Genomic DNA, 114,153 nt, shown 5'->3' on the forward strand with positions numbered 1-114,153 from the left:
GCCGACCGTGGTGGGTGTGCCCCTCGTCTGCTGCGTTCTCGTCGCCGCCGTGGTGCTCCTCGACGCCGCCCGGTACGTGGCCGTGCCGGTCGTCTTCGCGGTGAGCGGCGGCTTCGAGTGGGCCTGGGACCGGTACGCGAACAGGCGATCCGCCCAGCCGAACGGAACGGACGGCCCTGGGGGCCACTGATCCGGGGCATCTCAGATGCCTCGACGAGTGCCCCTTCTCTCCCTGCGGCAGGATGCCCCACCATGCGCGGCACAGTGGGGCATCCTGCTGCTCGGTTCCTCAGACGGTGTCGAACGTCCCGCCCCGCACGCCCGCGACGAACGCCGCGAAGGCGGTGGCGGGGACGGCGACCACGGGGCCGTCGACGGCCTTGGAGTCACGGACCGGGACGATGCCGTGCGTGGCGGCGAGGTTCGCGGCGACCTCGATGCAGTCGCCGCCGTTCGAGCTGTACGAGGACTTGAACCAACGAGGGGATTCGGTCGTCACGGGGTGCCCTTTCGCAACTGGCTGATCTTGGCCACAGACGCCGCCTTCGACAGCGCCTCGCCCTGGAGTTGATGGTAGGTCGTGAGCATGGGCACCACGAACGAGGTTTCGCGCTCGACATGTCCCAACGCCTGAGACTCGGCATACGCGACGATGGATCGGTCCGCAAGGGTGAGCAGGTTGACCGGGAGATTGAACGCCCTCCTCGCCCCCAGGCTGAACGGCGCCACCTGGATGATCCAGTTGGGCAACGCGGCCATCTCTTCCAGCCTTCGCAACTGAGCGTTCATGATCTCCGGCCCCCCGACAGCTTGGTACAGGCAGCTCTCGTCCATGACGACAAAGACCATGGGCGGCCGTGGCCGCACCAAGGCCGCCTGCCTCTCGGCCAGGAATGAGACGCGTTCGTCGGCCTGCTCCGGGGAGATGGAACCGCGCTGGACGTCCCCATAGGCAACAGCCCGCGCGTACTCAGGGGTCTGCAACAGCCCAGGAACGAGGCCGACCTGGAACAGCCTGATCTCCACCGCCCGGCCCTCGTACCCCACGTACTCCGGGAAGCCCTCCAGCAGGTTCCCGTGCTTCATCTCCTGCCACTGGCGCTCGAACGACTCGCTCGAACCGATGAGATCAAATAACCGGTCCGCTTTCCTCGCGAAAGGCAGAGTCGCCGGTTTGCGGCCAGTTTCGATCGCCGAGATGTGCCTGCCCGAGCAGCCGACCATGTCAGCCACCTGATCCTGGATCCAGCCACGTTCCTCGCGCATGCTGCGCAGACGCGCACCGAAGGCCGCCTGCGGGCCCGCTTCCGGATTCAGTTCCTTGATGTTGGCCAACGTGCCCTCCCAGATCCCCACGTTGAAGACGTCACGACCCTAGGTCACGCTGAATCGCCCCGGTAGCCAAACGGCTACGGAGAGGAGCGATCGATGTACGGCGAGAACTTACGCCCGAATAACCAGGAACCCCCCGACCTCCCCGCCCCCGGAACCCTCATGGTCGACACCAGCCGCGCCGACCGCGTGGGCGAATTCCGAGGGGTCGCCGGCCCCTACTGGTCGCTGAGGCCCGTCGGCGGCGGGGCGGAGTGGGAGGCCGAGCCCCGCCACGTACGCCCCGCCCTCCTCATAGAGCAGCTCCGCGCCCGTACCGCTCGCCTCAACGCCCGCAGCCGGGGTGAGGTCCTGTGAATCCGCAGCCGTATCCGCATCCGCACCCCCTCGCCGAACTCGTCCGCATCGAGTCCGACCCGGCCTACCGAGCGCTCTTCTGCGCCGAGTTGGACGCAGCCATCCAGGACCGCTTCGCGAACCGCGCCGCCGTGGTCGCCGAGGTCCAGGCGGCGGCCGACCGGCTGCGGGCGCTGATCCTGCACGCCGAACCCGGGCCGTCCACATGACGCGGCGCGTCACCGGGTACGCCGCCGAGGTCACCGTCTCCGACGGGCAGCGGTTCGCCACCCTCGGCGGGGTCGTCGTACGGAACCGGCGGCTCGTCCTCCTCTGGCTCCGGCGGCAGGCGCTCCGGCTGGCCAACGGTCACGGGCTGCCCCTCGCGGCCGAGGCCGTACGGCTGTCGACCGGCGACGACGTACGGCCGGTCTACTTCCACGGCTCGGACGCGCCCGAAGAGTTGCGCCGCTGGGCCACCCACAGCGCTCACCAGGACCACGCGATACAGACCCTGGAGGCGGGGTTTCCCGCGCTGTTCACCGTTCTCGATCCCGCCGTCGGGCTGAGCCTGACGCTCGCCGGGTGGCGCGGCCGCCCCGGCGACCGGTAGTCCCCCGCCACGAAACGGAGTTGGATGTCGTGCTCCAGTGCACCGCCGTCACGTTACTTCCGCCCGACGCCGTGCTGCTGCTCACCGCGCCCGGGACGGACAGCCCCGAAGACCCCGAGCCGTACGTCCTGTGCGAACTCGGCGAGCACGACAGCACCCCCACCGGCCCGCACACCGAACACGCCGCCTACCTCCGGCCCGGCCGAACGCCCGACTCACCGGCGCTCTGGTTCTTCTGGACCGGTAGCGGCCCCGAACGCACCCACCGGGCCGAGCCCGCCCCCTGGTGCCCCGCCGTCCTGCGTCGGCTCGACTCCGGCCTCGTACGGCGGTGCGCGCTCTTCGACCACCACCCCGCGTCCCACTCCTGGGACGTGACCGATCCGCTCGGCGACCTGATCGCGGAGCGGCTCGTCTCCGGCGACTCCCCCGAAGGGTGACCCCGTAACCGTGAACCAGTGCACCGCCGTCGCGCTACTGCCGCCCCCGGAGCACGTACTCGCCCTGTCGGCCCCCGGCCCACCGCCCGGGGGCCGGACACGTCCTCTGCGAACTCGGCGAGGGGTGTTCCATCAGGCCGCGTACCGCATCGCGGCACCGACTCGGCCGCCCCCGAAAACCCTTTGGCGGCCCCCGACCCTCCGTCATCCTGTGGACGCCCGCCACCCTGCCCCCCGATTCCGCACCGGCGCCGCTGATCCTGATCGGCCACCCCCCGCTGGAGCTCGGCCGGATGTATCCCCGGCTGGCGCGGCGGGCGCGGCATTACGTGGCGGAGTACGGATTCGCCGCCGCCACCATCGAGCTCCCCGGCTGCGGTGTACGGCCCCGGTGGGCCGCCGCCGAGCAGGCCCGCGCCGATCTGCGCCGGGCGATGGCTGTGGAGAGCGGTGGGGTGGTCGGCGGCGAGATCGTCGACGCCCTCATCCTTCCGCTGGTCGACCGGGCGGTGCCGGAATGGCAGGCCGTCCTGGACGAACTGCTGGCGCTGCCCGGGATCGGCGGGCCGGTCGGGTACGAAGGGGGCGTCATCTCCATCGGCGTCCGCCTCGCGGTCGTCGAGCCGCGCATCGTGGCCGCAGGTCTCTTCGCCGGAAGCCTCGTGCCCGCCGCCGTGTTCGAGGAGGCCGCCGGGTCACGATTCCCCTGCACGTCCTGCTGCAGTGGGACGACGAGGGCAACGACCGGCAGGCGGCCCTGGACCTGTTCGACGCCTTCGGGTCCCGGGAGAAGACCCTGCACGCCAACCTCGGCGGGCACACCGGCGTACCGCAGTTCGAACTCGACACGGGGCCCGGTTCTTCGCCCGGCACTTGACGGGCGAGCCCCGCTGACCGGTGCGGGTGACGCGCTCCGCCACCTGGGTCAGCACAGCGACTGTGTCCCTATGACCGACAGCAGCCGCAGCCGCTCGTAGCTCTCGCTGCCCGGCGCGGCCGTGTACACGAGCAGGCTGTGCGACTGGTCCGGGTCCAGCAGCCGCTGGCAGTTCAGCTCCAGGACGCCGACCTCGGGGTGGATGAAGCGCTTCACCTCGTTCGGGCGGATGCCGATCTCGTACTCGTCCCAGAGCCTCCGGAACTCCTCGCTCCCCTCGCGCAGCAGCTCGGCGCAGTACGCGGCCCGGGAGCCGGTCCCCCGCAGGGTGGCCAGCTCCCGCAGGCCGGAGGCGAACATCCGGGAGAGGAAGGCGTGGTCCTCGGCCACGTACTGCGCCCGGGTGTCGGGGTCGGTGAACCACCGGTAGCCGATGCTGCGCGCGAGGCCGGTGTACCGGGTCGTGTCGCCGGTGAGGGCGACGCCGAGCGGGGTCTGCCGCAGCGTCTCACCCAGTTCGGTGACGATCTCGGCGGGGGTGTCGTCCAGCCGGTCCAGGATGCGGAGGAGGCCGGGGCTGATGTGTTCGCCGGTGGTGCCCCGGACGGGTGGCGTGTGGCCCGAGAGGCGGAAGAGGTGGTCGCGCTCGTCCAGGGAGAGGTGGAGGCCCTGCGCTATCGAGGCGATCATCTGCTCGGAGGGCTGCGGGCCGCGTTCCCGTTCCAGCCGGGCGTAGTAGTCGGTCGACATGTGGCACAGCACGGCGACCTCCTCGCGGCGCAGCCCACTGGTCCTGCGGCGCTGCCCGCGCGGGAGGCCGACGTCCTCCGGTTGCAGCTGCTCCCGGCGGCGCCGCAGGAACGCGGCGAGGCCGGGGCGGTCGATCTCCATGTCTCCTCCGCCTCCTCTCGCGGCACCGGTCGGTTCCTGAGCCGCTCGGGCCCCCTCGGCGTCCGGTGGCCCCTGCTCTCTTTGTAGCGCCCGGAGCCGCCCGCAGCCACGGACCGTCGATCCCCCCATACGGCCCCGCCGGCTCCCGCCCCGGTCTCCCGTACGGCGGCGCTCGTCCGGCCGCGCGCCGTGCCGGGCCCTAGCCTCGCCTCGCGGATCGGTGGACCGGGAGGCCCTGGATAGGCCGGGGCGCCAGGGTCACCGTGGAGAGAGCCCCACCTCACAGGCCCAACGTCACAGGCCCGACCGCGGAGGCCCTACCGCACCGGCCCCGCCGGTCACAGGCCCGACCCCGGGGCCCGACCTCACAGGAGTGATTCTCATGGCCCGCCAGCCCATCGACCTCCCCGTCCCCGACCTCGCGGGCAAGCGCGCCGTCGTCACCGGAGGGAGCGACGGCATCGGCCTCGGGATCGCGGCCCGGCTCGCCGCCTCCGGAGCCGAGGTCGTGCTGCCGGTACGCAACCCGCGCAAGGGAGAGGCCGCCGTCGCCGACATCCGGCGGCAGGCACCCGGCGCGCAGGTGTCGCTGCGCACGCTCGACCTGTCCTCGCTCGACTCCGTCGCCGCACTCGGCGACTCCCTCGTCGACGAGGGCCGGCCGATCCATCTGCTGGTCAACAACGCGGGCGTCATGACCCCGCCCGACCGGCAGACGACCGCCGACGGCTTCGAGCTGCAGTTCGGCACCAACCACCTCGGGCACGTCGCCCTGGTCCTCCGGCTGCTGCCCCTCCTGCGGGCCGGGCAGGCCCGGGTGACCTCGCAGATCAGCGTCGCCGCCAACCGCAACTCCATCAACTGGGACGACCTCAACTGGGAACGGTCCTACAACGGCATGCACGCCTACAGCCAGTCGAAGATCGCCTTCGGGCTCTTCGGGCTGGAGCTCGACCGGCGCAGCAAGGCCGAGGGCTGGGGCATCACGAGCAACCTCTCCCACCCGGGCGTCGCCCCGACGAGCCTGCTCGCCGCCCGCCCCGAAGTCGGCCGCGCCAAGGACACGTTGGGCGTCCGCCTGATCCGTCTGCTGTCCGCCCGGGGCATCCTGGTCGGCACCGTGGAGAGCGCGAAGTTCCCCGCGCTGTACGCGGCGACCTCGCCGGAGGCCCGGGGCGGTGCCCTCTACGGGCCGGGCGGGCCCGGCAACTTGGGCGGCCCGCCCGCCGAGCAGAAGCTCTGCAGCCGGCTGACCGACCCCGAGGAGGCCCGGCGGGTGTGGCGGGTCTCGGAGGAGCTGGCCGGGGTCGCAAGTCAGCAGCCCGGTAGGTGAGTTGCCCGTGCCGAGGAGCGGTTGTTAGCGTCACGCCCGCGCAAGAGACGCGTGCTCGGTCGGACAGGGAGGTTGATGAATATGGCTGCCGTCGGCTGCCTTCGTCATGCCCTTGTCCGGCCCGCGCGCTGACGACAGCGCGGCCCGGGTCGTTTCCCACGACCAGGAGAACACGTGTCTTCCTCTTCTACACCCGCCCCCACCGATTCACCCGCCCCCGCCGACCTCACGACCGAGCGCCTCGTCCTGCGTTCCTGGACCTCGCAAGAGGCCGCCGCGGTCCTTGAGGGCAGCAGGTCCACGCGCTGGGCGGACGACTTTCCCGCCGAGGGCGACCGCGTGATCGCGGGCCTCTTCGGAGAGCGTCCCGCCTGGTTCGACGCCTACGGCCACCGCCTGGTGGTCGAGCGCGGGAGCGGCCTGGTGGTGGGCTCGATCGGCCTGTTCTGGCCGCCCGGCGAGGGCGTCGTCGGCATCGGGTACGGCATCGTGGCCTCCCGTCGCGGACGGGGTTACGCCACCGAGGCCACCCGGGCGCTCGCAGAGTTCGCCCTCACCGCGGTCGAGGTCCACACCGTGTCCGCCGATGTGGAAGGGGCCAACCCGGCCTCGGTCCGCGTACTGGAAAAGGCGGGCTTCCAGCGGTGGGCCGGCCCGGAGAGCGCGGACCAGCCGGCCCGGTTCAGGCTCACGGGTCAGGACTGCGTGCGGCGGTGAACGCCAGGGCCCTGGAGGCATTGCCTCCAGGGCCCGTTCGGTGGTGTCGCGGCGTCAGCTCTGCGCGGGCGACGCGTTCTCGTCGGCGCTCGGCTCCGCGGTGGTGGACGTCTGGGCCTCGGCGCGCTCGCGCATCTTGCGGACCAGCTCCTGCTTCTTGTCCTCGGCGACCTTGCGGTCGGCGACGCGCGCGGAGCCCGCGCCCTGCTGGTCGGCGCGGGACAGCTTCTTGCGCTGTCCGCCCACGCCGAGGAGGTTGTTGCGGCTCTTGGCCATGGTGTTCTCCCCTACGGAAGGTGAAGTGAGTCAGGTGACGGTGATCGGGGCCGGTCGCGCCGGTCCCGGGCTGCGGCGGGGTGTGTGCACCCGCCGCGCTCTCACTCGTAGATCTGGAAGAACGAAGACATGCGGAAACCGTACCCCGCTCCCCGCGAGCACCGCACCAGGTTTTCCGGCCGTCGAGGGTCTCAGGCCGCCGGGGAGGAGTCAGGCCGCCGGGTCGACCGTCGCCTGGTGGGCCTCCGCCAGGTGCTCCTCGGCCTTGAGCCAGGGCAGGAACTGCGCCGAGCGCCGCCAGGCGCAGGTGGTGCAGGTCAACTGGCGCGTCACGCCCGACTTCCGTACCTGCACGACGTGTTCACGGCCGTGCTGGTCCCATCTGCTGACCTTGCTGGTGGTGATCGACGGCATGGCGTACCTCCCGGAACAGCGGCGGGGGCTCCGGTGGACCGTACGACGAAGCCCCCGGTTCCGTACCCGGAACCGGGGGCCTCACGCACAGATGCGGGTGTCAGCAGCCGAGCAGACGCGCGCCCAGGTACGCCTGGATCTGGTCCAGCGAGACACGCTCCTGCTTCATCGTGTCGCGCTCCCGGACGGTCACCGCGTTGTCGTCGAGCGTGTCGAAGTCGACGGTGACGCAGAACGGGGTGCCGATCTCGTCCTGACGGCGGTAGCGGCGGCCGATGGCGCCGGCGTCGTCGAACTCGATGTTCCAGTTCTTGCGCAGGTCGGCCGCCAGGCCCTTGGCCTTCGGCGAGAGCTGCGCGTTGCGGGACAGCGGCAGGACCGCGACCTTGACCGGGGCCAGGCGGGGGTCGAGGCGCATCACGGTGCGCTTCTCCATGACGCCCTTGGCGTTGGGGGCCTCGTCCTCGACGTAGGCGTCGAGCAGGAACGCCAGCATCGCGCGGCCGACACCGGCCGCGGGCTCGATGACGTACGGCGTCCAGCGCTCCTGGGCCTCCTGGTCGTGGTAGCGCAGGTCGGTGCCGGAGGCCTCGGAGTGCGCCTTGAGGTCGTAGTCGGTGCGGTTGGCCACGCCCTCCAGCTCGCCCCACTCGCTGCCGCCGAAGCGGAAGCGGTACTCGATGTCCGCGGTGCGCTTGGAGTAGTGGGAGAGCTTCTCCTTCGGGTGCTCGAACCAGCGCATGTTCTCCTCGCGCATGCCGAGGTCCGTGTACCAGTTCCAGCGCTGGTCCATCCAGTACTGCTGCCACTCCTCGTCCTCGCCCGGCTTGACGAAGAACTCCATCTCCATCTGCTCGAACTCACGGGTCCGGAAGATGAAGTTGCCCGGAGTGATCTCGTTCCGGAAGGACTTGCCCATCTGCGCGATGCCGAACGGCGGCTTCTTGCGCGAGGTCTGGAGCACCTGGCCGAAGTTGGTGAAGATGCCCTGGGCGGTCTCGGGACGCAGGTAGGCGACCGAGCCGGAGTCCTGGGTCGGGCCGAGGTGGGTGGAGAGCAGGCCCGAGAACTGCTTGGGCTCGGTGAAGGTGCCCTTGTTGCCGCAGTTGGGGCAGTTGAGGTCGGCGAGGCCGTTGACCGGCGGCTTGCCGTGCTTCTCCTCGTACGCCTCCTCCAGGTGGTCGGCGCGGTAGCGCTTGTGACAGGAGGTGCACTCGGTCAGCGGGTCCGAGAAGGTGGCGACGTGACCGGAGGCGACCCAGACCTCGGGGGCCAGGATGACCGACGAGTCGATACCGACCACGTCCTCGCGCGCGGTGACCATGTAGCGCCACCACTGACGCTTCAGGTTCTCCTTCATCTCGACGCCCAGCGGCCCGTAGTCCCAGGCGGCCTTCTGGCCACCGTAGATCTCACTGCAGGGGTAGACGAAGCCACGGCGCTTGCTCAGGCTGACGATGGTGTCGATCTTGTCGGCGGCCACGGTGCTCTCTTCATACGACGATGACGAACGGCGAATGACTCAGGTTACCGGCGTGCGCACCCCCCGGATCAAATCGGTAGGGGCTCAAAAGAAGCCCCGTGCCGTCGGCTCGTGATCTTCCGGGCATCTCATCAGCCTTGTTGACAATCGTTTCCACTTTTGTTGAAAATGACTGTCATGAACGTACGTCGCCTCATACCCACCACCGCCGTCGCCGGAGCAGTCGTCCTCGGTCTGACCGCTCTCTCGGCCTGCTCCACCTCCGACGCGGCGGACGGGGGCAACGGCGACAAGCTCAAGGTGACCGCGTCGTTCTACCCGATGCAGTTCCTGGCCGAGAGGATCGGCGGCGAGCACGTCGCCGTCACCAGCCTCACCAAGCCGGGCGTCGAGCCGCACGACCTGGAGCTCACCCCGCGCCAGATCGGCTCCATCAGCGAGTCCGACTACGTGCTGTACCTCAAGGGCATCCAGCCCGCCGTGGACGACGCGATCAAGCAGTCCGGTGTGCAGAACACCGTCGACGCCGCGACCCTCACCACGCTGGAGAACCACGGCTCCGAGGTCAGCGGCCACGACCACGGCCACGAAGGCGAGGAGCACGCGGACGAGCACGGGCACGAGGGCGAGGAAGCCCACGAGGAGCACTCCGAGGGCGACGGCCACAACCACGGCGAGGAGGGCGGCGCCGACCCGCACATCTGGCTGGACCCGGTGAAGTACGCCGAAGTCGCCAAGGGTGTCGGCAAGTCGCTGGAGAAAGCCGACCCCGACCACGCCGCCGACTACCAGAAGAACACCGACGCCCTCGTCGCCGAGCTGGGCGAGCTGAACACGGCGTACGAGACCGGGCTGAAGAACCCGGCCACCAAGACCTTCATCACCACCCACTCCGCCTTCGGCTACCTCGCCGAGCGCTACGGGCTCACCCAGCAGGGCATCGCGGGCATCGACCCCGAGGCCGAGCCGAGCCCCGCGCGGATCCAGGAGATCCACACCATCGCGGAGAAGGAGAAGGCCACCACGGTCTTCTTCGAGACGCTCGCCAGCGACAGGACGGCGAAGACCCTCGCGAAGGACACCGGGCTGAAGACCGGCGTCCTGGACCCGCTGGAGGGAATTACGGACAAGTCCCAGGGCGCTGACTACATCGAGGTCATGGAGTCCAACCTCGCCGCGCTGCAGAAAGCCCTCGGCGCGAAGTGACCCGCACCACCCGCATCACCTGTGACGTTCGGATCGGAGGCGCTCATGCCGGAGCGTGAGAGCACCCCCCGCGAGGCCGTGATCAGCCTGCGCTGCGCCACGGCCACCCTCGGCGCGCGCCCCGTGCTGCGCGGGGTCGACCTGACCGTGCACCGCGGCGAGGTCGTCGCCCTGCTCGGCGCCAACGGTTCCGGCAAGTCCACCGCCGTGCGGTCGGTCATCGGGCAGGTCCCGCTGACCGGCGGCAGCGTCGAGCTGTTCGGCACCGAGCTGCGCCGCTTCCGCCGGTGGGGCCGGATCGGGTACGTCCCGCAGCGCACCACGGCCGCAGGCGGCGTGCCCGCCACGATCCGCGAGGTCGTCGCCTCCGGCCGGCTGTCCCGTACGGGGCTGCGGTGGCCCGGGAAGGCGGACCGGGCTGCCGTGGACCGTGCCATCGAGCTGGTGGGCCTGGCCGACCGTGCGAAGGACTCCGTGAGCGCCCTGTCGGGCGGCCAGCACCAGCGCGTGCTGATCGCCCGCGCCCTGGCCTCCGAGCCGGAGCTGCTGATCATGGACGAGCCGATGGCGGGGGTGGACCTGGCCAGCCAGGAGATCCTGGCCTCGACCCTGCGCGAGCAGGTGGCGCTCGGCACCTCCGTGCTGCTGGTGCTGCACGAGCTGGGCCCGCTGGAGCCCCTGATCGACCGGGCCGTCGTCCTGCGCGACGGCTGCGTGACGCACGACGGGCCGCCGCCCGAGGCACTCGGCCAGCACGCCCTGCCCGGCCACGACCACGTACACCCCCACGCGGCCGCCGAGCCCGTCCGGACGGGACTGCTGACCTGATGCTCTTCGAATTCCTCAACCCTCCGTTCATGCAGCGGGCGCTCATCGCGGCCGTGCTGGTCGGGATCACCGCGCCCGCCATCGGGATCTACCTGGTGCAGCGGCGCCAGGCCCTGATGGGCGACGGCATCGGGCACATCGCGATGACCGGCGTCGGCCTCGGCTTCCTGCTCTCCACCAGCCCCGTGTGGATGGCCACCGCCGTCGCGGTGGCCGGCGCCGTCGTGATGGAGCTGATCCGCTGGTACGGACACACGCGCGGCGACCTCGCCCTCGCGATGCTGTTCTACGGGGGCATGGCGGGCGGCGTCATGCTGATCAACCTGTCCGACACCGGCTCCAACGCCAATCTGACCTCGTACCTCTTCGGCTCGCTCGCCACCGTCTCCGAGTCGGACGTCGTCGCGATCTGCGTCCTGGCGGCCTTCGTCGTGCTGGTCACGGTGGGGCTGCGGCGGCAGCTGTTCGCGGTCAGCCAGGACGAGGAGTTCGCCCGGGTCTCCGGGCTGCCCGTCCGGGTGCTGAACCTGCTGGTCGCGGTCACCGCCGCGGTCACCGTGACCGTCGCGATGCGGGTCGTCGGGCTGCTGCTGGTCAGCGCGCTGATGGTGGTGCCGGTGGCGGCCGCCCAGCAGATCACCAAGTCCTTCAAGGTCACGTTCGTCCTGTCCGTGGTGATCGGCACCGCCGTCACCCTCACCGGCACCGTGACCTCGTACTACCAGGACGTTCCGCCCGGCGCGACGATCGTGCTGCTGGCCATCGCGGTGTTCGTCGCGCTGACCGCGCTCGCCGCTCCGCTCGCGCGACGGCGCGCCCGGGCGAGCGAGGCGAAGGGTGCCGAGTGCACCCTGGAAGTACCACCCGCCCGGCGGGGCGCGGACGACGTGCGCGTTTGAGTACGGCGCCCGGTCGGGCTGGCACAATGGCCCGACACATGTACGGGCGACACGAGGAGGCACCTGTGGCCACGGCGCCGATCAGTGGCACGAACGCAGCGCCGGTACGCGGCCGGTCCACCCGGCAGCGGGCGGCGGTGGCGGCGGCGCTCGACGAGGTCGACGAGTTCCGCAGCGCCCAGGAGCTGCACGACGTCCTCAAACACCGCGGCGACTCCGTGGGCCTCACAACGGTCTACCGGACCCTGCAGTCCCTCGCCGACGCCGGTGAGGTCGACGTCCTGCGTACCACCGAGGGCGAGGCCGTCTACCGGCGGTGCTCGACCGGCGACCATCACCACCACCTGGTCTGCCGGCTCTGCGGCAAGGCCGTGGAGGTCGAGGGCCCGGCCGTCGAGCAGTGGGCCGAGATGATCGCCGCCCAGCACGGCTATGTGAACGTCGCGCACACCGTCGAGATCTTCGGCACCTGCGCGGAGTGCGCCGAGAAGAAGGCGTAACGGACGTACGACGAAAGGGGCGGGCCCGGTGCACCACGCACCGGGCCCGCCCCTTTCTCGGCTCACTTGGCGGCTTCCGCCTCCTGCGCCCCGCCGAAGCGGCGGTCGCGCTGGGCGTACTCCAGACAGGCCCGCCACAGGTCCCGGCGGTCGAAATCCGGCCAGAGAACGTCCTGGAAGACCATCTCGGCGTAGGCGCTCTGCCAGATCAGGTAGTTCGAGGTGCGCTGCTCGCCGCTGGGCCGCACGAAGAGGTCCACGTCCGGCATGTCCGGGTAGTACGTGTACTTCGCGAAGGTCTTCTCGTTGACCTTGGACGGGTCCAGCTTCCCGGCCGCCACGTCCTGGGCGATGCGCTGCGCGGCGTCCGCGATCTCGGCGCGGCCGCCGTAGTTGACGCAGAAGTACAGCGTCATCTTGTCGTTGTCCTTCGTCTGCTCCTGGGCGACCTGGAGCTCCTGGACGACGGACTTCCACAGCTTGGGCATGCGGCCCACCCAGCGGATGCGGATGCCGAGTTCGTCCATCTCGTCGCGGCGGCGGCGGATCACGTCGCGGTTGAAGTTCATCAGGAACTTCACCTCGTCCGGCGAGCGCTTCCAGTTCTCCGTGGAGAAGGCGTAGAGCGAGAGGTTCTTCACGCCCATCTCGATACAGCCCTTGAGGACGTCCATGACGACGCCCTCACCGACCTTGTGGCCCTCGGTGCGGGGCAGGCCCCGCTCCTTCGCCCAGCGGCCGTTGCCGTCCATCACGACGGCGACGTGCTGGGGCACCAGCTCGCCGGGGATCTTCGGCGGCACCGCGCCCGAGGGGTGCGGCTCGGGGGTCTTGTACGTGCGCCGGTTACGGCCGCCGAGGATCCCGCGTACTGCCATGTGCTTCTCAGTCTCCCTGTGTCACTTCTCCACGCACCGCGTCGTCTGCCCGACGCACCGCGTCACTTCTCGACGCACCGCGTCACTTCTCGACGCACCGCGTCACTTCTCGACGTACCGCAGCGAGCGCAGGCCGCGCTCCAGATGCCAGTGCAGATAGGCGGACACCAGCCCGCTCCCCTCCCTGACATGACGCGCCTCGCACGCGTCCGCCGTCGCCCAGTCGCCGCTGAGCAGCGCGCTCAGCAGTTCGAGTGCCTGTGCCGAGGGTACGACGCTGCCGGGCACCCGGCAGTCACCGCATATGACGCCCCCCGCCGCGACGGAGAAGAACCGGTTCGGACCGGGCATTCCACACTTGGCGCAGTCCTCGAAGCTGGGCGCGTAGCCGTTGACGGCGAGCGAGCGCAGCAGGAACGCGTCCAGGATCAGATGAGGGGCGTGCTCGCCCCGGGCGAGGGTGCGCAGGCCGCCGACGAGCAGCAGATACTGCTGGACGGCCGGTTCGCCCTCGTGGTCGGTGAACCGCTCGGCGGTCTCCAGCATCGCGGTGCCCGCGGTATAGCGGGCGTAGTCGGCGACGATCCCGCCGCCGTACGGGGCGATCGTCTCGCTCTGGGTGCAGAGCGGCAGCCCGCGGCCGACCAGCTCGCTGCCGCGCGCGAAGAACTGCACGTCGACGTGGGAGAAGGGCTCCAGGCGGGCGCCGAACTTGGACTTGGTGCGGCGCACCCCGCGGGCGACGGCGCGGACCCGGCCGTGGCCGCGGGTCAGGATCGTGATGATCCGGTCGGCCTCGCCCAGTTTCTGCGTACGCAGCACGATGCCGTCGTCCCGGAACAAGCTCATGGGCCCATTGTCGCCCACCGGGGGCGGCCTGCGGGAGCGTCTACCCGCGGTAGCTGCCGGGGGTCCGGCCCATGACGCGGGTGAACGTGTCGATGAAGGCGCTGGGGGTGGCCCAGCCACACCTGTGTGCCGCCTGTGTCACGGTGGCTCCCTCGCTCAGTTCGATCATCACCTGGAAGATCCGGGCGTTGGTGCGCCACTGGGGATAGGTTCCGCCGAACTCCGCGCGGAAGAGCCGTCCCAGCTGCCGCTCACCCACGCCGACGCGTCCGGCCAGCCAGGGGAGGGTCCGCGGCTGGGACAGATCCTGCAGTACGAGGCGGCATGCGGCGGCCAGGCGGGGGTCGCGGGCCGTGGGGAGCTGCAGGGCGGTGATGTCGGCACGCAGCAGCCGGTCGTTGATCACACCGAGCAGCCGGCGGCGCTCGGCAGGTGCGAGGCCGGGCTCGGTGCAGGCGATCAGCAGTTCGCGCAGGAGTGGGCCCACGGCGATGACCGTCGGCGTCGTGTAGGGGAGCGTCGTCCGGCCGGTGGGAAACATCAGGGCCGGCTGATTAAGGCTGTCGAACGAAGCCGAGTCCCTGCGAACGCTGAACGAAGTCGAGTTCCCGCGAACGCCTACGCGTTCCGGCGAACGCCTACGACGGCGTACGGGCCGCCTCGGCCAGCACCCGGGCGGTCTCCTCGGCGGGGATGCCGAGGGCGCTGCCGACCGTCGTCAGGACCTGGCGCTCGGCGGCGCAGTAGGGCCCGTCGGCCAGGGCGATCCGGGCGCCCTGGAGGAGGACGGACGCGCGGCCGGCGGTGGCCAGGTGCGGGGCGAGCGGGGCCAGCACCTCGTGCAGCTCGATGGCGAGGGTGGGGCCGCAGGCCTCGGCGGCCGGGTCGGTGCCGGAGCCGCGGCCGGTGTCGGCGGCCAGCACCTCGACGACCGTGAACAGCTGCTCCTGGGTGCAGTCGTCGAGCCCGGCGTCGCGCACGGTGGCGACGGCGGCCTCCAGGACCGTGCGGGAGGTGGTGCCCCCGGCGGCGAGGACGGCCAGGGTGACGGTGTGGACGGCCTCGCGGAGCATCGTGGAGAACCGGGTCGTGGTGGGGTGCTCCAGCGCCTCGGGGGCGTGGTGGGCCAGGCAGGCGGCGCACTCGACGACGGGCTCGGCCTCGCCCCGGCCGACCAGCGGGACTCCGAGGACGGTGAGACGGCGGCGGCCGGTGAGCCGGCGGTAGTTGCGGTCTCCCCCGCAGCACGGGCAGAAGAAGACGCCGTCGCCGACGGCGTCCCAGACCGTGCGAACGCCGCAGAGGACCGGCCTCAGAGCGCGTTGTCCTTTGGCTGACCGCACGTCGCACACCTCCGTAACGCTCCGGCAACACTGCCGTGTGTTGGACGTGATGTTAGCCACATTCGCGAGGGGGCGTCAGCCTCTTGGACGTCACAACTCCCGGATATGGCCGAACCCCGACCTCCCGGAGCGGGCGGTCGGGGTCCGGAACGAGCCGTTCGGCGTCAGCGGGCCGCGCGGTTGACGGCGGAGACGACCGCCTTCAGCGAGGCGCGGGTGGTGTTGGCGTCGATGCCGATGCCCCACAGGACCTTGCCGTCGATCGCGCACTCGATGTACGAGGCGGCCTGGGCGCTGGCTCCCTCGCTCATCGTGTGCTCGGTGTAGTCCAGCAGCCGGGCGTCGATGCCGATGGCCTGCAGCGCTTCGAAGAACGCCGAGATCGGGCCGTTGCCGGAACCGGTCAGGACGGTGTCGACGCCGTCCACGACGGCCTCGACGGTCAGGGTGTCCGTCCCGTCGGTGTCGGAGGTGGTCTGGCCGGAGCGCAGCTGGATACGCCCCCAACGCGCCCCCGCGTTCTCCGCGTTGGGCAGGTACTCGTCCTGGAAGGTGGACCAGATCTGGGTCGGGGTGACCTCGCCGCCCTCGGCGTCGGTCTTGGCCTGAATGATCCGGGAGAACTCGATCTGCATCCGGCGCGGCAGGTCCAGCTTGTGGTCGTTCTTCAGGACGTACGCGATACCGCCCTTGCCGGACTGCGAGTTGACCCGGATGACGGCCTCGTAGGAGCGGCCGACGTCCTTCGGGTCGATCGGCAGGTACGGCACGGCCCACTCGATGTCGTCGACCGTCTTGCCCTGGGCCGCCGCGTCCTTCTCCATCGCGTCGAAGCCCTTCTTGATGGCGTCCTGGTGGGAGCCGGAGAAGGCGGTGTAGACCAGATCGCCCGCGTAGGGGTGGCGCGGGTGGATCTCCATCTGGTTGCAGTACTCGCTGGTGCGGCGGATCTCGTCGATCTGCGAGAAGTCGATCTGGGGGTCGACGCCCTGGGAGAACAGGTTCATGCCCAGGGTGACCAGGTCGACGTTGCCGGTGCGCTCGCCCTGGCCGAACAGGCAGCCCTCGATCCGGTCGGCGCCGGCCATGATGGCCAGCTCGGCGGCGGCGACGGCGGTGCCCCGGTCGTTGTGCGGGTGGACCGACAGGCAGACGTGCTCGCGGCGGGTCAGGTTGCGGGACATCCACTCGAAGCGGTCCGCGTGGGTGGAGGGCGTGGAACGCTCCACGGTGGCGGGCAGGTTGAGGATGATCTCGCGGCCCTCCTCCGGCTGCCACACGTCGCAGACGGCCTCGCAGACCTCCAGGGCGAAGTCCAGCTCGGTGTCGGTGAAGATCTCCGGGCTGTACTGGTAGCCGAAGATCGTCTCGGGGCCCAGGATCTTCTCGGCGTACTCCATGACCAGCCGGGTGCCGTCCACCGCGATCTGCTTGACCTCTTCGCGCGAACCGCGGAAGACGACGCGGCGGAAGGTCGGGGCGGTGGCGTTGTACAGGTGGACGGTGGCCCGGTGGGCACCGGCCAGGGACTCCACGGTGCGCTCGATCAGCTCCTCGCGGGCCTGCGTCAGGACGGAGATCGTCACGTCCTCGGGGATCGCGCCCTCTTCGATGATGGAGCGTACGAAAGCGAAGTCGGTCTCGCCGGAGGACGGGAAGCCGACCTCGATCTCCTTGTAGCCCATCTTCACCAGCAGGTCGAACATCTCGCGCTTGCGGGCCGGGGACATCGGGTCGATCAGGGCCTGGTTGCCGTCGCGCAGGTCGGTGGACAGCCAGCGGGGCGCCGCGGTGATGCGGTTGTCGGGCCAGGAGCGGTCGGGGATGTCGACGGCCTCGTAGCGGCCGTACTTGTGGACCGGCATCCCGGAGGGCTTCTGCAGCTGCGTCGCGTTGGTGATCGGGGTGGGGCGGCCGACAGAATTACCGGCGGGATTCACGGTGGTCATGGCGTAGGGCTCCTCGGTCCAGCGGGGATCGGCCGACTGTGTCGCTGCAGCACCAGACTCCGCGGGGAGGGGGTCGGCCTACGACTACAGGCCCTCGCCGCGGCAGCTAAGAAGAAGCAGCCCGAAACGCATGATGCGACGAGCGTAACCGAGTGTGGCCCGTGGTGTCGGTCCGTATCAGTATGCGGGACCGGGCATCGATGACGGGTAAACAGTGACTCATCACTCCATTTCGTCAATCATGGTCGCAACCAGTGACAGCGTAGTGACGGAGTGCCACAGTCGTAGGTATGCACCTTCGAACCGACGGCGAGCTCAACCCCGTCTTCTGCACCATCGTTCCGCCCCACGTCCTCGACCACCTCTCCCGGTCCGCCGACGCCCGGCTCGCGGACCCGGCCCGCCGCACCCTGGCGGCCGACGCCCTGCGCCGTGACCGCCGCCGGATCACCGCGCTGGCCGCGACCCCGACCCGGCACACCGCCGGAGCGGTGCCCAGCAAGCCGCAGCGCATCCTGTACGACTGCGAGACGGGCACGACCCTGCCCGGCGTCAAGGTCCGCGAGGAGGGCGACAAGCCCACGTCCGACGCCAGCGTCAACCGCGCGTACGCCGGGCTCGGCGCCACCTTCGAGCTGCTCCTCTCGGCGTACGGGCGCAGCTCGATCGACGGCAAGGGCCTCCCGCTGATCGGCTCCGTGCACTACGGCCAGGAGTACAACAACGCGTTCTTCGACGGCGAGCAGATGGTCTTCGGGGACGGCGACGGCGAGATCTTCCTCGACTTCACCGTGGCGGTCGACGTGATCGCCCACGAACTGGCCCACGGCCTCACCCAGTACACCGCCAACCTGCGCTACGAGGGCCAGTCGGGCGCGCTCAACGAGTCCGTGTCCGACGTGATCGGCTCCCTGGTCAAGCAGTACTCGCTGGGCCAGAGCGCCGAGCAGGCCGACTGGCTGATCGGCGCCGGGCTGCTCGCGCCCCGGGTCAGCGGGGACGCGCTGCGCTCGATGAAGGCCCCGGGCACGGCGTACGACGACGACGTCCTCGGCAAGGACCCGCAGCCGGGCTCCATGGACGACTACATCGAGACGGAGGAGGACAACGGCGGCGTCCACCTCAACTCCGGCATCCCCAACCGCGCGTTCTACCTCCTGGCCACCGCGCTGGGCGGGAATTCCTGGGAGCGCGCCGGGCAGATCTGGTTCGACGTGCTGACCGGCGGCGAGCTGACGGCCACCGCGGACTTCGCGGAGTTCGCCCGGCTGACGGTCGCGGCGGCGGGCGCCCGCTTCGGCGAGGCGGACGAGCGGGAGGCGGTCCTCAAGGCCTGGTCGGAGGTGGGCGTTCCCACCCGGGCGTGACCCGGACCCGAGTGCCACGCCCGGGCGTGACCCGGCCTCCCAGCGCCCCACCCGGGCGTGACCCGGACCACCGAGCGCCGCGCCGACGGGCGGGGTTGAGTGTCCGTCCGGCCCCCGATAGACAGGACCCCATGCGCATTCAGGTCAGCCGGACCGGCGGCTTCGCCGGCATCGCCCGCCGCCATGAGGTCGACACGGAGGGCCGGGCGGACGCCGCGGAGTGGCGGTCCCTCGCCGACGAGGCGCTCGGCGCGGCGCGGGACACCCCGTCGGCCGGGGTGCCGGACGGCTTCCGGTACGCGATCACGGTCGACGGCCGCACCGTGTACTGCGCTGACCCCGATCTGACCGGGGCGCAGCGCACGCTGATCTCACGCGTCCTGAAAGAGGGCGCGTGAGATCAGCACCTAGGTCCTGTCGTCAAACTGCCGTCGCGCGGCAGGCGGCAGTTTGACGACAGGACCTGGGCACGGGAGGGATCAGAACCCCAGCTTCCGCAGCTGCTTCGGGTCGCGCTGCCAGTCCTTGGCGACCTTCACATGCAGGTCCAGGAAGACCGGTGTGCCGAGCAGCGCCTCGATGTGCTTGCGGGACTTGGTGCCGACGTCCTTCAGCCGCTTGCCCTTCGGGCCGATGATGATGCCCTTCTGGCTGGGCCGCTCGATGTAGACGTTGGCGTGGATGTCCAGCAGCGGCTTGTCCGCCGGGCGGTCCTCGCGGGGAAGCATCTCCTCGACGACGACCGCGATGGAGTGCGGCAGTTCGTCGCGTACGCCTTCCAGCGCGGCCTCGCGGATCAGCTCCGCGACCATGACCATCTCCGGCTCGTCGGTGAGGTCGCCCTCCGGGTAGAGCGGCGGGCTCTCGGGGAGCAGCGGGGCGATGAGGTCGGCCAGCAGGTCGACCTGCTTGTCCCCGACGGCGGAGACCGGCACGATCTCGGCCCACTCGAAGCCCAGCTCCTCCGCGAGCGCGGAGACGGCGAGGAGCTGTTCGGCCAGCGCCTTGGACTCGACCAGGTCGGTCTTGGTGATGATGGCGATCTTGGGGGTCTTCCTGATCCCCGCGAGCTCCTTGACGATGTACTTGTCGCCGGGGCCGAGCTTCTGGTCGGCGGGCAGGCAGAAGCCGATGACGTCGACCTCGGCCCAGGTGGTCCGCACGACGTCGTTGAGCCGCTCGCCCAGCAGCGTGCGCGGCTTGTGGAGGCCGGGGGTGTCGACCAGGATCAGCTGCGCGTCGTCCCGGTGCACGATGCCGCGCACGGTGTGCCGGGTGGTCTGCGGGCGGTTGGAGGTGATCGCCACCTTCTGACCGACGAGAGCGTTCGTGAGGGTGGACTTGCCCGCGTTGGGGCGGCCCACGAAGCAGGCGAAGCCGGCCCGGTGGGGGGAGGTGGTCTCCGCTTGCGGGGCAGCGGATTCTTGGTTCGGTCGAGCGCTCATGGCGACCATTCTCCCCGATCCCGGCGGCGCTCTCGTACAGCGGTACGCCGGGACGCGCCGGAGCCGCCGGGCGCGGCGGCCGCCGGAGCGCTCGCTCAGCCCGCCGTGACGCGTACGCGCAGGGTGCCGTCCGGGCCCGCGAGCAGCACCGGGGTGTCCGGTCCGCCCAGGTCCCGCACCGCGGCCCGGTCGTCGTCGGAGGGGGTCTCGGCGGCGGAGACGACGGCCGCCGCCTCCAGCGAGGTGGCGCCGCTGGCCACGGCCATGGCGACGGCGGTCTGCAGCGCGCTGAGCTTCAGCGACTCCAGCGCCACCGTGCCCGCGACATACGTACGTCCCGTCTCGTCGCGTACGGCCGCGCCCTCGGGCACCCCGTTGCGGGCGCGGGCGCTGCGCGCCAGGGTGACGATCTTGCGGTCCTCGGCGTCGAGGTCGGTGGTGTCGGTCATGGCACGAGCATACGAAGCGGGCGGCGGGCCCGCGCAGGTCACCCCGGCACGGGGCGGGGCACTCACCCCGGCACCGGATACATCGAGCCGCGCCGGCCCTCGGGCGAGGCGAGCCACTGGAGCCGGGCCTCGCAGCCGGTGTCGGGCAGCGGGGTGTGCAGCACGATCACCAGGTCCGGCCGGGCGGGCACCCGCAGCTGGGTGGCCTCCAGGCAGAGCCGGCCGACGAGCGGGTGCGGCGGCGGGTGGCGTTCGGCAACCTGGGCGGTCTGGTGACCTTCTCGGTGATGAGCACGGTCGTCTTCGTCCTGACCCTGTACCTCCAGGAGGTCCTGCACCTCTCGCCGTTCGCCACCGGGCTGGTCTTCGGGGTCCAGGGGCTGCTGTCGGTGGTGGCGGGGATGTTCGCGGCGAGGGTGATCGGCCGGGTCGGCGCCCGCCGGACGCTGGCCCTGTCCCTCATCGGCCAGGGGCTGTTCATCGGCGTGCTGCTGGGCCTGGGCGCGGATTCGGGGGTGTGGCTGGCGACAGTGGCGGTGTCGCTGGCGAGCATGTTCCATCTGGGCGCGATCATCGCGTACGGGCTGACCGTGACGTCGGGCGTCCCGAACGACGAGCAGGGCCTGGCGACCGGCCTGGTCACCACGACCCAGCAGGTGGGTCTGACGGTCGGTATCCCGCTGCTGGGAGTGCTGGCGACCACGCAGGACTCGCTGTTCGACGGCGTACGGACGGTGGTGGCGGGTCGCCGCGGCGATCCTGCTGGCGGCGGGCGCGGTGGTGGCGGCCGGGATGCGCCGGAGCTGACCTCCCTGGCGGTACGAGAACGGGCCCGCTCCCCACGGGGGAGGAGCGGGCCCGTCCTCGTCCTGTTCAGGGCCTGTCCAGGCGGAGCCTCTCCGCTTTCGGGAGTCCGGCGACCACCAGGTCGTAGGAGTCCTCGATCATCTCGCGCAGCAGCCGGTCGGGGACGCCGGAGACGGTGACGGTGTTCCAGTGCCGCTTGCTCATGTGCCAGCCGGGCACGATCGCGGTGTGCGTCTCGCGCAGCCGGATCGCCTCGTCGGGGTCGCACTTGAGGTTGACGGTGAGCGGGCGGGCGTCCAGGGCGGTGAGGGCGAACATCTTGCCGAGCACCTTGAAGACCGAGGTCTCCGGGCCGAACGGGAACTCCTCCATGCTCGCGTTGAACTCCAGGCAGAAGGCCCGCAGCCGCTCCGGCGTCATTCCGCTTCCTTCTCCTCGGGTTCCTGGGGCTCGGGCTCCACGAGCACCGTGACGATCTTGTTCCGGCGGCCCGCCGGGGACTCCGCGGTGAGCCGGAGCCGGCGCTGGTCCGGCAGCTCGACGACGGCGGAGGCACCGGCGATCGGGACCCGGCCGAGCGCCTTGGCGAGCAGGCCGCCGACGGTCTCCACGTCCTCGTCGTCGTACTCGTCGAGCCCGAAGAGGTCGCCGAGGTCCCCGATGTCGAGGCGGGCGGTGACCCGGTAGGAGCCGTTCTCCAGCTCCTGGACGGGCGGCAGCTCCCGGTCGTACTCGTCGGTGATCTCGCCGACGATCTCCTCCAGGATGTCCTCGATGGTGACGATGCCCGCGGTGCCGCCGTACTCGTCGATGACGACCGCGACATGGCTGCGGTCCTGCTGCATCTCGCGCAGCAGGTCCCCGGCGTTCTTGGTGTCGGGGACGAAGGCGGCGGGGCGCATCGCGGTGGAGACGGGGTCGGCCTCGGACTCGCGGTTGATGTGCGTCTTGCGGACGAGGTCCTTCAGATAGACGATCCCGACGACGTCGTCCTCGTTCTCGCCGGTGACCGGTATCCGGGAGAAGCCGGAGCGCAGGGCGAGGGTGAGGGCCTGGCGGATCGTCTTGTAGCGCTCGATGGCGACGAGGTCGGTGCGCGGCACCATGACCTCGCGGACCAGGGTGTCGCCCAGCTCGAAGACCGAGTGCACCATGCGGCGCTCGTCGTCCTCGATCAGCGACTCCGCCTCGGCGAGGTCGACCATCGCGCGCAGCTCGGCCTCGCTGGCGAACGGGCCCTTGCGGAACCCCTTGCCCGGGGTCAGGGCGTTGCCGACGAGGATCAGCAGCTGCGGGATCGGGCCCATGATCCTGGCCAGCGGCAGCAGGACGTACGCCGAGGCCGTGGCCGTGTTCAGCGGGTGCTGGCGGCCGATCGTGCGCGGGGAGACGCCGATGGCGACGTAGGAGACGAGGACCATCACGCCCATGGCGACGGCCAGCGCCTCCCAGGTCTCGGGGAACTCCTGGAGGCAGACGTAGGTGACGAGGACCCCGGCCGACATCTCGCAGGCGACCCGCACCAGCAGGGCGACGTTGAGATAGCGGGTCGGGTCGGCCGCGATCTGCGCGAGCTTCGCGCTGCCGCGCCGGCCGGACCGGACCGCCTCGTCCGCCCGGAAGCTGGAGGTGCGGGCGATACCGGCCTCGGCACAGGCGGCCAGCCAGCCGACCATGACCAGCAGGACGGCGCCGACGATCAACGGGGCGCTCACGAGACGGTGGGGGCGGGGGACGCGCCGGTGAGCCCGTGCTCGCCGCGCCAGCCGTCCACGATGGCGGCCTGGAGACCGAACATCTCGGCCTTCTCGTCCGGCTCCTCGTGGTCGTACCCCAGCAGGTGCAGCACCCCGTGGACGGTCAGGAGCTGGAGCTCCTCGTCCATGGAGTGCTGCGTCGGGGCCTCTTCGCCCTGCTTCTTCGCGACCTCCGGGCAGAGCACGATGTCACCGAGGAGCCCCTGCGGGGGCTCCTCGTCGTCCTTGGCCGGCGGACGCAGCTCGTCCATCGGGAAGGACATGACATCGGTCGGACCGGGGAGGTCCATCCACTGGATGTGCAGCTGCTCCATGGCGTCGGTGTCCACCACGATCACCGAGAGCTCGGACAGCGGGTGGATCCGCATCCGGGCCAGTGCGTAGCGGGCGATGTCGAGGATCGCCTGCTCGTCGACCTCGGTTCCGGACTCGTTGTTGACGTCGATCGACATGGTGCGCTGCGGCTACTTCCCTTTTCGGCGGTCGCTTCGGCCGTCCTGGCGGCCTTCCGCCCGACCGTCCTGCTGACCGTTTCGGCTGTCGTACTTCTCGTACGCGTCGACGATACGGCCGACGAGCTTGTGCCGGACGACATCCTGGGAGGTGAGGCGGGAGAAGTGCACGTCCTCCACACCCTCCAGGATCTCCTGGACCTGCCGCAGCCCGCTCTTGGTGCCGCTCGGCAGGTCGACCTGGGTGATGTCACCGGTGATGACGATCTTGGAGTCGAAGCCGAGGCGGGTGAGGAACATCTTCATCTGCTCGGCGCTGGTGTTCTGCGCCTCGTCGAGAATGATGAAGGCGTCATTCAAGGTCCTGCCGCGCATGTACGCCAGGGGCGCGACCTCGATCGTGCCCGCCGCCATCAGCCGCGGGATCGAGTCGGGGTCGAGCATGTCGTGCAGCGCGTCGTAGAGCGGGCGCAGATACGGGTCGATCTTGTCGAACAGGGTGCCCGGCAGGAAGCCGAGCCGCTCCCCCGCCTCGACCGCGGGCCGGGTCAGGATGATCCGGCTGACCTGCTTGGACTGCAGGGCCTGGACCGCCTTGGCCATGGCCAGGTAGGTCTTGCCCGTACCGGCGGGACCGATGCCGAACACGATCGTGTGCTCGTCGATCGCGTCCACGTACCGCTTCTGGTTGAGCGTCTTGGGGCGGATGGTGCGGCCGCGGTTGGAGAGGATGTTCTGCGTGAGCACCTCGGCAGGCGTCTCGCCCTGGGGGTCTCCCTGTCCGTTGCCGGCCGCCCTGAGCATGGCGATCGACCGTTCCACTGCGTCCTCCGTCATCGGCGCTCCGGTGCGGAGCACGAGCATCATCTCGTCGAACAGGCGTTGGATGAGAGCGACGTCCGCGACCTCGCCCGTGGCACTGATCTCGTTGCCCCGGACATGGATGTCGGCCGCCGGGAAAGCCTCTTCGATCACGCGCAACAGCGAGTCGCCCGATCCGAGGAGCATCACCATGGGATGTGCGGCCGGGATCCTGATCTGGGCACGCGCCTGCGGCTGTGTGGGTGACTGAGTCATGGGCCGGCCCTATGGCCTGCGCATACCTCCCGTTGCAGGGTTCTCGCTGCTCGACAACCTCTGGATTACCAAGCCTACGACCTGGCAGTGACAACACCGAGGGGTTTTACCGTCCGTGTGTACGACGCGGCCCGGCGCCCGCGTGTGCGACCGGCCGCCGCCCGCTCACTGGCGGAAGCCGATCGTGGGCACGGCGCGCCGCAGCGGCCAGGCTCGGGCCGTGGCCGGCAGCAGGTCGTCCAGGAAGGCGTAGCGCTCCAGGGCGGCCGGGTCCTGGCGGTCGCAGGTGCGGATCAGCTGCCACCAGGCGGCGATCTCGGCCCAGCCGGGGGCGGAGAGCGAGCCGCCGAACTCCTGGACCGAGAGCGCGGCGGTGAGCCCGGCGAAGGCGAGCCGGTCGGCGAGCGGCCAGTCGGCGAGGGTGCCGGTCACGAAACCGGCGACGAAGACGTCCCCCGCCCCGGTCGGGTCGAGCGCCTCCACCTCGATGGCGGGCACCGCCGCGGCGGTGCCGGTGCGGCCGTCGACGGCGTACGCACCCTCCGCGCCGAGGGTGACCACGGCGAGCGGGACGCGTTCGGCGAGCGCGTGCGCGGCGGCGCGGGGGCAGTCGGTACGGGTGTAGCGCATCGCCTCCTCCGCGTTGGGCAGGAACGCCTCGCAGTGCGCCAGGTCGGGCAGGGCGTCCAGGTCCCAGCGGCCGGTCTCGTCCCACCCGACGTCGCCGAAGACCAGCGCACCGTCCCGGGCGGCGGTGGCCACCCAGGGCTCGCTCCGGCCCGGGGCGAGCGAGGCGATGGCGGCGCGGGCGCGCGGCGGGCACTGCGGGAAGACCGGGGCGGCGGCTGCGGTGGAGGTTCCGGTCCCGGTGGCCCCTGCCCTTCCGGTCCCGGTGGCCCCTGCCCGGCTTCCGGTTCCGGTGGCCCCTGCCCGGCTTCCGGTCCCGGCGTCGGGAGCCGGGGCGGGGGCCTCGTGGCCGTGCGAGACCATCGTGCGCTCGCCTTCGTACGCCATGGAGACGGTGACCGGGGAGTGCCAGCCGGGGACGGTGTGCGACATCGACAGGTCGATGCCCTCGCCCTGTTCCAGGGCGTCCCAGCAGTACTCGCCGTAGTGGTCGTCCCCGAAGGCGGCGGCGAGGGAGGTGTGCAGCCCGAGGCGGGCGAGGGCGGTGGCCATGTTGGCGACGCCGCCGGGGCTGGAGCCCATCCCCCGGGCCCAGGACTCGGTGCCGCGCACGGGGGCGCTGTCGAGGCCCGTGAAGATGATGTCGAGGAAGACCGGGCCCGTCAGGAAGACGTCGCAGGCGGGGTCGCGCGGGGCGCGCAGCGCCTCCAGCGGGTCGATGCCCGGAGTGTCTGTGCTCACCGTGCGCTCCCGGGGTCGTGCGGCGGATCGCGGCGGGATCCGGACCGTGTGAGGTGCGGTCAGTCTGCCCGATCCGCGGAGGGGAACGCAGTGTCCGCGCCCATGTGTTCGCAGCACGCCTGACCTGCATAAACATGCGCTAATACCCGGTGTTCGACTGCATAAACGCATAAGTGACTCAGATCACATCAGGGCGGCTTTCGGGGAGCCGGAAGCGCTTGATACAAATTGCCCCGCGAGCACCTTCGGGGACGTTGTCCGACGAGAGCCGCAATCCCCTGGCACAGCGCCATACCTCCCGCAGCACCCCCATGCCTTCCCGCAGTACCCCTTGCCTTGCCTCCCCCTGCCTTCGCGCAGGACCCCGCCCTACCTCCCGCTGCCTTCCCGCAGCGCCCCGTCCTACCTCCCCTTGCCCTCCCGCAGTACCGCGCCCTACCTCCCCCTTGCCTTTTCGCCGTACCCCCCTCCCCTCCCCCCCGCCTGCTCAGGCATGTCTTCAGGAACGCCCATGTCCTCGCGCCCTGGTGCCGCGTGGCCCCTGGTGGCCGTGTTCACCGCCGGTTACCTCGCCTCCTATCTCCTCCCCACCGTCGTCGGCCGGCTCAGCGCCCATCTCGGGCTGAGTCCCGCCCAGGCCGGTCTGGTCGGCAGCGCCCTGCTCCTCAGCTCGGCCGGCGCCGGCTTCGCCCTGGCGGGCCGGGTCGAGCGGTTCGGGGCCCGCACCCCCGCCCGCGCCGGACTGATACTTGCCGCCGTCGGCTACGGCTGTGCCGCGCTCGCCGGATCCGTACCGCTGGTGGTGTTCGGTGTGATGGTCGGCGGCTTCGGCTCGGGCACGGCGACGGCGGTCGCGGCATCCGGGATCGCCGCCCGGCGCGACCCGCACCGGACCTCCTCGCTCGGACTGCTCACCGTCTCCGCCACGGCGGGTGTCCTCTACCTGACGATCCCTCATCTCGGCGGCGGCCACCGGCTTCCCTTCGCCGCGATCGCCCTGGTCGCCCTGCTCGTCTGGCCCGCGACCGCCCGGCTCGACGGTGCGCGGACGGCGGAGGAGACCAGCTCGCCGATCACCGGCCGGCTGCCGCACCGCCGCTCCGGGCTCGTCCTGGCGGGCGGCATGCTCGTCTGGTCCATGGCCCAGAACGCGCTGTGGGGCGTGAGCAGCCGCATCGGCCTCGACCAGGCGGGGCTGTCCGAGGTCACCGTCGGCGCGGTGTTCGCCGCCGCGCTCGGTGCGGGGCTGCTCGGGGTGACCGGTGCCGGGCTGCTCGGCGCACGGCTCGGCCGGGCGGTGCCGATCGGGCTCGGGACCGTGGTCATCGCCGCGAGCATCGTGCTCAGCTCGTCGGCCCGGGACCTCGGCTCGTTCGCGACCGGCGAGATCATGTGGAACACCGTCTACCCGGTGGTCCTCTCCTACCTGATCGGTCTCGCCGCCTCCCTCGACATACGCGGCCGCTGGGCGGTGCTGGCGGGCTCGGCCTCTTCGATAGGGGTGGCCTGCGGCCCGCTGCTGGGGAGCGTGCTCTCCGAGGAGGCCGGCTATCCGGCGATGGGGCTGATCCTCGGGGCGGCCACCCTGCTGGTCGCCGCCCCGGTGACCGCCGTGGCGCTGCACACCGGCGGCCGTCCGCTGGTGCCCGGTTCGGTACGCCGTCGCGGTGGCGCCCCGGCCGCGCTGCTCGCCGCCACCACCGGCGGCCTGTCCGGCGCGGTGCCGAAGCTCGGCTCGCCGGAGCAGGCCGTCACGGAACTGCGCGTACGGCGCAGGCGGCTGGTGCGCAGCGCGATCCGGACGGCCGGTCCGGACGGCGGTTCCGGTCAGTCGAACGCGTACGCCTCGACCTCGGCCAGGTAGCGCGCCCGGCGCTCCTCGTCGTGGTCGAGGAAGGCCGCCTCGAAGGAGTTGCGGGCCAGGGTGCGCAGCTGCTCCGGGTCCAGGGCGAGCGCGTCGCGGACGGCGTCGAAGTTGTCTCCGGCGTACCCGCCGAAGTAGGCGGGGTCGTCGGAGTTGACGGTGCAGTGCAGTCCGGCGGCCAGCATCGCGGGCAGCGGGTGGTCGGTCAGCGTGTCGACCGTCCGCAGCCGTACGTTGGAGAGCGGGCAGAGCGTGAGCGGCACCCGGTCGGCGACCAGCCGTGCCACCAGTTCCGGGTCCTCCATGCAGCGCAGCCCGTGGTCGACGCGCTCGACGCCGAGGATGTCGAGGGCCTCCCGGATGTACTCCGGCGGGCCCTCCTCCCCCGCGTGGGCCACCTTGCGCAGGCCGAGCGCGGTGGCCGCCTCGTACACCTCGCGGAACTTGGCGGGCGGGTGGCCGACCTCGGCGGAGTCCAGGCCGATGGCGCTGATCCGGTGGAGATAGGGCTTGGCCGCGTCGAGGGTGCCGAGGGCCGATTCGGCGGACAGGTCGCGCAGGAAGCACAGGATGAGCTGGGTGGAGACGCCGTGGGTCTCCTCGCTGCGCTCCAGCGCGCGGCCGAGCCCTTCGATGACCGTGCCGATGGGGACGCCCCGGGCTGTGTGGGCCTGCGGGTCGAAGAAGATCTCGGCGTGCCGGACGCCCTGGGCGGCGGCCCGGGCGAGGTAGGCGTCGGCGAGTTCGGCGAAGTCGTCCTCGGTGCGCAGGACGGCCATCAGCGCGTAGTAGAGGTCCAGGAAGGACTGGAGGTCGTCGAACTGGTAGGCGGCGCGCAGTTCTTCGGTGGTGGCGTAGGGCAGGGTCACCCCGTTGCGTTCCGCGAGGGCGAAGGCCAGCTCGGGTTCGAGGGTGCCTTCGATGTGGAGGTGGAGTTCGGCCTTGGGGAGGTGCACGGTGTCTCGCAAACGGTGGTGCTGGTGGGGTCAGTGGTGCCGGGTGGGGACCGGGACGCGGATGAGGTCCTGGGCGACGGTGAGTTCGCCGTCGAACCCGGCGGCGCGGGCCTGGGTCTCGAAGAGCTCCGGGTCGCTGTAGCGCTGGGAGAAGTGGGTCAGCACGAGGTGACGGACGCCGGCCTCCTTCGCGACCCGGGCGGCCTGTCCGGCGGTCAGGTGGCCGTGGTCGACGGCGAGTTTCTCGTCCTCGTCGAGGAAGGTCGACTCGATGACGAGCATGTCGCAGCCCTCGGCGAGCGCGTACACCCCGTCGCAGAGCCGGGTGTCCATGACGAACGCGAACCGCTGCCCGCGCCGGTGCTCGGAGACCTGCTCCAGGGTGACGCCGCCGAAGGAGCCCTCGCGCTGGAGGCGGCCCACGTCCGGTCCTGCGATGCCGTGCTCCGTGAGCAGGGCGGGCAGCATACGGCGGGTGTCGGGCTCGGTGAGGCGGTAGCCGTACGACTCGACGGGGTGCGAGAGCCGATGGCTGTCCAGGGTGTACGCGGGGGTGGTGGCGAGGATTCCGCCGTCCCCGGCGACCGGCTCCTGGGCAAGCGCGACGGTCTCGCGGTAGGCGGTGGCGTACCGCAGCCGGTCGAAGAAGTGCTGCCCGCTCGCCGGGTAGTGGGCGGTGACCGGGTGCGGCACCTGGTCCAGGTTGATCCGCTGGATCACCCCGGCGAGCCCGAGGGAGTGGTCGCCGTGGAAGTGGGTGACGCAGATCCGGTGGATGTCGTGCGCGGCGACCCCGGCCCTCAGCATCTGGCGCTGGGTGCCCTCACCGGGGTCGAAGAGGATGCCCTCGCCGTCCCAGCGCAGCAGATAGCCGTTGTGGTTGCGGTGCCGGGTGGGGACCTGGCTGGCGGTGCCGAGCACCACCAGCTCGCGTACGGACATGGGGAAACGCTCCTGCGCTGCTGCTGTACGGGAAGGGTTATCCGGGGGGCCACTGGAGGCCGCGGCCGCCCAGGACGTGGGCATGCGCGTGGAAGACGGTCTGGCCGGCTCCGGACCCGGTGTTGAAGATGACCCGGTAGCCGGTGGAGTCGATCTTCTCGTCGGCGGCGACCGCTCCGGCCTCGGTCAGCACGTCGGCGGCGATCTTCGGCTCGGCGGCGGCGAGGGAGGCGGCGTCCGGGTAGTGGACCTTGGGGATGACCAGGACGTGGGTCGGGGCCTGCGGGTTGATGTCGCGGAAGGCGACGGTGGTCTCGCTCTCGCGGACGATGGTCGCCGGGATGTCCCCCGAGACGATCTTGCAGAACAGGCAGTCGGACTGCGGCTCTCCCGCCATGGCGCCGGGCCTCCTCATTCGCTGATGATCAGTACGGCTCATGCTAGAGCCTCTTGCCGGGCCGCCGGGCACGGTTCATGCCTGCGGCACGGTGCGTCCCGGCAGCGGTTCATCCCCAGCGGCCGGTGCGTCCCAGCAGCAGCGCGGTCGCCGCCGTCCCCGCCGTGACGTACGCAGCACGCTGCGGCCGAGCCGGTAGGGCGCCCGCCTCGGCGAAGGCGGCGAGCTCCTGCGGGGAGACGCCTCCCTCGGGGCCGACGACGAGCACGATCGTGCCCTCGGCCGGGAGTTCGGCGGTGGCGAGCGGAGTGCTGTCGTGGTCGCGGTCCTCGTGGAGGACCCCGGCGAAGTCGGCTCCGGCGAGCAGGGCCGCGACCTGCTTGGTCGTCATGGCCTCGGCCACCTCGGGGAAGCGCACCCGGCGGGACTGCTTGCCCGCCTCGCGTGCCGTGCTGCGCCACTTCGTCAGGGCCTTCGCGCCCCGGTCGCCCTTCCACTGGGTGATGCAGCGGGCCGCCTGCCAGGGCACGATCGCGTCGACGCCGGTCTCGGTCATCGTCTCGACGGCCAGCTCGCCCCGGTCCCCCTTGGGGAGCGCCTGGACGACGGTGATCCGGGGCGTGGGCTCCGGCTCCTCCTGGACGCCCGCGGGGAGCGTGACGGTGAGGCGGTCCTTGCCCTCGGCGGAGCGGACCTCGCCCTCCGCCCAGTGGCCGAGTCCGTCGGTCAGGACGACGTCCTCGCCCGGCTGGAGCCGCTTGACGGAGACGGCGTGCCGCCCCTCGGGCCCTTCCAGGACGAACTCCGTTCCGGTGGGCATCCGTTCGACGACGAAGACCGGTGCGGTCACCGGGGGCTCCTCATGCTCAGGGCCGCCCGGGCGGCCTCCAGTTCGGCGGCGAGCAGTTCGATGAGCTCGCCCGCGGGCAGTTCGCGGGCCATCCGGTGGCCCTGTCCGGCCCACAGGGCCATGCCCTGGGCGTCCCCGGCCTTGGCGGCGGCCTGGCGCAGTCCGCTGGTGACGTAGTGGACCTGGGGGTAGGCGGCGGGGGCGTACGGGCCGTGTTCGCGGACGAAGCGGTTGACCAGGCCGCGGGCGGGCCGCCCGGAGAAGGCGCGGGTCAGCTCGGTGCGGACGAACAGGGGGTTGGTCAGGGCCTGCTTGTGCAGCAGGTGCGCGCCGGACTCGGGGCAGACCAGGAAGGCGGTGCCGAGCTGGGCGGCGTCCGCGCCCGCCGCGAGGACTGCGGCGATCTGGGAGCCGCGCATCAGGCCGCCGGTGGCGACGATCGGGATCTGCACGGTCTCGCGGACCTGGGTGACGAGGGAGAGCAGCCCGGTGCCGGTCTGGTCGACCTGCGGGTCGTCGCGGTGGGTGGACTGGTGGCCGCCCGCCTCGACGCCCTGGACGCAGACGGTGTCGGCGCCCGCCCACTGGGCGCTCTGGGCCTCCTCGGCGGAGGTGACCGTGACGATGGTGTGCGTCCCCGCGCGGGCGAAGGCGTCCAGGGTGTCGCGGGTGGGGCAGCCGAAGGTGAAGGAGACGACCGGGACCGGGTCGTCCAGCAGGATCGCGACCTTCGCCTCGTAGCCGTCGTCGCCGCTGCTGTCCGGGTCGCCGAGCGGGGTCTCGTACCAGGCGGCCTCGCCGGCGAGCTGGTGGCGGTAGACCTCGACGGCGCTGGGGTCGGCGAGTGCGGGCTGCGGCATGAAGAGGTTCACGCCGAACGGGCCGGAGGTGAGCCGGCGGAGCTGTTTGATCTCGTTGTACATCCCGTCCGCCGTCTTGTACCCGGCGGCCAGGAATCCGAGCCCGCCGGCTTCGGCGACGGCGGCGGCGAGCTGGGGACCGGACGCGCCGCCCGCCATGGGGGCCTGCACGATCGGATACCGGCAGAGATCGGTCAACTCGGAGGACATGAGCGCATCGTGCCACGTCCCGTGCACGGGGCCGAATCAGCCAGCCGACGGCCTGACCGGTTCTCCCGCCGAACGCCGCACCGCCCGCCGGTGGAGAACCGGCGGGCGGTGCGGTGAAAGGCCAAAAGCGGTTCAGCGGCCGTTGAACGCGTCCTTCAGACGGGAGAAGAGGCCCTGCTGACCTGGCTGGAATTGACCCAGGGGTCGTTCCTCGCCGCGCAGCTTGGCCAGCTCCCGCAGCAGCCGCTCCTGCTCGGGGTCGAGCTTGGACGGGGTGATCACCTCGACGTGCACGATCAGGTCGCCCCGGCCGCCACCGCGCAGATGCGTGATCCCGCGTCCGTGCAGGGGGACGGACTGGCCGGACTGGGTGCCGGGCCGGATGTCGATCTCCTCCAGGCCGTCCAGCGTCTCCAGCGGGCACTTGGTGCCGAGGGCCGCGGCCGTCATGGGGATCGTGACCGTGCAGTGCAGATCGTCGCCGCGCCGCTGGAAGACGGCGTGCGGCAGCTCGTGGATCTCCACGTACAGGTCGCCGGGCGGGCCGCCGCCGGGGCCGACCTCGCCCTCTCCGGCGAGCTGGATACGGGTGCCGTTGTCGACGCCCGCCGGGATCTTGACCGTGAGCGTGCGCCGCGAGCGGATGCGGCCGTCGCCGGCGCACTCCGGACACGGGGTCGGCACGACGGTGCCGAAGCCCTGGCACTGCGGGCAGGGCCGCGAGGTCATGACCTGGCCCAGGAAGGACCGGGTGACCTGCGAGACCTCACCGCGTCCGCGGCACATGTCACAGGTCTGGGCGGAGGTGCCGGGGGCCGCGCCCTCGCCGCTGCAGGTGTTGCAGACGACAGCCGTGTCGACCTGGATGTCCTTGGTGGTGCCGAAGGCCGCCTCGTTGAGGTCGATCTCCAGCCGGATCATGGCGTCCTGGCCGCGCCGGGTCCGCGAACGGGGCCCGCGCTGCGCGGCGTTGCCGAAGAAGGCGTCCATGATGTCGGAGAAGTTGCCGAAGCCGCCGGCTCCGAAACCGCCCGCACCGCCGCCTCCGCCGTTCGCGGAGAGCGGGTCGCCGCCGAGGTCGTAGACCTGCTTCTTCTGCGGGTCCGAGAGCACCTCGTAAGCGGCGTTGATCTCCTTGAACCGCTCCTGGGTCTTCGGGTCCGGGTTGACATCCGGGTGCAGCTCGCGGGCGAGCCGACGGAATGCCTTCTTGATCTCGTCCTGAGATGCGTCGCGGCGCACGCCGAGTACGGCGTAGTAGTCCGTGGCCACTTACGACTCCGCCAGGATCTGTCCGACGTAACGTGCCACTGCGCGTACCGCTCCCATCGTTCCGGGGTAGTCCATGCGGGTCGGTCCGACCACGCCGAGTTTGGCGACTGCCTCGTCGCCCGAACCGTAGCCGACCGCGACGACGGACGTGGAGTTGAGCCCCTCGTGGGCGTTCTCGTGCCCGATCCGTACGGTCATGCCGGAGTCCGTGGCCTCACCGAGCAGCTTCAGCAGGACGACCTGCTCCTCCAGTGCTTCCAGCACCGGCCGGATCATCACCGGGAAGTCGTGTCCGAAGCGGGTGAGGTTGGAGGTGCCGCCGATCATCAGCCGCTCCTCCGTCTCCTCGACGAGTGTTTCGAGGAGGGTGGAGAGAACCGTGGAAACCGTCCCCCGGTCCTCGCTGTCGAAGGATTCCGGCAGCTCCTGCACCAGGCGCGGGACATCCGCGAAGCGTCGTCCGACGACCCGGCTGTTCAGCCGGGCCCGCAGATCCGCCAGCGATGTCTCACCGAACGGCGCAGGGCAGTCGATCATACGCTGTTCGACCCGGCCGGTGTCCGTGATCAGGACCAGCATCAGCCGGGCGGGGGCGAGCGAGAGCAGTTCCACGTGCCGCACCGTCGAGCGGGTCAGCGAGGGGTACTGCACGACGGCGACCTGCCGGGTCAGCTGCGCGAGCAGCCGCACCGTCCGGCCGACCACGTCGTCGAGGTCGACCGCGCCGTCGAGGAAGTTCTGGATGGCCCGGCGCTCGGGCGAGGACAGCGGCTTGACGCCCGCGAGCTTGTCGACGAAGAGGCGGTACCCCTTGTCGGTGGGGATGCGCCCCGCGCTCGTGTGCGGCTGGGCGATGAAGCCCTCGTCCTCCAGCACCGCCATGTCGTTGCGGACGGTGGCCGGGGAGACGCCCAGCCGGTGCCGCTCGGTCAGCGCCTTGGAGCCGACGGGCTCCTCCGTGCCGACGTAGTCCTGGACGATGGCGCGCAGCACTTCGAGTCTGCGTTCGCTGAGCATCGCGCACACCTCCAGCTGTCCGTCTCCGGTCCCCGACTGGCACTCGGTGCGTACGAGTGCCAGCAATCCCGTCGTCAGTGTACGGGGGTGGGGTGGGGCCTGGGCAAGGGCGACCGGCCGCCCCGCCCCGGGACCGCGCTGGTCGTTGCCGATAGCGTCCTGGTATGGACGTCGCTTGGGAAGACTTCGGGTGGGAGCGGTTGGGCAATGGTGTCGGCCGGAGGCGGCTCCCGGGCTGGGACGCCACCGTCGCGCTGGTCGCCGGCGCGGAGGGGGTGCTGCTGTACGACACCGGCTCGACGCTGCGCGAGGGTGTGGAGCTGCGGCGGCAGGCCGAGGCGCTGCTCGGCCGCAGGGTGACGCATATCGCACTGAGCCACCCCCATTTCGATCATGTGCTGGGCACGGCGGCGTTCGCCGGGGTGCGGGTGTACGGCTCGGCGGGGCTCACCGCCCTGCTGCGGGAGGGGGAGCAGGCGCTGTACGGGGACGCCGTGCGGCAGGGCGTCCCGGAGGACGAGGCGGCCCGGTCGGCGGACACGCTGGTGGTCCCGCGCCAGGAGGTGCACGGCGAGCGGACGCTCGATCTGGGCGGCGGCCGCCGGGTACTGCTGGCCGATCTCGGCCCCGCCCACAGCAGCCACGACCTCGCGGTGCTGGTGCCGGGCTCGGACGGCGAGCCTCCGGTGGTGCTCTGCGGCGATCTGGTCGAGGAGTCGGGCGATCCGCAGGCGGGCCCGGACGCGGCGCCCGGACGCTGGCCGGCCGCGCTGGAGAGGCTGCTGGAGCTGGGCGGCGAGAACGCCCTGTACGTACCGGGGCACGGGGCGGTGGTGGACGCGGCGTTCGTCCGGAAGCAACGGGCGGCGCTGGCGGAGCGGTTCGCGACGGCGTGAGCGTCTTCGCGGCGGCGTCGAGGACGTTCCCGGCGGCGTGAGGATCTCCTCTGCGGCGGCGAGGACTTTCGCGGCGGTGTGACCATCTCCTCGGCGGTGTCGAGGATCTTCCCGGCGGCGTGAGGTTCTTCACGGCGGCGGGCCGATTATCGTCGGGCCATGCGCAGCTACCAGCCGGACCTGACCCCGCCGTGGAAGCGGTCCGCCCCCGTGCCCGAGGTGCCCGCCGAACCCGATCTGGTCGTGGAGGAGGTCGCCACCGGCTTCTGCGGGGCGGTGATCCGCTGCGAGAAGACCGCCCAGGGGCCGACGGTGACCCTGGAGGACCGGTTCGGCAAGCACCGGGTGTTCCCGATGGAGCCGCGCGGCTTCCTGCTGGAAGGCAAGGTGGTCACGCTGGTGCGCCCGGGCCCCGGCGGCCCGGTGCGTCCCACGCGTACGGCCTCCGGTTCGGTGGCGGTGCCCGGCGCGCGGGCCCGGGTGGCGCGGGCCGGGCGGATCTATGTGGAGGGCCGGCACGACGCGGAGCTGGTGGAGCGGGTGTGGGGCGACGACCTGCGCATCGAGGGCGTCGTCGTGGAGTACCTGGAGGGCGTCGACGACCTTCCGGTGATCGTCGGGGAGTTCGGGCCGGGGCCGGACGCGCGGCTCGGGGTGCTGGTGGACCATCTGGTGCCCGGCTCCAAGGAGTCCCGGATCGCGGCTCAGGTGACCGGTGACCATGTGCTGGTGGTGGGGCACCCCTACATCGACGTGTGGGAGGCGGTGAAGCCGTCCTCGGTGGGGATCGACGCCTGGCCGGTGGTGCCGAGGGGCCAGGACTGGAAGACGGGTGTGTGCCGGGCGCTGGGGTGGCCGGAGAACACCGGGGCGGCCTGGCAGCACATTCTGTCGAAGGTCCGCAGCTACAAGGACCTGGAACCCCAACTACTGGGCCGGGTAGAGGAATTGATCGACTTCGTCACCCTTCCGGAGTGATGTCCCCGGGCTGATTCCGGTCCGTCCCGGACGATCACGTACCGATCTCTAGGAATGCCTGCGTCCCACACGCACCATCGGTTATTGAGGGTTACCGAGAGTGCGAACGGGCCGGCGGTTCACGGGGGAAGGGCACGGGACGATGGCGCGCGAGGTCTGGCAGGAAAGTGCCGACAACGAGGCGGCTTCGGCCGTCTTCCACCTGATGCAGCAGCTGATCGACCGCTACCGGGTCAACCGCCCGGTGATGCCGCTCGTGGTCGCCCAGGCGGCGGACGCCGGGGCCGGGCCGGAGATCGACGCCCGGGTGGAGGAGCTGGTGCACCAGGTGCACCGGGCCAACGAGTTACGCCGGGTCCCGGTGCGGCTGCTCGACGGCGCCGGGGCGACTCCGTACGAGGCGGCGCTCGACATGGTGCGCACGCTCTCCGAGAAGCCGTGGGAGACCCGGGACAACACCCAGTACAAGAACTTCTCCTTTCCGCGCTCGCGGCTGCTCGGCGCGATCGAGCAGGCCACCGCGACCGTGGTCGAGCAGTCCGGCGGCAACCCCTCCGAGGTCCGTGAGGAAAGGATCCTGGAGCAGCTGAGCCGGTTGCGCTGGCGGTCCGGCCGGCCGCGCGGGGGAACCCGGTGGGAAGCGCTGCGGCAGTCGGTGCGGCCCGAGACGTTCGTCGGGGCGCTCTTCATCGCGCTGCTCAGCGTGCTGCTCGGGGAGATCGACTGGCTGCTGACGGCCCTGGTGGCGGCCCTCGCGCTGATCGGGCTGGCCGTGGTGGGCCTGGCGAGCCGGGCCGCGCCGCCGCTGCTGTGGCTGCGCCGGGCCAGCCGCTGGTTCGCCACCACCTCCTCGCTGGCCGCGTCCAGCACGGGCTATCCGTCGGACGGCTGGTCGTGGTTCTCGCCGAGCGGTTCGTGGCGGGTGATCCGGGCGCGGGCGGCGGCGGTCGCGGAGCGGGTGGCGGACGCGGGGGCGGGTGACGAGCACGCGCGCCAGTTCCATCTGGAGCTGCGGGTGCAGGCGCTGCTGGAGGATTTGCGGCACAGCTACCGCCCGCACTCCCTGGACTGGCGGCGCAGCAAGCGCACGGTCCCGCCGGTGGTGTTCCTGCCCCGGGCCACGCAGGACAACGGCGGCATCCTGCTGATCAACGCGATCAACAACGTACGGTCGCGGCGCAGTGAGGTCGATCCGCTGCTGCTGCTCGCCTCGCTGCCGGCCTCCGAGATCATGCGGCACACCCCGCCGCTGCCCCCGGAGCGGCCGGGTCCGGGTGCGCCGACCGGTTCGTCCGGGGCCCGGGCCCGCTACGAGCGCTGGGTCGACGATCTGAGCCTGGGCCAGTCGCCGGTGGCCGCGGCGACCCTGGCGTGGGTGCTGCTGCTGCCGCTGTCCACCGAGAAGCTGACCCATGAGCACGCGCACGCCCAGCTCGTCACCCACCGGGTGCGGCGGACCTGGGCGTGGTGGGTGATGTCGCGGGCGACGATCGCCGTGGCCGTCGTGGGCTCGCTGCTGGGGGCGTTCCTGTGGGCCGGGCACTGGCGCGACACGTACTGCCACGGGCCGCTGACCGACCGGAACACGGACGCGATATGGCAGGGGCCGGATGGCGACCGGGAGTGCGTGGGTGTGGCGACCGCGCCCGAGGTGCTCTTCGCGGAGGGCAACGACCTGGAGCTGAACGGGGCGGGCAAGGGCATCACGTTCGAGCGGATCGAGCAGGCGATCCGCGAGGAGAACGACGACATCGAGGCGGGCGACGCGTATGTGACGGTCGTGTACGCCGGTCCGCTCACCGCCACGGGCAAGGACCGGGAGGCGACCCGCAAGGGGCTGGAGGAGCTGACGGGGGTCTATCTCCAGCAGCGGGCGGTGAACAAGACCGTGCGCCGGTCGGTGAAGTTGCGGGTGCTGACCGCCAACGGCGGCGAGGACATGCTGCGGCAGCTCACCGCGGTGAAGAAGATCATCGACGTGGCCCGGCGGGATCCGACGGTGGTCGGGGTGGTCGGTCTCGGCCGGAACACCCAGGAGAGCGAGAAGGCTACGAAGCTGCTGCGGGAGGCCGGGCTGGCGGTGGTGAACACGACGAACTCCAGCAGCGACCTGCCCCGCGAGTACCCGAACTACTTCGGCCTCGCGGCGACGGACGAGGAACAGACGCATGCGCTGGGTCTGGTGGCCCGGCAGATCGCGAAGGGCCTCGACCGCCCGCACGCGATCGTGCTGTCGCGCGAGGACCGCAACGGGGACCTGGACCGGTACACCGCCGAGCAGCGGGACGCGGGCGCCAAGATGCTTGAGGACGCGGGCTTCGAACCGGGGAAGGCGGTGACGTACGACCTGGCGGGCGGGGCGAGCCTGAACACTCCGCTGACGACCATCTGCCAGGCCGAGCGGGTTCCCGACGCGCTGTACTTCGCGGGGCGGGTCGAGGACGTACCGACGCTGATGCGGGGCCTGTCGGAGACCACGGGGTGCTCGGACCGGCGGATGACGGTGTTCACCGGGGACGATCTGACGAAGGGGACGTTCGACGACTCGACGTCCATCGCGGCCAACGTCACGCTCTACCACTCCTCGCTCGCCCCGCTGGACCGGGGGAAGAACCTCGGCTTCTACGGGGACGCGTACCGCACTCTGCGGCGGCTGCACCCCGAGGGCGAGGTGACCGCGCTGGTCTCGGGGCGTCCGGCGTACGAGGACGACCTGTTCGCCAGCGGGCAGACCGTGATCTCCTACAGCGCCACGGCGGCTCTGTACGACGCGGCGGCGCGCGGCGACAAACGGCGGAGCGCGGCGGAGACCTGGGCGACGCTGCACACGGTGGACCTGAACAACATGCCGACGGGGACGATCTCGTTCAGCCGGGCGCGGTCCTCTGTCTCGGACAATGTGCACGGCCTGAACATCGTCAAGGTGGTCCGGCCGGGGCCGAGCGCGGAACGGGCGCTGGTCTGCGGCAAGCCCGCCGGTGTCGCGCCGCCGCTGACGGCCAAGGACTGCAAGCCGTGAGGCCGTCGTCCCGGGTACTCGGTCGACGCACCGTGAGGCCCTCGTCCCGGGGGCTCAGTCGACCAGGTCGCGGACGACGGCGTCGGCGAGGAGCCGCCCGCGCAGGGTGAGGACCGCGCGGCCCTGGTCGTACGGCTCCGCCTCCAGCAGCCCGTCGGTCAGGGCGCGGCGGGAGGCGGCGAGGCCGTCGGGTTTCAGGAGGTCCAGCGGGCAGCCCTCGCGGAGCCGCAGCTCCAGCAGGATGCGCTCGACCCGGCGGTCCTCCCCGGCGAGGATCTCGCGGCCGGCGCCGGGCGAGCGGCCCTCGGCGAGCGCCTGGGCGTACGCGCCGGGGTGCTTCACGTTCCACCAGCGCACGCCGCCGACGTGGCTGTGGGCGCCGGGGCCCGCGCCCCACCAGTCGGCGCCGCGCCAGTACAGCTCGTTGTGCAGGCAGCGGCCGGCTTCGGTGGTGGCCCAGTTGGAGACCTCGTACCAGTGGAAACCGGCGGCGGCGAAGGCCTCGTCCGCGATGAGATAGCGGTCGGCGTGGGCGTCGTCGTCGGTCATCGGGATCTCCCCGCGCCGGATGCGGCGGGCGAGCTGGGTGCCCTCCTCGACGATCAGGGCGTACGCCGACACATGGTCGGGGCCCGCGCCGATCGCGGCGTCCAGGGTGGCCCGCCAGTCGTCGTCGGACTCGCCGGGGGTGCCGTAGATCAGGTCCAGGTTGACGTGGTCGAAGCCCGCCGCGCGCGCCTCGGCGACGCAGGCCTCGGGGCGGCCGGGGGTGTGGGTGCGGTCGAGGATCTTCAGGACGTGCTGCTTGGCGCTCTGCATCCCGAAGGAGACCCGGTTGAAGCCGCCCTCGCGCAGGGCTTCGAGGTAGGCCGGGTCGACGGACTCGGGGTTGGCCTCGGTGGTGATCTCGGCGTCGTCCGCGAGCCCGAACTCGTCCCGGATCGCCCCCAGCATGCGGACGAGGTCGGCAGCGGGGAGGAGCGTGGGCGTGCCGCCGCCGACGAAGACGGTACGGACCGGACGGGGGTCGTCGCCGAGGACCTTGCGGGCCTGGCGGACCTCCTCGATCAGGTGGACGGCGTAGTTGTCGCGGGAGGCCAGCGCTCCGCCGGAGCCGCGCAGCTCGGTGGCGGTGTAGGTGTTGAAGTCGCAGTAGCCGCAGCGGGTGGCGCAGTACGGAACGTGCAGGTAGAAGCCGAGCGGGCGGCCGGCTGCGCCTTCCAGGGCATGGCGGGGCAGCGCCCCGTCGTCGGGCACGGGCTCACCATCGGGCAGTACGGAGGGCATACCGACCATTGTCGCTCGCCGCCGGAGCTTCCCGGACCGGGCGGGCTCGGGCCTGGCCAGGGCCCGGCTCGGGCCCGGACCGGGCCCGTTCAGTCCGCGTGCAGGACCAGCAGGGCCACGTCGTCGTCCGGGGGCCGCTCGGCGAACTCGTGGACCGCGCGCCGGATCTTCTCGGCGGTGGCCTCGGCGGGCAGCCCGGCGCATCCGGCGAGCACCCGGGCCAGCCCGTCCCCGTCGTCGAACATCAGCGGGCCCGACCGCCGCTCGGTCACCCCGTCGGTGACGCAGAGCAGGGTGTCCCCGGGCGCGAGGTCGAAGACCTGGCTCTCGTACGCCACGTCCTCGACGACCCCGAGCAGCACCTGGGGCTCGGCGGCCGGGCGTACGGAGCCGTCGGGGCGCAGCAGCAGGGGCAGCGGGTGTCCGGCGCTGGCCACCGTGCAGCGGACCCCGCCGTCGGGGAGCGGCACGACCTCCCCGTACAGCAGGGAGAGGAACCGCGACTGGGTGCCGTCGTGGAGCTGCTGGCCCCCGGCGGCGGCGACCATCAGGGCGGCGGCCTCGGCGGCCTCCATGGCGTCGTCGAGGAGCAGCCGGTTCAGCCGGTCAAGGACCTCCCCGACACCGAAGCCCTCCCGGGAGAGCAGCCGGAGCCAGGGGCGGGCGAGGCCGGTGACGACGGCGGCCTCGGGGCCCGAGCCCTGGACGTCGCCGAGGACGAAGCACCAGCGGTCGCCGGGGCACGGGAAGATGTCGTAGAAGTCACCGCCGACCACGCCGTCGTCGCTCGGTTCGTAGACGAGGGAGCTGGTGACGCCGGGGATGTCCGCGACCTTGCTGGGGAGCAGGCCGCGCTGGAGGATCCGGCTGATGGTGGCCTGCCGGGTGTAGGCGCGGGCGGCGCCGACGGCGAGGCCGAGGCGGCGGACGAAGTCCTCGATCAGCGAGGAGACGGCCTCGGGGACCTGGGCGTCGCCCTCCCGTCCGACGAGGACGGTGCCGAGCATCCGGCCCCCGGCGGTGATGCGGAACGCGAGCGCGGCCCCGTCCCGGCCGTCGGGATGCGCCGGTGCGGCGTCCTCGGGCTCCCCGTGCTGATCGGCGGGGTGGCCGGAGTGCGCGGGCCAGGGCACGGGGACGGGGCCGGAGCCCGCCCCGGCGGGAAGGGTGACCGGGGCATGCTCCAGGGCGGTGCGCAGAGGCTCGGCGCCGGTCTCGTCGCTGTGCCACACCCGGGCGAGCCGGGGTTCGGCGGCCGGTCCTCCGCCCTCGGCCTCCAGCCAGATCGCGCACCAGTCGGCGAGCCGGGGCACCAGCAGCTGGCCCGCTATGGCGGCCACCAGGTCCTCGTCGAGCTGCCCGGCGAGGAGGTCGGATGCCTCGGCGAGGAAGGCGGGGGCGCCCCGGCTGTCCCAGACCGCGTCGTCGCGCTCGGTGCGCCGGGCGGCGGGGGCGAGGATCTCGGCGGCGCGCAGGCCGCGCCGCAGGGCCTCCCCGTCGGGCGGGGCGGGCGGGGCGCTCCAGTCATCGACGGGGAGGCGGGCCCAGACGGTCTTGAGGCCGGTGCGGTAGGTGATGCCCCAGGAGTCGGCGAGGGTGGCGACGAGCTGGAGGCCTCGGCCGTACTCGGCAGGGTCCGGCAGCTCCCCGGCGACCGCCCGGCCCGGTTCGGGTGCGGGCGCCGGCTCGTCGCCGCTGACCGGGCGGGCCGGGTGGTGGTCGGTGACCTCCAGGACGAGGGCGGCGGACGGCTCGTCGCCGCCCTCCTCCTCCAGCCTGAGGACCAGGTCGACGGTGGTGCCGGCGTGCACGACGGCGTTGGTGACCAGCTCGTTGGTGACGGTCACGGCGTCGTCGGCCAGCCGGTCGCTGAACCCCACGGCGGCGGGCACCCCGAGCCCGGTCCACTCTGCGAGCGCGGCCCGCACGAACCGCCGGGCGGCGGACGGGGCGAGCGGTATCCCGGGCAGGCTGGTGCGACTGGCCAGGCGCGGGCCGTACACACCCCCGGCACGGATGGTGCCGGGACGCTGCACGGTGTCCCGCTGCAAGGGAATGGGCGCCACGGGGCGGCTCCTACGGATCGGACGACACCGACAGGGTGACAGACCGGCCGCATCCATAAGCACCGAGTTACGGAAGTGAGCAGAAAATCGAGCAGATTCGAACGCGCGGGACGGGTTACGACTTGTCGGAAGCGGCGTCACCGGCGGACGGGACGTCCGCCTCGTCGATCACCACGGCGTCCGGGGTCCCGCTCATCCCCACCGCGCGCCGCCTGCGGTACACCAGCACGCCGCCCACCGCGAGGAGGAGGACGACCACGCCGGCCACTCCGAGGGCCGTCTGCTCGGCGAAGAGCCGCCCCAGCCCCTTGAGGATGCCGAAGCCGGCGGTCGCGTAGATCAGCGCCCAGGCGGCTCCGCCCACGAACAGGGCGGGGAGGTAGCGCGACAGGGGCATGCGCATGCTCCCCGCGAGGAAGTTGGCGGCGGTCTGGAAGCCGACCGTCAGGAAGGAGACGGCCACCACCGGCGCGCCCCACCGCTGGATCGCCCGCTCGGCACGCCGGAACTTCGCCGAGGAGGTCCGCTCGGCGAACCGGCTGCGCCGGGCACCGGCTCCGGCGAGCCACCCGACGGCGAACGTCCCTCCGGCGCGCAGCAGGACGATGACGTACAAGGCTCCGGCCGCGAGCGCGATCTCATCCACGACGCCTCACCCCGGGCGCACGCCGGGCACGGGCCCGGTCACCGTCTCTCACCTGCGCCCCGCCTCTGCCCTGTTCCGTCCGCCGGGTACCACACCAGGCAAGGCCAGCCTAACCGGACGCGCATACGGCGGGTACCGGGCCCCGGACCATCTCCCGAGCGAGGGATTACCTACCACTCGGTCGGAATTCACCGATCCCGAAGAGTGTACGCTCGTACGCTCTGGAGCTAGGGTCATCCGCATGACCGTCGACATCGAGACACGGCCTCTCCCCGCCGCGCGCCACGCGCGGGCCGCCGTAGCCGTCCTGTTCTTCACGAACGGGGCCCTGTTCGCCAACCTGCTGCCGAGGTATCCGCAGATCAAGGAGGATCTGGCGATCGGCAACGGCGCCTACGGTCTCGCGGTCGCCGCGTTCCCGGCGGGGGCCATCACGGCGGGCCTCGCGGCAGGGGTGCTCGTCCGCCGTATGGGCTCGGCGCGGGTCGCGGTCCTCGGAACGCTGCTGACGGGTGCCGGAATCCTGGCCGCCGGTCTGGCCCCGTCGGTCGCCCTGTTCGCGACCGCCCTGTTCCTGGCCGGAGCCATGGACGCGCTCACGGACGTCGCGCAGAACGCGCACGGTCTGCGGGTACAGCGCCTCTACGGGCGGTCCATCCTCAACTCCTTCCACGCGATCTGGTCCATCGGCGCGGTCACCGGTGGGCTGATGGCGGCGGGGGCGATGTCGCTGGGTCTGTCGCTGGGCGTGCACCTGGCGGTCGCGGCCGTCGTCCTCGTAGCCGCCGCCGGGGCCGCCCTGCGCTTCTGCCTCCCCGGACCGGACAGCGAACCGGAGGAAACCGGCCCGGAGCAGCGCGGCGCGGAAGGGGCGCGCGGCACCTCGCGCGTCGGGCTGGTGCTGGCGGCCCTCGTCCTGATCGCCACGGCCGGGACGCTCGTGGAGGACGCGGGGAACTCCTGGGCCGCCCTCTATCTGAGCGACGCCCTGCACGCCTCCGCGGCTCTCGCCGCCTCGGGCTTCATCGCTCTGGTGGGCGCCCAGTTCATCGGGCGCGTCATCGGTGACCGCCTCGTCGACCGCTTCGGCCAGCGTGCCGTGGCCCGGGCCGGCGGGCTGATCACGGCGGTCGGCATGGGTCTCGCCCTGGCGGTGCCGACGCTGCCCGGCACCGTCCTGGGCTTCGCCCTGGCCGGTTTCGGGGTGGCGACCCTGGTGCCCGCCGCGATGCACGAGGCCGACGCGCTGCCCGGGCTCAAACCGGGCTCCGGTCTGACGATCGTCTCCTGGCTCATGCGCCTGGGCTTCCTGCTGTCGCCGCCGGTCGTCGGCCAGGTCGCCGACGCGGCCGGCCTGCGCACCGGCCTGCTGGTGATCCCCGCCGCCGGAGTGCTGGTGGTGCTGCTCGCCGGGGTCCTGCAAGCCCGCCCTCGCCGCGACTGAACCGGCGGGGGCGGCGACACGGCATGCGGCCCCCGCGCAGGGAAACAAACGGGCGGGGAGCCCGGGCCCGTGAGGGTCCGCACTCCCCGCCGTGCCCGTCCGGGGCCGAGCCCCCGGACGGGTTCACGCGCGCAGCCGCTGGGCCTCGCGCGAGCCCGCGTACCTCAGGCCTCTCGCGAGCCCGCGTACATCTCGTCGATGAGCCCCTGGTACTCGCGCTCGACGACCGGCCGCTTCAGCTTGAGGCTGGGGGTCAGCTCGCCGTGCTCGACGTCCAGGTCGCGCGGCAGGAGGCGGAACTTCTTGATGGTCTGCCAGCGCTGCAGGCCCTCGTTGAGGCGCTGGACGTACCCGTCGATCAGCTCGACGGTCTGCGGGGCGGCGACGACCTCCGCGTACGACTTGCCCGCCAGGCCGTTCTCGGCGGCCCAGCCGAGGATGGTGGGCTCGTCGAGGGCGATGAGCGCGGTGCAGAAGTTACGGTCCGCGCCGTGCACCAGGATGTTGGAGACGAACGGGCAGACCGCCTTGAACTGGCCCTCGACCTCCGCCGGGGCGACGTACTTGCCGCCCGACGTCTTGATCAGGTCCTTCTTGCGGTCGGTGATGCGCAGGTAGCCGTCGGCCGACAGCTCGCCGATGTCCCCGGTGTGGAACCAGCCGTCCGACTCCAGGACCTCCTCGGTCTTGTCGGGCAGCTTGTGGTAGCCCTGCATGATGCCGGGGCCGCGCAGCAGGATCTCGCCGTCGTCCGCGATGCGCACCTCGGTGCCGGGGAGCGGCTTGCCGACGGTGCCGGTGCGGTAGGCCTCGCCCGGGTTGACGAAGGAGGCGGCGCTGCTCTCGGTGAGGCCGTAGCCCTCCAGGATGTGCACCCCGGCGCCCGCGAAGAAGTAGCCGATGTCCGGGGCGAGGGCGGCGGAGCCGGAGACACAGGCGCGCAGCCGGCCGCCGAAGGCCTCGCGGATCTTGGAGAAGACGAGCGTGTCGGCGACCTTGTGCTTGGCGCCGAGCGCGAAGGGGACGGAGGCCTTGCCGGTGCGCCGGAAGTTGTCCTGGGAGACCTTGGCGTACTCGCGGCCCACCCCCGCCGCCCACTGGAAGATCTTGTACTTCGCTCCGCCGCCCGCACGGGCCTTGGACGCGACCCCGTTGTAGACCTTCTCGAAGATGCGGGGGACGGCCGCCATGTAGGTCGGCTGGACGACCGGCAGATTCTCGATGATCTTGTCGATGCGGCCGTCGACCGCGGTGACATGGCCGACCTCGATCTGCCCCGAGGTGAGGACCTTGCCGAAGACGTGGGCGAGCGGCAGCCAGAGGTACTGCACGTCGTCGGCGTTGATGAGGCCGGTCGAGACGGTGGCCTTGGCCATGTACGACCAGTTGTCGTGCGGCAGCCGTACACCCTTGGGGCGGCCGGTGGTGCCCGAGGTGTAGATGAGGGTGGCCAGCTGGTCGGCGGTGATGGCCGCGACCCGCTCGGTGACCGCGTCCGGGGTCTTGGCGAGCAGCTCGTTGCCCCGCGCCTCCAGGTCCGCGAGGGTGATGATCCAGCCCTCGGGGTCACCCTCGGCGGGCTCGACGCCGGCCGGGTCGATGACCACGACATGGGCGAGGTCCGGCAGGTCGGCGCGGGTCTCCCGTGCCTTGGCCAGCTGCTCGGCGTCCTCCGCGATGAGGATGCGGCTCTCGGAGTCGGCCAGGATGAACGCGGACTCCTCGGCGTTCGTGGAGGGGTAGATCGTCGTGGTCGCGGCGCCCGCGCACATCACCCCGAGGTCGATGAGGATCCACTCCACCCGGGTGGCCGAGGAGAGAGCGACCCGCTCCTCCGGCTGCACGCCGAGCGCGATCAGCCCGGCGGCGATCGCGTAGACCCGCTCCGAGGCCTGGCCCCAGCTCAGCGACTTCCAGTCGTCGGGACCCTGCCCCGAGGCCGACGGCACCGGATAGCGGTACGCCTCCCCGTCGGGGGTCGCCGCCACGCGGTCGATGAAGAGGGACGCCACGGAGGGCGGCCGGTTATCGATCAAGGTCTGTGTGTCGCTCACGACGTCCTCCGGGCCTGCGGCATTGCTACGACCGGCTTCTTTGATCCTGCGACTACTGCGGCTGTCCTGCTGCGCAACCTGCTTGTTCGGCTTGTTTAACTGGCGAGTAACCAACGATGCGTGATCAGAGTAGAGCGCACGCGCGCGCCACGTAAGAGGCAACGGGCCGCCGCTTTCATAACGAAAGGGCCCTCACGCCGCACGTTACTGCGGCGTGAGGGCCCTTGGTGCCCTTGACGGCCGGGGCCGGGACGGTTGCCGTCGACGGCCGAGGCCGGGACGGTGCACGGAGGAGCGGGCGGGGGCTACTTCTTGCCCTTGCCCTCCCCCGCGGACTCGTCGGTCGACAGGACGGAGATGAAGGCGTCCTGCGGAACCTCCACGTTGCCGACCATCTTCATCCGCTTCTTGCCCTCCTTCTGCTTCTCCAGCAGCTTCCGCTTACGGGAGATGTCACCGCCGTAGCACTTGGCGAGGACGTCCTTGCGGATGGCGCGGACGGTCTCACGGGCGATGACCCGGGCGCCGATGGCCGCCTGGATCGGCACCTCGAAGTTCTGCCGGGGGATGAGCTTCTGCAGCTTGGCGACGAGCCGCACGCCGTACGCGTACGCCTTGTCCTTGTGCGTGACCGCGGAGAACGCGTCCACCTTGTCGCCGTGGAGCAGGATGTCGACCTTGACGAGGTTGGCCGTCTGCTCGCCGGTGGGCTCGTAGTCGAGGGAGGCGTAACCCCGGGTCTTGGACTTCAGCTGGTCGAAGAAGTCGAAGACGATCTCCGCGAGCGGCAGGGTGTAGCGGATCTCGACCCGGTCCTCGGAGAGGTAGTCCATGCCGAGCAGGGTGCCGCGACGGCCCTGGCACAGCTCCATGATCGCGCCGATGAACTCGCTCGGGGCCAGCACCGTGGCGCGCACGACCGGCTCGTGCACCTTGTCGATCTTGCCCTCGGGGAACTCGCTCGGGTTGGTGACGACGTGCTCGGTGCCGTCCTCCATCTCGACGCGGTAGACCACGTTGGGGGCGGTGGCGATCAGGTCGAGCCCGAACTCGCGCTCCAGCCGCTCGCGGACCACGTCCAGGTGGAGCAGGCCGAGGAAGCCGACACGGAAACCGAAGCCGAGCGCGGCGGAGGTCTCCGGCTCGTAGACCAGGGCGGCGTCGTTGAGCTGGAGCTTGTCCAGCGCCTCGCGCAGGTCCGGGTAGTCGGAGCCGTCCAGCGGATACAGCCCCGAGAACACCATGGGCTTGGGGTCCTTGTAACCGCCCAGCGCCTCGGTCGCCCCGTTCTGCAAGGAGGTGATCGTGTCACCGACCTTGGACTGCCGGACGTCCTTCACACCCGTGATGATGTAGCCGACCTCGCCCACGCCGATGCCGTCGGCCGGGGTCATCTCCGGGGAGGACACCCCGATCTCCAGCAGCTCGTGAGTGGCGCCGGTCGACATCATCCGGATGCGCTCGCGCTTGTTGAGCTGGCCGTCGACGACACGGACGTAGGTGACGACGCCGCGGTACGAGTCGTAGACCGAGTCGAAGATCATCGCGCGGGCGGGGGCGTCCGCGACACCGACCGGGGCCGGCACGTCGCGCACGACCCGGTCGAGCAGCGCGTCCACGCCGACGCCGGTCTTGGCGGAGACCTTGAGCACGTCCTCGGGCTGGCAGCCGATGAGGTTGGCCAGCTCCTCGGAGAACTTCTCCGGCTGGGCGGCCGGGAGGTCGATCTTGTTGAGCACCGGGACGATGGTGAGGTCGTTCTCCATCGCGAGGTAGAGGTTGGCCAGCGTCTGGGCCTCGATGCCCTGCGCGGCGTCGACCAGCAGGACCGTGCCCTCACAAGCGGCGAGCGAACGGGAGACCTCGTAGGTGAAGTCCACGTGGCCCGGGGTGTCGATCATGTTGAGGACGTGGGTCAGCCCCTTGTCCTCACCCTCGGTGGGGGCCCAGGGCAGCCGGACCGCCTGGGACTTGATGGTGATGCCGCGCTCGCGCTCGATGTCCATCCGGTCGAGGTACTGAGCACGCATCTGCCGCTGGTCGACCACACCGGTCAGCTGGAGCATCCGGTCGGCAAGGGTCGACTTGCCGTGGTCGATGTGCGCGATGATGCAGAAATTGCGGATCAGCGCCGGGTCGGTACGGCTCGGCTCGGGCACGTTGGAAGGAGTCGCGGGCACGCAGGGTCCTGATTCTTGAGACGCCGAACGCCGTGTCTCGGGTCGATGTCGGGTCGGTCGGATCGTCGGTCGGATCGATACGTAGGCTCCATCGTCCCACGCCTGCGGGGCAGCGACCGGTTTGGGCCGGTCGGAGGGTGACTGCTACCGTGGACAGCTGTGCCTCGTGGCTCTCACGAGCGGCGGGGCTCACCTAGAAGATCCAACGAACCTGAAAAGGCTCTTTCGTGGCGAACATCAAGTCCCAGATCAAGCGGAACAAGACCAACGAGAAGGCGCGCCTGCGCAACAAGGCCGTCAAGTCGTCGCTCAAGACCGCGATCCGCAAGGCCCGCGAGGCCGCCGTTGCCGGTGACGTCGAGAAGGCCACCACGGCCGCCCGCGACGCCTCCCGTCAGCTCGACAAGGCTGTCTCGAAGGGTGTCATCCACAAGAACGCCGCCGCCAACAAGAAGTCGGCGCTGGCGTCCAAGGTTGCCGCCCTGTCGGCCTGAGCTTCTTCCCGAAGCTCACTGATGTGATGCGCCGGGACGGACCAGCGGGCCCTCTCTCCCGCCCCTGACCGGCACCCCGCGCCGCACACCGAACCTGCGTTCGCCACGCGGGTGCGGCGCACCACAGCATGTCCCGGAAGCCCCGGCCTCCGATCTCCCCAGATCGAGCCCCGGGGCTTCCGCGCGTTCGCCTTCAGCCCGCCCAGGGCATCTCCAGCCCACCCGGCGCATTTCCAGCCCGTCCGGCGCTTGAGGACGGAACAGGTAATCACACGCAGGCCCGCACCCGCTGGCGCGACGCGAAGGCAATCCCAGCCCGTCCGGCGCTTGAGGACGGAACCGGTGACGACAGGGCCCCGCACCCCGCGGCGAACCCGGAAGGAACGGCTACCGCCCCGACCTCGCGGCCCGAGCGACCACGACGACGGCCTTCTCCAGGGCGTACTCGGGGTCGTCCCCCCCGCCCTTCACCCCCGCATCCGCCGCGGCCACGGCCCGCAGCGCCACCGCCACCCCGTCCGGCGTCCACCCCCGCATCTGCTGCCGCACCCGGTCGATCTTCCACGGCGGCATCCCCAGCTCCCGGGCAAGGTCGGCCGGCCGCCCGCCCCTCGCGGAGGACAGCTTCCCGATCGCCCGCACCCCCTGCGCCAGCGCACTGGTGATCAGCACGGGCGGAACCCCGGTCGACAACGACCACCGCAGCGCCTCCAGCGCCTCCGCCGCCCGCCCCTCGACCGCCCGGTCGGCGACGGTGAACGACGACGCCTCCGCCCGCCCGGTGTAATAGCGCCCGACGACCGCCTCGTCGATCGTGCCCTCGACGTCCGCGATCAGCTGGGACACCGCACTGGCCAGCTCGCGCAGATCGCTGCCGATGGAGTCGACCAGCGCCTGGCACGCCTCCGGCGTCGCGGACCGCCCGTGGGTCCGGAACTCCGACCGTACGAACGAGAGCCGCTCGGCCGGCTTGGTGGTCTTCGGGCAGGCGACCTCCCGCGCCCCGGACTTGCGCGCCGCGTCCAGCAGCCCCTTGCCCTTGGCGCCGCCCGCGTGCAGCAGGACGAGCGTGATCTCCTCGACCGGCGCACCGAGATACGCCTTGACGTCCTTGACCGAGTCGGCCGAGAGGTCCTGCGCGTTGCGCACGATCACGACCTTGCGCTCGGCGAAGAGCGAAGGGCTGGTGAGCTCGGCCAGCGTGCCCGGCTGCACCTGGTCGGACGTCAGATCACGTACGTCCGTGTCGGCGTCGGCAGCACGCGCGGCCGCCACCACCTGCTGCACCGCACGGTCCAGGAGGAGGTCCTCCTGGCCCACGGCGAGGGTGACGGGAGCGAGCGGATCGTTGGTGGAATTCTTCCTGGTGGCCATCGCGATCCAGCATCCCACGCCCCACTGACAGCCAAGGACGGCCCAGGCGGCCCAGGGCACGGGCCACGGCTGCCGTACCGGAGAATGTCCGGGTGAGCGATGTGAGACATGTACTGGTGCTGCCCGACCGCGACGCCGCCGAGGAGGTGGCCGAAGAGCTGGCGGACCGCTTCGGGGTCGCCGAGGAGCCCCAGCTCGTACGGGACGCGCTGGCCGGCGAGGACGACGCCGAGGACGCCCAGTGGCTGGTCGTCGTGGAGGACGCGACCGGGCGCCTGGACCCGGCCGCGCTCGACGAGTTCGCCGCCGAGTACGAAGGCTGGCTGGAGAAGCCGTAACCGCTCCGGCACGCCCGCCCGCGCCCGGCCGGTTCAGCCCCGGGGCACGATCTGGATGTCCAGGTCGATGCTGATGCTGGGCCCCACCACCGCGATCCCGCGCGCCAGCATCGTCTGCCAGGTGAGGGTGAAGTCCTCACGGTGCAGTTCGGTGGTGGCCCGGCAGGCGGCGCGCGTCTCACCCTCCAGGCCGTTGCCGAGACCGAGGTACCGGGTGTCCAGCGTCACCGTACGGCTGACGCCGTGCAGGGTCAGCGCACCGGTGACACCCCACCGGTTGCCTCCCCGGTGGACGAAGCGCTCGCTGTAGAACTCCAGCGTCGGATAGCGGCCGACGTCGAGGAAGTCGCCGGAGCGCAGGTGGTCGTCGCGCATCTGCACATTGGTGTCGATCGACGCCGCGTCGATGATCACGTGCATGGCGGAGTCCTCCATGCGGTCGGCGATCCGGACCGCCCCGGCGAAGGTGTTGAACCGGCCGTGGATGCGGGCCAGCCCGATGTGCCGGGCGGTGAAGCCGATCTGCGAGTGGTTCGGCTCGATGTCCCAGTCCCCGGGGTCGGGCAGTTGCGGGGGCTGCGCCACCTGGAGCGTCACATCGCCCAGGGTGGCGTGCGCCCCCTCGGCCACCGTCACCGCCCCGTGGAACGGGGTGAACCCCTCGGCCTTGACCGCCAGCCGGTAGTCACCGGCCGGGACCGTGGCGAGAAGACTTCCGAAGGGGTCCGTCTCACCGGCGGTCACCTTACGGCCGACGCTGTCGGTCAGGACGAACTCGGCCTGCTGAACCGGTTCGTTGACCGGGTCCAGCACCCGGCAGCTGAGCACGCCCGCGGTACGCGGTACCTGGACTCCGGCGAGGGCCCCACCGCGCCCACCCGCCCGGCCTCTGTTTCCCAGCCAACGGCCGAACATCTCTTACGTACCCCCAGGGGCGCTTCGCACTTCGGGGCCCTGACAGCTGGACGTCTTCGTCGGATCAGCGGCCCGCCGACGAGCATGCATTCGATCACCAATGCGGCGTTCGAGGCAAACGAAGGGCCTCGGAAGGAGTTGTACGGAGGTGTTACCGAAGGTCCGAATTTGCGAGGTCCCAGGAGTCCTAGGACTCCTGCCCGAGGCCCCTGGCCCGAGGCGCGAGCGGTGGCCGCCCTCTAGCGTGTCGATCATGACCGAGTACGAGCCCCCGCGCAGCCGGGAACAGCGCAAGCAGGACGTCCTCGACCGCCTGCGGCAGGACGAGGACGCATGGGTGGCGACGGCGTCCCCGGACGGCGTTCCCACCCTGGTGCCGCTGTCGTTCCTCTGGGAGGACGAGACCGGCACGCTGGTGATGGCCACCCGGCGGACCAACCCGACGGCCGTCAACGTGACTCCCCACGGGCTGATCCGGGTCACCGTCGGCCACACCCGTGACGTGGTGCTGATCGAGGGCGAGGCGAGGATCGTGGAGGCGGCGGACCTTCCCTCCGCGACGAGGGATGCCTTCGCCGCGAAACTCCGGGGCTGGAGCCCACGCGGCCCCCGCTGGGTGTTCCTCCGCATCACCCCCCTCACCGTGCGCGCCTGGCGCGAGGAGAACGAACTCGCCGACCGCGACCTGATGCACACCGGCACCTGGCTGCCCTGACCCGCGCGCTCCGGCCTCGGCGACGGAACAGGGGGCGGGACAGGTGGGCGGGACGAGCAGGTCCACCACGACGCGGGCGGCGAGCGGGGCGCGGCCTGAGGCGGGCGGCCACGCAGGGCCGGTTCCCGCGGTGTCATGACCGGCCCACCGCCCGCAGTTCCTTCCCCGCTCCCGCCACCGCGATCGGGCCGTCGGTGTCGGTGCGCAGGACCCTGGCCCCCGCCGCCCCGAGAGCGGCCACCGTGCGGGGCGAGGGGTGGCCGTACGGGTTGTCCGCGCCGCAGGAGATGAGCGCCAGCCTCGGCCGTACGCTGTGGAGCAGCCCGGCGTCCTGGAAGGCCGAGCCGTGGTGGGCCACCTTGAGGACGTCCACCGGGCCCGGCGCCTCGCGCCCGCGCAGCAACTCCCGCTGGGCCGGGGGTTCGAGGTCCCCGAGGAGCAGCAGCGTCAGCCCTCCGGCCGCCCGTACGCGCAGGGTGACGCTGGAGTCGTTCGCCTCCCGAACCGCCGCCCCCTCCGCTCCCCCGAGCCCGGGGCGGGGCCAGAGGACCCGCCACTCCACCGGCCCGGACCGGCGGCGCTCACCGGCCACGGCCCGCACCGCCGGGACCCGTGCGGCGGCCGCCGTCCTCCGTACGAACGCCGCCTGCTCGGGCGGCTCTTCGAGGCTCGTCGTCTGGATCGCGCCCACCGCCCGGCCCCGGAGCACTCCCGGCAGCCCGCGCACATGGTCGGCGTGGAAGTGGGTGAGGACCACGAGCGGGACCCGGGTCACCGCCAGGTCGCGCAGGCACCGGTCGACCGCCCCGGGGTCGGGTCCGGCGTCGACGACCACCCCCGTGCCTTCCCCCGCCGCGAGGACCATCGCATCGCCCTGCCCCACGTCGCAGAGGGCGAAGGACCAGCCGGGCGGCGGCCATCCGGTCATGATCCGGGTCAGCGGAACCGGCCGCAGCACCGCCAGCACCAGAAGCAGTCCGGCAGCACCGCAGACCCAGGGGTGACGGGCCAGCCTCGGGGCCAGGAGCACGGCCAGGACCGTGAGTCCGGCCAGCAGCGCGGCCCCGGGCCACCCGCCGGGCCACTGCGCCTCGGCCCCGGGAAGGCCCGCCCCCGTCCGGGCGACCGTGGCGATCCACCCGACCGGCCAGCTCGCGGCCCACGCCAGCAGCTCGGCCGCCGCCGGGGCGACCGGGGCGACGGCGAGAGCCGTGAACCCGAGCACCGTCGCCGGAGCCACCGCGAACTCCGCCAGCAGATTGCACGGAACAGCCACCAGGCTGACCCGCGAGGCCAGGACCACCACCACGGGCGCGCACACGGCCTGCGCGGCCGCCGCCGCGGCCAGAATCTCGGCAAGCCTGCCCGGCACCCGCCGCGCCCGCAGTGCGACGCTCCACCGTGGCGCGAGCGTCAGCAGCGCACCGGTGGCCAGGACGGACAGCAGGAATCCGTAACTCCGGGCGAGCCAGGGGTCGTAGAGCACCAGGAGGACGACTGCGGCCGCCAGGGCTGGGATCAGGGACCTCCGGCGGCCCGTCCCGATCGCGAGGAGGGTGATCAGCCCACAGGCCGCCGCACGGAGCACGCTCGGTTCCGGGCGGCACACGACGATGAACGCGAGGGTCAGCACACCGCCGATCACCGCGGTCCCCCGCAGGGAGAGCCCCAGCAAGGGTGCGAGGCCCCGCCGCTCCGCGCTCGACGCCGATCCCGGCGGCCCGACCAGGAGGAACAGCAGAATCGACAGATTAGCCCCGGAAACGCTCAACAAATGCGCCAGATCGGTCGCTTTGAAGGCGTCTTGGAGTTCGGGCGGGACCCTGGAGGTGTCGCCGACCACCAGCCCCGGCAACAGCGCACGCGCATCCGTGTCCAGACCGTCCGTCGCCTCCCGCAGTCCGGCGCGCAGGTCTCCCGCCGCGCGCTGGATCCCCGTCGGGGGCCCGGTGATCCGGGGCTCCCCCGCATCGTCCACCCGCAGGACCGCGGCGAGGCGTTCGCCGCCGTGGGCGGGAGGCGAGAGCCGGCCGGCGAGCCGGAGCCGCGTGGACGGGAGCAACTGCTGCCAGTCCGCCCGGTGGTCGCCCGCCGCGACCATGAGCAGCACCGGTGTCCGGACCCGTGTGGTGGGCCCGTCCGGCGTCCGCACCTCCATGACCTCCGCGTCGATCAGGAGGAGGGCCGGGGCGCTGTGGTTGCCCCGAACCGCCGGTCGGGTCGCCCGGGGATCCGAGGTCACCCGTACCTCGGCGTCGATCCGCGCATACTCGCGGGCCAGCCCGGGCACGGGCCCGCGCCGCACATCGGCCCCGTGAAGCCCGGCAACGGCCGCCCCCGCCGCCGCGCAGAGCAACACGGCTCCCGCGGCGGCGAGCACCCGGGCCCGCCCGACGGCTCTCCCGGCCCGGGACCCTCCGGCCCGCCTCCCCGCCCGGGAATCTCCGCCGGTGCTCCCGGCCCGCGCCCCTCCGGTCCCCCTCCCCCGCCGAGTGGCACGCGCGGCCGCCGCCAGCAGAACCAGCGCCGGTACCGAACAGGCGACGGCCACGACGATCGCCCACCGCCCCGAAAGGCCCAGCGTCGCCGCCGCTGCCGCCCAGACCGCCAGGGCGGGCGGGACGAGCCGCAGATCCGTGGGTCCCTCCCGCCGTGAACCCTCCCCGGCCGCGCCCGCGCTTCCGGTGCTGTCCCTGTCCAGGTCCAGGTCCTGGTGCTGGTCCTGGTCCTGGGAGTCGTCCTGGCAGTCGAGCCGGGCCTCGCGGCTGCTCATGGCCGTACGAGCGGCTGGAGGTCGGCGAAGCGGCGGTCGCCGATCCCGTTGACCTGCCGGAGTTCGTCGACGGATCGGAATCCGTTGTTCTCCGTGCGGTAGTCGATCATGTGCTGGGCCAGCACGGGCCCGACCCCCGGCAGGGTTTCGAGTTGCTCCGCGGTCGCCGTGTTCAGGCTCAGCGGCACCGAAGGCCCGGCCCCGCCCTGCACACCGGCCGCCCCGGACCCGTTTTCGCCGCCCCCGGTCGCCCCGGTGACCGGCAGGCCCGGCGGAAGGCCCACGGCGACCTGCTCACCGTCCACCAGGACCCGCGCCCGGTTGAGTCCCGTGACGTCCGTGCCGGCGCGCACACCGCCCGCCGCCTCGAGCGCGTCCTCCACCCGTGACCCCGCCGGAAGCCGACGGACGCCCGGCCGGTGCACCTTGCCGCTCACATCGACGACGATCTGCCCGCTCCCGCTCCCGCCGCTCCCGCCCGGCTCCCCGGAAGCCTGGCGGGAAACCGGATCGGGGGCGCCGGACCGTAAGGGATCCGGTGGCAGCGCGGGCGCCGCGGCTTCGTCCGCGACCGGTTCCGGCACACGTACGGCCTCGGGGCGTACGGACCAGAAGTGCACGGTGGCGACGGCCACAGCGGCGAGCAGCACCAGACCGAGCACCACCGGCGTACGCGGCGCCATCCCGCACCTCAGCCGCACCCACATCGGCAACCGCTCCCGGACGGCCGACACGAGACGACGCGCCCTCGACGTATCGACGGGCACCTCCCCCACCGTCTCCGGCGCGGGTGGTTTCGGTGCGGGCGCGGGCGTCTCCGCCGGCTCATGGAGCGCTACGGGCACGGCATCGCCCGCGAGCCCGGAGGCGCCCGCCATCAGCGCATCCGCCCGGCGACGCGCGGCCGCCGACGTGATGGCGGACCGCCCGCGCACGGACCGCCGCCCGCCGTGGCGCGGACCGGGACGGGCCCCGGGGCGTACACCCGCCCGGCCGCTCGGGCGAGTGCCGGAACCGTGTCGCCCCCGCTCGGGCGTGGACGAGGTCGGGGAATCAGAGGAGTCGGACGAGGACGCAGAGGTGAACGGCGCGTCGGGAGCCGACGCCCGAGAAGATCGAAGGGCCATGCCTCACGACGTTAGGCACATCCGCCGAAACCCGCTGGGCGGCGCCGATTCCTGTGGACAGAGCGGCAGTTGTGGAAAACTCGGCCACTCCACGGGGTGAATCTCTCCAGGGGGATCAGCGCAGCCGGATCACCGCGAGGAGATCACCGCGCCGAGCAGCCCCGGCCCCGTGTGCGCTCCGATCACCGCGCCGACCTCACTCACATGAAGATCGACGAGACCGGGGACACGCTCACGCAGCCGCTCCGCCAGGCGATCCGCGCGCTCCTGGGCGGCGAGGTGGTGGACGGCGATGTCCACCGGGGCCGTACCCGCCCGCTCGGCGACGATCTCCTCCAGGCGGGCGATCGCCTTCGATGCCGTCCGCACCTTCTCCAGCATCTCGATCCGGCCCCCGTCGAGCTCCAGGATCGGCTTGACCGCGAGCGCGGATCCCAGCAGGGCCTGGGCCGTGCCGATGCGGCCGCCCCGGCGCAGATAGTCGAGCGTGTCGACATAGAAATACGCCGAGGTGCCCGCCGCCCGCTTCTCCGCCGCCGACACCGCTTCGTCCAGGCCGCCGCCCGCCTCGGCGGCCTCCGCCGCCGCGAGGGCGCAGAACCCCAGGGCCATGGCGACCATGCCGGTGTCCACCACGCGCACCGGAACGGGGGCGTCCTTCGCCGCGAGCTGCGCGGCGTCGTAGGTGCCCGAGAACTCCGACGACAGGTGCAGCGACACCACCGCGTCCGCCCCGCCCTCGGCCGCCGCCCGGTAAGCCGCGGCGAAGACCTCGGGGCTGGGGCGGGACGTGGTCACGGAGTGGCGTTTCTGCAGAGCCAGGGCGAGCGAGCGGGCGGAGATCTCCGTGCCCTCCTCCAGCGCCCGGTCGCCCAGGACGACGGTCAGCGGCACCGCGGTGATGCCGTGCCGTTCCATCGTCGGGCGCGGCAGGTAGGCCGTGGAATCGGTGACGATAGCGACATGGCGGGACATGAGCCGGAGGTTACCTGGCGGGGTGGGAGGGCGGCAGCCCGGCCCCGGCCCTCTGATCATTCCTGGCCGCTTCGGAACGCATCCGTTCGGGCCTGAACCGACCCACGTGCGTCAGTTCGTCGTTTCCGGCCGGGTGGACTTCTGCCAGGGGTAGGTCGTGCGCAGTCGCGGGTCCGGGGCGGTGATCGCCTGCGGGCTCTCCTCGCGGGCCGGTCCGGACCATGCCTCGTCGGCCGTGCTGCTGCCGACCGAAGGGTCTGCCGAGGCGGCCGGCTCCGGCCAGTCCGTCCCCGGGCCCTGACCCGGTGTCGTGGCGGAAGCGCCCGCGCCGGACGTCCGCGACGACGGTTCGTCCGCGGCCCAGTGCCGCAGCGCCCCGGCCTCGATGTCGATCTGCGCGTTCAGCGCGTCCAGGTCGTCGTCGGCGAACTGGCGCGCCCGGTCTCGCGCCGCCCAGCGCAGCGACTCCGCCGAGTGCGTGATCCGCTGCGTGCGCTCCCGCAGCTTGGGCAGCAGGCCCGCGACCGTCGCCCGGTCCGGCTCGCGCTCCAGCCTCTTCAGCTCGTCGTCCAGCTCCAGACCGTGGGCGCTCAGCCGCCGGAAAAGGTCCACCGACTCCGCCAGCGAGGCGTCCTCGGCGACACCGGCGTGCAGGGCGTCCTGCGTGGCCCGCATCGAGGTGCGCAGGGAGAGCCGGAGCTGTGCGAGCTCGCCCGCGACCCCCACCTGTCCGAAACTCTTGGCCCGGAGCGTGGTGTCCTCCACCGTGCGACGGGCCTGCGTGATCGTGCGGTCCACGCCCCGCTTGGCCGCGCCGACGGCCTTCACGGTCGCGTAGACACCCAGCGCGACGAACGCGACCAGGAGCAACGCCAGGATCGTGAGCGCGGCTTCCATGAATGCCCCTCGGTGTCTCGATGCGGCCGCCGGTACCGGCCTGCCCCTTCCACCGTAAACGGAACGGGCAGGCCGAGGGTTCCTTCGGAACCCCCAACCTGCCCGTAGGGGATGGCCCCCACCGCTCACGGGGCCGTCACAGCACCGCCGTCCGTGTCACGCGGGGACGATGTTCACCAGCTTCGGCGCCCGCACGATCACCTTGCGGATGCCCGCCCCGCCCAGCGCGGCGACGACCGCCTCGTCGGCCAGGGCCAGCGCCTCCAGCTCCTCGTCCGTGATGGAGGGCGAGATCTCCAGGCGGGCCCGGACCTTGCCCTTGATCTGGACGACGCAGGTGACGGTCTCGTCGACCACGTACGCCGGGTCGGCCACCGGGAAGTCCTGGTGGACGACCGAGTCGGTGTGGCCCAGCCGGCGCCACAGCTCCTCCGCGATGTGCGGGGCCAGCGGGGCGATCAGCAGGACCAGCCGCTCGGCGACCGAGCGCGACAGCGGGCCGTCGGCCTTCGTCAGGTGGTTGTTCAGCTCGGTGACCTTGGCGATGGCGGTGTTGAACCGCATCCCCGCCATGTCCTGGCCGACCCCGTCGATCGCCTTGTGCAGGGCGCGCAGGGTGTCCTCGCCGGGCTCCGTGTCGACGACGGTGACCTCACCGGTCTCCTCGTCGACGACGTTGCGCCACAGCCGCTGCAGCAGGCGGTACTGGCCGACCACGGCACGCGTGTCCCAGGGGCGCGACACGTCCAGGGGGCCCATCGCCATCTCGTACAGGCGCAGAGTGTCCGCGCCGTACTCCGCGCAGATCTCGTCCGGCGTGACCGCGTTCTTCAGGGACTTGCCCATCTTGCCCAGGACGCGGCTGACCTTCTCGCCCGCGTAGTAGAACGCGCCGTCGCGCTCCTCCACCTCGGCGGCGGGGACGGCGATGCCCCGGCTGTCGCGGTAGACGAAGGCCTGGATCATGCCCTGGTTGTACAGCTTGTGGAACGGCTCGGCGGAGGAGATGTGGCCCAGGTCGTGCAGCACCTTGGACCAGAAACGCGCGTACAGCAGGTGCAGCACGGCGTGCTCGGCCCCGCCGACGTACAGGTCGACGCCGCCGGTGGGCTGCCCCTCGCGCGGGCCCATCCAGTACTGCTCGATGGACGGGTCGACCAGCTGACGGTCGTTGTTCGGGTCCAGGTAGCGCAGCTCGTACCAGCAGGAACCCGCCCAGTTGGGCATGGTGTTGGTCTCGCGGCGGTACGCGCGCGGACCGGAGCCGTCGCCCAGGTCCAGCGTCACGTTGACCCAGTCCGCGTTGCGCGACAGGGGGGTCTCGGGCTGGGCGGACGCGTCCTCAGGGTCGAAGGTGCGCGGGGAGTAGTCCTCGACCTCGGGCAGCTCCAGCGGCAGCATCGACTCGGGCAGGGGGTGGGCGATGCCGTCCTCGTCGTACACGATCGGGAAGGGCTCGCCCCAGTACCGCTGCCGGCTGAACAGCCAGTCGCGCAGCCGGAAGTTGACGGTGCCCTCGCCGACGCCGTGCTCCCGCAGCCACTCGGTGATCTTCGCCTTGGCCTCGACGACGCCCAGGCCGTCCAGCGAGATCTCGTCGTTGGCGGAGTTGACCAGCTTCGCGTCGTACGAGCTGAAGGCGTCGTCCCATGTGGCGGGGTCGGTGCCCCGGTCGTCGGAGGGCTGGACGACACAGCGCATCGGCAGCTCGAAGGCGCGCGCGAAGGCGAAGTCGCGCGCGTCGTGCGCGGGTACGGCCATGATCGCGCCGGTGCCGTAGCCCATCAGGACGTAGTCGGCGATGAAGACGGGGACCTTCTCGCCGCTGACCGGGTTGGTGGCGTACGCACCGGTGAAGACACCGGTCTTGTCCTTGGCCTCGGCCTGCCGCTCGACGTCGGACTTGGCGGCGGCCTGCTTGCGGTACGCGGTGACGGCCTCGGCCGGGCTCGCGTGGCCGCCGGTCCACACCGGGTGGGTGCCCTCGGGCCAAGCGGCCGGAATGATCCGCTCGACCATGTCGTGCTCGGGCGCCAGCACCATGTACGTCGCGCCGAACAGGGTGTCCTGGCGGGTGGTGAAGACGGTGATACCGCCTGCGGTGTCCACCGGGAACTCGACCCGGGCGCCCTCGGAGCGGCCGATCCAGTTGCGCTGCTGCAGCTTGATGGCCTCGGGCCAGTCCAGCCCGTCCAAGTCGTTCAGCAGCCGGTCGGCGTAGGCGGTGATGCGCATGTTCCACTGGCGCAGCTTGGCCTTGAAGACGGGGAAGTTGCCGCGCTCGGAACGGCCGTCGGCGGTGACCTCCTCGTTGGCCAGAACCGTGCCCAGGCCGGGCGACCAGTTCACCGGGGCGTCGGAGGCGTACGCCAGTCGGTACTGGCTCAGCAGGTCGGCGCGCTCGGTGGCGCTCAGCGCGCTCCACTCACGGCCGTCGGGGGTCGCGCGGGTGCCGCTCTCGAACTGCTCGACCAACTCCGCGATCGGACGGGCCTTGTCGGCCTCGGCGTCGTACCAGGAGTTGAAGATCTGCAGGAAGATCCACTGCGTCCACTTGTAGTACTCGGCGTCGATCGTCGCGAAGGAGCGGCGGTTGTCGTGGCCCAGACCCAGCCGGCGCAGCTGGACCTTCATGTTCTTCATGTTGGCCTCGGTGGAGACCCGGGGGTGGGTGCCCGTCTGCACCGCGTACTGCTCGGCGGGCAGTCCGAACGCGTCGAAGCCCAGGGTGTGCAGCACGTTGTGGCCGGTCATCCGCTGGTGGCGGGCGTAGACATCGGTGGCGATGTAGCCCAGCGGGTGTCCGACGTGCAGACCCGCGCCCGAGGGGTACGGGAACATGTCCATGATGAACTTCTTGGGCTTGGCGGCCAGCTCCGGGTCGCCCGCCAGGTCACCGGTGGGGTTCGGCGCCTCGTACGTCCCCTCGGCGTCCCAGAAGTCCTGCCAGCGTGCCTCGATGTCGGCGGCCATCGCCGCCGTGTAGCGGTGCGGCGCGGCCGTCTCGGCAGCGGAATTCGTCTCGCTCATGATCCTCAAAGCTCCATCGATCGTCATCTGCCGGGAAACGAAAAATCCCCTCGCACAGGAGGGGACGCCGCGCTGACTCCGACCAGGCGTTCTCACCGGTCGGGACTCTTCAGCGCGGCTCGCTAAGCAGAAGGCGTACGGCACGCATGGCGTCAGGGTACCGCACGGACCCGGAAGGGAGCGGGGAGTAACCGGAGGGCGGACATCACACGCAGGAGCCCGGGTCCGCACCACCCGCACGCCCTCTCGCGCGCCGCCCACCGCCCTCCGCACGCCACTCTCCGTAGTCGGAACATGGCGTTCCCGTGGCTGCGGCGTGTGCGCCCCGCGCGCTTCGCATGAGGTTTTCGCGGAGCCCTGGGACGACCTCGACGGCAGGGAGAACGCCCGGGAAGCAGGGGTTACTCCGCGTACCGACCTCTATCGGGGCAACCGAGCAAACCTCGTACTGGTTGGTATGGGGCGTCCTAGCATGCGGCAACGGGACCGCTTTGCCGAACTATTCGGAGTCGCCCCCATGAACCCTCATCGCAAGATCCGCGTATCCCCCAGCATGAGCCCCGCAATGAGTCGGCCGGTACAGGGCGGCCTGACGGTCGCCGCGTTGGTCTTCGTCCCTCTGTTCGCCGTCGCAGGGAGCGACGAACTGCGCGCCACCCTCGATTTCACCACCGGCGTCCTGTCGCTGGTGTCGCTCAGCGCCGCCGTCGCCTGGGGCCTGCTGGCCACCGACCGGCTGTTCCTCTCCACCCGTCAGCGCATCGTCTGCCAGGGCATCCACCGGGCCACCGCCATTGCCGCGCTCGGCTTTCTGCTGCTGCACGGAACCGTGAAGGTCGCCCTCGGGCATGTGGCTCTGATCGGTGCCCTCATACCCTTCAGCCTCGGCGTGACCGGCGCGGCGGGGCTGATCGGTTTCGGTTCGCTGGCCGGGCTGCTGATGGTTGTCACGGCCGCGACCGGCGCCCTGCGCAGCGCCTTCGCCCACCCTTCCCCCAAAGCCGCCCGGCTCGGGCAGTCACTGGGGTCGCCCCGGGACACGGGCGGCATCGCGGGCCGGTGGCGCGCCCTGCACGCGCTGGCGTATCCGGCGTGGTGCGCCGCGCTGGTCCACGGCCTGTTCGCGGGGCGTGCGCCTGCCACCTGGGTGGTCGTGATGTACGGGCTCTGCCTCGCCGGAGTCGCCGGGGCGCTGTGTCTGCGGCTGCTGCCGCGCCCGACGAAGCGGCGGGTCGCCGACCGGGTCGCCGAACTGCTGGGCCAGGGGCCCCCGGCCGCCCCCGATCCGGTCCTGCGGGAGTCCTCCTCGTCCGCCGGGGAACCCTGGTCCGATCCGGCCGCCTGGAGCGAGACGGACCGGGACGTACGGGGCACGCCGGTGCGCCCGCGCACGCTCTCGGCGCCGATACCCCCGACCTCGCCCCCTCCGACGGCGATCCCGGGCGCGCTGCACGAAGCGCCGACCGAAACGCTGTACAGCGGCCGGTCACCGCTGTACGAGCCCCCGCCCCGCAGCGCCGACCGCATCGCCTTCGGCCCGCCGGAGGAACTGCCGGACCCGGGGCGGAGGAAGGCGGGGCCGGGGCCTGGACCGGGCATAACGGCCGGGTACCGCGCCGTCTCGCTCGGCGGCGGCATGTCGGGCCCGGCGGCCCCCTCGGAGAGTCGCTGGCCCTCGCCCTCCCCCGCTCTGCCCGGACAGGCGCACCACGGTCCGTCCCCGCAGAACCCGCCTGCGTACACCACGCAGGAGCACGCGTACGCGACCTCCCCGTACGAAACGCCGGGGCACGGCACACCGAGGTACGGATCCACGGAACCCGCCGAACCGAAACACGCCGCTCCGGAATCCCGCACACCAGAAACCGGCACACCCGGGTCCGGCACACCGACCTACGTGACATCGGAGTACGCCGGCGCACCGACCCCGTACGACACCACCACATCCGCTCCCCTCACCTCCCCTTCCCCCGCTCCCTCCCCCTTCGCCCCGCCCCGTGCCGAACCGGGGGCCGGGCCGTTCACCGCGCCCCCGGCCGGCGAACCCTGGCACGCACCCGCAGGAGACCGATAGTGAACGTCCCCCTCCCCGATGTGCCCGAGGTCCGCGTCGTCGGACTGCCGCAACTGACCACCGGCTTCGACCTGGTGGAGCGGCTCGACCTCGCCATGCACCTCAAGGTGCACGGGCCGCTGGAGCCGATGACCGGTGAACGGCTGGCCGAACTGGCCGAAACGATCTCCCTGCGCGGAAGGGGAGGCGCCGGTTTCCCGTTCGGCAAGAAGCTGCGCGCGGTGGCGAAGGCGTCCATCCGGCGCGGAGTGCGGCCGGTCGTGGTGATCAACGGCAGCGAGGGCGAACCGGCCTGCCGCAAGGACACCGTCCTGCTCAACCGCGCCCCGCACCTGATCCTGGACGGTGCGCTGCTGGCCGCGGAGGCGCTCGGCGCGCGCACCCTGGTCGTCGCCGTCACCCGCAACTCCACGGAGATCTCCGTACGGGCGGCCCTCGCCGAACGCGGCCTCTCCGACCGGCGCGGCCAGCAGTTGCGCGCCCGCGTGGTCCGCACCCCGGAACGCATGGTCTCGGGCGAGGCCTCCTCGGTGATCAGGGCGGCGAACGGCGGGCCCGCCCTGCCGCCGGGCCGGCGCGAGCGGGCGGCGGAGACCGGGGTGGGCGGCTCACCGACGCTGCTGTCGAACGCGGAGACCTACGCCCAGCTCGCCGTCGCCGCCCGGATCGGCCCCCGCCGCTACGGGCACACCGGGCTGCCGAACGAACCCGGCACCGTCCTGCTCACCGTCTCGGGCGCCGTGGCGAGGCCCATGGTCGTCGAGGTGCCGACCGGGGTGCCGCTGCGGTACGTCCTGGAGATGGCCGGGGCCCCGCCGCTCCCCCAGGGCGTGCTGACCGGCGGCTACCACGGCAACTGGATCGACGCGGTCTCCTCGCACAACGCCGTGGTCTCCCGCGAGTCCCTGGCCACCGCGGGGGGTGCGCTCGGCGCGGGGGCCATCCTGCCGATCGGCCCGGACACCTGCCCGCTCGGCGAATCCCTCCGGATAGCCAACTGGCTGGCCGCCGAGACCGCCGGACAGTGCGGCCCGTGCAAGCTGGGGCTCCCCGCCGCCGCGGGCGGCCTCTCCGACGTGCTGAACGGCGGCGGGCCCGCCGCCCTGGAGGCCCTGCGCGAGGTCACCCAGGCCGTGAAGGGCCGCGGGGCGTGCAAACACCCGGACGGTTCCGCCCGGTTCCTGCTCTCGACCCTGTCGGCGTTCACGGACGACCTCGCCGCACACGTCCTGGACGGCGGCTGCGGCCGCGAGACGGTCGGGGTGCTGCCGCTGCCCGCACCGGGCTACCAGGATCTGGAGGAGTCGATTCCGAGCGGCGAGAAGCTCGCGGTCGACTGGACGCTCTGCCAGGGCCACGGCCTGTGCGCGGACCTCGTCCCCGAGCTCATCCGGCTGGGAGCGGACGGCTATCCGGCACTGGCGGACGCCGCCGTTCCGGTGCACCTGCGCGGTCGTGCCCAGCGGGCCGTACGGCGCTGCCCAGCCCTGGCGCTCCGTATCGAGCAGCCGCCGGCCGAACAGCGCCCCGCCCTGCCGGCCGCCCATCGGCGCGCACTGGGCAGTGCCCGCGGCTGATCCCGGCACAAAGAAGCGGGCCACCCGATCCGGGTGGCCCGCTTCTTTACTGTCGATCCTGTGGAGCTAAGGAGAATTGAACTCCTGACCTCCTGCATGCCATGCAGGCGCTCTACCAACTGAGCTATAGCCCCTCGCTGCTTGCCGCCCGGTTCCCCTTGGCGACATCGAGAACATTACACGGTCCCCCCGGTGCTTCACCAAATCGTTTCCGGTCCGCACCGATATGCCCGGATCATCCAGGGCGTTCGCCCGCCAGTCGCAGGTCAGACCAGGTCAGGCTGTCGCGAAGGAGTAGAAGCGCTTGAGGGTGCAGTGCTCCTCCAGGAGCCGCCCGTAGATCGGCTCCCCCTCCAGCTCCCGGTAGGTCTCGATGGGGTCGCCTTTTATGATCAGCGCCCGTGCGCATTCCTCGCACCAGTACTGGTACTCCGCGTTGACCGGGTCCATGTCCCTGACGATGGGCGTACCGCTGCCGCACCAGTCGCATTTACGCCTGTGTGCACCCATCAGTCAGCTCCAGCTGTGGCCGCAGGCCGTGCACACGTAGGAGACCCCTCCGTTGTCACCCAGAACCTGGGCCACATGGGACGAACCGCAGGACGGACAGCCGAGACGGGATCGAACGTCGGACGTTACGGGGCCGGGGGGCGAGGCGGCGACAAGGCGCTGGTCGGGGACGTGTTCGCGACTCGCAGGCATCGCGCTCCCTCCCGATCGGTACGTCGCCCCCTCCGGCGTTCCGATTCTGCCATGGCCCCGCAAGAGGGGCAGCCCGCTCGACGCCCTCCGTCCCCTCCATGCAGAAGATCCCGCCCCCTGATGGGGACGGGATCCTGATTGTGGAGCTAAGGAGAATTGAACTCCTGACCTCCTGCATGCCATGCAGGCGCTCTACCAACTGAGCTATAGCCCCGCTGTTCGCTCTGTTTCCCTGCGTTTCCGCGCTGCGAACAAGATGAACTTTAGCCTGCGACCGGCCGGAAAGTGAAATCCGGCCCGGGCCGCCCGAGGGCGGCCCGAGAACGGCCTCCCGACGACCGCTGGACGGCCGCCCGGACGGCCGGTCTAGTCGTCGTCGCCGAGCACCGGCTCCGGGAGTGTGCCGGCGTTGTGCTCCAGCAGACGCCAGCCGCGCGCGCCCTCCCCGAGGACGGACCAGCAGCAGTTGGAAAGACCGCCGAGCCCTTCCCAGTGGTGCGCCTCCAGGCCCAGCAGCCGGCCGATCGTCGTCCTGATCGTGCCGCCGTGGCTGACGACGACGAGCGTGCCGTCATCCGGAAGCTTCTCGGCGTGCTCCAGAACGACCGGAGCCGCCCGGTCGGCGACCTCGGTCTCCAGCTCGCCACCGCCCCGGCGCACGGGCTCACCGCGCTTCCAGGCGGCGTACTGCTCGCCGTAGCGCTCGACGATCTCCTGGTGGGTCAGCCCCTGCCACTCGCCCGCGTACGTCTCACGGAGTGCGGCGTCATGGGCGACGGTCAGGCCGCTGACGGCGGAGAGCTCGGAGGCCGTGGCAGCCGCCCGCCGGAGGTCGGAGGCCACGATGGCGTCCGGCTTCAGCGAGGCGAGCAGCCGGGCGGCGCGGCGGGCCTGCCCGACGCCGGCCTCGGTCAGCTCGATGTCCGTGGAGCCCTGGAAGCGGCGCTCCAGGTTCCATGCCGTCTGGCCGTGCCGCCAGAGGACGATCCTGCGGCCCTTGCCGCTCTTGCTGCCGTTCAGCTCTGGTCACCTTCCGTGCCGCCGTTGAGCTGTGCGTGCTCCTCGGCCTTGCCGCGGGTCTTGATCGCGTCCTCGGGGAGGGCGATCTCCGGGCAGTCCTTCCACAGGCGCTCCAGCGCGTAGAAGACGCGCTCCTCGCTGTGCTGGACGTGGATGACGATGTCGACGTAGTCGAGGAGGATCCAGCGGGCGTCGCGGTCGCCCTCGCGGCGCACCGGCTTGGCGCCGAGCTCCTTCTGGAGCCGCTCCTCGATCTCGTCGACGATCGACTTGACCTGACGGTCGTTGGGGGCCGAGGCCAGCAGGAAGGCGTCGGTGATCGACAGCACATCGCTGACGTCGTAGGCGATGATGTCGTGCGCGAGCCGGTCGGCGGCCGCCTGGGCGGCGGCGTTGATGAGCTCGATGGAGCGGTCCGTGGCGGTCACATGCAGGCTTTCGTCGGCGGTCGGATGCAGTCCCTAGGGTCTCACGGACCGCCGACAGAGCTTTACTGCCTTCACCCGGGGCCACCGGCCGGCGGCCCCGGGCGGGCTACTGGACCTTGTAGTCCTGGCCCAGGACCGCGGACACGTCGGCGTTGGCGGCCGGCTCGCCCTTCTTCACATCGCCTGCGGAGAGACCCAGGGTCTTGGCCACCTCGACGGCCTTCTCCTTGTCCTCGGCGGACCGGTAGAGCACGACGGACGACGCCTCGGCCCCGGCCTTGCCGCTGTCCACGAAGGCGTAACCGCCGTTGACCAGCTGGACCCGGGCGGCCTCGGCGGCCTTCTGGTTTCCGGTGGCGTTGCGGACGGCGACCCGGAGCGGAGCGCCGTCCTCGGGCGCCTTCACCGTGCCGCCGAGGATGTCCTTGACCACGCCGCGGGTGTCCGCCTCGGTGAGCGTGCCGTCCTCCTGGACCGGCAGCAGGGCCGTCTTGTAGTCGCCGACCTTGGCCCGCGAGGCCAGCTTGGCGAGCGAGGCCCCGAGGTCCTTCTCGGGCAGCGACGGGTCGAGCACCTGGAGCAGCGTCTCGATGGTGACGGTGGCGGCCTTGGGGTCCTCGGAGATCTTGCGCAGGGTGGCCCGCATGACCTCGCCGAAGCGGGTCAGCTGCTTGGCCTCGGGCTCGCCCTCCGCACGGTAGGTGGCGTACGCGACGGCCATCGGGCCGCTGAGCGTCTGGGCCTCACCCTTGTTCACCAGGGGCGATTCGCCCTTCTTCGCGGCGGGCACCTCGGTGTCGGTGTCGACCTCGATGTTGCCGACCAGCTCGACGAGGTTCTCCAGGTACGGGGTGTCCAGCCGCCAGGTGCCGGTGATCCGGGTGCCGAGGAGGGTGTCGATCGCCTCCCGGGTGCCGGTCCTGCCGTCGTCCTCGACGGACTTGCCGAGCGTGGTGGTGGCCCCGTCGTCGCCCGCGACGGCGAGGGAGTTGGGCAGCAGGACGGTGGTGCCCTGCTTGGTGGTGGTGTTGTCGACGAGCAGCGCCGTCGAGGTGCCGCCCTTCTTCGTGTCGTGCAGGTGCACCACGATCATGTCGCGCTGCTGGGCCCCGGCGGCGACGGTCTTCTTCTCGTCCGTTCCGGACAGGCCCGGGAGCATGTCGGCGGACCACAGATAGCCGACCCCGCCGACGACGACGAGAACGGCGACGACTATCAGGGCGACCATGCGGTTGCGGCCCTTGCGCCGGGCCTCCTCGCGCCGCTCGCTGCGGCTCTCGGTGAACTTCAGCCAGTCGATGACGTCTTCGGAGTCCTCGTCGGGCTCCTCGATGAACGAGAACTGCTCGGTGCGGTAGTCCGGGGCGGGCTTGCGCTGCCCGGGAAGCGCGGCATCCGCCTCCGGCTCGGCCTCCTGCGGAGAGGGCTGTACGGGGGGCTGCGGCGGTGCCTGTTCCGGCGCGGGGGCGGCGCCCTGCTGCGGGATGCTCCAGTGCTCGCCGGTGTCGACCGCGGCGGGCTGCTGCCCGGTGGCGTAGCCGTAGTCGGTGTAGGAGCCGTAGCCGTACCCCTGGTCGGCGCCCTGTTCCTGCTGCGCCTGGCCCTGCTGGTGGCCCTGCTGACCGGCGGCGTAGGGGTCGTAGCCCGGCTGCTGCTGAGGGTTGCCGTACGCGTCGTAGCCGTAACCGGTGGTGTCCTGGGTCTGGTGGCCCTGGCTCTGCTGGGCTGCGTAGGGGTCGTAACCCTGGCCCTGCTGGTCGTAACCCTGACCCTGCTGCCCCTGCTGCTGGTAGACCGGCTGCCCGTACGCGTCGTAGCCGACGATCTGCGGCTCCTGGTAGTACGGGTCGTACGGGTTCTGTCGGTCGTTCACCGGTGCCCCTCTCCGTGGCTCATTCGCCGCGGTACAGCTGGCGCTTGTCGATGTAGCGGACCACGCCGTCCGGCACCAGGTACCAGACCGGCTCCCCCTGCGCGACCCTCTCACGGCAGTCCGTGGACGAGATCGCCAGCGCGGGCACCTCCACGAGGGAGACACCGCCCTCGGGCAGTCCGTCGTCCGTGAGCACATGACCCGGGCGGGTCACACCGATGAAGTGGGAGAGCGAGAACAGCTCCTCCGCGTCGCGCCAGGTGAGGATCTGGGCGAGCGCGTCGGCGCCGGTGATGAAGAAGAGGTCCGCGTCGCCGTGGACCTCGCGCAGGTCCCGCAGCGTATCGATGGTGTACGTCGGTCCGCCACGGTCGATGTCACTGCGGCTGACGGAGAACTGCGGGTTGGACGCGGTGGCGATGACCGTCATCAGATAACGGTCCTCGGCCGGGGAGACGTTCTTGTGGCTCTTCTGCCACGGCTGCCCGGTCGGCACGAAGACGACCTCGTCCAGATGGAACTGGGCGGCCACTTCACTGGCCGCCACCAGGTGTCCATGGTGGATCGGGTCGAATGTCCCGCCCATCACACCGATACGGCGCTTGCCGGGGCCGGTAGGCACTTCCTGCTCTCCCATGCGTGCAGAGCCTACTGGCACAGCTGTACGCCCCCGGCTCAGCGGTCGCGGTTGAAGCTGATGGTGATGAACAGAAGCAGCATCAGCGCGACAAAGGCCCCGGCGCCGACGAAGTAGGGGTTCAGGCTTTCGTGGTTGCCGCCGCCCTCGCCCCCGGAGGCGAGAGTGACCAGCTGGTGAGTGGTGCTCGTGAGGCTCATCTTCGGCAGGACCTATCGATCGTGAGTCGGAAGGAAGACGTCGGGGCCATCGTATGCGGGACCCTCGGGCACGCTCACGGCGACTCAGTCGTTGTTGTCGTCGTTGCGGTATCCACGCAGCAGGAACCAGGCGAGCAGCACCGCTCCGAGGATCGAGACGAGCAGCACGATCCGGAGGGTGTCACCCGGTCCCTGCTCCTGGGACGCGGCGGCGAGCAGTACGGCGGTGTGCGGCATTTCGGGCGCTCCTCAAAGTTATCCACAGCCCCCCGCACACCGTAGCGCCAGCGCATACGCTGGCTTTTGTCCGGGGGACGAGCAACGTCTCGTACGAACAGGGGGCCATCCATGACCGACAGCAGTCACGAGAACGTGCCGAGCAGGGCGCGCCGGCGATTTCCCGGGATCTCCTCCCGGGCCTACGAGCACCCCGCCGACCGCTCGGCCCTGGTGGCCCTGCGCAAGCTGACCGGGTTCGACACCGTGTTCAAGGCGCTCAGCGGGCTGCTCCCGGAGCGGAGCCTGCGGCTGCTCTTCCTCTCCGATTCCGTCCGGGTGAGCGACGCGCAGTTCGCCCATCTCAACGGCATGCTGCGCGACGCGTGTTACATCCTGGACCTGGAGAAGGTCCCGCCGATGTACGTGAAGCAGGACCCGCAGCCCAACGCCATGTGCATCGGTCTCGACGAGCCGATCATCGTGGTCACCACGGGCCTGGTCGAACTGCTCGACGAGGAGGAGATGCGGGCGGTGGTGGGCCACGAGGTGGGCCACGCCCTCTCCGGTCACTCGGTGTACCGGACGATACTGCTCTTCCTGACCAACCTCGCCGTGAAGGTCGCCTGGATCCCGCTGGGCAATGTGGCGATCATGGCGATCGTGACGGCGCTGCGCGAGTGGTTCCGCAAGTCGGAGCTGTCCGCGGACCGGGCCGGGCTGCTGGTGGGCCAGGACACCCAGGCCTCGATGCGCGGCCTGATGAAGATCGCGGGTGGCAACCACCTCCACGAGATGAATGTGGACGCCTTCCTCGCCCAGGCCGACGAGTACGAGAAGAGCGGCGACCTCCGCGACTCCGTCCTCAAAATCCTCAATGTGCTGCCCCGGACGCACCCGTTCACCGCCGTGCGGGCCGCCGAGCTGAAGAAGTGGTCGGAGACCCGCGAGTTCCAGCGGATTATGGACGGCCACTACCCCCGGCGCGACGAGGACAAGGACACCTCGGTGACCGACTCGTTCCGGGAGTCCGCTTCGCACTACGCGGACACGGTGCGCACCAGCAAGGACCCGCTGATGAAGCTGGTGGGCGACATCGCCGGGGGCGCGGGGGACCTGGGCGGCAAGCTGCGCGACAAGTTCACCGGAGGCGGCTCCGGCGGCTCCGCTACGGGCGGGGAGTCCGGTCGGCCTCAGGACCCGGAGGAGGGGAGCTCGGGGCCGTCGAAGGGCTGACGGCCGCCAGGGTCCCGCACAGGGCCGCCGTGGGCGGGCCCGAGGCGTACGGGTCGGTGGCGGCGGGGCCGCGGGCGTCCGCCTTCTCCCCGGCCAGGAGGGGGCGGAGCATCTCGGTCGCGTCGGCCGAGCAGGACTGCGGCCCGGCCTGGACCTGGGCGGTGCGCACCTCCAGGCGGTGGAGCCGCAGGTCCTCCCGGTCGAAGCGGAAGTGCAGCTCGCGCCGCACGGTGAACAGGGACGCGCCGTCCTTGCGCGGGGGCCCCTCCGCCGGGCGCAGGGCGTAGGTGAAGGTGTGGTCCGAGACGACGCCGAGGACGCCCGCCGCCTCCTCCTCGTAGCGGAGGGTGCCCTGGACCCGGATCTGCGGGTCCGCGAGCTCCACCCGCTCCGGGTCGAAGCGGACCAGCCAGCCGGTGGCGGCGTGGCTCCCGTCGTCCGCCGGGTCGCTCTGGCTCCGTTCGAACTGGGTGCGCTGGTCCGGGTCGATGAGGTGCTCCACGGGCCGGCGTACGGAGCCGGTGAGGACGTCGGGGTTCAGGGACGACTCCACCAGGTAGTCCTTGACGGTGGCGAGCGCGGCGGTGATCTGGCTGTCGGAGAAGTTCTGGGTGCGCTTCACGGCGGGGAAGTTGATGCCCTCCGCGCCCGTGCGGAATCCGGAGACCGGCTCGGCCCGGTACAGCTGCTCGGGTGATCCGCCCGGTACGGCGCCCCGGGGGGCCAGGGGGATGACGGTGGTCCGCAGGGGTTCGGCACGTCGGGGGGCCGGCTGGGGATACGGGCTGCGGAATCCGATGTAGACGGCCACGGCGAAGGCCAGGGCGATGAGGACGACCAGGGCTATGGCGGCCCGGGAGCCGCCTCCGCTGCGCACGGGCGGCTGCTCCTCGGGCACGGTGCGGACGGCGCGGGCGTGGTCGCCCATCCGTTCCTGCGCCGAGTACTCCCGCATCCGGGCAGCCTGGATGAACGATTCGTCGAAGACGAGCGAGCGGTATTCGTCCTCGCCGCCCGCGGGGTTCTCGGGCGGGCCGTCCGGCGGTTCTGAGCGGCCTGTCATGACTTCTCTCCCGATCTCCACACCGGTCGGTTCGGTGCGCAACGGTCTGCTTCGGCCGAGCGGGGCGTGCGGCAGCGAGAAGCCCCCCTGGGAACGAGGGGTCACATCTTCAGGGTAGGTCGATTGCGGTCCGTGTAAACGCGGAGACCGCCGGGAACTGCGGAGGCGACGGGGGTCGCGGTCGGCGAACGGGTGACGGGAGGAGCCGGGGGCCCTCGGGGGCTGCGGCCCGGCGCCCGGCTCAGGGCACCCGGGGCTCGGCGGAGACCACGGGGCGGGAGTAGTCGGCGGAGGCCGACGGGGCGGCGCCGGGCTTGTCCACACCGCTGCTGGCGGGGGGCGGCACCTGGTCCTGGCGGTTGTTCGACGCGCCCCGGTAGACCGCGGTGAAGGCGAGGGAGACCATGCCGACGCCCATCACCACGGCGAGCAGCCAGGCGACCGGCCGGTGCCAGCGGGCGGAGTTGCGGTAGGGGCGCAGGGAGCCGCCGTGGCGGCCGTAGGGCCCTGGGCCGTCGTCGTCCCCGAAGCCGTCGTCCGGGTCGTAGTCGAGGTCCTGGGGGTCGTGGTAGCCCCGGGAGCCGGCGTAGCCGTATTCGTCGTCGTCGGCGCGACGGGTGCGGCGGGCGCGGGCCGCGTCGGCCTCGGCACGGGCCTCGGCGGCGGCGAGGAGGCGCTCCACGGCGGTGGGTTCGTGGACGGGCGCCGACCGGACGAAGTCCTCGTCGAACACCACGGAGGCGAAGTCCTCGTCCGCGCCCCCGCGGTCGTCGTCGGGCTCCCAGCCGTCAGGAAACGGCTTGCCCCCCACGTCGTCCGGCACGGTTTCAGCGTAGCCGGGCCGGGACCTTTTGGGCAGGGACCCCGCAAACTCCCCCGGATCGATGCGGACTCCCCCGGATCGACCGGGAGGGCACACGCGGTCGGCCCCCTCCCGCGTGCAGGAGGGGGCCGACCGGAGAGACCTAGCGGGTGTGGCCGTCGCCCGTGACGATGTACTTCGTCGAGGTGAGCTCGGGCAGGCCCATCGGGCCGCGGGCGTGCAGCTTCTGGGTGGAGATGCCGATCTCGGCGCCGAAGCCGAACTGCCCGCCGTCCGTGAAGCGGGTGGAGGCGTTCACGGCGACCGTCGTGGAATCGACCAACTGGGTGAACCGGCGGGCGGCGGCCTGCGAGGTGGTGACGATCGCCTCGGTGTGGCCGGAGGACCAGAGCCGGATGTGGGCGACCGCCGCGTCCAGGGAGTCGACGACCGCCGCGGCGATGTCGTAGGAGAGGTATTCGGTCTCCCAGTCCTCCGTCGTCGCCGGGACCACGGTGGCCTTCGAGCCCTCGGCGCGGGCGAGGACGTGTTCGTCGCCGTGGACGGTGACCCCGGCCTCGGCCAGCGCGTTCAGGGCGAGCGGCAGGAATTCGTCCGCCACGTCCTGGTGGACGAGCAGGGTCTCGGCCGCGTTGCAGACGCTGGGGCGCTGGGCCTTGGAGTTGATCAGGATGTCGACGGCCATGGCCAGGTCCGTCTGCGCGTCGACGTAGACGTGGCAGTTGCCGGTGCCCGTCTCGATGACGGGGACGGTGGACTCCTCGACGACCGTGCGGATCAGCGAGGCGCCGCCGCGCGGGATGAGGACGTCGACGAGGCCGCGGGCCCGCATCAGTTCCGTCACGGAGTCACGGCTCTCGCCCGGGACGAGCTGTACGGCGTCGGCGGGGAGGCCGGAGCCGCCGACCGCGTCGCGCAGGACGCGGACGAGGGCGGTGTTGGAGGCGTAGGCGGAGGAGGAGCCGCGCAGCAGAACGGCGTTGCCGGACTTCAGGCAGAGGGCGGCGGCGTCGACGGTGACGTTGGGCCGGGCCTCGTAGATGATGCCGACCACGCCGAGGGGGACCCGGACCTGGCGGAGGTCGATGCCGTTGGGGAGGGTCGAGCCGCGCACCACTTCGCCGACCGGGTCGGGGAGGGCCGCGACGTCCCGTACGTCGGCGGCGATGGCGCGGATGCGGTCCGGGGTGAGGGTCAGGCGGTCGATGATGCCTTCGCTCGTCCCGGCCTCGCGGGCGCGCTCGACGTCCTTCGCGTTGGCCTCGACGATCTCGGCGGTCCGCACTTCCAGGGCGTCGGCGATGGCCAGCAGCGCGTCGTCCTTGGCCGCGCGCGGGAGGGGCGCGATGTCGGCGGAGGCGGCGCGGGCCCGGTAGGCGGCCTGCGTGACCGGGGAGAGGTTGTCGTAGGGCGAGAGCGTGGTCATGCCCGCAGAGTAATGCGCGCTCTGCGGGCATCCGTCACGTATCCCGTGATACGAGACGGCCGACCGCGGGCCGGACGCCTCCCCCGGAACCGCCGGCGGGGCCGTCAGTAGGGGTGGACGCCCACGGGGGAGGCGGGCGGCGGCCCGTAGCCCTCGGCGACCCGCAGGTGGTAGGTCTCGCGGTCGATGACTTCGAGGCCGACGATCTCCCAGGGCGGGAGCCGGGCGCTGGAGCGGTGCTCGCCCCACAGCCGCAGCGCGACGGCGGCCGCGTCGTGCAGGTCGCGGGCCTCTTCCCAGTAGCGGATCTCCGCGTGGTCGCCCGCGTAACGGCTGGTCAGCAGGAAGGGGTGGTCGTGCGCGAGCTGTTCCAGGCCGCGTCTGATCTCCGCGAGCGGAGTCTCGGTGCCCGACACGCTGAGGGTGATGTGCCAGAGTCTCGACTGCGGGGACTCCTCCTCCGCCGTCGTGACCGGCTCCCGTTCGGCGGTGTCCGACGGAAGGGGATTCCGGTCGAAATCCACCCCCGCTCCGACACTCGTCAGGGCGCGGTTGGCCGTGCCTCGGGGCGGCGCCCCCGGGCGCGCTCGTCTCACCGGCGGCCTCCTGTGGTGTGTTGCTGTCCGGTCCCCTGTTTCCCCACTACAAAGTGGACCAGTCCACAGCCGGGCGTGGGGTGGTTTTGCTGAAGGTCCCCGCCGAAGAGCCGGACTTTCAGCCGTTTCAGGGGGTGAGGCGCGGCGTGAGAATGACCAGATCGTCCCTGTGTACGATCTCGCGCTCGTAGGCGGGTCCCAGTTCACGGGCCAGGTCCCGGGTGGAGCGGCCGAGCAGCTGGGGGATCTCCTTGGCGTCGAAGTTGACGAGTCCGCGGGCGACCGGGGTGCCGTGCGGATCGCGGAGTTCGACCGGGTCGCCGGCGCTGAACTCGCCCTCGACGCCGGAGATTCCGGCGGGCAGCAGCGAGGTGCGCCGTTCCACCACGGCCCGTACGGCGCCGTCGTCGAGGGTGAGCGCGCCCTGCGGGGTGGAGGCGTGGGCCAGCCACAGGAGCCGGTCGGCGGAGCGGCGGCCGGTGCGGTGGAAGTACGTGCCGGTGTCGCGGCCCGCGAGGGCGTCGGCGGCGCGGCTGGCGGAGGTGAGGACGACGGGGACCCCGGCGGCGGTGGCGATGTTGGCGGCCTCGACCTTGGTGACCATGCCGCCGGTGCCCACGCCCGCCTTCCCGGCGCTGCCGATGGTGACGCCGGCCAGGTCGTCGGGGCCGGCGACCTCGGCGATCCGGGAGGCGCCGGGGGTGCCGGGCGGTCCGTCGTAGAGGCCGTCCACGTCGGAGAGCAGGACGAGGAGGTCGGCGTGGACGAGGTGGGCCACGAGGGCGGCGAGCCGGTCGTTGTCGCCGAAGCGGATCTCGTCGGTGGCGACGGTGTCGTTCTCGTTGACGACGGGGACGGCGCCCATCTCCAGGAGCTTGTCCAGGGTGCTGTAGGCGTTGCGGTAGTGGCCGCGGCGGCTGGTGTCGTCGGCGGTGAGGAGGACCTGTCCCACGCGGACGCCGTAGCGGGCGAAGGAGGCGGTGTAGCGGGCGACGAGGAGTCCCTGGCCGACGCTGGCGGCCGCCTGCTGGCGGGCCAGGTCCTTGGGCCGGCGGACGAGGCCGAGCGGGGCGAGTCCGGCGGCGATGGCTCCGCTGGAGACGAGGACGACCTCGCGTTCGCCGCCGTCCCTGACCTTGGCCAGGACGTCGACGAGGGCGTCGACCCGGTCGGCGTCGAGGCCGCCGGAGGCGGTGGTGAGCGAGGAGGAGCCGACCTTGACGACGACTCTGCGGGCGCCGGTCACCGCCGACTCGCGGTGCGACGGCCTCTGCTCTGCCACGTGCTTCCTCGCTCTGGATCGCCCCGGTGTCCGACGGGAGCGTCGCAGCCGGTCGCCCGGTGCCGCCCCCGGCACGTCACAGTACGCGAGCGGCCGCCTCCGCCGCCTGCCCGTTCCGCTCGGTGGACGTCCGGCGCGGGGCCGGCGTCCGGTGGGCGGGGTGCGGGCGGGTGGCGGGGGCGGCCGGTGGGCTCAGCTCTGCTGCTCGTCCTTGACGGCGAGCATCCGGTCGACGACCCGGGCGGAGGCGCGGCCGTCGGAGGGCTCGCAGAAGTCGACCCGGAACTGGGCGTACTTCTCCTTGTACTCCTCGCTGACCGCGTCGATGTTCCGGATCGCGGAGACCAGGTCCTCGGAGGTCTTGATCAGCGGGCCGGGGGCGCGGGAGGTGAAGTCGAAGTAGAAGCCGCGCAGGGTGTCGCGGTAGTGCTCCAGGTCGTACGTGAAGAAGAGCATCGGACGCCCGGAGTGCGCGAAGTCGAACAGCACCGAGGAGTAGTCCGTGATCATCACGTCGGCGATCAGGTAGAGGTCGGCGATGTCCGGGTAGTACGTGACGTCGTAGACGAAGCCCTGTCCGGCGCCGGGGATGGAGTCGAGGACCTTGTGGTGCTTGCGGTAGAGCAGCACGTGGTCCTCGCCGAGTTCGCGCCGGGCGGCCTCGACGTCGATCTTGTTGTCGAGCTTGAAGCGGCGTCCGCCGTAGCGCTGGTCGTCGCGCCAGGTGGGCGCGTACAGGACGACCTTCTTGCCCGCGGGGATGCCGAGCTTCTCCCGTACGGCCGCGGCGCGCTTGACGCGGTCCGGGGCGTGGAAGACGTCGTTGCGCGGGTAGCCCGCCTCCAGGACCTCGCACTGGAGGCGGAAGGAGTTGGTCATGATCGGGGTGGTGAAGGCGTTCGGTGTGATGAACAGGCTGTACTGGCGCGAGCGCTGCGGGAGGCTCGCGATGTAGGCGAGGTTCGCCTTGGGGGTGCCGAGGAGGTCGGCGCCGATGCGCTTGAGCGGCGTGCCGTGCCAGGTCTGGACGACCACCTGGCCCTCGCGGCGGACGAACCACTCGCGGATGCCGCCGTTGGTGACGACGTACCGGCTGCGGGCCAGTGCCTCGTACCACTCCTCGCTGCCCCACTCGACGCCCCGCACACCGGGCGGCAGCACGACCTGCTGGTCGTGGACCATCGCGATGTGTTCGACCTCGGTGCCGCGGCGCTTGAGCTCCTCGTAGACGGCGCGGGGCGAGTCGGAGAACTGCTTGCCGCCGAAGCTGTTGTAGAGCACGGCTTCGCGCAGCGGCAGCTTGCGCTGCTCGGGGGTGTAGACGTCGCGCATCAGGCGCTGGCGGTAGGCGCCGCGCAGCTCCGGGCCGAGGACCGGGCCGGACTCCACGAAGATCCGGTCGAAGTCGACCCGCTCGACGGTGTACGTGCGGTGCTCACCCCGGTGGGCCAGCGGGAGTGTGCCGATGAGGTCGGGGCGGACGGTGACCGGCAGGTCGCGGGTGTGGTCCCACTCGGTGGTGCGGCGCAGCCGCGGCATCCAGCGGCCGGCGCGCAGCGGGACGGTGCCCTCGTAGGTGGGCATGGTGTCCGGGCGCAGCCGGGCGGTGAAGCGGCCGTCGGCGAACTCGACGGGCAGCGGGCGGTCCTCGTTGCGGCCGGTGTGGCGCAGGACCATCTTCATCTGCTCGGCGGGGCCGGTGTAGACGCCGGTCAGGACCAGTTCGCCGTCGGCGCTCCACTCGACGCCGTCGACGACCGGCTGGACCGTGCGGACCTGCGGGGTGAAGTTGCCCGCGCCGTCGGTGAGGATCGCCAGCTCGCGGCCCTCGGGAAGTGGGTGTACGCCGGTGACGGGGCCGGTGCCGGTGGTGGCGCGGCGGGTGGTGCCGTCGGCGAAGACGATGAGCGTGCGGTACTTGACGGCCTTGCCGGGCCGTACGCCGTCGACGGGCAGATCGGCCAGGGGCAGCCGGGCGGTGTGGCGGAGCCAGCCGTCGGCGCCGGTCTCGCCCTGCTGGAGCGGGAGGTCGGTGGCGAAGCCGCTGGGCTCGTGGTCGATGCGCAGGGCGGTGGGGTACTTGCCCGCGGGGGTGGTGACGCGGGAGCGCAGGGTGACGGCGAGGGTGTCGCCGTCGGCTTCCTGGGCGACGATCTCGGCCGGGACGACGTCGACGGACAGCCTCAGCCGGTTGCGGTCGAAGCCGGCGACGAGGCGGACGCCGTCGTCGAGGGTCCGGGTGAGGCTGTGTCCGGCCGCGCCCGCGTTGTTCTTGGTGATGCTGCCGACCGACATGCCGCCGGGGCGCGGGATGCCGACGCCCAGGCGCCAGGTGCCGGGCTGCCACTGGCCGCGTACCCGGAGGCGGGCCGGGTCGACGGCGATCTCGAAGCCGGACCAGTCGTAGTTGTGCAGGGCGCCCTTGGCCTCGGCGGTGGCGCGGGGCTCGACGACCGTACGCAGCCGCAGCGGAAGGGTGGAGCGGCTGCCCTGGCGGCGGAGCACGGCGACGCGCAGCGAGCGCTTTCCGGTGGCCGAGGGGACGTTGGGGATGTAGGCGTAGCCCTTGATCTGGAGCTTGCCGTCCTCCCAGGCGAGGCCGAGGAGCTTGCCGCGTACGGGGAGTTCGCTGCGGTTGAAGTTGCGCACGGAGGAGGGGAGCGAGGAGCTCTCGACGCCGGGCAGCTCGATACGGGCGCGCCGCAGGCCGCGGACGGAGAAGGCGCCCGGGTTCTCGCGCTCGTAGTGCAGCAGGTCGACGAGTTCGTCGCCGCGCCCGCTGGCCGCCAGGTGCCACTTGACCCGGGCCATCGGGGAGAACTGGCGTACGACCTTCGGGGCGGCACGGGCCAGGAAGTCCTTGGCCTGCCGGTGGAATTCGGGGCGCTCCTCGACCGGAGTCTCCGGGAAGTACTTCATGAGCCGACTGAGCTCGTCGGGGACCGCTTCGAGGGACGCCACGGGGGGAAGGCCTTTCCGGGGGACGTGCAGATCATGAACCCCAGGAAGACGGGGCGTTAATGAGACGTGTTCAACGGTCTCATGGTTGCCCCACAGTATGACGTGACACCCCTCACAGGACGAACTCTCCCCGGGCGGCGCCCAGCACGGGAAGGCTTGTTCGAGGGCTGACCGGAGCTCCGGCGAGGGCTCCCCCGCGAGCCCTCGAACTCCTGGTCAGACGCGGTGTGCTCGGGGGGCGCGCAGGGCGCTGAGCACGGTCCGGCGGGCCTTGCGGACCACACGCCGGGCGAAGGAGGGACGGGCCTTGTGCTGCGGCGCCTCGATCCGCCGTCCGCCGACCCATTCCGTGACGGTCACCTCGTAAGCGCTGTCGGGGAGCACGGAGCTCTCGCCGAAGTGCGGGTAGGCGAGGTGCGGACGGGGCGGGTTTCCCCGGCGGACGATCTCGGGCTCCTTCTTGTCGCGCAGGAAGGCGGCGATGTCCAGGAGCAGGTCGAGCCGGCCCGCGGCGAGGCACATCAGCCGCAGCCGTTCGTTCACCTTGAGGTTGCGGCCGAGTCCCGGCGTCCAGTACGCCTTCATCAGAGGCGCCGCGAGCGCCATCTTCCGCTCGTGGACCTTGGCCTTCTGCTTCACCAGTCCGGGGCCGAACTGCGGCAGCAGGGTGATGACGAAGGGGCGCACCATCAAGGCGTCGCGCCGGGGGCCCGGGGGCACGTACTCGGCGATGAGCCCCATGAGGGCGCGGGCCGAGTCGAAGCGACGCTCGAAGCCGCCCTTCTTGGTCATCTGGTTGCGGTCCTCGCGGCCCACCAGGTAGTAGCAGGTGTAGTCGGCGACGACGGAGATCCCGTTGCCGCGCAGATACGCCTCCATCGTGAACAGGGCGTCCTCGCCCGTCTTGAGCTTCTCGTCGAAGGCCATGCCGAGGCGTACGAGGAGGTCGCGCCGGAACAGCTTCTGCGCGCTCAGGGTGAACTTGATGTTGGAGGAGTACAGGTCGGCGCGCTCGACGGTCTCTTTCCACATCGACTTCGCGGCACCGCGGTTGACGCCGACGATCTTCCCGAGCACCACGTCCGTGCCCGCCCGGTCCCCCATGGCGACCATGCGCTCCAGGGCTTCCTCGCCGAAGTAGTCGTCCGCGTCGAGGAAGAAGACGTACCGGCCGCGGGCGAGGTCGAGGCCCCGGTTGCGCGGGCCGCTGGGTCCGCCGGAATTCGGCTGCCGGACGACTCTCATGGGGATCGCGGTACGGGCGGCGAATTCCTCCAGGCAGGCGCCCGTGCCGTCGGTGGAGCCGTCGTCGATGGCGACGATCTCCATGCGGTCCGCGCCGATGGTCTGCGCCTCGACGGACTCCAGGCACCGGACCAGGTAGGGCATCGCGTCATACGCCCCGATGATCACACTGACATCGGGCTCGTGGTTCTTCCTGGGCATGTCGGCCATGTGCACCTGTCGATTTGATCACGAAAGGAGGCAGATTGCCCGACTATGCACTTTTTATGCATCAACATGCCGAACGACCCGTACATCCCTCCCTTAGGAGAGACGTACGGGTCGCGATCGGGGTTGCCTTGCTTTTCAGCCAGTTCGATCAGGCGTACGGCGTGCGACTGTGCGATTGCACGGCGCTCAGCGCACGGACGAGGCCCCCTCGCTGAGAGCGGCCTTCGCCTCGCCTTCGGCCGCGTCGGCCTCCGGAGCGTCCGGGTCCGCCGTGGCGTCGGCCTCGACGGCCGCCTGCGGATCGCCGGTCCCGACGCCGCTGGTGACGGCCTCCGCGTCCGGCACCGCCACGGCCTGCTCACCGATCCGCTGGGCGACGGCCAGGTTACGGGCCTCGGCCTTGGCCGCCAGCGCCCGTACGGCGGCGTTGAACTGCTCCATGGAGGTCGGCTCGTCCGGCCCCAGGAGGTAGGTCTTCAGCTCGCGGCGGGCATCCGCCAGCGTGTCCGCCGCCGGGTCGGCCACCGCGGCCAGCAGCGCGTCGAGCTCCTCGGCGCCGTTGGACAGGATGACCGCGGCGCGCACCGCGGTGTTCTGCCGCCTGAACTCCTCGGTCCCGAGCGCGGCCGAGTCGGTGACCGCGTACGGCTTGCCGCTCGCGATGAAGTCGGAGACCACACTGGAGATGTCCGAAACCATGGCGTCGGACTCGTTGAAGCAGTCGTACAGCTTGGGCTGTGCGCCGGTCACCGTACGGTGCTCCCACCAGCCGAAGGAGCGCCAGTAGGCGTCGTTCCAATCGGCCCTCAGGCGTACGGTCTCCGCCTCGCGGACCGGGTCGGCGAGCGAGAGCCGCGACTCCTCCGCGTCGTCGCCGGCCGGACGGCCGGTGGCCGCGAGCTGCGCGAGCCGCGCCTCGATCCGGGCGAGCTCGGCCTTGGCGGCGCTCTGCGCGGCGGCGGCCGACGAGGCCTCCTCCGCCCAGCGGGGCTCCGCCGCGCGCTCGGCGGCGGCCTTCTCCAGCATGGCCCGGATCCGGGCGTTGACGGCCTTGGCCTTGGCGCTGCGGATGCCGGTGAACGGGTGCGGCTTGTAGATGATCCGGACCGGGTCGGCGGCGTTCAGCAGCCGGCGCACGATGTTCTCGCCCGCCAGCAGCAGGGAGGTGTTGCCCGGGTTGTCGTCCCAGCCCTCCCAGGTGGGCGCGTACAGCACGGTCGGGATGGGGTTCTTGACCGTGCCCGTCCAGCTCTTGATGGGCTCCAGCTGCGGGCGCCCGACCTCGACGATGTCCTCGTCGCGGATCCCCACATCGGCCAGCGCGTACCGGTCACGGCCGGCCCGGCCCGCCGTCCACACCTCGTCGTACACCTTGGAGTAGGGGTTCACGCTGGCGAGCTTGTCGCTGTCGCCGTGGCCGATGAAGACGTGCTTCATGGTCGGGACGCGCAGGATGTGGATGTTCTTGCCCACGTTCGCGGGGTAGAGGCAGACCCGCACCGTGGAGAGGTCCAGGTTCATCAGGTGGGTCCCCGCCGGGACGCAGATCACCGGGACCGAGGTCTCGGCGAGCTGCGGGACGAGACCGCGCTCCCGCATGACGATCAGCGGGCGGCCCTCGACCCGGCTCATGGTCTCCAGCCACATGTTGCCCTGGTAGGCGGACTCGTTGGAGCCGGAGAAGTAGAGCACCACGGTCGGCTGGTACTCACGCAGCCAGCTGTCGACGGCCTTGAGCACGGCGGGGGCCGGAGGAGCCAGCCGGCCGCGGCGCACGTACGGGACGAGCAGCGCGAGGTAGAGCAGGGCCAGCAGCAGCGTCAGGGCGATGCCCACGTAGCCGATGACGTTCTCACCGGTCCCGGCGGCGATCAGCACGCCCACCACGGCCGGAATGTCGAGGTGCAGCATCTTCTCCGCGGAGCGCCGCATCAGCGCGCCGGGCGGGGCGTCGGGAATGCGGACCGCGTGCAGGTCCACGTTGCGGGTGACGACCGGCATGGTGCGGCGGAGCCGGATCAGGGTCGCCATGGCCCCGTGCGGCGCCTGGAGCCCGTAGAAGACCAGGAAGCAGGCCACCGCCGCGTAGAACAGCGGCGACTCGGCGAGGTCCAGGCGGGCCAGCAGCAGGATGACCATCAGCTGCCGGAGCAGGAAGCGGATCGACAGCCCGGCCCGCACCTTGCCGAGCCGGTTGATCAGATAGCTCCCCCGCTGGTGCAGATACCAGTCCGCGACATAGGTGACAGCTGTGGCCGCCGCGAAGAACCAGACGTTCGGAATGAGCGCGGCGAGCATGACGCAGGGATATCCCAGCCCCATCAACACTGCTGCCGCCAGTTCTGACCTGCTGCCCACACGGGCCAGGCGAATGGCTGTCGAGATCACGAAGAACCTGCTCCAGGGGGTGCCGGTTGATTCACGTATTGGCGGAAATGTGAAGGTGCGGCTTCACGCATTCGGGCCTCTGTCATCGCGGAAAGCGATGAACAGAGGCCCGGAAAAGCACATTTGTCAAGAATTATTACACATCTGCTTGACGGTCCAGCACGGAGGCCAGGGCCTGCTCGAAGCCCGAGGACTCGGCGGCGCCCGCCGTCGGGTCCTGCTGCCGAACGTCGATGACATGGCCGGTCAGCTCGGAGAGCAGGACGTCCAGCGAGGTGCGCGCGACGGCCTCCGAGGAGAGCAGGGAGCCCTCGGGCTCCTGGCCGAACGCCTTGGTCCGCATCGGGGTCGCGGTGCGCTCCGGGTTCACACAGTTGACCCGGATGCCCTCGCCCGCCCACTCGTCGGCGAGCGCCTGGGTGAGGTTGACCATGGCGGCCTTGGTGGAGGAGTAGAGGCTGTACTCGGCACGGCCCCGGGTGTAGCTGCTGGAGGTGTAGAGCAGCAACTGGCCCTGGGTCTCCGCCAGGTACTTGTACGAGGCGCGCGCGATCTGCACGGGGGCCAGGTAGTTGACGTTCAGCGCTTCCTGGATCGTCGTGTTGTCGGTCTCGGCCAGCTTGCCGATCCGCAGCACGCCCGCGGTGTTGATGACGTAGTCGATCCGGCCGGTCTCGCCGTACGCCTTGGAGAGCGCGTCGTCGACGTGCTCCGGGTTCTCCACGTGCGTTCCCGTGGTGGAGCGGCCCAGCGCGTAGACCTTGGCGCCGTAGCTCTCGGCGAGGGCGGCGATGTCGGCGCCGATGCCGTACGAACCGCCGAAGACCACGAGGGTCTTGCCGGTGAGCAGCTCGCGGTAGGCGGCCTCGTCGGCCTGGCGCGGGGCGGCGGTGGAGGCCAGCTGGAAGAGCTTGTCGGTGATGAAGACGTCGACCGGCTGGGTCACCTTCATGTTGTACTCGTCGCCCGCTACCACGTAGATCGGCACGTCGGGGAGGTACTTGAGGACCACCGAACAGTCGTCGGTGGCCTGGAAGTTGGGGTCCCCCGCCGCGACTTCGTACGCCTTGCGGATCGTGGAGAGCTTGAAGGCCTGCGGCGTCTGGCCGCGGCGCAGCCGGGAGCGGTCGGGCACGTCGGTGATGAACTCGCCGTCCTCACCGTGCGTACGCGTCACGATGATCGTGTCCGCGGACGGGATGGCGACGTCGACGGCCTGGTAGCGCTCCAGCGCGTCGACACAGTCCGTGATCACACGCTGTGACAGCAGGGGGCGGACCGCGTCATGGAAGAGGACGTTGCGGTCCTCGCCCTCGGCGAGACCCTCGCCGAGGGCCGCGATGGCGCGCTCGGTGGTCTCGTTGCGGGTGGTGCCGCCCTCGATGATCCGGGTGACCTTGCGCAGTCCGGCCTTCGCGACGATCTTCTCGACGTCGGGGACGAAACCGGGCGCCATCAGCACGATGACGTCGTCGATGCCCTCGGCGTTCTCGAAGATGGTCAGCGTGTGCTCGATGACGGCCTTGCCGGCGATCTTCAGCAGCTGCTTGGGGATCGAGAGGCCGACGCGCTGGCCGGTGCCACCGGCGAGTACGACCGCTGTGGTCCGGGGCTTGGCTTCATGCGGCACAGACACAGACGACCTACCTTGCTATGACGGGGGAACAGTGTGATGGTCGCACTCTCCGTGACCGTCTCGCAAGGTGGACGTCGTCCGTCGCTCGCCCCGCGGAAACCCGCAGTTCACCCTCTGGCCAGGGAGGTTGGGCGCTGCCGAGGTGACACCCGGGGTGACCGACCCCACAGATGTGTTGCTCAATCCGCACATCTGCAGCACGTTCACCCGGCGTGACCGGCGGAAACCGCCTGCGCCCGGCCCCGAGGCTACCGGACGACCCGCCTCCGCAGAGACGGGCCACCGGTCACGGCCCTGGAAGGGATGCGGCTAGAAGGGGTCGAACTCGTCGTATTCCTTCTGCGCGTCGTCGCGTTCGGCCTCGCGATCCCTGCGGCGCTGCGCCGCGGGGCGCGGGGCCTCCATGCGGTGGTCCTCGCCGCGGCGGCCGAGCATCTCCGCACCGGACTGCATGGTCGGCTCCCAGTCGAAGACGACCGCGTTGTCCTCGGGGCCGATCGCGACACCGTCGCCGGCCCGGGCGCCCGCCTTGACAAGTTCGTCCTCGACCCCGAGGCGGTTGAGCCGGTCGGCGAGGTAGCCGACGGCCTCGTCGTTGTTGAAGTCGGTCTGGCGCACCCAGCGCTCGGGCTTCTCGCCGCGCACCCGGTAGAGGTCCTCGCCCTCGGCGGTGACCGTGAAGCCCGCGTCGTCGACGGCCTTCGGGCGGATGACGATGCGGGTCGCCTCCTCCTTGGGCTTGGTGGCACGCGCCTCGGCGATGATCCCGGCGAGCGCGTAGCTCAGCTCGTTGAGCCCCTTGTGGGCGATCGCGGAGACCTCGAAGACACGGTAGCCGCGCGCCTCCAGGTCGGGGCGGATCATGTCGGCGAGGTCCTGGCCGTCGGGGATGTCGACCTTGTTGAGGGCGACGATGCGGGGCCGGTCCTCCAGGCCGCCGTACTGGCGCAGCTCCTCCTCGATGATGTCGAGGTCGGAGACGGGGTCGCGGTCGGACTCCAGGGTGGCGGTGTCCAGGACGTGCACGAGCACCGAGCAGCGCTCGACGTGGCGCAGGAACTCCAGGCCGAGGCCCTTGCCCTGGCTGGCGCCGGGGATGAGGCCCGGGACGTCGGCGATGGTGTAGACGGTCGAACCGGCGGTGACGACGCCGAGGTTCGGTACGAGGGTGGTGAACGGGTAGTCCGCGATCTTCGGCTTGGCCGCGGAGAGCACCGAGATCAGCGAGGACTTGCCCGCGCTCGGGTAGCCGACGAGGGCCACGTCGGCGACGGTCTTGAGCTCCAGGACGATGTCGCGGCTCTCGCCCGGCTCGCCGAGCAGCGCGAAGCCGGGGGCCTTGCGGCGGGCCGAGGCCAGTGCGGCGTTGCCGAGGCCGCCACGGCCGCCCTGACCGGCCACGAAGGTGGTGCCCTGGCCGATGAGGTCGGCGAGGACGTTCCCGGCCTTGTCGAGGACGACGGTGCCGTCGGGGACGGGCAGGACCAGGTCCTGGCCGTCCTTGCCGGAGCGGTTGTCGCCGGCGCCGGGCTGGCCGTTGGTGGCCTTGCGGTGGGGGTGGTGGTGGTAGTCGAGCAGCGTGGTCACGGACTGCTCGACGACGAGGATCACGTCGCCGCCGCGGCCGCCGTTGCCCCCGTCGGGGCCGCCCAGCGGCTTGAACTTCTCACGGTGTACGGAGGCGCAGCCGTGGCCTCCGTTACCCGCGGCGGCATGCAGCTCGACGCGGTCCACGAAGGTGGTCATGGTGGGTGCCTCCAGGTACAGCGGAAAATGCGGAATTGTCTCTGTCGTAACACGCCGAGGGCGGACCCGCTTCCCCGTTCACCGGGAAAGCTGAGATCCGCCCTCGGAAGGTGCTGTGTGTCGTTCTGCGCGCGTCGAGAGGACTCAGACGGCGAGCGGAACGATGTTCACGACCTTGCGGCCGCGGTGCGTGCCGAACTCCACCGCACCGGCGGTCAGCGCGAACAGCGTGTCGTCGCCGCCACGGCCGACGCCCGCGCCGGGGTGGAAGTGGGTGCCGCGCTGGCGGACCAGGATCTCACCGGCGTTGACGGCCTGACCGCCGAAGCGCTTCACGCCGAGCCGCTGAGCATTGGAATCGCGCCCGTTCCGAGTGGACGATGCGCCCTTCTTGTGTGCCATGTGTTCTCAGTCCCTTACTTCGCAGCCGTGGGGATACCGGTGACCTTGATCGCCGTGTACTGCTGGCGGTGACCCTGGCGGCGGCGGTAGCCGGTCTTGTTCTTGTAGCGAAGGATGTCGATCTTCGCGCCCTTGTGGTGGTCCACGATCTCGGCCGTGACCTTGATGCCGTCCAGCACCCACGGGTCGCTGGTGACCGCGTCACCGTCGACAACGAGCAGGGTCGAGAGCTCGACCGTGTCGCCAACCTTGGCAGTGGAAATCTTGTCAACCTCAACGATGTCGCCGACAGCAACCTTGTGCTGGCGACCACCGCTGCGCACGATGGCGTACACGCGGATCTCTCTCTCGCTCGGAACGGAACCCCTGATGCCAGCCGCCCGCACGGGCCGGGGCCCGTGTCGATCCGGAAGGATGAGCGGCCTCTCCTGGCGGACGGCGCGAACACCGACCGTTACCGGGAGGGATGTGCTCAGGGGTAGGCGCGTTAAGGAAACACACCGAGGGTCAAGGTTACGGGGCCGGGGTGTGGGGGTCAAACCGGGTCGAGGGACCGGAGACGGGACCCGCGGGCCGGGGCCGGCGAGCCGCCCGCCTTATGCTTTCCGGGCGCATCAGCTCTCCGAAAGGCATGCCGTGAACTACAGGGTCCAGCCCACCGCCCAGGTCGACGAGACCGCCGAGATCGGGGACGGCTCCAGTGTCTGGGAGCTGGCGCAGATCCGTGAGGGAGCGAAGCTCGGCGAGGGCTGCGTCGTCGGCCGCGGCGCGTACGTCGGCACCGGCGTGCGCATCGGTGACAACGTGAAGCTGCAGAACTACGCCCTCGTGTACGAGCCCGCCGAGCTCGGCGACGGTGTCTTCGTCGGCCCCGCCGTCGTCCTCACGAACGACCACAACCCGCGGTCGGTCGACCCGGACGGCAAGCAGAAGCGCGGCGGCGACTGGGAGGCGGTCGGCGTGAAGGTCGCCGAGGGCGCCTCCCTCGGCGCACGCTCGGTCTGCGTCGCGCCGGTCCGTATCGGCCGGTGGGCGATGGTCGCGGCCGGCGCCGTGGTCACCAAGGACGTGCCGGACTTCGCCCTGGTCGTCGGCGTGCCCGCGCGGCGGATCGGCTGGGTCGGACGGGCCGGAGTACGCCTGACCGAGCGGACGGACGAGCCGGGCGTGTGGGAGTGCCCGCAGAGCGGGACGCTGTACGGCGAGAAGGACGGCGTGCTGTCCGAGCGCTGAGATACGCCTCCGCGACATCACGGAGCACACGGTGAGGGCGGGCGTCCGGTCGGACGCCCGCCCTCACCGTGTCTTCGGACGGCTCAGCCGCCGATGACGACGCGGCGCACGCCCGCCCAGTTGGCCGGGTCCGTCGTGCGGCGGCCGTCGACCAGGACGCGGACGTCCGGGAGGTCGGCGGCGGACAGCTCGCGGTACTCGGCGTGGTCGGCCTGGAGGACCGCGGCGGTGACGGCCTGGCCCTCGTGCGGGACGAGGCCCAGCGCGGTCAGCTCCTCGGAGGTGTACATCGGGTCCGAGACGAACGGCACCGCGCCCCGCGCCTTCAGCGCCTCGACGACGCCGAAGACACCGGAGAACGCGGTCTCCTTGACGCCGCCGCGGTAGGCCGCGCCCAGCACCACGACCCCGACGCCGTCCAGGTCGCCGTAGGCGGCGGCCAGCAGGTCGACGGCGTAGGCGGGCATCGCGGCGTTGGCCTCGCGGGCCGAACGCACGACGGTCGCCTCCGGGTCGTTCCACAGGTACATCCGCGGGTAGATCGGGATGCAGTGGCCGCCCACGGCGATGCCGGGCTGGTGGATGTGGCTGTAGGGCTGGCTGTTGCAGGCCTCGATGACCTTCTTGACGTCGATGTCGTGTCGGTCGGCGAACCGGGCGAACTGGTTGGCCAGACCGATGTTGACGTCGCGGTAGGTGGTCTCGGCGAGCTTCGCCAGCTCGGAGGCCTCCGCCGTACCGAGGTCCCAGACACCGTTCGGGCGGGGCAGGTCCTCGCGCTCGTCGAAGTCGAGGACGGCCTCGTAGAAGGCGACGCCCGCGGCGGAGGACGCCTCGTCGATACCGCCGACGAGCTTGGGGTAGCGGCGCAGGTCGGCGAAGACCCGGCCGGTGAGCACCCGCTCCGGCGAGAAGACCAGGTGGAAGTCCTCGCCGGGGGTCAGGCCCGAGCCCTCGGCCAGCATCGGGGCCCAGCGGGTACGGGTGGTGCCGACCGGGAGCGTGGTCTCGTAGCTGACCAGGGTGCCGGGCTTGAGGCCGGCCGCGATGGCCTTCGTGGCGGCGTCCATCCAGCCGAAGTCCGGGGTGCCCTCGGCGTCCACGAAGAGCGGGACGACGACCACGACGGCGTCGGACGCGGCGACCGCGGCCGTGGTGTTCGTCGTCGCGGAGAGCAGACCCGCGCCGACCGTCTCCTTCAGCTTGACGTCCAGGTCGTGCTCGCCGGGGAACGGCTCGGTGGCCGCGTTGACGAGTTCGACCACCTTCTCGTTGACGTCCGCGCCGATGACCTTGTGGCCCTTGGCGGCGAACTGCACGGCGAGCGGAAGCCCGATCTTGCCGAGCGCGACTACACAGATGTTCATCGGGGTTACTTCCTCTTCGACCTGGACAGCGTTCGGCGCAGCCGCGCGCCCACGCTGGGCTTCGGTTCCCACAGCGGGGCCGTCGTGATCACGAGACGGCCCTTCGTGTTCGGGCTCGCCGCGACACGGTGGGGGTCGGTGCTCCCCCAGCGGCGTGCCAGCGGCATCGGCTGCCCTTGGGTGCGGACCGGGATCTCGTACGTCGAGCCCGCCACGTCCACGTAGAGGCGGACGCCCCTCTTGGACCGGGTGGCCGCCAGCGGGATGCGGGCGGTCAGCAGAGTGCCGCCGTCCTCCGCGGCGTCTGCGGTGAGCGTGCCGACGCGCTGCGGGCGCGGGGCGTCCGCCGGCAGCTTGCGCGCACCGGCCTTGTCGGCACTCTGGGGCATGGCGCCCTGGGCCAGGGCGACGACGGCGGAGGAGGTGTCCCCGGTGATGCCGGCCCGCAGGTTCAGGACGCAGGACAGCTCCGTGCCGTGCTGGTCCCAGTCGGCCGACTCCAGGCGCGTACCGGCGGAGAGGCGGCCCGCCACCGTCTCGCCGAGCACCTCGTAGAAGCGGTCGTCGAGGCCGACGGCCGGGTCCCTGAATCCGGGGTAGGTGGCGAAGGCGCGGCTGCCCTCCAGCAGGAAGGGCGGCGCTCCGTGCTCCGTCTCCTCCGCGATGGCGCGGGTGAGCTCCTCGACGGCGCCGCTGCGGGCGAGGCCGAAGCGCACCCGGCGCTTGACTCCGGTGCCGTCCCGCAGACCATCGGTGAAGTAGGCGTCCACCAGCGCGCCGACGCCCTCGCACACCTGACGCCGGGTGTCGAGGTCGAGTGCCGGGAAGTCCTGCTGGAGCAGCTTGGACAGCTCCCAGTCGAAGTGACGCTTGAGCACGGCGTCGCGCTGCGGACCCGCGGGGATCAGACCGGCCGTGTGCTCGATGATGCGCTCGACGCAGCGGAGCCTGGCCAGGTGGTTCGCCCGGTAGGTGATGTTGCTGGCGTCGCCGCGCTTGACCGCGTAGTAGCAGGTGTAGTCGGAGACGACAGAGATCTTCCGGGCCCGTACGCACGCCTCGATGGTGAACGGCTGGTCGCTGCCGACCGGCATGTCCTCAGGGAAGCGGAGGCTGTGCTTCTCCACCAGTTCGCGGCGGAAGAGCTTGGTGTTGGCCAGGGTGAAGGGCAACGCCGAGTCGTAGAGGCTGACGTCGGGGTGGTTCCCGTCGTACAGCTTCTGGTGGACGTACCGGCCGTTCGTGCCGACCATCTTCCCGACCACCACGTCGGCCTCGTTGGCGTCGGCGGCGTCGACCATCCGCTCCAGGGCCTCTTCGCCGAGGTGGTCGTCCGCGCCTATGAAGTAGACGAAACGGCCGGTGGCCACGTCCAGCGCCCGGTTGCTGGGCGCGGCGGGGCCTCCCGAGTTCGGCTGGTGGAGCACCTTCACCACGTCGGGATGGCGCTCGGCGTACCGGTCGAGCTCGGCACCGCTGCCGTCGGTCGACCCGTCGTCGACGGCCACGACCTCCAGCCGCTCCAGGCCGATGCTCTGCCGGATCAGGGAGTCCAGGCACTCCGTGAGGTACGGCATGGTGTTGTAGACGGCGACGACGACGGTGACGTCGGGCTCTCGTCTCATGCCATCACCTGGGAGTCCGGCTGTTGCGCCTTCACCGGCTCGGCGCCGGTGAGACGCGTGTACACGCCGTCCAGGACCTCGGCCTGCGCCTCCCAGGTCCAGTTCTCCAGCAGCCCCTCGCGTGCGTAGGCGGCACGGTACTTCGCGGGGTCGGCGAGCACCGACTTGACCGCCCGTACGTAGTCGGAGATGTCCTCGGCGGTGAACACCTCGCCCTGACCGGTCCGGGCGACCATCTCCCCCATCGTCTTGACGTCGCTCACGACGAACGGCAGACGGGCGTGGGAGTACTCGAAGAACTTGGTGATCAGGGCGATCTCGTGGTTCGGCCAGTGGTGGATCGGGATGACGCCCACGCTGGCCGCGGACAGGAAGGGGACCACCTGGTAGTGCGGCACGTACGGCAGGATGTGCAGCCGGTCCGAGACGCCCAGTTCGGCAGCTCGTTCCTTGAGTTCCTGCATGTAGGCCGAGCTGGGCCGCAGGACGACGAAGGCCACGTGCGTACCGGGGAGCTGGGGCAGCCCCTCGACCATGATGTCGAGACCCCGTTGCGGGGCCGCGGCACCGCTGTAGACCGCCAGCGGGACGTCCGGGCCGATACCGCACAGCTCGCGCAGGTCGGGCACCGGCTCCGCGGCCTGCTCCGGGGAGACCTCGGCGTCCGGGGCGTTCAGCACCACCTCCGGCAGAGCCTTCAGACCGTGGCGCTCGACCAGCATCTCCGCCAGGGTGCCGGAGACCGTGGTGACGGCGTCGGCGTACTTGGCGTACTCCCGCTCGTGTCCGCACTGCGCGATGTGCCAGCGCGGGTGCGGGTTCCACGGCTTGATGCCGGGCAGGAACTCGTGCACGTCCCAGAGGAGCTTGACCTTGCGGCCCTTGGCCTCGGCGCGCAGCTTCGCCCGCGCGGCCACGCCGAGCATGCGGAAGTCGTTGGCGTGGATGACGTCGGGTTCGAGCCGGTCGATGACCTTCCCGTACGCCAGCTCGAAGTCCCACAGGGCCGGGTCGAGGCGCCGCCAGGCCCGGTCGCCCATGGTGCGGACCCAGAAGGCCGTGGTGAAGCGGTCCAGCGGCGAGTCCATGCTCTTGCGGCGCTGGGCGAGCGCCTCCGTGCGGCCGGCCCGGAAGCGGACCCACTTGTTCAGCGTCTTCGCCAGCAGACGCGGGGGCACCAGACGCACGGCGCCGAGCGAGGAACCGTTGCGCCTGGCCTCGACGCTCCGGACGTTCAGCTCGGCGCGCCACGCCTTCATCCGCTGCTTGCGGTACTCCGAGAGCGGACCGGGCGGATACGCGAGAGGCGAACGCAGAACGGCCCTGCGGTACTCGTGACGGCGGCGGTGCATGGGCGTCGGCACATGCAGCAGGCGGACCTGGGCATCGCCGAGCCACCACTTCTGGGACTTCTTGGTGGGCGACTTGCCCAGAAGCACCACGTCCCACCCGGCCTCCGCCGCCGAGCGGGCTTCCTTCTGCACCCGGGAATCGCCGTTGACGCCGTTGTCGACGAGCATGACGATCTTTCCCCGGGAACTGCGCTCCGGCCCTGCGGCCGAGCTGTCAATCGCCATGGCGGGCAGGCTCTCCTGTCTCGAATACGACGGTCCGGCCACGGTTGGCCGAGTCGAGCAGCGATGTCGCCACCTCGACGGTTCGCAGCCCCTGCCGCAGCGTGCAGATGTCGGCGGGCTCGCCCTGCACAGCGTCGCGGAACAGCTCGTGCTCGACAAGCAGCGGCTCGCGCTTGGGGATGGCGTAACGGATCATGTCGCCCTCGGCGACCCCGCGGAACGCGCGCAGCGCCTCCCACTCGGTGGCGACGGCGGCGTTCGAGTGGAACGTGAGGTCGGCGGTGAGGGTGTCGGCGATGAAGCAGCCGCGCTCGCCGGTGACCGAGGTGAATCGTTCCTTGAGCGGGCTCAGCCAGTTGACCAGGTGGTTGACCATCGTGCCGTCGGACAGCTGGCCCACCGCGGAGACCATGTCCTCGTGCGGGCGGCCCGACTTGGAGACGGTGTGCGCCGCGATCGACGCGTACGTCTGGCCGGTGACCCAGCCCGTCAGGTCGATGTCGTGGGTGGCCAGGTCCTTGACCACGCCGACGTCGGCGATCCGGTGCGGGAAGGGGCCCTGGCGGCGGGTGACGACCTGGTAGACGTCGCCCAGCTCGCCGGCCTCCAGGCGGGCGCGGAGCGAGAGCAGGGCGGGGTTGCAGCGTTCGATGTGACCGACCCCGGCGACCAGGCCGCGCGACTCGAAGGCGTCGACGAGGCGGCGGGCGCCCTCGACGGTGTCGGCGAGCGGCTTCTCGATCAGGGCGCCGACACCGGCGTCGGCGAGCTGGAGGCCGACCTCCTCGTGCAGCGCGGTCGGGCAGGCCACGACGGCGTAGTCGATGCCGAGGGCGATGAGCTCCTCGACGGTGGAGAGCACGGGTGCGCCCTGGGCCCAGCCGTTCTTGTCGCCCATCGGGTCGACGACGCCGACCAGTTCGACGCCTTCCAGGCTCGCGAGGACACGGGCGTGGTGGCGGCCCATGGAGCCGAGGCCGACGAGCCCGGCCTTGAGTACGGCGGTCACAGGTTCTCCCCGAGGTCGTTCACGGCGGCGACGATGCGCTCCAGGTCGCCCTGGGTGAGCGAGGGGTGGACGGGCAGCGAGACGACCTCGGCGGCGGCCTTCTCGGTCTCGGGCAGGTCCCAGGTGCGGCCCGCCTTCTGGTCCGGCTCCCAGTAGGGCTTCAGACGGTGGATCGGCGTCGGGTAGTAGACCGCGTTGCCGACGCCCGCCTCGGTGAGCTTCGCCATCGCGGCGTCCCGGTCGCCCCGGATGCGCACGGTGTACTGGTGGTAGATGTGCCGCGCGCCCTCGGCGACCGGCGGCGTGGTGACGGCCGGGGCGGTGATGTGGGCGTCGAGGTAGGCGGCGTTGGCGCGGCGCTGCTCGGTCCAGCCCTCCAGCTTGCCGAGCTGTACGCGGCCGACGGCTGCGGAGACGTCGGTCATCCGCATGTTGGCGCCGACGATCTCGTTGGCGTAGCGCTGCTCCATGCCCTGGTTGCGCAGGAGGCGCAGGGTGCGGGCCAGTTCGGCGTCGGCCGTGGAGACCATGCCGCCTTCGAGGGAGTGCATGTTCTTCGTCGGGTAGAAGCTGAAGGTACCGCCCGCGCCGAACGCGCCGACCGGGGTGCCGTTCAGCGCCGCAGCGTGGGCCTGGCAGGCGTCCTCGACCACGGCGAGCCCGTGCTTCTCGGCGATGGGCATGAGCTTGTCCATCGCGGCGGGGTGGCCGTAGAGGTGCACCGGCATGATCGCGGCGGTGCGCGGCGTGATCGCGGCTTCGACGGCGGCCGGGTCGAGGCCGAAACTGCCGGGCTCGATGTCGGCGAAGACCACGTCGGCGCCGACCAGGCGGACCGCGTTGGCGGAGGCCGCGAAGGAGAAGGACGGGACGATCACCTCGTCACCGGGGCCGATGCCCAGGGCCAGCAGCAGCAGGTGCAGGGCCGAGGTGCCCGAGTTGACGGCGACGCAGTGCCGGTCGTCGACCAGCCGCGAGAAGCCTTCCTCGAAGGCCGCGACCTCCGGGCCCTGCACGACGCGACCGCTGCGCAGTACGCGTACCGCAGCCTCGATCTCGTCTTCCCCGATGACGGGGCGGGCAGCAGGAATCGGCTGCTCGTTGATGCTCGACATGAACGTCCTCCTTGAACACCGCAAGAGCTCGTTACCAGGCAGAGCTCTTGAGGTGCGGGACGCCCTACGAGGTCGCGCGTAACCCCACCGGCGCAATGCCGACGCCCTGCCGAGGATTCCGGCCCGGCCGGAATCACCGCCGGGCCTTGTCACCGCCTGTCAGATTTGAGAAGAAACCTCACAGGCATGGCAACCGTCGTCACATTATCAGGGATTTCTCGGCCCATTTCGGGCTCGTTAACCGACGCTTGCATCAGTTCTGAAACAAAGCAGGTGTCCCGCCCCGATGTGCTCGGAACGGGACACCTGAAGTGAACAACCGGTTACGGACTCGTCAGCTCTCCGACGACTCGCCGTCCGCCGAGGGCGCGTTGACCGTCACGGACGGCGACGACTGCTCGGCGGCGACGGTCTTCTTCGTCGCCTTCTTCGCGGCCGTCTTCGCCGTCGTCTTCTTCGCGGCGGTCTTCTTCGCAGCGGTCTTCTTGGCCGCCGCCTTCTTCGCCGGGGCCTTCTTGGCGGCGGCCTTGCGGGCCGTCTTCTTCGCCGGGGCCGGCTCCGCCGCCTCGGAATCCGCCGTTCCGGCGTCCGTTGCTCCGGACTCCGCGGATTCCTCGGACGCCTTCGTCTCGGGCGCCGACGCGACCACGACGATCTCCGCGTCGTCCGACCCGGTGGGCGAGCCGGCCGGAGCGGTGACCTTACGGGTCACACGGCGGCGGGCACGCGGCGGCGCGGCCACGGGGGCCTCGGCCTCGGGAGCCTGCTCCGCCGGGGCCGGGGTCTCGGCGGCGGGCGCCTCGACGACCGGGTCCTCGACCGCGACCGGGTCCGTGCTCGGCTCGGCCGGCTGCACCGGCTCCGCCGCTTCGGCCTGCTTCGGCGAACCCGCCGGGGCGGTGGCCTTACGGGTGGCCCGACGGCGCGTACGGCCCTGGGGCGCGGCCTCGGCCTGAGCCTCGGGGGCCTGCGCGGCCTCGGGGGTCTCCGCCACCTCCGCGACCGGCGCCTCGGCAACGGGCGCCTCCACGACCGGGGCGGGCGCCTCGGCCTTCGGGGCGCCGGCCGGGGCCGACGCCTTGCGGGAGGCCCGGCGGCGGCCACGGCGCGAGGCGGCCGCCTCGGCCTCGGCGGGGCTGCCGTAGAACTCGTCGTCGTCCCTGACCGCGGGCTCCACGGCCACGGGGGCGGCGACCTCGGCGGCCAGCTCGGCCTCTGTCTCCGTCTCCACGGGCTCGGCGGACGCGTGGTCGTCGGAGCCGTGGTCGTGGGCGTGGTCGTGCTCGTGGTCCTGGCCCGCGCCGCCGCGGCCGCGCTTCTTGGACTTCTTGCCGCCGCCACCGCCGCCGGCGGACGTCGGCTGCTCCATGTGGACAATGACGCCGCGCCCGTTGCAGTGGACGCAGGTCTCGGAGAAGGACTCCAGCAGACCCTGGCCCACCCGCTTGCGGGTCATCTGGACCAGGCCCAGCGAGGTGACCTCGGCGACCTGGTGCTTGGTGCGGTCGCGGCCCAGGCACTCCAGGAGGCGTCGCAGGACGAGGTCCCGGTTGGACTCCAGCACCATGTCGATGAAGTCGACGACGACGATGCCGCCGAGGTCGCGCAGCCGCAGCTGGCGCACGATCTCCTCGGCCGCCTCCAGGTTGTTCCTGGTGACGGTCTCCTCCAGGTTGCCGCCCTGGCCGGTGAACTTGCCGGTGTTGACGTCGACGACGACCATCGCTTCGGTCTTGTCGATCACCAGCGAACCGCCGCTGGGCAGGTAGACCTTGCGGTCCAGCGCCTTCATCAGCTGCTCGTCGATGCGGTACGTCGCGAAGACGTCGACCTCGGAGGTCCAGCGGGAGAGCCGCTCGGTGAGGTCGGGCGCGACGTGCGAGACGTACCCGTGGATGGTCTCCCACGCGTCGTCGCCGCTGACGATGACCTTGGAGAAGTCCTCGTTGAAGATGTCGCGGACGACCCGGACGGTCATGTCCGGCTCGCCGTAGAGCAGCGTCGGCGCGTTGGAGCCGCTGGTGCCCTTCGCCTTCTTCTGGATGTCCTCCCACTGCTGCTGGAGCCGCTCGACGTCACGGCGCAGCTCGTCCTCGCTCGCGCCCTCGGCGGCGGTGCGCACGATGACGCCCGCGTCCTCGGGGACGATCTTCTTGAGGATGGTCTTGAGGCGGGAGCGCTCGGTGTCGGGCAGCTTGCGGCTGATCCCGGTCATCGAGCCCTCGGGCACGTAGACCAGGTAGCGGCCGGGCAGCGAGACCTGGCTGGTGAGACGGGCGCCCTTGTGGCCGATCGGGTCCTTGGTCACCTGGACCAGGACCGACTGGCCGGACTTGAGCGCGGTCTCGATGCGGCGCGGCCCGTGGGCCATGCCGAGCGCCTCGAAGTTGACCTCACCGGCGTACAGGACGGCGTTGCGGCCCTTGCCGATGTCGACGAAGGCGGCCTCCATGGACGGCAGCACGTTCTGGACCTTGCCCAGGTAGACGTTGCCGACGTAGCTGGTGGCCTGCTCCTTGTTGACGTAGTGCTCGACGAGCACGTTGTCCTCGAGGACGCCGATCTGGGTGCGCTCGCCGTTCTGGCGGACGACCATCACGCGCTCGACGGCCTCGCGGCGGGCGAGGAACTCCGCCTCGGTGATGATCGGGACCCGGCGGCGGCCCTGCTCGCGGCCCTCGCGGCGGCGCTGCTTCTTGGCCTCCATCCGGGTCGAGCCCTTGATGGACTGGACCTCGTCGAAGCCGGTGCCCGGCTCGCGCTCCTCCTTCTTGCGCGGCTCGCGGACCTTGACGACCGTACGCTCCGGGTCGTCGGAACCGTTGTCGGTGTCGGCGGCGGCGTCACCGCTGCGGCGACGGCGACGGCGACGACGCCGGGAGCTGCTGCTCGAACCGGAGGCCGAGGAGTCGTCGTCCTCGTCGCTCTCCTCGGCGGCCTCCTGGTCCTGGCCGCGGCCGGTGTCCTGCTCGTCCTCGGAGCGGGGCTCCTCGGCACGGGCGGGCGCGTCCTCGGTGGTCTGCTCGTCGTCCGTGTCGTTGGCCTCGCCACGACGGCGACGACGGCCACCACGACGACGACGGCGCGAGGGGCGGTCGCCGTACTCGTCGGTGTCCTCGCCCTCGTGCTCGTCCGCCTCGGCCTCGGGGGCCTCGTCGGCGCTCTGCTCGGCGGGCGCCCGGTCCTGGGCGGCGGGCTCGGCGGCCTGCTCGGTCGCCTCGGCCTCGCCACGGCGGCGGCGACGGCGGCGCGAACCGCCCTGCGGCGCGGCCTCGGCGGGCGCGGTGCTCTGCTCGGCCTCGGCGGTCTGCTGCTCCTCGGCCTCGTCCACCTCGTCGTGCGCGGAGGTGGAACCGGCCGCAGCGGCGGCGGCCGCCGCGGTCTCGGGGGTCTGGAACATCGGCTCGGCGAAGACCGGGGCCTGGAAGACGGCGACGGCGGGGCGCGTCGCGCGGCGGCCCTTGCGGGTCGGCTCCTCGGTCCTGGCCGTGAACTCGGGGCGGCCGGCGGCGGTGGCGCGGCGCCGCTGGCGTCCGCGCGGGGCGGCCTCCTCGACCTCGTCGGCCTCGGCGGCGAGCTCCTCGGCGACGGCGGCGGGCAGGCTCTCGCCGGTCTCGACGGGCTCCTCGACGCTCTCGGCGGCCTGCGGCGCGCCGGCGGGCGCGGACGCCTTGCGGGACGCGCGGCGGCGGGTGCGCGGGGCAGGCGCCTCCTCCGTGGCCTCGGCCTCGGCGGCGGGGGCGGCGGGCTCGGCGGCGGGCGCGACGGACTGCGGCGCACCGGCCGGGGCGGAGGCACGACGGCGGGTACGGCCACGCGGGGCGGCGGGCTCCGCGGCAGCGGGCTCGGCCACGGGCTCGGCGGCCGGGGCGGGCTCAGCGACAGCGGAAGCGGCGGCGACGGGCTCGACGACCACGGCGGCCTCGGCGGACTGCGGGGCGCCGGCGGGCGATGTGGCCTTGCGGGAGGCGCGACGGCGGCGGGGCGCCGGGGCCTCGTCGGGGATCTCCACGGCGACCTCGGTCTCTTCCTCGGCTGCGGGTTCCGGAGCGGGCTCGGCCGGGCTCTCGGCGACCGGCGCGGGGGCCTCGGCGGCCTGCGGGGCGCCGGCCGGGGACGTCGCCTTGCGGACCGCGCGACGGCGGGTGCGCGGCGCCGGTGCGGCGGGCTCCTCGTCGGCGGGGGGCTGGGCGGGGGTCTCGGCGACCGGAGCGGGCTCGGCGGTCTCCGCCTCCACCGGCGCGGGGGCGGTGACCTTCCGCACGGCGCGGCGGCGCGTACGGGCGGGCGGCGCGGTCTCGGCGGCCGTCTCGCCGGGCGTGTCGTCCGTGGCCGGGGCGGCGGACTCGGCGGCCGGTATGGCCGGCGTGACGTCCTCGGCGGCGCTCACGGGGCCGCCGGGCGGGCCGGCGGGGCGGGAGGCGGCGCGGCGCCTGCGGCGCGGCGGCAGCTTGTCCCCGGGGGTGTTCTCTTCGTTGTTCCCGGTCGTGCCGGGTTCGTTCGGCTGAGGCATGCGGGCGGTTCTCCCGTCGTGCTCCCGGGCGCCGCGTCTGATTCCGGTCCGGCTCGGTCCGCAGTGGTGCGATACCGCCGTCCGGGGCGCGGGCGCCGCACGGGAACTGATGTCTGGCTCGCCGGTTCCGTATGCGGTGTGCGTACGGCCTGGCGAAAGTCTTGTGGGTCAGTGCGCGGCCCGACCCAGGTGGCTCCCGGGTCACAGGGCTGCGCTACAACGACCGCCTTACGCGGATCCTGCACCTTCCGGCGCCGTCGCGACGGCTGCCCCGGCGACCGCGGGATGTGCGGTCGGGGCGGCCTCGCGGTCGGGCGCGAGAGGGTCGGTCACCGTGCCGGACTCCTCGTCGAAGAGCCCCTGCGCCAGCCTGGTCACCGCTGCGGGGACCGGCGGCGCCAGGTCGGCCACAGCTCGGAGACCGGACAGGACGTCGTCGGGTCGCACGGCAGGTGTCACGTGCCGAACAACCAGGCGCAGTATCGCACAGGGCCGCTCGCCCGGCCTATCGGCCGGAGCGTCGACGACCCGCAGGTCGGCGACGGCGGCGCGGGCGTCGAACGTCCGGATGCCGTTCTTGGCCTTGCGCTGGACCTCGACGGTCTCGGCGTCGTTGAACGCGGCCACGGCCGTGCGGACGTCCTCGGGGTCGACGCCGTCCAGACGCATCTCCCAGACGGAGGCGGTGAGCCGTTCGGCCAGGCCCGAGGTGCGGGCCTCGACCGCGTCGACGATGTCGAGGCCGGCCGGCATGGACGCGTCGAGCAGTCCGCGCAGGACCTCGGGGTCCCGCGCTTCGGTGAGGGCGATCTCCAGGAACTCCGCCTCACTGCCCGTGCCGGTGGGTGCGGCATTGGCGTAGGAGACCTTGGGGTGGGGCGTGAAACCCGCCGAATACGCCATCGGCACCTCGGAGCGGCGCAGTGCCCGCTCGAAGGCCCGCTGGAAGTCTCGGTGGCTGGTGAACCGGAGGCGGCCGCGCTTGGTGTAGCGCAGACGGATGCGCTGCACTGCCGGTGCGGGCGGCGGGCCTTCGGGCTGTCGCTTGCCCAGTGGTTCTTCTCCTCGGTGCGGGGCGGGCGCGGTGGCGCGCCGCCCACGAAATACGGGTGGTCCCCGGGGTGCCGCTCCGGCTCACCCCTGTTTGGCGAAGGGATCGCCGCCCAGGGGGGTCTCGGACGCCTGCGCCGCGCTGGGGACAGTCGTTGTACTACCCAGAGTACGCGCAGGGATCCCTCGCGGTTCCCCGGACCGTGCGCCGCCCGGGGCGCCGACGAGGGCCCGCCAGGCGTCGCGACGGGCCTGCCGCACGGTTTCCCGGGCGGTGGCCAGGGCCGCGCGGGCGGCCCGGCCCGCTTCGGCGGCGGCGCGCCGGGCCGGGGCCCAGACGGCGTCGCGCAGGAAGTGGCCGACGGGGGTGCACACCGTGCGGTACGCCCAGGAGAACGGTGCGCCGATCAGGTACCAGGCGATCGTGGCGAGGGCCCGGCCGACGGCCCGGGAGATGTACCCGGCGATCCGCCAGGCGACCTCGAACCCGGCGGCGATCTCCCGGCCGACCGGGGTGAGGATCCGGCGGTACGTCCAGCCGAGGGGCGCGACCAGCAGCGTCATCACCAGCCAGGCGACGGCCAGGCCGAGACCGCGTCCGGTGGCCGCGATCCACCGCCAGAGCTGTGTCAGGACCCAGGCGGTGCCCTGCCAGAGCATGCCCAGGGTCCAGGCGGTGCCCTGCCGGAGCGTGCTCAGGACCCAGGCCGTGCCGCGGCCGATCGGCGTGAGGACGGCTTCGTACAGCCACACCACCGGGACGACCAGGCCGTACCGCACCACCGGGACGGCCACGTACCGCCAGAGGAACCGCAGCGGCAGGATCAGCAGCACGGTGATCAGCCACCCGATGCCGTTGCCGAGGCCGTGCAGCGCGGGGAGGAGCAGGGCGGTGCCGATCCACCGCAGGCCGTGGCCCAGCGGGGTGAGGACGCGGGCGTACAGCCACACCGCCGGCGCGGCGATCCCGTACCGGGCGACGGGGACGATCACGTACCGCCACAGGCCGATCCAGGGCCGGACGAGCAGGGCGACGGCCAGCCAGGCGGCGGCCTTGCCGAGGGGGGTGAGGACCCAGGTGTACAGCCAGGCCAGCGGGGTCAGGACGAGCGTATCGAGCAGCCACAGGAGGGCGCGGCCGAGCGGGCGCAGCAGGACGCGGTCGGCGGCGTGCCAGAGCGCGGTGAGCGCGTCCCAGACCATGCGGGCGGGCAGGACGAGCACCAGGACGACAATCCGGACGGGGATCCTGATCAGGGTGGTCAGGATTCCTTCGCCGGGTTCGTACCCCTGGGGTGTCTGGTGCTTGCCGTAGTCCATGTCGTCGAGGACGCGTCAGGCCCGGTCCGGGGTTGCCGGACCGGGCCTGCGGTGTGTCACCGAGCTGCTACTTGTTGACCACGCTCAGCGGGAGCAGCTTCTTGCCCGTCGGGCCGATCTGGATGTCCAGGTCGAGCTGCGGGCAGACGCCGCAGTCGAAGCAGGGGGTCCAGCGGCAGTCCTCGACCTCGGTCTCGTCGAGGGCGTCCTGCCAGTCCTCCCAGAGCCAGTCCTTGTCCAGGCCGGAGTCGAGGTGGTCCCAGGGCAGGACCTCCTCGTAGGTGCGCTCGCGGGTGGTGTACCAGTCGACGTCGACGCCGAACTCGGGGAGCGTCTTCTCGGCGCAGTTCATCCAGAGGTCGTAGCTGAAGTGCTCGCGCCAGCCGTCGAAGCGGCCGCCGGACTCGTAGACCGCGCGGATGACGGAGCCGACGCGGCGGTCGCCGCGCGAGAGGAGGCCCTCGACGATGCCGGGCTTGCCGTCGTGGTAGCGGAAGCCGATGGAGCGGCCGTACTTCTTGTCGCCCCGGATCTTGTCGCGGAGCTTCTTCAGCCGGGCGTCGGTGTCCTCGGCGCTGAGCTGCGGGGCCCACTGGAAGGGGGTGTGCGGCTTGGGCACGAACCCGCCGATGGAGACGGTGCAGCGGATGTCGTTCTGGCCGGAGACCTCGCGGCCCTTGGCGATGACGTTGACCGCCATGTCGCCGATCTGCAGGACGTCCTCGTCGGTCTCGGTGGGCAGGCCGCACATGAAGTACAGCTTCACCTGACGCCAGCCGTTGCCGTACGCGGTGGCGACCGTGCGGATCAGGTCCTCCTCCGAGACCATCTTGTTGATGACCTTGCGCATGCGCTCGGAGCCGCCCTCGGGGGCGAAGGTGAGGCCGGAGCGACGGCCGTTGCGGGTCAGCTCGTTGGCCAGGTCCACGTTGAACGCGTCGACGCGGGTGGAGGGCAGCGAGAGGCCGACCTTGTCCTCCGTGTAGCGGTCGGCGAGGCCCTTGGCGATGTCACCGATCTCGCTGTGGTCGGCGGAGGAGAGGGAGAGGAGGCCGACCTCCTCGAAGCCGGTCGCCTTGAGCCCCTTGTCGACCATCTCTCCGATGCCGGTGATGCTTCGCTCCCGCACGGGGCGCGTGATCATGCCGGCCTGGCAGAAACGGCAGCCGCGGGTGCAGCCGCGGAAGATCTCCACGGACATCCGCTCGTGCACGGTCTCCGCGAGCGGGACGAGGGGCTGCTTGGGGTAGGGCCACTCGTCGAGGTCCATCACCGTGTGCTTGGAGACCCGCCACGGCACGCCGGAGCGGTTGGGCACGACGCGGCCGATGCGGCCGTCGGGGAGGTACTCGACGTCGTAGAAGCGCGGGACGTAGACGCCGCCGGTCTTCGAGAGCCGGAAGAGCACCTCGTCGCGGCCGCCGGGGCGGCCCTCGGCCTTCCAGGCGCGGATGATCTCCGTGATCTCCAGGACGGCCTGCTCGCCGTCACCGATGACCGCGCAGTCGATGAAGTCCGCGATCGGCTCGGGGTTGAAGGCCGCATGGCCGCCCGCGAGGACGATCGGGTGGTCCACCGTGCGGTCCTTGGACTCCAGCGGGATGCCCGCCAGGTCCAGGGCGGTGAGCATGTTGGTGTAGCCCAGCTCGGTGGAGAAGCTGAGCCCGAAGACGTCGAACGCGCCGACGGGGCGGTGGCTGTCCACGGTGAACTGCGGCACGTCGTGCTCGCGCATCAGCTCTTCGAGGTCGGGCCAGACGCTGTACGTGCGCTCGGCGAGGACGCCCTCGCGCTCGTTCAGTACCTCGTAGAGGATCATGACGCCCTGGTTGGGGAGCCCGACCTCGTAGGCGTCGGGGTACATCAGGGTCCAGCGGACGTCACAGCTGTCCCAGTCCTTGACGGTGGAGTTCAGCTCACCGCCGACGTACTGGATGGGCTTCTGCACATGCGGGAGCAGAGCTTCGAGCTGTGGGAAGACCGATGCGGCAGACATCTCGCGAACCTTCGTGAGCCGGCAGGGGTGACCATCAAGCGTACCCCGCGTCTCAGTGCTTCAGATCCGCCCGCAGAGCGGGGTCCGAGGCGCGGGCCCAGACCTCCGGCAGCTCGCGCTCCCGGGCCTCGGCGGCGGCCTCCTCCTGCCCGTACAGAAGCCCCCAGGTGAACGCGTTCTCCCCCGCCGCGTGCGCCTCGATCGCGAGCACGCGCAGGGCCTCGCGGGCGACGACGCTGTCCTGGTGGTCGCCGAGAACGGTTTGCACGGCCTTCACGCGTTTGGCGAAGCGCCCCGCGGGCCTGCCGAGCGCGGGGCGGGCCGACTCGCCCGCGTACCGGACGCGCTTGGCGGCCTTGCGGGCCTCGTGCATCGCGGTGTCCCGCTCGGGGCCCGGCGGGTGCTCCAGCGCGTGGTCCATGCGGCGCGCGAGCTTCTCGTGGTCCTTGAGGACGGCCCGGGGCAGGGCCTTCTCCGGTGCCTTGCCGGCGGCGGGGCGCAGGGGCGGTTCGGCGCTCAGGGTGTCGAGGGCCTCCAGGAGGTCGAGATACCGCTGCCCGTCGAGTACGTCGATGATCCTGCGGCGCGATCCGGTGCGGCGGGCGGCCGACCAGGCGCGGAGCCGGCCGCGCACGGGACCGAGGGTCAGGGTCGCGGGCAGGGCCTCGACGCGGGAGCCGAGGCGCTCGTCCAGGACTTCCTGGTCGCGGTCGAGGCCCAGTTCGGCGGCGAGCCACTTGAGCTCCGCGCCGAGGGGGTCGGTGACCTCGCGGTCGAGGATCTTGCGGTGGGTCTTGAAGGTGCTGCGCAGCCGGCGGGTGGCGACGCGCATCTTGTGCACGGAGTCCGGCAGGTCGCGGCGGACGGCGGGGTCGAGGCGGACGATCGTGGCGATCTGCTTGCGTACGTAGGCGAGGACGTGGTCGCCCGCGGTCTGCGGCGCTTCCTCTTCCGGCTCCCTGCCGTCCCGTGCGGGGGTCGTCTCCGCGAGCGCCCTGGCGAGCTTCGAGGAGGATGCCGCGGGGCGCACACCGGCCTTGCGGAGCCGCTTCTCGACCGCGTCCAGGACGGCCGGGTCGCCGTCGTCGGCCAGTTCGACCTCGATCTCGGTCCAGGCGGCGCTGGTGCCGCTCCCCTCCCCCGCGAGCCGCTCCGCGAGCACCGTGTCGACGCTGACCTCGGCGAGGAGCGTGCCGTCGTCGGCCAGCAGATGGTGGACGTCCCGCGAGGAGAGCAGCCGGACGACGGGGGCGATCTCCGCGTCGCGGACCCGGGAGCGCAGGAGGGCGGCCAGCGAGAGCGGCAGGGTCTCGGAGAGCGGTTCGTGGATCTCGTCCCGGACGCCGAGCGCGACGGGGAACTTCACGTGCCAGCCCTCGTCGTCCCCGCCGGTCCTGCGGCGCAGCGTGAGGGAGTCGGCCGCCAGGCGGAGGTCGGCGGTGTCCCAGTAGACGGCGTCGAGCTCGGTCCGGCCGCGCGGGGCGACCCGGCCGACCCCGGCCGCCCGCGTCAGGTCGGGCAGCCGGGTGTCTTCGGTGGCTTCGTACTTCCGCTCGATCTCGCGCTTGGTGTCCGCCATGTACGGACACCTACCCGCGACCGGCCGGGTTCAGGCGGACATCGGCCTTTGCACCCTGATGGACTGGAGCAGTCCGACCGCCACCCAGACGGCGAACATCGAGGACCCTCCGTAGGAGACGAAGGGCAGCGGCAGTCCGGCGACCGGCATGATGCCGAGCGTCATGCCGATGTTCTCGAAGGACTGGAAGGCGAACCAGGCGATGATCCCGGCGGCGACGACCGTGCCGTACAGCTCGGTGGTCTCGCGGGCGATCCGGCAGGCGCGCCACAGGACGACGCCCAGGAGCACGATGATCAGTCCCGCGCCGAGGAAGCCCAGCTCCTCGCCGGCCACGGTGAAGACGAAGTCGGTCTGCTGCTCGGGCACGAACTGACCGGTGGTCTGGGTGCCTTCGAAGAGTCCGGTGCCGGTGAGTCCGCCGGAGCCGATCGCGATGCGGGCCTGGTTGGTGTTGTAGCCGACGCCCGCCGGGTCGAGCGCGGGGTTGGCGAAGGCGGCGAACCGGGCGATCTGGTAGTCGTCGAGCAGGCCGAGCTGCCAGATGGCGACGGCCCCGCCCGCGCCCGCGCCGATGAGGCCGAAGACCCAGCGGTTGGAGGCGCCGGAGGCCAGCAGGACGCCGAGGACGATGACGGCCATGACCATCACCGAGCCGAGGTCCGGCATCAGCATGACGATGGCCATCGGGACCGCCGCGAGGCCCAGCGCCTTGGCGACGGTGCGGTGGTCGGGGTGGGCCTGGTCGCCCGCGTCGACGCGGGCGGCCAGCAGCATCGCCATCACGAGAATGATGGTGATCTTGGTGAACTCGGAGGGCTGGATCGAGAAGCCCGCGGGCAGCTTGATCCAGGCGTGCGCGCCGTTGACCGTGGTGCCGAGCGGGGTGAGGACCGCGAGGACCAGCAGCACCGAGATGCCGTAGAGGATCGGCACGGCCCCGCGCAGGGTGCGGTGGCCGAGCCAGATCGTGCCGATCATCAGGGCGAGGCCGATGCCGGTGTTGAGGGCGTGCCGCAGGAGGAAGAAGTACGGATCGCCCTGGGTGAGGTGGTCGCGGTTGCGGGTCGCGGACCACACGAGGAGCGAGCCGAGGAACGAGAGCGCGAGCGCGGCCCCGAGCAGCGGCCAGTCCAGCCGCCGCACGAGGGAGTCGCGGGCCGTCAGCTTGGCCCAGGAACCCTGATCGGGGGTGTACCGGGAGACGGAGAATCCACCTGCCATTACGGCTGCCTCCCCGTGGACGCGGGCGATCCGGTGAGTCCGGGCTGGCCTCCGGGCGGCAGGGGCAACTGGGGTTCCTGTCCTCCCGGCTGCTCCTCGGGCGTGACCGGGGTCGGGTCGTAGGGCTTGACCTTGGGCGCGGGGATCGAGCCGTCGGGCTGGACCTTCGGCAGCGCCTTCTGGGGCTCGGGCAGCAGGGCCCTCTTCTTGTCCTGGTTGCCGGCGGAGTCCAGGCCGTAGAGCGCGTCGTAGATCTTGCGGACGGCGGGCCCGGCGGAGCCGGAGCCGGTGCCGCCCTGGGAGATCGTCATGACGATGGTGTAGTCGTCGGTGTAGGTCGCGAACCAGCCGGTGGTCTGCTTGCCGTAGACCTGGGCGGTGCCGGTCTTGGCGCGCATCGGGATCTTGTCCTGCGGCCAGCCGCCGAACCGCCAGGCGGCGGTGCCGCCCGGCTCGACCACCGAACGCAGCCCCTTGTCGAGGTCCTTGATGGTCTGGGCGTTGATCGGGAGCTTCCCGCTGACCTTGGGCTTGATCTCCTGGACGCTCTTGCCGTCGGGGCTGATCACGGCCTTGCCGACGGTGGGCTCGTGGAGGGTGCCGCCGTTGCTGATGGCGGCGTAGGCGGTGGCCATCTGGATGGGCGTGACGAGGACGTCGCCCTGGCCGATCGAGTAGTTGATGCTGTCGTAGGCCTTGAGCTGGTTGCCTTCGAGGCAGCTCTCGTACGCGATCTGCTGGACGTAGGTGCCGCCCTTCTTGCCCTCCTTGCACCAGGCGTCCTTGTTCGCCTCCCAGAAGTCCTGCTTCCACTGGCGGTCCGGGATGCGGCCCTTGACCTCGTTGGGCAGGTCGATGCCGGTCTCGGAGCCGAGCCCGAAGTCACGGGCGGTGCGGTAGAACCAGTTCTTGGCGTCCTTCTTGGGCTTTATGCCGCCGTCCTTCACCCACTCGTCGTGGCCGAGGCGGTAGAAGACGGTGTTGCAGGAGTACTTGAGCGCGTCCCCGAGGGTGATGGGGCCGTGGCCCTGGGACTCGAAGTTCGCGAAGGTCTGGTTGCCCAGGCTGTAGGAGCTGCTGCACTCGTAAAGGTCGTTGAAGGCGTGGCCGCCGCGCACGGCGGCACTGGCCGAGACCACCTTGAAGATCGAGCCGGCCGGGGCCTGGCCCTGGATGCCCCGGTTGAGCAGCGGGTAGTTGGACTTCTTGCTGGTGAGCTTGGCGTACTGCTTGCCGGAGATGCCGCCGACCCAGTCGTTGGGGTCGTAGTCGGGCTGGGAGGCCATCGACACGATGCGGCCGGTCTTCGACTCCATGACCACGACGGCGCCGGAGTCGGCCTCGTACTTCCGGCCGGTGATCTTGTCGGTCTCGTTCCGGACCTGCTTCATCGCGGCGGCGAGCTCGTACTCGGCGACCGCCTGGACGCGGGCGTCGAGGCTGGTGACGAGGGTGGAGCCGGCCACCGCCGGGTCGTTCTCCGCCTCGCCCATGACGCGGCCGAGGTTGTCGACCTCGTAGCGGGTGACGCCCGCCTTGCCGCGCAGCTCCTTGTCGTAGGTGCGCTCGATCCCGGACCGGCCGACCTGGTCGGAGCGCAGATAGGGCGACGGGCCGTCCTGCGCCTTCTGGATCTCGTCGTCGGTGACGGGCGACAGATAGCCGAGCACCTGCGCGGTCCGCGCCTTGCCGGGTGCGGCATAGCGGCGTACGGCGGTGGGTTCGGCGGTGATGCCGGGGAAGTCCTCGGCGCGCTCGCGGATCTGGAGGGCCTGCTGGGTGGTGGCCTCGTCGGTGACCGGGATCGGCTGGTAGGGCGAGCCGTTCCAGCAGGGCTGGGGGGTCTTGGAGTCGCAGAGGCGGACCTTGTCCCGGACGTCCTGGACCTTCATGTCGAGGACGTCGGCGAGACGGGTGAGGACGCCGACGCCGTCGTCCTTCATCTTCAGCAGCTCGGTGCGGCTGGCAGAGACGACGAGACGGGTCTCGTTGTCGGCGAGCGGTACGCCGCGGGCGTCGAGGATCGAGCCGCGCACGGCGGGCTGGACGACCTGCTGCACCCCGTTGCCCGCGGCTTCGGCGGTGTACTCGTCCCCGTTGCGGATCTGGAGGTACCAGAGGCGTCCGCCGAGGGTCAGCAGCAGCGAGAAGACGAGGACCTGGATGACGATGAGCCGGATCTGGACCCGCTGGGTCCGCCCGGTCTCGGGAATGTTGCTCACGGGGTGCCCCCGGTCGTGGTCCGGCTGGGGGTACGGGGGCCGCCCCCCGGGAAATGCTGCCTCACAGGCGCTTGACCCCCTTGATCCTGCCCGCGCGGGAGGCCCGGTTGCGGGCGGCCTTGGCCCGCAGGCCGCCGCGCTGGTTGCCGATCCGCAGACCGGTGCCCGAGGCGAGCCAGCCGGCGGCGACGTCGTTGCCCCCGGAGGATGCCTCGGCAAGGGGGTCGTTCTCGGTGCGTCTGGCCAGCGCCATGATGAGCGGCACCGTGAAGGGCGCCAGCAGCAGGTCGTAGATCACTGCCGTGAACAGCAGGCTGCCGAGGCCGACATGGCGGGCGGCGGTGTCGCCGACGAGCGCGCCGACGCCCGCGTACAGCAGGGTCGAGCCGATCGCGGCGGCCACGACCGCGGCCATCGGGGCGAAGGCCGACTTCAGCTGCCCGTTCTCCGGGCGGATCATGCCCGCGAGGTAGCCGATGACGCAGAGCACCAGGGCGTAGCGTCCGGCGGCGTGGTCCGCGGGCGGCGCGAGGTCCGCGAGGAGGCCCGCGCCGAAACCGATGAGGGCGCCGCTGACCGGCCCGTACACGAAGGCGAGTCCGAGGACGGTGAGGAGCAGCAGGTCCGGGACGGCGCCGGGGAGCTGGAGACGGGCGAGGACGGAGACCTGGATGACCAGGGCGACCACGACCAGGGCGATGGAGAGCAGGGTCCGGTTGATGCGCATGGGGATCAGCCCTGCTCCTGGCCGTCGGCCGCGTTGTCGGGTTGCTGGGCGTCGCCCTGCTGGTTGCCTGCCGCGTCACCGGCGTCGCCGCCGCCCGGCTTCTCGTTGATGTTGCCGACGACCTTGCCGGAGCCGTCCACCAGGTCGCCGTTGGGCTGGACCGTGACGGTGACCGTGGGGGTCGGCTTCGGCTTCGTCTTGACGGGCTGCTTGGGCAGGACCGTGTCGCGCGGGTCCTGGCGGGGGGCCTGGACGACGACGCCGACGATGTCGAGCTTGGTGAACCCGACGTACGGCTTCACATAGACCGTGCGGGTCAGTGCGCCGCCGGACGGGTCGACGCGGACGACCTCGCCGACCGGGACACCGGGCACGAAGGGCTTGTCCTTGCTGGAGCCGAAGGTCACCAGCCGGTCGCCGGCCTTCACCTTGGCCTTGCCGTTGAGGAACTGCACCGACAGCGGGCGCGAGCCCTGGCCGGTGGCGAAGCCGAGCTCGTCGGTCTTCTCCATCCGGGTGCCGACGGTGAAGTCGGGGTCGTTGGCGAGCAGGACCGTCGCGGTGCTCGGGCCGACGGTGGTGACCCGGCCGACCAGCCCTTCCCCGTTGAGGACGGTCATGTCGCGGCGGATGCCGTCATCGGACCCGGCGTCGATGGTGACCGTCCAGGAGAAGCCCTGGGCCGCTCCTATGGCGATGACCTCGGCGCCCTTGATGCCGTACTGTCCGGCGCCCGCGTTCTTCAGCATGGCGTCGAGCTGACGGACCCGGCTGTTGGTGCGGTCGTCGCTGCCGAGCTTGGCCTTCAGCGCCGCGTTCTCCTTCTCCAGGGTGGAGATCCGGTCGTGCCGGTTGCCGGAGTCCCTGACCGCCCCTATGGCGTTGCCCACCGGGTCGACCGCGGCAGCGACGCCGTTCTCGACCGGTCCGAAGACGGTGGCCGCGGCCTGCCGCGCGCCGTCGACCGGTGACCCCTCGCCGCCTCGGATATCCACCGTGATCAGGGCGAATGCGATGGCGATCAAGAGCACCAGGAGCAGCCGGCTCTCTCGTGTGTCCCTCACGTGCGGCGGCCGTGCCTTCCTCGTCGGAATATTCGTGCCTGTATACGTCTCCGTACGGGGTACCGGTCGGGTGTGTCCCCGCTCCGGTACGCGTACAGCAACGATCTATATCAACGATCCGGCGACCGGAGCGGGTGCGTCCGCTCGCCGGATCGGGTGTGTCCCGGGGAATCCACGCTCCGTCTAGCGACGGGGCTGGGCGTCCAGCACCTGCTGGAGCGCCTCGAACTCCTCGACGCACTTGCCGGAGCCGAGCGCCACCGAGTCCAGCGGGTCCTCGGCGATGTGGATCGGCATGCCCGTCTCGTGGCGCAGCCGTTCGTCCAGACCGCGCAGCAGCGCGCCGCCGCCGGTGAGGACGATGCCGCGGTCCATGACGTCGCCGGACAGCTCGGGCGGGCACTTGTCGAGCGTCGTCTTCACGGCGTCGACGATGGCGTTGACCGGTTCCTCGATGGCCTTGCGGACCTCGGCGGCCGAGATGACGACCGTCTTGGGGAGGCCGGAGACCAGGTCGCGACCGCGGATCTCGGTGTGCTCGTCCTTCTCCAGGTCGAACGCCGAACCGATGGTGATCTTGATCTGTTCGGCGGTCCGCTCACCGAGGAGGAGCGAGTACTCCTTCTTGATGTGCTGGATGATCGCGTTGTCCAGTTCGTCACCGGCGGTCCGGATCGACTGGGCAGTGACGATTCCGCCGAGCGAGATCACGGCGACCTCGGTGGTGCCGCCGCCGATGTCCACGACCATGTTGCCGGTGGCCTCGTGGACCGGCAGGCCGGAGCCGATGGCCGCGGCCATGGGCTCCTCGATGATGTGCACCTGGCGCGCGCCGGCCTGCGTGGACGCCTCGATGACGGCGCGGCGCTCGACCCCGGTGATACCGGAGGGCACGCAGACGACGACACGGGGGCGCGCAAGATAGCGGCGCTTGTGGATCTTGAGGATGAAGTAGCGGAGCATCCGCTCGGTGATCTCGAAGTCGGCGATCACGCCGTCCTTCAGCGGCCGCACGGCAACGATGTTGCCCGGCGTGCGGCCGATCATCTTCTTGGCCTCGGAGCCGACCGCCAGAATTCCGCCGGTGTTGGTGTTGATGGCCACGACGGACGGCTCGTTCAGAACGATGCCGCGCCCCCTGACGTACACCAGCGTGTTGGCAGTCCCGAGGTCGATAGCCATGTCACGGCCGATGAACGACATTGAGTTCCCCTTGTTCCCCATGAGGATGCGTCGGGCCTTCCCAGGTAGCGAAGATGGCTTGTTCTGGTAGGCGAGGTTGGCGCTGCGGGCGTGGAAGCTTCCATCGTAGTGCCGTATGCACGGACACAGCGCGAGGGTCCTTCGCCATTGTGAGCGGAACGGGTCGCCGTTCTACCCAAGGTGACGTTACGTCGGAGGGATGCGTTCCCGCGACACCGAACCCTATGCCGAGGGGCGACCGAATTACTTCGGTCGCCCCTCGCCTACAGCGCTGTTTGGCCGATCGGGTCAGGAAAGTCCCGGAAAGAAAAGCTTCAGTTCTCGCTCTGCGGACTCCTCCGAGTCCGAGGCGTGGATGAGGTTCTCCCGGGTGATCGTGCCGAAGTCACCACGGATGGACCCGGGCGCGGCGGCGATCGGGTCGGTGGGGCCGGCCAGGGCGCGGACGCCCTCGATGACCCGCTCGCCTTCGGCCACCAGGGCGACGACGGGGCCGGACGCCATGAACTCCATGAGCGGCTCGTAGAACGGGCGGCCCTTGTGCTCGCCGTAGTGCTGCTCCAGCGTCTCGTGGTCCAGCGTGCGCAGCTCCAGGGCGGTGATCCGCCAGTTGGCCTTGCGCTCGATGCGGCCGACGATCTCGCCGATCAGGCCACGGCGGACAGCGTCGGGCTTGAGCAGGACGAGAGTGCGCTGAGTCATGTACGGCTCCTTGCAAGGCCAGGCATACGGGTGCGGTGAGGCGAGATTACAGGGGTACGGGGCCCGGGTTCACCCTGGGTCACCTTCGGCCCCCGGATCCGCCGTAACCCGCGGCGGCGACGGGCGTGTCGGCCGCCGCCGGAGGTGCTCAGGCCGTGGCCTCTTCGGCTTCCTGCTGGGCAGCCCAGCGCGCCTTGGCCTCGTCGATCTTGCGGCCGTAGTGGATCGAGGCCCACCACAGTCCGCCGAAGGCGAGCCCCAGGATGAACATCATCGGGACCACGAACCCGCTGAGGACCAGCGCGACCTGGAGCACCCAGCCGAGCTGGATGCCGCCGGGCCGGGTGATCATTCCGCACAGCAGCACGGACAGGGCCATGCCGATGCCGCACACCGTCCAGACCACGGCCATGGAGGTGTCGTCCAGCTTCATCGCGACGAGACCGGCGAAGCCGATGACGAAGAACTCACCGATCAGCGTCGAGGCGCAGAGCGTCCGCATCCCTCTCTCAGCCCCTTCCCAGCAGCAGCCGGGCTTCGCCGACCGTGATCACGGACCCGGTCACCAGCACCCCGGCGCCCGCGTATTCGTCCTCCTCCTCGGCCAGCGTGATCGCCGCCTCCAGGGCGTCGTCGAGGCGCGGCTCGACCTGGACCCGGTCGTCGCCGAAGACCTCGACGGCGATCGCGGCCAGCGCGTCCGCGTCCATCGCGCGCGGGGTGGAGTTCTGCGTGACGACGATCTCGGCGAAGATCGGCTCGAAGGCCTCCAGGAGCCCCCGGACGTCCTTGTCGTCGCTCGTGCCGACCACGCCGATCAGCCGGGAGAAGCTGAACGCCTCGGAGATGCCGTCCGCCGCCGCCTTGGCCCCGGCGGGGTTGTGCGCGGCGTCCAGGACGACGGTCGGGCTGGAGCGCACGACCTCCAGGCGGCCCGGGGAGAGCACTGAGGCGAACGCCTTGCGGATGGCGTCGATGTCGAGGGAACGGGCCTGCTCGGCGCCGATGCCGAAGAACGCCTCGACGGCGGCGAGGGCGACGGCCGCGTTGTGCGCCTGGTGGGCGCCGTACAGCGGAAGGAAGATCTCCTCGTACTCGCCGCCCAGCCCTCGCAGGGTGACGAGCTGGCCGCCGACCGCGATCTCGCGCGAGGTGACGCCGAACTCCATGCCCTCACGGGCCACGGTGGCGTCGACCTCGACGGCCTTCTTCAGCATCACCTGCGCGGCGTCCACCGGCTGCTGCGCCAGGATGACCGTGGCGCCCTCCTTGATGATCCCGGACTTCTCGCCGGCGATCTCGGCGGGCGTGGTGCCGAGCCGGTCCGTGTGGTCCAGCGAGATCGGGGTGACGACGGCGACCGTGGAGTCGATGACGTTCGTCGCGTCCCAGGTGCCGCCCATGCCGACCTCGACGACCGCGAC

Annotated in this window: 100 protein-coding genes, 2 tRNA genes and 3 pseudogenes (1 of these 105 only partly in view); 27 read left to right on the forward strand and 78 right to left on the reverse strand. The window is 71.5% G+C overall.

Features of this window, described 5'->3' with window-relative positions:
* The first annotated feature begins 7 nt into the window (after positions 1-7).
* Positions 8-190: a hypothetical protein gene (locus tag WQO_RS10325; protein ID WP_010064201.1), complete on the forward strand. Its 183-nt coding sequence runs from the start codon at positions 8-10 to the stop codon at positions 188-190.
* A gap of 99 nt (positions 191-289) precedes the next feature.
* On the opposite strand, the gene WQO_RS10330 is transcribed toward WQO_RS10325, so the two are convergent.
* Complete coding sequence (locus tag WQO_RS10330; RefSeq protein WP_010064200.1) at positions 290-499, reverse strand: DUF397 domain-containing protein; 210 nt, start codon at positions 497-499, stop codon at positions 290-292.
* Positions 496-1,335 (reverse strand): helix-turn-helix domain-containing protein, encoded by an 840-nt coding sequence (locus WQO_RS10335; RefSeq protein ID WP_029182699.1) that lies wholly within the window; start codon positions 1,333-1,335, stop codon positions 496-498. Before WQO_RS10335 ends, WQO_RS10330 begins: the two co-directional genes overlap by 4 nt.
* 93 nt (positions 1,336-1,428) lie before the next feature.
* Between WQO_RS10335 and WQO_RS10340 the strand changes: the two genes are divergently transcribed.
* The 5 genes and pseudogenes from WQO_RS10340 to WQO_RS10360 all read left to right on the forward strand — a co-directional run bounded on the left by WQO_RS10340 (position 1,429) and on the right by WQO_RS10360 (position 3,615).
* Positions 1,429-1,689: a hypothetical protein gene (locus tag WQO_RS10340; RefSeq protein ID WP_010064198.1), complete on the forward strand. Its 261-nt coding sequence runs from the start codon at positions 1,429-1,431 to the stop codon at positions 1,687-1,689.
* Positions 1,686-1,898: a hypothetical protein gene (locus WQO_RS10345; protein WP_010064197.1), complete on the forward strand. Its 213-nt coding sequence runs from the start codon at positions 1,686-1,688 to the stop codon at positions 1,896-1,898. Before WQO_RS10340 ends, WQO_RS10345 begins: the two co-directional genes overlap by 4 nt.
* The gene (locus WQO_RS10350; RefSeq protein ID WP_010064196.1) at positions 1,895-2,281 is read left to right on the forward strand and encodes a hypothetical protein; all 387 of its coding nucleotides are present in this window, start codon (positions 1,895-1,897) and stop codon (positions 2,279-2,281) included. The genes WQO_RS10345 and WQO_RS10350 overlap by 4 nt, the downstream gene beginning before the upstream one ends.
* Before the next feature lie 29 nt (positions 2,282-2,310).
* Complete coding sequence (locus WQO_RS10355) at positions 2,311-2,721, forward strand: hypothetical protein (protein WP_010064195.1); 411 nt, start codon at positions 2,311-2,313, stop codon at positions 2,719-2,721.
* Between the two features lie 131 nt (positions 2,722-2,852).
* Positions 2,853-3,615: pseudogene (locus WQO_RS10360) on the forward strand (alpha/beta hydrolase).
* A gap of 31 nt (positions 3,616-3,646) precedes the next feature.
* Here the strand turns inward: WQO_RS10360 and WQO_RS10365 are convergent.
* Positions 3,647-4,489 (reverse strand): helix-turn-helix transcriptional regulator, encoded by an 843-nt coding sequence (locus WQO_RS10365; protein WP_010064192.1) that lies wholly within the window; start codon positions 4,487-4,489, stop codon positions 3,647-3,649.
* A gap of 382 nt (positions 4,490-4,871) precedes the next feature.
* Between WQO_RS10365 and WQO_RS10370 the strand changes: the two genes are divergently transcribed.
* On the forward strand, positions 4,872-5,822 hold the full coding sequence (locus WQO_RS10370) for an SDR family oxidoreductase (RefSeq protein WP_010064191.1): 951 nt from the start codon (positions 4,872-4,874) through the stop codon (positions 5,820-5,822).
* 174 nt (positions 5,823-5,996) lie between these two features.
* A complete protein-coding gene (locus WQO_RS10375) occupies positions 5,997-6,539 on the forward strand; it encodes a GNAT family N-acetyltransferase (RefSeq protein ID WP_010064190.1) in 543 nt (180 codons plus the stop codon).
* A gap of 54 nt (positions 6,540-6,593) precedes the next feature.
* On the opposite strand, the gene WQO_RS10380 is transcribed toward WQO_RS10375, so the two are convergent.
* The 3 genes from WQO_RS10380 to WQO_RS10390 form a co-directional block, all read right to left on the reverse strand.
* Positions 6,594-6,815, reverse strand: coding sequence for a DUF6243 family protein (locus WQO_RS10380; protein WP_010064189.1), 222 nt, complete (start codon positions 6,813-6,815; stop codon positions 6,594-6,596).
* Between the two features lie 210 nt (positions 6,816-7,025).
* On the reverse strand, positions 7,026-7,229 hold the full coding sequence (locus tag WQO_RS10385) for a hypothetical protein (RefSeq protein WP_010064188.1): 204 nt from the start codon (positions 7,227-7,229) through the stop codon (positions 7,026-7,028).
* A gap of 100 nt (positions 7,230-7,329) precedes the next feature.
* Positions 7,330-8,712: a glycine--tRNA ligase gene (locus WQO_RS10390; protein ID WP_010064186.1), complete on the reverse strand. Its 1,383-nt coding sequence runs from the start codon at positions 8,710-8,712 to the stop codon at positions 7,330-7,332.
* A 177-nt stretch (positions 8,713-8,889) separates the two neighbouring features.
* Between WQO_RS10390 and WQO_RS10395 the strand changes: the two genes are divergently transcribed.
* From WQO_RS10395 to WQO_RS10410, 4 genes are all read left to right on the forward strand, one after another.
* Positions 8,890-9,918 (forward strand): metal ABC transporter substrate-binding protein, encoded by a 1,029-nt coding sequence (locus WQO_RS10395; RefSeq protein ID WP_010064185.1) that lies wholly within the window; start codon positions 8,890-8,892, stop codon positions 9,916-9,918.
* A 45-nt stretch (positions 9,919-9,963) separates the two neighbouring features.
* Entirely contained in the window at positions 9,964-10,746 is a 783-nt protein-coding gene (locus WQO_RS10400) for a metal ABC transporter ATP-binding protein (protein WP_029182698.1), read from the forward strand.
* Positions 10,746-11,645 (forward strand): metal ABC transporter permease, encoded by a 900-nt coding sequence (locus WQO_RS10405; RefSeq protein ID WP_010064183.1) that lies wholly within the window; start codon positions 10,746-10,748, stop codon positions 11,643-11,645. The genes WQO_RS10400 and WQO_RS10405 overlap by 1 nt, the downstream gene beginning before the upstream one ends.
* 65 nt (positions 11,646-11,710) lie before the next feature.
* Positions 11,711-12,145: a Fur family transcriptional regulator gene (locus tag WQO_RS10410; RefSeq protein WP_006124317.1), complete on the forward strand. Its 435-nt coding sequence runs from the start codon at positions 11,711-11,713 to the stop codon at positions 12,143-12,145.
* Between the two features lie 62 nt (positions 12,146-12,207).
* On the opposite strand, the gene WQO_RS10415 is transcribed toward WQO_RS10410, so the two are convergent.
* The 5 genes from WQO_RS10415 to leuA all read right to left on the reverse strand — a co-directional run bounded on the left by WQO_RS10415 (position 12,208) and on the right by leuA (position 17,164).
* Positions 12,208-13,023: an isoprenyl transferase gene (locus WQO_RS10415; RefSeq protein WP_010064182.1), complete on the reverse strand. Its 816-nt coding sequence runs from the start codon at positions 13,021-13,023 to the stop codon at positions 12,208-12,210.
* 102 nt (positions 13,024-13,125) lie between these two features.
* Positions 13,126-13,872 (reverse strand): DNA repair protein RecO, encoded by a 747-nt coding sequence (gene recO / locus WQO_RS10420; protein WP_006124319.1) that lies wholly within the window; start codon positions 13,870-13,872, stop codon positions 13,126-13,128.
* 40 nt (positions 13,873-13,912) lie between these two features.
* A complete protein-coding gene (locus WQO_RS10425) occupies positions 13,913-14,413 on the reverse strand; it encodes a helix-turn-helix transcriptional regulator (RefSeq protein WP_010064181.1) in 501 nt (166 codons plus the stop codon).
* 97 nt (positions 14,414-14,510) lie between these two features.
* Entirely contained in the window at positions 14,511-15,215 is a 705-nt protein-coding gene (locus WQO_RS10430) for a TerB family tellurite resistance protein (RefSeq protein WP_029182697.1), read from the reverse strand.
* A 164-nt stretch (positions 15,216-15,379) separates the two neighbouring features.
* Positions 15,380-17,164 carry a 2-isopropylmalate synthase gene (leuA, locus tag WQO_RS10435; RefSeq protein WP_010064178.1) on the reverse strand — a complete coding sequence of 595 codons (1,785 nt, stop codon included), beginning with the start codon at positions 17,162-17,164 and terminating at the stop codon, positions 15,380-15,382.
* A gap of 290 nt (positions 17,165-17,454) precedes the next feature.
* On the opposite strand from leuA, the gene WQO_RS10440 reads away from it, so the two are divergent.
* Entirely contained in the window at positions 17,455-18,531 is a 1,077-nt protein-coding gene (locus WQO_RS10440; RefSeq protein ID WP_010064177.1) for a M4 family metallopeptidase, read from the forward strand.
* 131 nt (positions 18,532-18,662) lie between these two features.
* On the forward strand, positions 18,663-18,929 hold the full coding sequence (locus WQO_RS10445; RefSeq protein WP_010064176.1) for a protealysin inhibitor emfourin: 267 nt from the start codon (positions 18,663-18,665) through the stop codon (positions 18,927-18,929).
* An 81-nt stretch (positions 18,930-19,010) separates the two neighbouring features.
* Here the strand turns inward: WQO_RS10445 and era are convergent, their stop codons facing one another.
* The 3 genes and pseudogenes from era to WQO_RS34900 form a co-directional block, all read right to left on the reverse strand.
* Positions 19,011-19,985, reverse strand: a complete 975-nt coding sequence (gene era, locus WQO_RS10450) for a GTPase Era (protein ID WP_373561225.1) — start codon at positions 19,983-19,985, stop codon at positions 19,011-19,013.
* An 86-nt stretch (positions 19,986-20,071) separates the two neighbouring features.
* A complete protein-coding gene (locus WQO_RS10455; RefSeq protein WP_010064174.1) occupies positions 20,072-20,425 on the reverse strand; it encodes a hypothetical protein in 354 nt (117 codons plus the stop codon).
* A gap of 62 nt (positions 20,426-20,487) precedes the next feature.
* Positions 20,488-20,661 (reverse strand): annotated as a pseudogene (locus WQO_RS34900) (XRE family transcriptional regulator); the annotation flags it as partial.
* Here WQO_RS34900 and WQO_RS34905 point away from each other — a divergent pair.
* Positions 20,662-21,232 (forward strand): annotated as a pseudogene (locus WQO_RS34905) (MFS transporter); the annotation flags it as partial. It abuts the pseudogene before it with no gap.
* A gap of 66 nt (positions 21,233-21,298) precedes the next feature.
* Here WQO_RS34905 and WQO_RS10465 read toward each other — a convergent pair.
* The 5 genes from WQO_RS10465 to WQO_RS10485 form a co-directional block, all read right to left on the reverse strand.
* On the reverse strand, positions 21,299-21,652 hold the full coding sequence (locus WQO_RS10465) for an MmcQ/YjbR family DNA-binding protein (RefSeq protein ID WP_010064170.1): 354 nt from the start codon (positions 21,650-21,652) through the stop codon (positions 21,299-21,301).
* Positions 21,649-22,947, reverse strand: coding sequence for a hemolysin family protein (locus WQO_RS10470; RefSeq protein ID WP_029182695.1), 1,299 nt, complete (start codon positions 22,945-22,947; stop codon positions 21,649-21,651). Before WQO_RS10470 ends, WQO_RS10465 begins: the two co-directional genes overlap by 4 nt.
* Complete coding sequence (gene ybeY / locus WQO_RS10475; RefSeq protein WP_003969265.1) at positions 22,944-23,441, reverse strand: rRNA maturation RNase YbeY; 498 nt, start codon at positions 23,439-23,441, stop codon at positions 22,944-22,946. The genes WQO_RS10470 and ybeY overlap by 4 nt, the downstream gene beginning before the upstream one ends.
* A gap of 12 nt (positions 23,442-23,453) precedes the next feature.
* A complete protein-coding gene (locus WQO_RS10480; protein WP_029182694.1) occupies positions 23,454-24,518 on the reverse strand; it encodes a PhoH family protein in 1,065 nt (354 codons plus the stop codon).
* A 165-nt stretch (positions 24,519-24,683) separates the two neighbouring features.
* On the reverse strand, positions 24,684-25,886 hold the full coding sequence (locus tag WQO_RS10485; protein ID WP_010064167.1) for a carbohydrate kinase family protein: 1,203 nt from the start codon (positions 25,884-25,886) through the stop codon (positions 24,684-24,686).
* Positions 25,887-26,397: 511 nt separating this feature from the next.
* Between WQO_RS10485 and WQO_RS10490 the strand changes: the two genes are divergently transcribed.
* A complete protein-coding gene (locus WQO_RS10490) occupies positions 26,398-27,750 on the forward strand; it encodes an MFS transporter (protein ID WP_058953938.1) in 1,353 nt (450 codons plus the stop codon).
* On the opposite strand, the gene WQO_RS10495 is transcribed toward WQO_RS10490, so the two are convergent.
* The 7 genes from WQO_RS10495 to hrcA form a co-directional block, all read right to left on the reverse strand.
* A complete protein-coding gene (locus tag WQO_RS10495) occupies positions 27,714-28,706 on the reverse strand; it encodes an adenosine deaminase (RefSeq protein WP_010064164.1) in 993 nt (330 codons plus the stop codon). The two genes, WQO_RS10490 and WQO_RS10495, sit on opposite strands and share 37 nt — an antisense overlap.
* A gap of 30 nt (positions 28,707-28,736) precedes the next feature.
* Positions 28,737-29,648: a ribonuclease Z gene (locus WQO_RS10500; protein WP_010064162.1), complete on the reverse strand. Its 912-nt coding sequence runs from the start codon at positions 29,646-29,648 to the stop codon at positions 28,737-28,739.
* A 37-nt stretch (positions 29,649-29,685) separates the two neighbouring features.
* A complete protein-coding gene (locus WQO_RS10505) occupies positions 29,686-30,045 on the reverse strand; it encodes a histidine triad nucleotide-binding protein (RefSeq protein WP_010064161.1) in 360 nt (119 codons plus the stop codon).
* A gap of 109 nt (positions 30,046-30,154) precedes the next feature.
* Positions 30,155-30,895, reverse strand: coding sequence for a 16S rRNA (uracil(1498)-N(3))-methyltransferase (locus WQO_RS10510; protein ID WP_058953939.1), 741 nt, complete (start codon positions 30,893-30,895; stop codon positions 30,155-30,157).
* Positions 30,892-31,965, reverse strand: a complete 1,074-nt coding sequence (locus tag WQO_RS10515; RefSeq protein WP_010064159.1) for a nitronate monooxygenase — start codon at positions 31,963-31,965, stop codon at positions 30,892-30,894. The genes WQO_RS10510 and WQO_RS10515 overlap by 4 nt, the downstream gene beginning before the upstream one ends.
* Before the next feature lie 132 nt (positions 31,966-32,097).
* Positions 32,098-33,237, reverse strand: a complete 1,140-nt coding sequence (dnaJ, locus tag WQO_RS10520) for a molecular chaperone DnaJ (protein WP_010064158.1) — start codon at positions 33,235-33,237, stop codon at positions 32,098-32,100.
* On the reverse strand, positions 33,238-34,254 hold the full coding sequence (hrcA, locus tag WQO_RS10525) for a heat-inducible transcriptional repressor HrcA (protein ID WP_010064157.1): 1,017 nt from the start codon (positions 34,252-34,254) through the stop codon (positions 33,238-33,240). It abuts the gene before it with no gap.
* Between the two features lie 164 nt (positions 34,255-34,418).
* Between hrcA and WQO_RS10530 the strand changes: the two genes are divergently transcribed.
* The 3 genes from WQO_RS10530 (at position 34,419) to WQO_RS10540 (ending at position 39,147) form a co-directional block, all read left to right on the forward strand.
* On the forward strand, positions 34,419-35,150 hold the full coding sequence (locus WQO_RS10530; protein ID WP_029182693.1) for an MBL fold metallo-hydrolase: 732 nt from the start codon (positions 34,419-34,421) through the stop codon (positions 35,148-35,150).
* Positions 35,151-35,309: 159 nt separating this feature from the next.
* A complete protein-coding gene (locus WQO_RS10535; RefSeq protein WP_010064155.1) occupies positions 35,310-36,128 on the forward strand; it encodes a DUF3097 domain-containing protein in 819 nt (272 codons plus the stop codon).
* Between the two features lie 142 nt (positions 36,129-36,270).
* A complete protein-coding gene (locus WQO_RS10540; RefSeq protein ID WP_058953940.1) occupies positions 36,271-39,147 on the forward strand; it encodes an ABC transporter substrate-binding protein in 2,877 nt (958 codons plus the stop codon).
* A 54-nt stretch (positions 39,148-39,201) separates the two neighbouring features.
* On the opposite strand, the gene hemW is transcribed toward WQO_RS10540, so the two are convergent.
* From hemW to WQO_RS10555, 3 genes are all read right to left on the reverse strand, one after another.
* Positions 39,202-40,443 (reverse strand): radical SAM family heme chaperone HemW, encoded by a 1,242-nt coding sequence (hemW, locus tag WQO_RS10545; protein WP_029182692.1) that lies wholly within the window; start codon positions 40,441-40,443, stop codon positions 39,202-39,204.
* A gap of 80 nt (positions 40,444-40,523) precedes the next feature.
* Positions 40,524-42,500: an ATP-binding SpoIIE family protein phosphatase gene (locus WQO_RS10550; protein WP_029182691.1), complete on the reverse strand. Its 1,977-nt coding sequence runs from the start codon at positions 42,498-42,500 to the stop codon at positions 40,524-40,526.
* Positions 42,501-42,615: 115 nt separating this feature from the next.
* A complete protein-coding gene (locus tag WQO_RS10555) occupies positions 42,616-43,146 on the reverse strand; it encodes a DedA family protein (protein WP_010064150.1) in 531 nt (176 codons plus the stop codon).
* A gap of 241 nt (positions 43,147-43,387) precedes the next feature.
* On the opposite strand from WQO_RS10555, the gene WQO_RS10560 reads away from it, so the two are divergent.
* A complete protein-coding gene (locus WQO_RS10560) occupies positions 43,388-44,590 on the forward strand; it encodes an MFS transporter (protein WP_010064149.1) in 1,203 nt (400 codons plus the stop codon).
* Positions 44,591-44,754: 164 nt separating this feature from the next.
* Here WQO_RS10560 and WQO_RS10565 read toward each other — a convergent pair whose 3' ends face one another.
* Complete coding sequence (locus WQO_RS10565; RefSeq protein WP_010064148.1) at positions 44,755-46,644, reverse strand: AMP-dependent synthetase/ligase; 1,890 nt, start codon at positions 46,642-46,644, stop codon at positions 44,755-44,757.
* A gap of 305 nt (positions 46,645-46,949) precedes the next feature.
* Complete coding sequence (gene lepA / locus WQO_RS10570) at positions 46,950-48,824, reverse strand: translation elongation factor 4 (RefSeq protein WP_003969244.1); 1,875 nt, start codon at positions 48,822-48,824, stop codon at positions 46,950-46,952.
* A gap of 227 nt (positions 48,825-49,051) precedes the next feature.
* Here lepA and rpsT point away from each other — a divergent pair, with 227 nt between their 5' ends.
* Positions 49,052-49,318 (forward strand): 30S ribosomal protein S20, encoded by a 267-nt coding sequence (gene rpsT / locus WQO_RS10575; protein ID WP_010064145.1) that lies wholly within the window; start codon positions 49,052-49,054, stop codon positions 49,316-49,318.
* Positions 49,319-49,705: 387 nt separating this feature from the next.
* Here rpsT and holA read toward each other — a convergent pair whose 3' ends face one another.
* A complete protein-coding gene (gene holA / locus WQO_RS10580; RefSeq protein ID WP_010064144.1) occupies positions 49,706-50,692 on the reverse strand; it encodes a DNA polymerase III subunit delta in 987 nt (328 codons plus the stop codon).
* Positions 50,693-50,784: 92 nt separating this feature from the next.
* Between holA and WQO_RS10585 the strand changes: the two genes are divergently transcribed.
* Entirely contained in the window at positions 50,785-51,030 is a 246-nt protein-coding gene (locus WQO_RS10585) for a hypothetical protein (RefSeq protein WP_029182690.1), read from the forward strand.
* 33 nt (positions 51,031-51,063) lie between these two features.
* Here the strand turns inward: WQO_RS10585 and WQO_RS10590 are convergent, their stop codons facing one another.
* Positions 51,064-51,945 carry a YceI family protein gene (locus WQO_RS10590; RefSeq protein ID WP_029182689.1) on the reverse strand — a complete coding sequence of 294 codons (882 nt, stop codon included), beginning with the start codon at positions 51,943-51,945 and terminating at the stop codon, positions 51,064-51,066.
* A 253-nt stretch (positions 51,946-52,198) separates the two neighbouring features.
* On the opposite strand from WQO_RS10590, the gene WQO_RS10595 reads away from it, so the two are divergent.
* A complete protein-coding gene (locus WQO_RS10595) occupies positions 52,199-52,660 on the forward strand; it encodes a pyridoxamine 5'-phosphate oxidase family protein (protein WP_029182688.1) in 462 nt (153 codons plus the stop codon).
* A gap of 133 nt (positions 52,661-52,793) precedes the next feature.
* Here WQO_RS10595 and WQO_RS10600 read toward each other — a convergent pair whose 3' ends face one another.
* The 5 genes from WQO_RS10600 to leuS form a co-directional block, all read right to left on the reverse strand.
* Complete coding sequence (locus WQO_RS10600) at positions 52,794-55,433, reverse strand: ComEC/Rec2 family competence protein (RefSeq protein WP_010064139.1); 2,640 nt, start codon at positions 55,431-55,433, stop codon at positions 52,794-52,796.
* Positions 55,430-56,116, reverse strand: coding sequence for a ComEA family DNA-binding protein (locus WQO_RS37270; RefSeq protein WP_010064138.1), 687 nt, complete (start codon positions 56,114-56,116; stop codon positions 55,430-55,432). The genes WQO_RS10600 and WQO_RS37270 overlap by 4 nt, the downstream gene beginning before the upstream one ends.
* Before the next feature lie 573 nt (positions 56,117-56,689).
* Complete coding sequence (locus tag WQO_RS10610) at positions 56,690-57,535, reverse strand: DegV family protein (RefSeq protein ID WP_010064137.1); 846 nt, start codon at positions 57,533-57,535, stop codon at positions 56,690-56,692.
* Positions 57,536-57,646: 111 nt separating this feature from the next.
* Positions 57,647-58,432 (reverse strand): hypothetical protein, encoded by a 786-nt coding sequence (locus tag WQO_RS10615; RefSeq protein WP_010064136.1) that lies wholly within the window; start codon positions 58,430-58,432, stop codon positions 57,647-57,649.
* A 156-nt stretch (positions 58,433-58,588) separates the two neighbouring features.
* Positions 58,589-61,462, reverse strand: a complete 2,874-nt coding sequence (leuS, locus tag WQO_RS10620; RefSeq protein WP_010064135.1) for a leucine--tRNA ligase — start codon at positions 61,460-61,462, stop codon at positions 58,589-58,591.
* Positions 61,463-62,027: 565 nt separating this feature from the next.
* Between leuS and WQO_RS10625 the strand changes: the two genes are divergently transcribed.
* Together WQO_RS10625 and WQO_RS10630 are read left to right on the forward strand one after the other, a co-directional pair.
* Positions 62,028-63,536: a hypothetical protein gene (locus tag WQO_RS10625; RefSeq protein WP_010064134.1), complete on the forward strand. Its 1,509-nt coding sequence runs from the start codon at positions 62,028-62,030 to the stop codon at positions 63,534-63,536.
* A complete protein-coding gene (locus WQO_RS10630) occupies positions 63,536-65,113 on the forward strand; it encodes an NADH-quinone oxidoreductase subunit NuoF family protein (RefSeq protein ID WP_058953941.1) in 1,578 nt (525 codons plus the stop codon). Before WQO_RS10625 ends, WQO_RS10630 begins: the two co-directional genes overlap by 1 nt.
* A gap of 61 nt (positions 65,114-65,174) precedes the next feature.
* On the opposite strand, the gene WQO_RS10635 is transcribed toward WQO_RS10630, so the two are convergent.
* The 10 genes from WQO_RS10635 to WQO_RS36375 form a co-directional block, all read right to left on the reverse strand.
* Positions 65,175-65,247 (reverse strand) — tRNA-Ala (locus WQO_RS10635).
* A gap of 142 nt (positions 65,248-65,389) precedes the next feature.
* A complete protein-coding gene (locus WQO_RS10640; protein WP_003969224.1) occupies positions 65,390-65,623 on the reverse strand; it encodes a hypothetical protein in 234 nt (77 codons plus the stop codon).
* A gap of 3 nt (positions 65,624-65,626) precedes the next feature.
* Positions 65,627-65,815, reverse strand: a complete 189-nt coding sequence (locus tag WQO_RS37380) for a hypothetical protein (protein ID WP_073776932.1) — start codon at positions 65,813-65,815, stop codon at positions 65,627-65,629.
* A 141-nt stretch (positions 65,816-65,956) separates the two neighbouring features.
* Positions 65,957-66,029: transfer RNA gene (locus tag WQO_RS10645), tRNA-Ala, on the reverse strand.
* Between the two features lie 152 nt (positions 66,030-66,181).
* Positions 66,182-66,835: a histidine phosphatase family protein gene (locus WQO_RS10650; RefSeq protein ID WP_029182529.1), complete on the reverse strand. Its 654-nt coding sequence runs from the start codon at positions 66,833-66,835 to the stop codon at positions 66,182-66,184.
* On the reverse strand, positions 66,832-67,263 hold the full coding sequence (gene rsfS / locus WQO_RS10655; RefSeq protein ID WP_010062919.1) for a ribosome silencing factor: 432 nt from the start codon (positions 67,261-67,263) through the stop codon (positions 66,832-66,834). Before rsfS ends, WQO_RS10650 begins: the two co-directional genes overlap by 4 nt.
* Positions 67,264-67,369: 106 nt before the next feature.
* On the reverse strand, positions 67,370-69,136 hold the full coding sequence (locus tag WQO_RS10660) for an LCP family protein (RefSeq protein WP_010062920.1): 1,767 nt from the start codon (positions 69,134-69,136) through the stop codon (positions 67,370-67,372).
* 19 nt (positions 69,137-69,155) lie between these two features.
* Positions 69,156-69,773: a nicotinate-nucleotide adenylyltransferase gene (gene nadD / locus WQO_RS10665; protein WP_029182531.1), complete on the reverse strand. Its 618-nt coding sequence runs from the start codon at positions 69,771-69,773 to the stop codon at positions 69,156-69,158.
* Positions 69,774-69,811: 38 nt separating this feature from the next.
* Positions 69,812-69,973, reverse strand: coding sequence for a hypothetical protein (locus WQO_RS36370; protein ID WP_010062923.1), 162 nt, complete (start codon positions 69,971-69,973; stop codon positions 69,812-69,814).
* An 84-nt stretch (positions 69,974-70,057) separates the two neighbouring features.
* A complete protein-coding gene (locus tag WQO_RS36375; protein ID WP_010062924.1) occupies positions 70,058-70,210 on the reverse strand; it encodes a hypothetical protein in 153 nt (50 codons plus the stop codon).
* Between the two features lie 111 nt (positions 70,211-70,321).
* On the opposite strand from WQO_RS36375, the gene WQO_RS10670 reads away from it, so the two are divergent.
* Positions 70,322-71,425, forward strand: a complete 1,104-nt coding sequence (locus WQO_RS10670) for a M48 family metallopeptidase (RefSeq protein ID WP_010062925.1) — start codon at positions 70,322-70,324, stop codon at positions 71,423-71,425.
* On the opposite strand, the gene WQO_RS10675 is transcribed toward WQO_RS10670, so the two are convergent.
* From WQO_RS10675 to rplU, 12 genes are all read right to left on the reverse strand, one after another.
* Entirely contained in the window at positions 71,358-72,488 is a 1,131-nt protein-coding gene (locus WQO_RS10675; RefSeq protein ID WP_010062926.1) for an SCO2583 family membrane protein, read from the reverse strand. The genes WQO_RS10670 and WQO_RS10675 overlap by 68 nt on opposite strands.
* A 241-nt stretch (positions 72,489-72,729) precedes the next feature.
* Positions 72,730-73,311 carry an SCO2584 family spore wall biosynthesis protein gene (locus WQO_RS10680; protein WP_010062927.1) on the reverse strand — a complete coding sequence of 194 codons (582 nt, stop codon included), beginning with the start codon at positions 73,309-73,311 and terminating at the stop codon, positions 72,730-72,732.
* A 142-nt stretch (positions 73,312-73,453) separates the two neighbouring features.
* Positions 73,454-74,737: a glutamate-5-semialdehyde dehydrogenase gene (locus WQO_RS10685; RefSeq protein ID WP_010062928.1), complete on the reverse strand. Its 1,284-nt coding sequence runs from the start codon at positions 74,735-74,737 to the stop codon at positions 73,454-73,456.
* Between the two features lie 104 nt (positions 74,738-74,841).
* Positions 74,842-75,333 carry a hypothetical protein gene (locus tag WQO_RS10690; RefSeq protein WP_029182532.1) on the reverse strand — a complete coding sequence of 164 codons (492 nt, stop codon included), beginning with the start codon at positions 75,331-75,333 and terminating at the stop codon, positions 74,842-74,844.
* Between the two features lie 127 nt (positions 75,334-75,460).
* On the reverse strand, positions 75,461-76,615 hold the full coding sequence (gene proB / locus WQO_RS10695; protein ID WP_010062932.1) for a glutamate 5-kinase: 1,155 nt from the start codon (positions 76,613-76,615) through the stop codon (positions 75,461-75,463).
* Between the two features lie 192 nt (positions 76,616-76,807).
* On the reverse strand, positions 76,808-79,576 hold the full coding sequence (locus WQO_RS10700; RefSeq protein ID WP_010062933.1) for a CDP-glycerol glycerophosphotransferase family protein: 2,769 nt from the start codon (positions 79,574-79,576) through the stop codon (positions 76,808-76,810).
* Between the two features lie 216 nt (positions 79,577-79,792).
* Positions 79,793-81,031 (reverse strand): glycosyltransferase family 2 protein, encoded by a 1,239-nt coding sequence (locus WQO_RS10705; RefSeq protein WP_010062934.1) that lies wholly within the window; start codon positions 81,029-81,031, stop codon positions 79,793-79,795.
* Positions 81,032-81,217: 186 nt separating this feature from the next.
* On the reverse strand, positions 81,218-83,329 hold the full coding sequence (locus WQO_RS10710) for a hypothetical protein (RefSeq protein WP_010062935.1): 2,112 nt from the start codon (positions 83,327-83,329) through the stop codon (positions 81,218-81,220).
* A gap of 226 nt (positions 83,330-83,555) precedes the next feature.
* Positions 83,556-85,055: a bifunctional cytidylyltransferase/SDR family oxidoreductase gene (locus WQO_RS10715; protein ID WP_029182535.1), complete on the reverse strand. Its 1,500-nt coding sequence runs from the start codon at positions 85,053-85,055 to the stop codon at positions 83,556-83,558.
* Between the two features lie 309 nt (positions 85,056-85,364).
* Positions 85,365-86,801, reverse strand: coding sequence for a GTPase ObgE (obgE, locus tag WQO_RS10720; RefSeq protein WP_010062937.1), 1,437 nt, complete (start codon positions 86,799-86,801; stop codon positions 85,365-85,367).
* A 144-nt stretch (positions 86,802-86,945) separates the two neighbouring features.
* Complete coding sequence (rpmA, locus tag WQO_RS10725; RefSeq protein WP_006124388.1) at positions 86,946-87,203, reverse strand: 50S ribosomal protein L27; 258 nt, start codon at positions 87,201-87,203, stop codon at positions 86,946-86,948.
* Positions 87,204-87,217: 14 nt separating this feature from the next.
* The gene (gene rplU, locus WQO_RS10730) at positions 87,218-87,538 is read right to left on the reverse strand and encodes a 50S ribosomal protein L21 (protein WP_010062939.1); all 321 of its coding nucleotides are present in this window, start codon (positions 87,536-87,538) and stop codon (positions 87,218-87,220) included.
* A 301-nt stretch (positions 87,539-87,839) separates the two neighbouring features.
* On the opposite strand from rplU, the gene WQO_RS10735 reads away from it, so the two are divergent.
* Entirely contained in the window at positions 87,840-88,436 is a 597-nt protein-coding gene (locus WQO_RS10735; RefSeq protein ID WP_010062940.1) for an acyltransferase, read from the forward strand.
* Between the two features lie 83 nt (positions 88,437-88,519).
* On the opposite strand, the gene WQO_RS10740 is transcribed toward WQO_RS10735, so the two are convergent.
* The 18 genes from WQO_RS10740 to folC all read right to left on the reverse strand — a co-directional run.
* The gene (locus WQO_RS10740; RefSeq protein ID WP_010062941.1) at positions 88,520-89,803 is read right to left on the reverse strand and encodes a nucleotide sugar dehydrogenase; all 1,284 of its coding nucleotides are present in this window, start codon (positions 89,801-89,803) and stop codon (positions 88,520-88,522) included.
* A gap of 5 nt (positions 89,804-89,808) precedes the next feature.
* Complete coding sequence (locus WQO_RS10745) at positions 89,809-91,428, reverse strand: glycosyltransferase family 2 protein (RefSeq protein ID WP_010062942.1); 1,620 nt, start codon at positions 91,426-91,428, stop codon at positions 89,809-89,811.
* Positions 91,425-93,005: a glycosyltransferase family 4 protein gene (locus WQO_RS10750; RefSeq protein ID WP_010062943.1), complete on the reverse strand. Its 1,581-nt coding sequence runs from the start codon at positions 93,003-93,005 to the stop codon at positions 91,425-91,427. The genes WQO_RS10745 and WQO_RS10750 overlap by 4 nt, the downstream gene beginning before the upstream one ends.
* Complete coding sequence (locus WQO_RS10755) at positions 92,995-94,014, reverse strand: Gfo/Idh/MocA family protein (RefSeq protein ID WP_010062944.1); 1,020 nt, start codon at positions 94,012-94,014, stop codon at positions 92,995-92,997. The genes WQO_RS10750 and WQO_RS10755 overlap by 11 nt, the downstream gene beginning before the upstream one ends.
* Positions 94,011-95,129: a DegT/DnrJ/EryC1/StrS family aminotransferase gene (locus WQO_RS10760; RefSeq protein ID WP_010062946.1), complete on the reverse strand. Its 1,119-nt coding sequence runs from the start codon at positions 95,127-95,129 to the stop codon at positions 94,011-94,013. Before WQO_RS10760 ends, WQO_RS10755 begins: the two co-directional genes overlap by 4 nt.
* 334 nt (positions 95,130-95,463) lie before the next feature.
* A complete protein-coding gene (locus WQO_RS10765) occupies positions 95,464-99,642 on the reverse strand; it encodes an Rne/Rng family ribonuclease (protein ID WP_058953942.1) in 4,179 nt (1,392 codons plus the stop codon).
* 228 nt (positions 99,643-99,870) lie between these two features.
* Positions 99,871-100,653 carry a TIGR03936 family radical SAM-associated protein gene (locus tag WQO_RS10770; protein WP_006124399.1) on the reverse strand — a complete coding sequence of 261 codons (783 nt, stop codon included), beginning with the start codon at positions 100,651-100,653 and terminating at the stop codon, positions 99,871-99,873.
* A 123-nt stretch (positions 100,654-100,776) separates the two neighbouring features.
* The gene (locus WQO_RS10775; RefSeq protein ID WP_010062950.1) at positions 100,777-102,012 is read right to left on the reverse strand and encodes a hypothetical protein; all 1,236 of its coding nucleotides are present in this window, start codon (positions 102,010-102,012) and stop codon (positions 100,777-100,779) included.
* A gap of 67 nt (positions 102,013-102,079) precedes the next feature.
* Complete coding sequence (locus WQO_RS10780; RefSeq protein ID WP_010062951.1) at positions 102,080-104,008, reverse strand: TIGR03960 family B12-binding radical SAM protein; 1,929 nt, start codon at positions 104,006-104,008, stop codon at positions 102,080-102,082.
* Positions 104,009-104,060: 52 nt separating this feature from the next.
* Entirely contained in the window at positions 104,061-105,587 is a 1,527-nt protein-coding gene (locus tag WQO_RS10785; RefSeq protein WP_058953943.1) for a CYTH and CHAD domain-containing protein, read from the reverse strand.
* Positions 105,588-105,617: 30 nt separating this feature from the next.
* The gene (gene rodA / locus WQO_RS10790; RefSeq protein ID WP_010062953.1) at positions 105,618-106,811 is read right to left on the reverse strand and encodes a rod shape-determining protein RodA; all 1,194 of its coding nucleotides are present in this window, start codon (positions 106,809-106,811) and stop codon (positions 105,618-105,620) included.
* Positions 106,811-109,033, reverse strand: coding sequence for a penicillin-binding protein 2 (gene mrdA / locus WQO_RS10795; protein WP_058953944.1), 2,223 nt, complete (start codon positions 109,031-109,033; stop codon positions 106,811-106,813). The genes rodA and mrdA overlap by 1 nt, the downstream gene beginning before the upstream one ends.
* 61 nt (positions 109,034-109,094) lie before the next feature.
* Complete coding sequence (gene mreD / locus WQO_RS10800) at positions 109,095-109,760, reverse strand: rod shape-determining protein MreD (protein WP_010062956.1); 666 nt, start codon at positions 109,758-109,760, stop codon at positions 109,095-109,097.
* 5 nt (positions 109,761-109,765) lie between these two features.
* Positions 109,766-110,824 carry a rod shape-determining protein MreC gene (gene mreC, locus WQO_RS10805; RefSeq protein WP_010062957.1) on the reverse strand — a complete coding sequence of 353 codons (1,059 nt, stop codon included), beginning with the start codon at positions 110,822-110,824 and terminating at the stop codon, positions 109,766-109,768.
* A 183-nt stretch (positions 110,825-111,007) separates the two neighbouring features.
* Positions 111,008-112,027, reverse strand: a complete 1,020-nt coding sequence (locus WQO_RS10810) for a rod shape-determining protein (RefSeq protein WP_007448937.1) — start codon at positions 112,025-112,027, stop codon at positions 111,008-111,010.
* A gap of 288 nt (positions 112,028-112,315) precedes the next feature.
* On the reverse strand, positions 112,316-112,729 hold the full coding sequence (ndk, locus tag WQO_RS10815) for a nucleoside-diphosphate kinase (RefSeq protein WP_006124409.1): 414 nt from the start codon (positions 112,727-112,729) through the stop codon (positions 112,316-112,318).
* Positions 112,730-112,877: 148 nt separating this feature from the next.
* Complete coding sequence (locus WQO_RS10820) at positions 112,878-113,231, reverse strand: DUF4233 domain-containing protein (RefSeq protein WP_010062958.1); 354 nt, start codon at positions 113,229-113,231, stop codon at positions 112,878-112,880.
* A gap of 7 nt (positions 113,232-113,238) precedes the next feature.
* Positions 113,239-114,153, reverse strand: the 3' portion of a protein-coding gene (gene folC, locus WQO_RS10825; RefSeq protein ID WP_058953945.1) for a bifunctional tetrahydrofolate synthase/dihydrofolate synthase. It continues 606 nt past the right edge of the window; the window shows 915 of its 1,521 coding nt (coding positions 607-1,521); its start codon lies off the right edge, out of view; it ends in the stop codon at positions 113,239-113,241.

Origin of the sequence: Streptomyces globisporus C-1027 (assembly GCF_000261345.2) — a bacterium.
Classification (GTDB): Bacteria; Actinomycetota; Actinomycetes; order Streptomycetales; family Streptomycetaceae; genus Streptomyces; species Streptomyces pakalii.

Excerpts from the sequence above, each read along its gene's own strand:
- WQO_RS10340 (WP_010064198.1), top strand. The coding sequence starts at position 1,429 with ATGTACGGCGAGAACTTACGCCCGAATAACCAGGAACCCCCCGACCTC.
- WQO_RS10350 (WP_010064196.1), top strand. The coding sequence starts at position 1,895 with ATGACGCGGCGCGTCACCGGGTACGCCGCCGAGGTCACCGTCTCCGAC.
- WQO_RS10365 (WP_010064192.1), bottom strand. The coding sequence starts at position 4,489 with ATGGAGATCGACCGCCCCGGCCTCGCCGCGTTCCTGCGGCGCCGCCGG.
- WQO_RS10370 (WP_010064191.1), top strand. The coding sequence starts at position 4,872 with ATGGCCCGCCAGCCCATCGACCTCCCCGTCCCCGACCTCGCGGGCAAG.
- WQO_RS10380 (WP_010064189.1), bottom strand. The coding sequence starts at position 6,815 with ATGGCCAAGAGCCGCAACAACCTCCTCGGCGTGGGCGGACAGCGCAAG.
- WQO_RS10385 (WP_010064188.1), bottom strand. The coding sequence starts at position 7,229 with ATGCCGTCGATCACCACCAGCAAGGTCAGCAGATGGGACCAGCACGGC.
- WQO_RS10395 (WP_010064185.1), top strand. The coding sequence starts at position 8,890 with ATGAACGTACGTCGCCTCATACCCACCACCGCCGTCGCCGGAGCAGTC.
- WQO_RS10400 (WP_029182698.1), top strand. The coding sequence starts at position 9,964 with ATGCCGGAGCGTGAGAGCACCCCCCGCGAGGCCGTGATCAGCCTGCGC.
- WQO_RS10405 (WP_010064183.1), top strand. The coding sequence starts at position 10,746 with ATGCTCTTCGAATTCCTCAACCCTCCGTTCATGCAGCGGGCGCTCATC.
- WQO_RS10415 (WP_010064182.1), bottom strand. The coding sequence starts at position 13,023 with ATGGCAGTACGCGGGATCCTCGGCGGCCGTAACCGGCGCACGTACAAG.
- recO (WP_006124319.1), bottom strand. The coding sequence starts at position 13,872 with ATGAGCTTGTTCCGGGACGACGGCATCGTGCTGCGTACGCAGAAACTG.
- WQO_RS10425 (WP_010064181.1), bottom strand. The coding sequence starts at position 14,413 with ATGTTTCCCACCGGCCGGACGACGCTCCCCTACACGACGCCGACGGTC.
- leuA (WP_010064178.1), bottom strand. The coding sequence starts at position 17,164 with ATGACCACCGTGAATCCCGCCGGTAATTCTGTCGGCCGCCCCACCCCG.
- WQO_RS10440 (WP_010064177.1), top strand. The coding sequence starts at position 17,455 with ATGCACCTTCGAACCGACGGCGAGCTCAACCCCGTCTTCTGCACCATC.
- WQO_RS10445 (WP_010064176.1), top strand. The coding sequence starts at position 18,663 with ATGCGCATTCAGGTCAGCCGGACCGGCGGCTTCGCCGGCATCGCCCGC.
- era (WP_373561225.1), bottom strand. The coding sequence starts at position 19,985 with ATGGTCGCCATGAGCGCTCGACCGAACCAAGAATCCGCTGCCCCGCAA.
- WQO_RS10455 (WP_010064174.1), bottom strand. The coding sequence starts at position 20,425 with ATGACCGACACCACCGACCTCGACGCCGAGGACCGCAAGATCGTCACC.
- WQO_RS10465 (WP_010064170.1), bottom strand. The coding sequence starts at position 21,652 with ATGACGCCGGAGCGGCTGCGGGCCTTCTGCCTGGAGTTCAACGCGAGC.
- ybeY (WP_003969265.1), bottom strand. The coding sequence starts at position 23,441 with ATGTCGATCGACGTCAACAACGAGTCCGGAACCGAGGTCGACGAGCAG.
- WQO_RS10480 (WP_029182694.1), bottom strand. The coding sequence starts at position 24,518 with ATGACTCAGTCACCCACACAGCCGCAGGCGCGTGCCCAGATCAGGATC.
- WQO_RS10490 (WP_058953938.1), top strand. The coding sequence starts at position 26,398 with ATGTCCTCGCGCCCTGGTGCCGCGTGGCCCCTGGTGGCCGTGTTCACC.
- WQO_RS10500 (WP_010064162.1), bottom strand. The coding sequence starts at position 29,648 with ATGTCCGTACGCGAGCTGGTGGTGCTCGGCACCGCCAGCCAGGTCCCC.
- WQO_RS10505 (WP_010064161.1), bottom strand. The coding sequence starts at position 30,045 with ATGGCGGGAGAGCCGCAGTCCGACTGCCTGTTCTGCAAGATCGTCTCG.
- WQO_RS10515 (WP_010064159.1), bottom strand. The coding sequence starts at position 31,965 with ATGTCCTCCGAGTTGACCGATCTCTGCCGGTATCCGATCGTGCAGGCC.
- hrcA (WP_010064157.1), bottom strand. The coding sequence starts at position 34,254 with ATGCTCAGCGAACGCAGACTCGAAGTGCTGCGCGCCATCGTCCAGGAC.
- WQO_RS10530 (WP_029182693.1), top strand. The coding sequence starts at position 34,419 with ATGGACGTCGCTTGGGAAGACTTCGGGTGGGAGCGGTTGGGCAATGGT.
- WQO_RS10535 (WP_010064155.1), top strand. The coding sequence starts at position 35,310 with ATGCGCAGCTACCAGCCGGACCTGACCCCGCCGTGGAAGCGGTCCGCC.
- WQO_RS10540 (WP_058953940.1), top strand. The coding sequence starts at position 36,271 with ATGGCGCGCGAGGTCTGGCAGGAAAGTGCCGACAACGAGGCGGCTTCG.
- hemW (WP_029182692.1), bottom strand. The coding sequence starts at position 40,443 with ATGGTCGGTATGCCCTCCGTACTGCCCGATGGTGAGCCCGTGCCCGAC.
- WQO_RS10560 (WP_010064149.1), top strand. The coding sequence starts at position 43,388 with ATGACCGTCGACATCGAGACACGGCCTCTCCCCGCCGCGCGCCACGCG.
- holA (WP_010064144.1), bottom strand. The coding sequence starts at position 50,692 with ATGGCCACCAGGAAGAATTCCACCAACGATCCGCTCGCTCCCGTCACC.
- WQO_RS10590 (WP_029182689.1), bottom strand. The coding sequence starts at position 51,945 with ATGTTCGGCCGTTGGCTGGGAAACAGAGGCCGGGCGGGTGGGCGCGGT.
- WQO_RS10595 (WP_029182688.1), top strand. The coding sequence starts at position 52,199 with ATGACCGAGTACGAGCCCCCGCGCAGCCGGGAACAGCGCAAGCAGGAC.
- WQO_RS10600 (WP_010064139.1), bottom strand. The coding sequence starts at position 55,433 with ATGAGCAGCCGCGAGGCCCGGCTCGACTGCCAGGACGACTCCCAGGAC.
- WQO_RS37270 (WP_010064138.1), bottom strand. The coding sequence starts at position 56,116 with ATGGCGCCGCGTACGCCGGTGGTGCTCGGTCTGGTGCTGCTCGCCGCT.
- WQO_RS10610 (WP_010064137.1), bottom strand. The coding sequence starts at position 57,535 with ATGTCCCGCCATGTCGCTATCGTCACCGATTCCACGGCCTACCTGCCG.
- WQO_RS10615 (WP_010064136.1), bottom strand. The coding sequence starts at position 58,432 with ATGGAAGCCGCGCTCACGATCCTGGCGTTGCTCCTGGTCGCGTTCGTC.
- leuS (WP_010064135.1), bottom strand. The coding sequence starts at position 61,462 with ATGAGCGAGACGAATTCCGCTGCCGAGACGGCCGCGCCGCACCGCTAC.
- WQO_RS10625 (WP_010064134.1), top strand. The coding sequence starts at position 62,028 with ATGAGTCGGCCGGTACAGGGCGGCCTGACGGTCGCCGCGTTGGTCTTC.
- WQO_RS10640 (WP_003969224.1), bottom strand. The coding sequence starts at position 65,623 with ATGGGTGCACACAGGCGTAAATGCGACTGGTGCGGCAGCGGTACGCCC.
- WQO_RS37380 (WP_073776932.1), bottom strand. The coding sequence starts at position 65,815 with ATGCCTGCGAGTCGCGAACACGTCCCCGACCAGCGCCTTGTCGCCGCC.
- nadD (WP_029182531.1), bottom strand. The coding sequence starts at position 69,773 with ATGGGAGAGCAGGAAGTGCCTACCGGCCCCGGCAAGCGCCGTATCGGT.
- WQO_RS36370 (WP_010062923.1), bottom strand. The coding sequence starts at position 69,973 with ATGAGCCTCACGAGCACCACTCACCAGCTGGTCACTCTCGCCTCCGGG.
- WQO_RS36375 (WP_010062924.1), bottom strand. The coding sequence starts at position 70,210 with ATGCCGCACACCGCCGTACTGCTCGCCGCCGCGTCCCAGGAGCAGGGA.
- WQO_RS10670 (WP_010062925.1), top strand. The coding sequence starts at position 70,322 with ATGACCGACAGCAGTCACGAGAACGTGCCGAGCAGGGCGCGCCGGCGA.
- WQO_RS10675 (WP_010062926.1), bottom strand. The coding sequence starts at position 72,488 with ATGACAGGCCGCTCAGAACCGCCGGACGGCCCGCCCGAGAACCCCGCG.
- WQO_RS10685 (WP_010062928.1), bottom strand. The coding sequence starts at position 74,737 with ATGACCACGCTCTCGCCCTACGACAACCTCTCCCCGGTCACGCAGGCC.
- WQO_RS10705 (WP_010062934.1), bottom strand. The coding sequence starts at position 81,031 with ATGGCCGACATGCCCAGGAAGAACCACGAGCCCGATGTCAGTGTGATC.
- WQO_RS10710 (WP_010062935.1), bottom strand. The coding sequence starts at position 83,329 with ATGCTCGCCGCGCTCATTCCGAACGTCTGGTTCTTCGCGGCGGCCACA.
- obgE (WP_010062937.1), bottom strand. The coding sequence starts at position 86,801 with ATGACCACCTTCGTGGACCGCGTCGAGCTGCATGCCGCCGCGGGTAAC.
- rpmA (WP_006124388.1), bottom strand. The coding sequence starts at position 87,203 with ATGGCACACAAGAAGGGCGCATCGTCCACTCGGAACGGGCGCGATTCC.
- WQO_RS10740 (WP_010062941.1), bottom strand. The coding sequence starts at position 89,803 with ATGAACATCTGTGTAGTCGCGCTCGGCAAGATCGGGCTTCCGCTCGCC.
- WQO_RS10745 (WP_010062942.1), bottom strand. The coding sequence starts at position 91,428 with ATGAGACGAGAGCCCGACGTCACCGTCGTCGTCGCCGTCTACAACACC.
- WQO_RS10750 (WP_010062943.1), bottom strand. The coding sequence starts at position 93,005 with ATGGCGATTGACAGCTCGGCCGCAGGGCCGGAGCGCAGTTCCCGGGGA.
- WQO_RS10760 (WP_010062946.1), bottom strand. The coding sequence starts at position 95,129 with ATGTCGAGCATCAACGAGCAGCCGATTCCTGCTGCCCGCCCCGTCATC.
- WQO_RS10765 (WP_058953942.1), bottom strand. The coding sequence starts at position 99,642 with ATGCCTCAGCCGAACGAACCCGGCACGACCGGGAACAACGAAGAGAAC.
- WQO_RS10775 (WP_010062950.1), bottom strand. The coding sequence starts at position 102,012 with ATGGACTACGGCAAGCACCAGACACCCCAGGGGTACGAACCCGGCGAA.
- WQO_RS10780 (WP_010062951.1), bottom strand. The coding sequence starts at position 104,008 with ATGTCTGCCGCATCGGTCTTCCCACAGCTCGAAGCTCTGCTCCCGCAT.
- WQO_RS10785 (WP_058953943.1), bottom strand. The coding sequence starts at position 105,587 with ATGGCGGACACCAAGCGCGAGATCGAGCGGAAGTACGAAGCCACCGAA.
- rodA (WP_010062953.1), bottom strand. The coding sequence starts at position 106,811 with ATGGCAGGTGGATTCTCCGTCTCCCGGTACACCCCCGATCAGGGTTCC.
- mreD (WP_010062956.1), bottom strand. The coding sequence starts at position 109,760 with ATGCGCATCAACCGGACCCTGCTCTCCATCGCCCTGGTCGTGGTCGCC.
- WQO_RS10810 (WP_007448937.1), bottom strand. The coding sequence starts at position 112,027 with ATGTCGTTCATCGGCCGTGACATGGCTATCGACCTCGGGACTGCCAAC.
- ndk (WP_006124409.1), bottom strand. The coding sequence starts at position 112,729 with ATGACTCAGCGCACTCTCGTCCTGCTCAAGCCCGACGCTGTCCGCCGT.
- WQO_RS10820 (WP_010062958.1), bottom strand. The coding sequence starts at position 113,231 with ATGCGGACGCTCTGCGCCTCGACGCTGATCGGTGAGTTCTTCGTCATC.